Here is a 115,343-nt window from a genome sequence, read left to right on the forward strand (position 1 = left end):
AGCAATCCTGCCTTTCGTGTGATTTGTAAACAATTTGGAGCAGGTTTGATTTATACCGAGATGGTCAGTGATAAGGCTTTATATTATGACAATGAAAAAACGATCGGAATGACGGCAGTAGAGGAGAATGAACACCCATTGGCCTTACAGTTGTTCGGACATGATATCGAAACGATGGTATATGCGGCAAAGCTTATGGACGAGAAAACGAATTGTGATATTATTGATATCAATATGGGGTGTCCGGTAACGAAAATCGTAAAATCGAATGCCGGTAGTGCCTTAATGAAGGATCCCGAGCATGCGATTGCCATGGTAAAGGCGGTTGTGGAAAATGTGAAAAAGCCGGTTACGGTGAAAATGCGAATCGGTTGGGATTTGGAGCATATTAACTGTGTGGAGCTTGCGAAGGGATTAGAGGCTGTCGGTGTTGCAGCGATTGCCGTACATGGACGTACAAAAAAGCAGATGTATGAAGGTCATGCGGATTGGTCATATATTAAAATGGTCAAAGATGCTGTTTCGATACCGGTTATCGGTAATGGAGATATTCATTGCGGAGAAGATGCTAAACGCATGCTGGAGGAAACCGGGTGCGATGCGGTAATGGTCGGTCGAGGTGTATTGGGTGATCCATGGCTAATCAAGGATATTGTTGCTTATTTGGAATGCGGTGAGCATTTGGAAGCGGTAAGCTTGCAAGAAAAATTCGCAATGGCAAGACTTCATGCGAAGCGTTTGATGGATTTGAAGGGTGAGCATATCGGTATTCGGGAGATGAGAGGGCATGCTGCTTGGTATGTAAAGGGACTTCCTAAGAGCCATCGTTTGAAAGATGCATTGACGAAAATAGCAAGCTATCAGGATTTGGAGGATATTTTATCGGCATACGAAAAGGAGTATGCTGCATATCCGCAAAAGAGCGATTTTTAAACGATGAAAAAATCGATGAAAAAATACACAAAAATGATAAAAAGCATTGATTTTTTGTGTTTATAGCATATAATAATATTGATTGTAGTCCTCGCACCTCTCTAAGATGTGGCCCAGAGGGCTCTTTTATTTAGGAGATTGTTATGCAAAATAATTTAAAAAAGCCTTTAACCTATGAACAGCAGTTAGAACATTTAATTGTTGATAAAAAACTAAATGTTGAAAATAGAGATAATGCATTATTGATTTTAAAACATAATAACTATTACCGACTAAGCGGATATATGATTGATTTTTTAGATAAAGATGATATATTTTTCAAAAATATAACTTTTGAAAAGATATTTAATATTTATACGATAGATAAGGAAATGAGATCTATTCTATTTGCCCTAATCAATGATATAGAAGTTTATTTTAAAACACAAATTGTAAATTATTTCACATTAAAGTATGGGCCGTTAGGACATAGAGATCCTAATAATTTTATGAAATACGAAGAAACCATAAATTTGCTAAAGGTTTGTAATGATATTAAAGAACGAAATCGATCAAGCCTAATAGTTAAGCATCATTTTAAAAAATATGATGGTTGTGTTCCTTTATGGGCGATGGTTGAATTGATGTCATTAGGTAATATTTCTAAATTTTATTCTATTATGAAAACTACAGATAAAAAAGCTGTATGCAAATTAGGCTTTAAAAACCTTACGTATAAGCAGTTAGAAAGCTTTTATCATTCCATAGTGTATTTTAGAAATGAATGTTGTCATTACAAAAGACTATATGATATAGATCATACCATTATTCCTAAAGAATATAGGAGCAATGAAATCAATTTAGAGGGTATTGATTATAAAAGAACATATAGTTTTATAGTTATACTTCTATTGCTAAATCCTAACAAAAAACTAGGTGAAAAAACAATTTATAGTTTAAAAAAATTAGTAAATAAGAATAGGAATATTGATTTTTGTGATAAATATGGATTTCAAAAAGAATGGTTTTCAAATTTATTTGCAATAAACGGATATTGCATAAGTAATGAGAATCCAAGTTAGGTAGGTTTGCAATAAATATCCTGAGGTAAATGAAAAGGTATAAATATATTTAATGATATGTCTTTGAACGGGAACATAGAAAAGAAACTAATTCGTAGATTTTTTTCATGAACTAGCGTGTTATATTGAAAATCAAAATAAAAAATAGCGTTTTTTAAACGATGAAATAGATAGATTAAAATTCAAAATAAGTATTGCAAACGTTTACATAATCTGTTATACTAAACATGTAAAAAGGTTAGTGAATTAAGGGATTAATCAATTTGCTTAATGCTAGACCACGTCATTTATTTGATGTGGTCTTTTTTATTGGATGGAGGTATGGGACAAATGCGACTTCATATATTTAAAAATAAGAAAGCTGATGATACTGAAATTATTTCTCCATGTGAGGGGAGACTTAATCAATTAGAAGCATCAAATGATGAAGTATTTGCAACAAAAACTTTAGGCGAAGGATTCTTTGTAAGAGCTAGTGAGAATCAGATTTTTGCTCCAGTATCAGGAATTATAACTTCAGTATTTCCTACTAAGCACGCTATAGGAATTCGTAGTGAAAATGGCATGGAGATTATGCTTCATATAGGTGTAGATACGGTGAGGGTAAAAAAAGATATTATAGAATGTTCGTTGAATGTGCATGATGTTGTTAAAAAGATGCAGCCGATTTGTGAAATCGATCTTATTGCATTTAAAGAATTGGGGATACTACCTGATGTGTATGTATTTGTTACAAACAGTAGCGAATATTACATTGAAAATGTAATGAAAGCTCAAGATGTATATGAAGGAGATGTTGTATTAAAGTGTGTTAGGAGGTTATGATAATGGACTACTTCTATCTAAAAACGATAAATAATAATGCAATCTGCGCGACTAATGAATATCATCATGAAGTTATTATATTGGGAAAAGCAATCGGTATAAAATGTAATCGATCATTTCATTCCCTTGTTGATAAGAAGTTAATAGAACGTGTATTTATTGCAGATAACGAGAATAGAAAATATATAGAAACAATTATTGGACAAATTCCTTATACATTATTCAAAGTTGTTGATGATGTAATAAAACAGGCAGAAGATGATTTGCAAACAAAGTTTAAAGATGTTTTATATTTATCATTGTTAGACCATATCTATTTTGCATATAAAACATGGGAGGATAAACAAAAAATTGAAAATCCACTATTGAATGAACTAAAAATGTTTAATTCTAAGGAATTTAACGCAGCTAAGCATTCGATACAAATTATTAATAATACGTTGAAAACAGATTTTGATGAACATGAGGCTGCATTTATAGCATTTCATTATATAAATGCTTTATCAAATTTAAGTAGTTTTCAAAATAAAACAATAATGAAAGATTTAGAACAAACTGTAAATTATATTGATAAGTTAACAAATTATTCATTGGATAAAAGTTCATATTTGTATGGAAGATTACTAATACATTTAAAATGTTTATTTAATCGTTTGGTAACGGACGAAAGGATAGAGTATGATGCAGCTTTTATAAATGATTTTTCTAATTCATTAAAAGTGGCACATGAAGAAGAGTGGGAATATGCTGTAAAAATTTCTAGTTTCATGAAGTACGAATTGCATTTAAACGTTAATGATGGTGAAACAGCGTATTTAACGATGCATATCGTACCAATATTAAAACAGAAAGGAGGAAAACAAACGTAATTTTTGCTATTAAAAAGTAAGCGAAGAAAGAGAAGAGGTGTAAACATATGGCAAACTTTAAAAAAATGGCAAAAGAAATTATTGATTATGTAGGGGGATTAGACAACATTAAAGAGATGTCGCATTGCATGACAAGACTTCGATTAGGCTTAAAAGATGAATTAAAAGTAAAAAAACACGAACTAGAAACAATTGATGGTGTTATGCGTGTTGTCGTTATCGGTGGGCAATATCAGATTGTATTAGGTGGAATCGTAGATGAAGTTTTTGAAGAAGCAAGTAAAATTGTTGGCGATAATGTGAATGTAAATAAAGAAATGATTCAGGAAAACTTAGATAGCGACACTCAAAGAAAAAAAGGTAAGTTTATTGAAAATTTAATCTCATTATTATCGGGTATTGTAAGTCCTATTATTCCGGCGATGTTAGCCGCAGGGTTTATTAGTGCACTTGCAAAGCTGACAGTACTTGCTGGTGTGTCTGAAACTAATACTACGATTCAAATTTTAACAGTAGCTGGAGATGTTTTATATGGCTTTTTCCCTATATTCATCGGTTGGTCGGCAGCGAAATATTTTAAAGCCAATATAGCAATTACGATTATGGTAGTAGGTCTATTAGTATATCCAAATTTTACTGCCTTGTTTACAAACTTTGAAAGTTTAAAGTTTTTAGGGGTTCCAGTAACAAATGTATATTATGGAAGTTCAGTACTACCAGCAATTTTCGCAGCATATTTGATTGCAAAGTGTGAGTTAATTTTACGTAAAATACTACCTAACGCTTTACGTAGTATATTTGTACCTTTTCTAAGTGCGTTAATTGTAATACCGTTGCTTATCGTAGTGATTGGTCCAATTGGTGTTTGGGGTGGTGAAGTATTTGCAAATCTATTTAGATCTACATATGAATTAAGTCCAATTTTGGCTGGTGCAATTATTGGAGGTGTTTGGCAAATTTTAATTATCTTCGGTATGCATATTGCGATTCTTGGTTTAGTATCAGCACCTAATATTGCAATGTATGGAAGAGATATGATTATTATGACACATGCTCCTTCTCTAATTTGTCAAATAACAGCGGGATTAGCAGTGGCGTTAAAAGCAAAAGATAAAAAAATTAAAAAGAACGCTTTAACATTAAGCTTAACATCATTCTTTTCTGGAAATGTTGTAGAACCGGTTATGTACGGAATAAATTTAAAGTATAAAAAACCATTTATCGCAGTTTGTATTGGTGGTGCTGTGGGCGGTGCTATCACTGGAGCTGCAGGTGCAGGAACTAGTGCGGCAGTAGCATTTAGTATTTATACTTTTCCAGTATATTTAGGAGCGGGCTTTGGCGGACTAATGCTTGGATGTATTGTAGGTGGATTGGTGACATTTATTTTAACTTATATTATGGGGATTAATGAAAAGGAGAGTGTATAGAAATGAGTAATAGGGTAAAGGATATAGAATTTCAATCAGCTAATCATGTTATTGAAGAAATACGCAACATGAATGTAAAAGGGGGGAGTCCTTTTGGAAGATCAGCAGCTTGGGCATTTAAACTTGCTTTACAACAAGAGGAATTAAAGACATTTTATGAAATAAAAGAACGTTTTGAAAATCTACGTGATCAGATGTATGAATTGAAGCCAACTATGGCAACAATTCATAATAGTTGTGAAGCAGTAATAGACGCATTGGATGAAACCATAGAATTATCTAAGTTAAAAGAAGATATAATTCGTTTATGTGATAGTATTATTGAACAATCTTTTGTTGCTGTGGAAAAAGTCGGTAGGATAGGGGCAAATCTTATTCATGATAACGATGTCATTATGATGCATAGCTACAGCAGTACGCTCATGGGGATTTTTCGTTCTGCTGCTAATGCAAATAAAAGGTTTAAGGTGATTTGCAGTGAATCAAGACCACTTTGCGAATCAAGAAATGCAGTTAATGTTTTAACTAAACTAGGTATTGATACAGTATTTATTTCTGATGCTTCGGTATATGCTTTTATGAAAGAAGCGGATATGATTTTTATGGGAGCTGATACATTATGTGCAAATGGCGATGTAGCTAATAAAATGGGAACAGCACAAATTGCACGTCTGGCTCAAAGTTGTAAAGTACCGGTTTATATCGCTAGTGAGCTTTATAAATTAGATATTAGAACATTAGATGGTGAGCAGGTCGTTCTGGAAAAAAGGGATAAACATGAGCTTGTGAATGAAAATGATTTCATAGATTTTGATAAAGTAGAAGTTATTAATCAATTTTTTGATATAACACCGGCAAAGGATATTACAGGTATTATTACTGAATTTGGAGTACTTCACCCATCGCAAATGTTGCAATACTGGGATAAGCTTTGGGAAAATATAAAGGAGGGCAAGTGCTAATGAATAAGTATTTAGATATTTGTGAAGAAGTGAAAGACGCAATTAATAGAAAGAAAGCAGTAGTGGCTTTGGAATCTACTATAATTTCACATGGTATGCCATATCCTCAAAATGTAGAAATGGCAAAACATTGTGAAGCGATAGTACGTGAATATGGTGCAGTACCTGCAACCATTGCAATTATGGATGGGAAAATTAAAATTGGTTTAAGTGATGAAGATCTAAAGATTTTAGCAACTGCTGAAAACGTAACGAAAGTTTCAAGAAGAGATTTAGCACAAGTATTGTCTGAAAAGAAACTGGGGGCTACAACGGTAGCGACAACTATGATATGTGCTGAACTTGCAGGTATTAAATTTTTTGTAACCGGTGGGATAGGAGGTATTCACCGAGGATATGAGCAAACACTTGATGTATCAGCAGATTTAGAAGAATTGGCACAAACTGATGTTAATGTAATTTGTGCGGGGGCTAAATCAATTTTAGATTTACCAAGAACACTGGAATACTTAGAAACAAAAGGTGTTTGTGTGATAGGGTATAAAACAGATTATCTACCACAGTTCTTTACTGCAGAAAGCGAATATAGATTAAATACTCGCATGGATTGCGTAGAAGATATTTGTTCTTTAATACATACGAAAGAAAATTTAGGTTTAAAAGGAGGTGTGTTGATTACAAATCCGATTCCTAAAGAGAATTCGATGGATAAAAGTTATATTGATACACTCATTGAGAAAGCGGTAAAAGAGGCAAATGAAAAAGACATAAAAGGAAAAGAAGTTACGCCTTTCTTATTAGCTAAAATAGTAGAAGAAAGCCATGGTGCAAGTTTAAAGGCTAATATAGCATTAGTTTATAATAATGCAAAGCTAGGTGCTAAACTTGCAGTGGCGTATTGTAATGAATAGAATACGCAATTCTTCTCTCATTAATAAATTTGTATTTTTTGAGATGCCTTTTAAACGATGAAATAGTTTGACAAACAAAGGTATTGTATATATAATCAATATGCAAATAGGCGTTGAAAAGAGAGTACGTTATCAGATAGTTATAGAGAGCATCGACAAGGCTGGAAGCGATGTATGAAGGGGTAACGGAAATAAAGACTTGGAGCTATCCGTAAGGACGTAGAATTCACGTTACGAATTGACTTATTAAGTCACTAAGGCTGTTTCGGGTAACCGAACAGTGAATTAGGGTGGTACCACGATTAGCTCTCGTCCCTAGCGGATAAGAGCTTTTTTTATAGGAAAAATTAGGAGGTTACTATGGAAAAACTGACAGAACAAGAAAAAATCCGTCGTCAAAAAATGGAAGATTTGCGTGCTATGGGAGTAGATCCTTTCGGTCAAGCATATAAGAGAACTCATAAATCCGGACAGATTCGTGCCGAATATGAAAACTGCAGCAAGGAAGAGCTTGCGGATAAGGCAGTAAATGTAAAAATTGCCGGCCGTATTATGACAAAGCGTCGTCAAGGGAAAGCCGGATTTATGCACATTCAAGATCTTGACGGTAAAATTCAGATTTATGTGCGTAAAGATGAAATCGGTGAAGAACAATACGAAATCTTTAAGAAATCCGATATCGGGGATATTGTCGGAATCGAAGGACAGGTTATGAAAACCGATCATGGAGAATTGTCTGTGCGTGCAAAGGTATATACGCATTTATCAAAATCCCTTCGTCCGCTTCCGGAAAAATTCCATGGCTTACAAGATGTAGAGGAACGCTATCGCAGACGCTATGTTGATTTGATTATGAATCCGGAGGCAAAAAGAATCGCTTTGATGCGCCCGAGAATCATTCGTGCTATTCAACGCTATTTAGATGGTAAAGGCTTGGTAGAGGTAGAAACACCGGTATTACAGCCGATTTTAGGCGGTGCCAATGCCAGACCGTTTGTTACTCACCACAATACATTGGATATGGATTTCTATATGCGTATTGCGACAGAGCTTCCTTTGAAGCGTTTGATTGTCGGTGGTCTTGAAGGCGTTTATGAAATCGGTCGTTTATTTAGAAATGAAGGAATGGATAAAAATCATAATCCGGAATTTACAACGGTAGAAGCCTATGTCGCTTATTCGGATATGGAAGGTATGATGGAGCTAACCGAGGGCTTAATGGAAAATGTGGCATTCGATGTACTTGGTACGACAGATGTTACTTGGCGTGAAAAGGAAATTTCTTTAAAGGCTCCGTTTAAACGTCTGCACATGGTTGATGGAATTAAGGAAGCATGTGGTGTTGATTTCTGGCAGGAAATGTCTTATGAAGATGCATTGGCACTTGCGAAGGAGCATGATATTGAGGTTGAGAAGCATCATACCTCCGTGGGACATATTATCAATTTATTCTTTGAGAAGTATGTAGAAGATACGATTGTACAGCCAACCTTTGTTTATGGACACCCGGTAGAAATTTCTCCGTTATCTAAGCGTTGTCCTGATGATCCACGCTTTACAGAGCGTTTTGAGCTGTTGATTGATGGTGCGGAATTCTGTAATGCATTCTCAGAGTTGAATGATCCAATTGATCAAAAGCAGCGTTTTGAGGCACAATTGGCTGAGAAAGAAAACGGAAATGAGGAAGCTTGTGAAATGGATACAGACTTTGTTGAGGCATTGGAGTATGGCTTGCCTCCTACGGGTGGTGTCGGTATCGGAATCGATCGCTTCGTAATGCTTCTAACGGGACAGGATACGATTCGTGAGGTATTGTTGTTCCCTCACATGAAAAACCGCGATAACTAGAGAGTAAAAAAATACGATAAATAAAAGGTATTTGATGTATAAATAGGTTTGAATTGTTTGTTTTTACGCCTGATTTACGCCCAAATATTAAAAAGTAGAAAATTGACTTGTAAAATGGTATGCAAAATTGTATGCCATTTTTACTTTTTTGAAGAGTAACTAGTGAATATTTAGAATGTTTGCAATTAACGTTAGTAAATGGTTGTCTACTTAATTTTATTGTGGTATCTTTAATAAGAAGGAGATGAAATTATGTATCAATATCGTTATTGTATTACTACTGCAAAAAAAATAAAAAATATGAATGAGTATTCTAATGAAATTGAAGAATGTGTAATTAAATTTAACGAAGCATCACATAGAGCAAGAAATTATAAAAATATAGTTCTTCCTATAATATATGATAAGGAGAATATGGAATTTACTTTTGAATCAGAAAATGACTTAGGCGATTATCCTTCACTTAGACCACTTTGGCTATTTTCTAAATTATTATTGGAAGTAGATGGTCTAAATAACTATTGTGTAAATAAGAGATTTTTAAAACCTGTGTTCATTAAAAGAATAGGTATTGATAGCTCAGAAGTAGAATTAAGTGATAAAGAAATACTAAAAGTACTAATAGATATTTATATGAAGGAAGGAGTATCTAGTACTTATATGAATCGGCTAAATACAGAAATAAAACTAGAAATAAATAATGTTATAAAAAAATATATAGAAAAGAGAGAATAAAAAGTGCATTAGCACTTTTTTATTTATATACAACAAACGCATAAAATAGTAACATACGTACATTAATACTTGACAAAAGGATTAGTTGTTATTATAATATGTATGAAAACAGGAGGTAGTCTTATGGAAGATTTAAAAAAATATGTATTAGTTGATAGTTCAAAACTAAAAAAAAGTTTAGAGGAAGGAAAACTAAAATATTTATCATTTATTTCAGATAATATAGAGTACTGGGAAGATTTATTTATCTACGATGAAGAAAAAAGTGAATTAGAAAAGTTTTTATTGTACAGAACGGCTGGAGCTTTTGATATTCATGGATATATTGATGACGGAGATATAGCACCTCCAGTTTTTGATTATTTAACAAATAAGCTTAAAACAATAAAAAACGTTAAACAAATAGAATGTAAATCTAATTTAGAAAAAAAAGAATATTATAGTTCAAAACGTGTTGTAATAGTATTTTTGGATGATGGTACAAAATTATATTTAGAAACAGATACAGCAAATTCATTAATGTATGATTTAGGAGATTTTTTTAGAGAAGTGTTGGTAAAAAGATTTGGAAGAACATGGTATCAAAATTATATTAAATCATTTCAGTTGCCGGAAGACAAAGAGGATAGATGGTATAAACCTTTCAAATTTTATTATTTCTATACATTGGTATCTGATTCATTTAACGGTTTAGAACTAAGTGATGAAGAAATTGAATGCTTAAAAGCTTTAGAAGAAAGAGCAAAATACACTCACACATTAAAAAATATGATATTAGTTCCATTTCGCTATAATATGTTTAGGGGAAAATTAAATAGTAAGACTTGTTCAGGAAAAAATATAAAGGATAGATTAGATTTAACTATTGTTGATTTAAAAGACATGCTAGATAAAGTGAATAATGATTCTATATTTCAAAAAAGAATAAGGGATAAAAGAGGACTTAGTAGTTTGAAATCAGTTGAATTTTTATTAGATAATCAGAAAATATTATTTCCTGATATTCCTGAATATACGAAAGAAATGGAAGAAAATAGTATTAAAGCAATAACATTGAGAAGTAAATTAATTATAAAAACATTGAAATAAAAATAGTGCATTAAGCACTATTTTTTAATCGTTTGAAACTAACGTAAATTAATGCTTGACAAATATACAACAAACGTATATAATTTGTTACGAAAAGAGGTGAGTGGTTGTTCTTTGAAAATTTAATATATAAGATAATTAAAGTAAAAGAAAGTATATAAGGAGGATATCATGGATAAAAGAGATTATTTTGCTGTAGCAGTTAAAGATAAGTTTATAGATTATGACTTTAACTATATTAAGGAAAAAATAAATAGTGAATATAAAAATATAAATGAAGAAGATTTTAAAAAAATAATACCTATCACAAGCGATAGAAGAAAATTAGATGAATTTTATCAACAAACTGGAATTACTGTGTTCTATAACTATGTTACAGAAGAAAAATCATTATTCTTTAATCGCTGTGGTGCTTACCCTGAATATGATGAAGTATTTGAAATAGAAGAAGAAACCATGTGTGGAGTAGATTTATCATTAGAAAAATTTAATCGTTTCTATATCCAAATTAACTAAGAAAAGTGGTGAAATTATGAAAAAAATATTTGTTGATGATAAGAGAACATTCAGTGCTGCAAAAAAATATGGGTATAATTGTGTACGCACATATCAGCAATGTATAACGTTATTATCCGTGTTTAAAGATATTGATACAATTAATTTGGATTATGACTTAGGGGGTGAAGAAACAGGCTTAGATATTTTAATTTATATGAAGCAAAATAATATAAAGGTTCGAGAAATATATATACATAGTACTCATCTTGAAGGAGTTAAAGAAATGGAAAAATTTATAAAATATAATTTTAAAGATGTTTATTATTTATATTGTCCTTATAGTGAATAATGGTTGGTAAAAAGGATGTGATTAACAATGATTTATGTAATGAGCGATATTCATGGTATGTATGATAAATATATTGAAATGATGGACTTAATTGACTTAAAAGAAAATGATTCTTTATATATATTAGGCGATATAGTTGATCGTGCTAATGGTTCTATGAAAATACTAAAAGATATGATGAAAAGACCTAATGTATTTGGTATTTTTGGTAATCATGAATTAATGATGGCAGATTGCTTTAATATTATTACACAAGAAATTACAAATGAGTTATTAGATAATTTTGATGAAGAAGCACTTATGAAATTATCTGATTGGATGAATAATGGAGCATTCCAAACCATTCAAGAATTTAAAAAATTAAGTAAAGAAGAACAAAAAGACATCATTGAATATTTAATGGAGTTTACTGCATATGAAGAAGTAACAGTAAATGGTAAAGATTATCTTTTGGTACATGCTGGATTAGGCGATTTTAGTGAGGAAAAATCACTAGATGAATATGATGTAAATGATTTTGTTTGGAAACGTCCTGATTGGGATATGCCATACTTTACAGACCCTAATAAATATGTAGTTGTAGGTCACACTCCAACATTAGGTATTAATGGAAAACCTGAAATATTTTATAAAAATAATTTCATAGCAATTGATTGTGGTGCTTGTTTTGAAAATGGTATGTTAGCATGTTTGTGCTTAGATACTATGGAAGAATTTTATGTTTAAGTTAACTTTTTAATAAATTGAAAGGATGAAATGAATATGTTAAGAATTACAGATTTGAAAATAGATAATAAAAGTTTAGGAGATAAGTTTTTACTTGTTGATATTTCTCCGGCATATGAGTATAAAGACGGAGAACGTCAGGACACTGTATCAGGATATAAGTATAATTCCTCATATGAAAAATAAATAATAAAATTTGAATTCATTAAAGATTGAAAAAGCTCGTTATCAGTGATGTAAACATATAATAATGAGCTTTTTATTTAGTGAATAATAAATATAGAATGCATAGAATGATAATATTTAAATAACTTTTTTATAGACTTGCATATACTATATTGACGTACAGGATATTGTACGCTATAATCCGATTAGAGGAAAGGAAGGATATTATGATTGCAATTAATTACAGTACCTTACGACAAAATATGAAAAAATATTTTGACAGTGTTTCTGATGATTACGAAACAATGGTCATCACTAGAAAAGAAAACAAAAATGTAGTAGTTATTTCAGAAGAAACTTATAATAATTTAATTGAAAATGCTTATCTGACATCTAACCAATCGAACTACAATTGGCTCATGGAATCAAAAAGACAGTTAGAAGAAGGTAAGACAGTCATCAAGGATTAAGTTATGAAAAAAGTTTTTACGGAAAACGGATGGCAGGATTATTTATTTTGGCAAAATGAAGATAAAAAAACATTAAAAAAAATAAATAAGTTGATACAGGATATAGAAAGAAATGGAAATTCAGGGTTAGGAAAGCCTGAGCAGTTAAGAGGAGATTTGTCAGGTTTATGGAGTAGAAGAATAAATGACAAAGATAGACTTGTTTATAAAATAGATGAAACCTCTGTTTATATCCTGGCATGCAGATTTCATTATGCAGATAAATAATCTGCATAGTTTTGTATCATTTTTATAAAATGATACATTTACACTAGTACGACAAAATTTTGTCGTATTTTTTTTCATCAAAAATAGGATATAGTAATATCAATGAAACAGCTTAAATAGTAAAAAATACGAATATCAAAAAAACATAGGGGAGGTAGGTTAAATAGGTGGATTTTTATTAGAATTTAACGGAATCATCGAATTTGAAAAAACAAAGGATATATCTCGGATATGAAAGATATTATGGATAGTTCTCAAAAGAGTGCATATCAAGCACTAAAAGTTGCTTTGGTATATGGTAACTAGCTGATTGGTTATCGTATTGTGAAAGAAGCTTTTAATGGAGAAGATCGTGTTAAGCTATATCACTTTTTAAAGTTTTAACAAACGTTTCCGCAAATTGTCGACAAAGTGTGTAGACAATCCGATGTTTTACGAAATTGATCACATTATAGAGTTTTATTGCAAGCAAATGATAGAAGTGCTAGAGATTGCTATGAAAAAGAAACGCTTGAACAAACTTGGAGTGTACGAGCTTTACAAAGAAATATATCTTCTCTATAGTATTATCGTTTAATATTAAGGCGATGAAACTATCCTTCCTAGTCAAAGAAATCATAAGTGAGAAAAAATAAATCAAAAAATATTAGCAATCCTCTTGTTAAAGTGCTAAAAATGAGTATAATAGTAGATGTTAGCAGTTAGGTAACATGAGTGCTAAATATAAAGGAGGAGTTTCTATATGTTAAAACCATTACATGACAACGTTATTCTAAAAAAGGAAAAAGTAGAGAAGGAAACAACGACAGCAAGCGGAATTATTTTAACGGATAATTCAAAAAATGTTCCAAGCTATGCAACAGTAGTAGCCATCGGACCGGATAGTAAAACCGATATCCACGTAAATGATAAGGTCGTATATAAAGAATACTCTGGCACAAAGGTAAACCTAGAGGAAGAAGAATATATTATTATTGAAGATGAAGATATCTTAGCAGTATTGGATTAAAAAAATAGGAGGTAAAGAAAATGGCAAAAGAAGTACGTTTTTCAAAAGATGCAAGAACAGCTATGCTGAATGGTGTGAATGTATTGGCAGATGCCGTACGCGTTACACTTGGTCCAAAGGGACGCAATGTTGTTTTGGAAAAAGAATACGGATCACCGCTGATTACCAATGACGGAGTCAGCATCGCAAAAGAAATCGAATTGGAAGATAAATTTGAAAATATGGGTGCAAAATTGGTGTATGAGGTTGCTAATAAAACCAACGATACCGCAGGTGATGGAACAACAACCGCAACGATTTTAGCACAAAGCATGATCAGCAACGGGCTTCGTCAGGTAGAAAAAGGAGCAAATCCGGTTTTGATGAGAGAAGGAATCGAATATGCAAGCAAGGAAGTCGCAAAGCATATTTTAGAGAAATCCCGTAAAGTAGAAACAAGCAACGATATTGCAAGTGTTGCGGCAATTTCCAGTGGAAATAAAGAAATCGGTACGATTATTGCGGAAGCAATGGAAAAGGTAGGACGAAACGGTGTCATTTCTGTTGATGAATCCAATGGTTTTGATACCGAGCTTGAAATCAGTGAAGGTATGCAGTATGATAAAGGTTATGTTTCTCCATATATGGTAAGCGATCATGAAAAAATGCAGGCCGAATTGGAAAATGCGTATGTATTAGTTACCGATCAAAAAATTAACAATGTACAGGAAATTCTACCTGTATTGGAACAGGTCGTACAGACCAACAAACCATTATTGTTGATTGCTGATGATATTGAAAATGAAGTAACCTCTACTTTGGTTGTAAATAAACTGCGTGGAACTTTCAACGTAGTTGCAACAAAGGCACCAGGCTTTGGCGATAATCAGAAGGATATTTTGAAGGATATCGCAATTCTGACAGGTGCTAACTTCTACTCTAAGGATTTGAACATGAATCTAAAAGAAATGAAGTTGGAAGATTTGGGAACTGTAAAAAAGGTTGTTGTTACAAAGGACAATACAACCATGATCGGTGGTAATGGTGCAAAGGATATCATTGATGCACGTGTAAAAGAAATCCAAGCGCAGATGGAAAACTGCAAGAGCGACTATGATAAGAAGCGTTATGCAGAGCGTCTTGGTAAATTAAGCAATGGTGTTGCGATCATCAAGGTTGGCGCAACAACCGAAAGTGAATTAAAAGAAAAGAAACTGCGTATTGAAGATGCTTTAAATGCTACGCGCGCTGCTGTCGCCGAAGGTATCGTTATCGGCGGTGGTGCTGCACTTGTAGAGGCTTATATGGCATTGAAAGATGAATTGAAATCTGAAGTAGTTGATGTTCAAAAGGGTATTAAGGTGGTTATGGACGCCTTATTAGCTCCGATTGCACAAATTGCAGAAAATGCCGGATATAATGCAGAAGAAATCGTAGAACAGCAAAAGGCTGCCGAAGAAAATATCGGATTCGATGCGAAAAACGGTAATTGGGTAGATATGTTTAAGGAAGGCATTATTGATCCAACCAAAGTAACAAGAAGTGCTTTATTAAATTCCGCAAGCATTTCCGCCTTGTTCTTAACGACTGAAGCAGGTGTTGCTTCTATTAAAGAAAAGGAAGCTCCACTACCTCCAATGCCTGCCGGTGGAATGTATTAAGATAAAGTAGAGAAATAGAAAATTGCTGATGGGTAATATGCCTATCGGCTTTTTTTGTAAGAAAAATGCTATATGTGCAATATGATAGGAGTTTTCTGATTTGCAAAGTAAGATCTATCCGACTTGGATAGAAACATACGATCGGATACAAAAAGCATAAATCATAGCGAATAGTATGGTAGAATAGAAAAGAAGGTATAGAAATAGAGAGGTATGGTTTGATGTATATTTTAATATCCCCGGCAAAGACAATGAAGGAGGAGCGCAGGCATACACCACAAGGCTTGCCCGTCTTATTGGAAAAATCGAAGCTATTGCATAAGCATCTGATGCAGATGGATGTTTTACAAATGAAATCGCTAATGAAAATCAACGATAAACTGGCTATTCAAAATGTAGAACGCTTTGCGAATATGCGATTTGATAAAGCAGGAATTTGTGCTTTAGATGCTTATGATGGCATTCAATTTAAAGCCATGCAAATAGAGCAGTTAGGTGAAGAAGAATGGCAGTATTTGAATCATCATTTGCGTATCTTATCCGGTTTTTATGGGATTGTTCGTCCAAGTGATTCCATTTATCCATATCGCTTGGAAATGCAGAGCAGGTTCGTTACAGAGGATAGTAAAAATTTATATGACTTTTGGAAGGATACGATAGCAAAGGAGCTACCACAAGAGGAATTTATTATCAATCTTGCCAGCAAGGAATATGATAAAAGCGTTCGCTCATATATATCGAAAGAAAGGTTTATAGATATTATTTTCTATATCAAAGAAAATGATAAGCTCATCACACGCTCCACACAGATAAAACAGGCAAGAGGACGTATGGTTAATTTTATGGCAAAGCATAAGGTAGAAAATTTAGAGGAGCTTACACAGTTTGCGTATGATGGTTATCAATATCATGCGGAATTATCAAATGATACGACCTTTGTGTTTGTAAAGGAGGAACTATGAAAATTTTGGTTACCGGTTTTGAACCCTTTGGTAAGGATCACATCAATCCAAGTGAGGAAATCTTAAAACGACTTCCGCAAACTATTGCAGGGCATGAAATTGTTAAAATCACCATTCCGGTTGTTGCTTATAAAAGCTTAGAATGTATCCGACAAGCTGTAAATCAATATTTACCGGATTCGATTGTTTGTTTGGGACAGGCAAGTGGCAGAGAAGGAATTACGGTTGAACGAGTCGCAATCAATGTGAATGATTTCAGCATTCCGGATAATGCGGGTATTCAGCTATGCAATACACCGATTGTTGAAGGAGCACCGGCTGCATATTTTTCTACTTTACCAATCTATCGTATGGTGGAGGCAATTCGCCAAAAAGGAATTCGAGCAGCGATTTCCAATACGGCAGGAACGTATGTATGCAATCATGTAATGTATGGAGTTTTACATGCTTACAGTGCTTTGGGGATTCGTGCAGGATTTGTGCATGTACCGGCAATGGATACACAGGTTGATGATCCGCTAAAAGATGCGTGCATGACATTGGAGGAAATGGTAAATGGAATCGAAGCGATGTTAGTAGTTGTGCATGAAAAGGATATTGTTGGAAAGGAGGAAGGACGCATTGCCTGATAAGATGATGTATGCGGTTAGTGCCTGTTTAATAGGTGAAAATTGTAAGTATAGCGGAGGAAATAATTTGCATAAGGAGCTATGCTCATTTTTAAAGGATAAGCAATGGATTGCTGTTTGTCCGGAGGTATTGGGTGGTCTTTCGATTCCTCGTGAATGCTGTGAGATCGTTGAACAAAAAGTGATAAGTCAAAGCGGCAGGGATTGCACAAGGGAATATGTGGAAGGTGCGCATAAGGCGTTACAGCAAATCCAAGAGGCAAATGCTCAAGTAGTAATTACACAACCACGTAGTCCGAGCTGTGGCTGTGGCAAGATTTATGATGGCAGCTTTCAAGGACGCTTGATTAACGACAATGGTGTTTTTGTGCAATTATGCCATCAAGCAGGGATTAAGGTTGTCAATGTCGATGATTTTCTTCGTAAGGAAGTAAAGCGGTTATAAACGCTATTTTTACAAAACCTCCTTTTTTGTATGCTTTAAGGCAAATTTTCTTTAAAAAATATGAAAATGAGATTGTAAGTGTTATTAAAATGGGGTAAAATAAGTATTGTAAAAAGTAAATTTCAGGAGGAATAGAAAATGAAACAAATTACTGTATCTGTAATCGATCCAGTTGGATTACACGCACGTCCTGCTACTGTTGCAGTAAACGCAGCTAGCAAATTCAAATGTGAAGTTAACATTTCTTTTAAGGGACGCGAAGTTAACATGAAGTCTATCATGGGTGTTATGTCATTAGGTATCCCTACACAGTCAGAAATTACAATCACTTGTAATGGAGATGATGAAGACTCAGCTATCGCTTCTATCGAAGAAGTACTACGCGCTCAGAAAATCATCGGTTAATTTTTAAAAATGAGGGATAAGGGAGTCATTAGACTCCTTTTTCTTTTACAAATCGAAGAAATGATAAAAATGTGAGGGAAAAATCAGATAAAATAGAAATCGCTTACATTTTTCTTGGAAGAAAGAGTATTTTTGCTTTGGGTGTGCTATAATAAAGATACTATATATGGGAAAAGGAGTATGATTGAATATGGTAAATGAAGTGTATGAGAAATGGCTGCATCACCCGAATTTAGATCCTTCTTATAAAGAGGTTCTTGCCAATATGAGTGAGAAGGAGAAAAACGATGCGTTTTATACAACGATTGAATTTGGTACGGCAGGTATGCGAGGACTTTTAGGTCCGGGAACCAATCGTATCAATCTGCATACCATTCGAAAGGCAAATGCCGGCTTTGCACAATATATTTGTGCACATGGTGAGGAAGCAAAAAAGCGCGGTATTGCAATTGGTTATGATAATCGACACATGTCCTATGAATTTGCCATGGACAGTGCGAAGATGTTAGCAACCTTCGATATTACCTCTTATGTATTTGAAAGTCTGCGTCCGACGCCGGAACTAAGTTTTGCGGTTCGTTATTTTCATTGCTTCGGGGGAATTATGGTAACGGCATCGCATAATCCAAAGGAGTATAACGGATACAAGCTATATGATGAAAAGGGCTGTCAGTTGGTTCCTCATTTGGCTGAACAGGTTATTGAACGTGTCAATGCGGTGGAAGATGAACTTGCGTTATGTGCCAATCCGACTGCTGAACAAGAACAGCTGATCCATGTGATTGGTAAGGAAGTAGATGAAGCCTATTATGAAAAGGTATTGGGTATTCAGTTAAATCCGCAAATCGCAAAAGACGATGTAAAGATTATTTTTACACCGGAGCATGGAACTGCGAACATTCCGGTAAAAGAGGTGTATACACGTGCCGGCTATCACTTTGTGGCAGTAGAGGAGCAATGCACTCCGGATCCGGATTTTTCAAATACACCAACGCCGAATCCGGAGGAAGCAGGAGCGTATGAATTGGCATTAGAATATGCAAAGCGTGAAGCTGCGGATATTATCTTAGTATGTGATCCCGATGCCGATCGTATGGGTGTCGGAGTGAAACATCATGGAGAGTATAAGCTATTGACCGGTAATCAAAGCGGTGCGGTTTTGATTGAATATATTTTCTCTCAATTAAAGGCAAAGAATCAAATGCCTCCAAATCCGGTAATGTTTAATACCGTTGTAACAAGTGATCTTGGTGAAAAGATTGCGGATAAATACGGAGTGGCAACGGAAAAAACGCTGACCGGCTTTAAATTTATCGGGGAAAAAGTTGCGAAATATGAAGCAACCAATGAAAAACAGTATGTCTTTGGCTATGAGGAAAGTTATGGTTCTTTGATTCAGCCGTTTGTACGTGATAAAGATGCTCCGCAGGCATGCTTGATGTTGGCAGAGGCAGCTTGTTACTACAAGGCACAAGGTAAGACCTTGGTTGATGTGCTGTATGATTTATATGCCGAATTGGGATATTATGAAGAAAGTCAAAAATCCTTGACGCTTGCCGGGCAGGAAGGTGCACAGCGTATTCAAGAGATTTTAGCAACCCTACGTAAAACACAGCTGCAAGATTTAGGTGGCAGTGCGGTTGTACGCTTTGAGGATTATAAGGAATGTCGTGTGGTGGAAAACGGAAAGGAATTTGAATTAACCGGCTTTACGAAATCCGATGTCTTGAAGTATTACTTGGCAGATGGCAGCTGGATTGCGATTCGACCAAGCGGTACCGAACCGAAGTGTAAATTCTACTATTGTATCAAGGGAAGCTCTTTAGAAGATGCTCATGAAAAGACACTTTCTTATCAACAGGCAATTGATGATTTAATTAAGTAATTCGATGAGGTGGAACGTAAAGGTTTCACCTTTTTTCGCTTGTAAGCTGCTAATATGAGGTAAATGATGTAACCCTTTACAAAAATTTATATAAGCGAGGAAAAACACTATTTTTTATCGTGCAAATGAGGTAAAATAAAAGATAGAGATAGGACGGGAGGTCGTCAGATGAAACAGTTGAAATTAACAGAATATTATCAAGGAAATGATATCCATGCGTATGAAATCTTTGGTGCTCATTTATGTGTGGAAAGAAATAAAAAGGGCGTACGTTTTACAACCTATGCACCACATGCGCAAAGTGTACAGGTAATCGGTTCTTTTAATGATTGGAGCTGTGAAGGACATGAAATGAAGCGTAAGGACGAGCGAGGAGTTTGGTCGATCTTTATTGCCGGTGTATGTGAGGGCGATATGTATAAATATCGTGTTACACAGGCAACCGGACGTGTAGTGGATAAAATGGATCCGTATGCCTTTTATTCGGAGCTTCGTCCCAATACCGCAAGTATTGTCGCCGATTTAGATGCGATGAAATGGAGCGATCAAAAATGGCTTGATAAGCGTAGTATCAATATGGATAAGCCTTTGAATATTTATGAAATGCACCTTGGCTCTTGGAAGAAAAACAGTGATCAGGAATGGGTGAATTATGCGGAAATTGCCGATGAATTGATAGCCTATTTAAAAGCTCACTACTTTACTCATGTCGAGCTGATGCCGCTAAACGAATATCCATTTGATGGTTCATGGGGATATCAGTGCAGTGGATATTTCAGTGCAACCAGTCGCTATGGCAGCGTACGTGATTTACAAACGCTGATCAATAAGCTGCATAAGGCGAACATTGGAGTGATTATGGATTTTGTACCGGTACATTTTGTACGTGATGACTTTTCTTTATCTTATTTCGATGGAACACCCTTATATGAATATGAAAAGGCGGTAGATGCCGATTCACAATGGGGCACTGCAAACTTTAATTTATGGCGTGAGGAAGTTCGCTCCTTCTTAATGTCTGCCGCAAGTTTTTGGATTGATAAATACCATGTCGATGGTTTGCGCATGGACGCCATCAGCAATGTTATTCATTGGCATGGCAATAAGGATTTAGGCGAGAATGAGGGTGCTTTACATTTCATCAAGCGTATGAATTACAATTTGCATCATAGCTATCCGGGTGTAATGCTGATTGCGGAGGATTCCAGCGATTTTCCAAAGGTAACAGCTCCGACAATCGATGGAGGATTGGGCTTTGATTATAAATGGGATCTAGGCTGGATGAACGATACCTTGAAATATTTAGAAAAGGATCCGGTTTATCGTAAATGGCATCATAATGATATAACCTTCTCCATGGCGTATTTCTATTCCGAAAAATTTATCATGGAATTTTCACATGATGAGGTTGTTCATGGCAAAAAGACGATCGTGGATAAAATTTGGGGAACGTATGAGGAAAAGTTTAAACAGCTGAGAACCTTGTATTTATATATGTTTACACACCCGGGAAAGAAGTTAAATTTCATGGGGAATGAATTGGCACATTTTCGTGAATGGGACGAAACGAAGGAATGCGATTGGACACTTTTGAATTATCCGATCCATGATGCCTTTAATCGCTATTTTGCCAGATTAGGAAAGCTTTATACAAGTATCCCGGCATTGTATGAAAATGATTACGATTGGCAGTCCTTTGAGTGGATCGATGCGGATAATGCCGATCAAAATTTGTTTAGCTATATGCGTAAGAGCGAGCAAGGTATTTATATCGTTATCTTGAATTTCTCACCAAATCGCTACGATGCGCATGCCTTCGGTGTTCCGATGAAGGGCGTTTATCATGAAATACTGAATACCGAATCGGAAATGTATGGTGGTAATGTTCATGAATTGAAAAAGTATAAGAGTGTAAAAGAGGAATGCAATGCCAAGGAACAAAGCATTCGTGTTGATGTCCCTGCCTTTGGCGGTGTTCTGTTGGAGCATAAGCTGCGAGCGAAAAAGGGCAAGGAATAAGATTTGCACAATAGCGCTAAGATGTGTATAATGTTGTCAATGCAAGAAAGGCAGTGATAATATGAAGGTCGTAGTAATTGGCAGTGGTTCATGGGGAACCGGATTGGCACAGGTTTTATGTGATAATCAAGTCGATGTTACCATCTATGGAAACTGTGCGGAAGAAATCAGGGATATCAATGAGAATCATCGCAATTCAAAATATTTCGATGACGTGGAAATTCATTCAAGCTTACGTGCAACAACAGATATCGAGGTTGTTCGAGGAGCGGATATCGTGTTGTTAAGCGTACCTACGATTGCGATAGAAAGTGTATGTAAACAAATCGATCCTTTGTTGAATAAGAAAACGATTGTAGTGAATGCTTCCAAGGGATTTCACCCGGAAACCTTTGAACGTATGTCCTGTGTCATTCGTAAAAATATCAGTGAAGAGCATTTAAGTAGCGTAGTTTCACTGATTGGACCAAGTCATGCAGAGGAAGTAGTTATTCGCATGCTGACAACGATTTGTGCGGTATCTTTAAATGAAGAAGATGCGAAAATCGTACAGGAAACCTTCTCCAATGAGTATTTGCGTGTATATACCGGCAATGATGAAATCGGCAGTGAGGTCGGTGTAGCGATTAAAAATGCGATTGCGGTTGCCAGTGGAGTGTTATCCGGCTTAGGTTATGGAGATAATACAAGAGCAGCGCTTATCACACGTGGACTTATGGAAATGACACGTTATGGAATGGCGATGGGCGGACGCAAAGAAACATTTATGGGATTGACCGGAATCGGCGATTTGATTGTTACCTGCACAAGCAAGCATTCAAGAAACTTCCAAGCAGGTTATGAAATCGGAAAGCATAACAGTGCCAAATACTTCTGGGATAACAATACCAAGACGGTAGAGGGAGTACGAACAGCCAAGGCAGTGCATGAAACAGCGGAGAAGATGGGAATTGATATGCCGATCGTAAGTGAAATATATCGTGTATTATTTGAAGGTGCAGAACCAAGTGAATCGGCGAAAAGGCTGATGCTTCGTGATTTAAAAACCGAAATTGATTTATAAAACAAGAAATCGTATGATACAACATCATGCGATTTTTTAATATTATCGCAAAAGCTATTTCTTAAGAAATCGTAATTTGCTATTTCTACGGATATATCGTAAGGTGTAAGAGAGGTGGTTCTTTCGTTTATTTGAAAAGGGGGGACAAATTGATGAAAATCATAATTTACGATGATTGTATTGAAGATGTTAATCATCTAAAACGACTATTAGCGGATTTTTTTAATAAAATGTCTGTTGATTACAGTGTTGAAATATGTAAATCAACAGAGTATCTCTTTACGCATATTGATGAATTTGATTTCTTATTTTTAGATATTGAAATCAATGATGAAAACGGAATAGAAATCGGAAAAAGATTACTTAAGATACGTCATAACTGTCGTGTGATCATTACTTCACGTTATAAAAAATATTTGATTGACGGTTATAGGATACGTGCAGATCAATACTTTTTAAAACCCATTCAAGAGGTGGTGTTTAATACCGAAATGGAAGATGAGCTCTATTTGTTTCAAATAAAGTATAGTGGGTTTTATGATGAAAATTTATCGAAAACAAAAATATTATATACCGATATTTTGTATGTTGATGTATATGACCGTAAAACCAGAATTCATTTTAAGAACGGGAAAATATTAGCTACACGCTATACTTTAAAAGAATGGGAAGAAAAGCTGGATCTTACGATTTTTGAGAAAGTACACAAAGCATACATCGTTAATTTGTTTTATATCAGCGCCTATTCCAATCAGGATATATTACTGATGAATGGAGAAAATATTCCATTATCGAGAAATATGAAAAAGCATTTTGAAGAAAAATATATAGCATTATTACCGAGGATCGTATCATGAGTATATCGTTGATATTTTCGTTAATAGCTGAATTGTTAATTGTAGCATTTGTAGGCTTTTATCTATACACCCCAAGATTTCATAATAAGCTTATGAATGGCTTTATACTTACAGGTATATTAGTATTTGCATTTTTAGCAAGCTTTTACAGACAGCCTCAGTATTTCGTAATTGCTACCTTGATGTGTTTTCTAGCACTGCTTCTTTTGTTATATAAAATGCCGCTGTTTTCGGGTATTTTGACTGCTTGTGTCCTGTTGCTTTTTACGGTAATCGGGGATTTTATATCTATGCTTATCATGAGCATATCGTTACAATCCCAATATTTTTATGTATATGTTCCGCTTCAAAATTTCATATCATTATTGATATCCGATACCGTCTTTTTTCTTCTATCTGTTCTCTATGTGAAATTTCAAAAAAAGATTTCCTTTCTTCAACCCATTAAATATTCATGGCTGATTTTGGTAGTGCTTGTGCCTACTGTGTTTTTATTGTTTTCGATTCCGAATTACTTTTTTATGGTAGAAAATGACAAAGTGGTCATGTTTACTGTACTGTCGCTTATGCTATCGAATATAATTACTATTTTCATATTTTTTAAATTTCAAATAAGTCAAAATATGAAATTGAAGCTTAAGGAAGAGGAATAAAAGAAAGAGGAGCTGAAAAAACAGATTTTACTTTATAAACAGTATTATCAAAATCATTTCAATTTATTACATTCATTGCTTCATCGTTATTCCGATATGAAGAAGAACATTATGAATCAACAATATGATGTATTGGAAGAAGCATTAGAGGATCTGTCTACAAGTGTCTTTCATGAGTTTAATTCGATGTATTCGCAATCCTATACCTTGAATATGTTGATTACCGATAATCTTCAAACCTTAAAGGATTCCAATATACAGATAAGCACCAAATTAAAATGTATAGAGCTTCCGTTTGAAGAAGCAACCGATGAATATAATCTGTTTAAAGAGCTTCTGAATATAGGCATCAACGCTTGTCAATCATTTTCTGAAAGTGTGATTTATATTTTGTCAGAAGATCATTACTCGCAAATCGTATTTCAATTCATATATCCTGCGATAGCTGATGAAACGGAAAAAATTGTCGGTAATAAGGTGTTGGAAAAGATTATCCATAACAATAATATTCATTCTGTGTATCGTTATAATGACAAAAATCAAGAGATGAGAATTGCTCTTATTTTCCAAGCTAAAACAAACGAGCGAATCGAATAATGTGATTTTGAATAGCTTTTGTGTTTAAAATGTCGGATTTTTGTTTAAGGTGAAATTTATCCATTGTGCTTACGTGATATACTGTGTATGTAGGATAAGTCCTAATGTTTATGAATAGCATACTCGTTTTGAGAGAATGCCATTCAAGTAAGGGAGGAGATACACATGGTTGTTTGAATGGGAAAGACTTAGATCTATTTGAATAACTTATCACACTCAGCCTACTTTACATACTATGTAAAATTCGATATGGAGAAAGGACGGTAATATTATGAAAAAAGTATTTAGTGCAGTATTGATGTTCGCTCTTTTAGCTTTACCGATGACGATGCTTTCGGCAAAAGAAACGAGTGAAAACGAATTGTATTCAAAGGTGGGAAACCAATTTCCGAGTGCTATTAACAATGTCAGATTAGAAGCTTACTTGGAAGCTGTTGAACAACAGGTGTTTCCGGGACTTGAAGATGATGAGTTGTTAGTGCATGAAAAAGAAGACGGAGGTTTCTTAAGTAGTAGCATTGATGATATCGAATCTGTAAAAAAATACCATGAGGAAGTGAATGGTGTTGAATGCGAAATCGTAACCGGAAAGGAAGCAAAGGAAATTTATAAACAATCGTTACGACAAGCTTTGATAGAGGAGTATAATGAATAATTAAAGGGGAAATGATCCTGTTATGAAAATGGAAAAAAAGTGGAGGTTATGAACGTAAAAGTTCTGTTTCCTTCACTTTTTAGGTAAGCGAATATAGTAAGATTATGAACTTTTAGATTTAAAAATTTTTATAGTTATGTGATATACTATTTATGAAGGTAGCGTTAAATAAGTTATGGAGAAATAAGAGTTTATGAAAAGGAAAAAGGATCTATGAAAAAGGTATTAGGTTCGGTATTTATCTTAGGTTTGGCAGCTTTAGCAATCACTACGATTTCCGCCAAGCCAGTCGATCAACAGAACTTACACCAACTGGTTGGTGAACGATTTGACGGAGTCATTCGTAAGCTTAAGTCGGTAAATTTGGAAAAATGTGAACAGGTTGGGAAGCTTGGAAAGCTTGAATTAGAGGAATATGAAAAAATACTGTTTCCCGGATTGAAAGATAATGAATTTGTGGTACGCATAAATGATGGTGGCTTCTTATATGATGGAAACCCTAATCCTCAAATTACGAAAGAAGGATTTGAGGCGTTAAATGGAGATGTTAAGGGTGAAATTATGACTGTAAAAGAGGCAAAGGAAATTTATAAACGAGAATTGGTGCAATGCTATAACGAGATGTTAAATGAGAAGAAAAAGCATCATGAGAATTGTTTTTAAATTATAATTGTTTTCATAACGGTATGCTGTGTAAGTGAAGGAGATAAAGGTTATGAAAAAGGAATTAAGTATGATATTCGTATTAGGTATCTCGGCTTTATTTATTACCGCAATGTTAACAGAGGCAGAGAGATTGCAAAAGCTTGAAGTGGAAAAGGAAATAAACACTACGTTAAAAGCATTGAATAAGAATCTGTTTCCCGGTTTGAAAGACGATGAGTTGGTAGTACGGGTCAATGAGGGAGGCTTCTTACATAGTGATATTAACGATGCCGAAACTACGAAAAAAGAGTTTGAGGAATTAAATGAAGGTGTGAAATGCAAAATTATGACCGTAGCACAAGCAAAGGAAATTTATAAAAAAGAGCTCTTGGCTTCTTATGGCATATCATTGGATAAATAAAGAAAAGAGTATGATTTTATTATTACATATAAGCTTTAAACTAAATGAAAACGATGATTATAAGGCTGAAATCAATGTTTTAACCCGTAAGTCATCGTTTTTAATATATGTAGATATTCTTTTGTGAATACATGGATATATCAAATAAAACTATTTCTTGAAAATATAAAACTTACTGAAGATATAATTCAATATTATCACTACCACATTGGAAAGTATCTTCATCAGCATATTGTTGAAATGCAGGCAATCAACAAAAATTATCATGAAGCATAGATCTAAGATACCGGTTGCCAGACGACAACCGTAAAACGATATAATTTCTTTTATGATTGAACCCTTTGATACGGCATTGCTGTGAAAGACCCAAAGTTTATTTGTAAGATATGCGAAAATAACAGAGAGCAGCCAAGAGAGAATGGTGCTGATGGAAGTACCTAAGGAAAGGAAATAAAAGCTGATATAATATACGATAATATTTACCGCTGTGGTACATATTCCGAAGAATATATACAAAATCATTTCTTTATACTTATGAAATATTTGCATCATCATGTTCACCAACAAGCTTTTCAATCGCATAGCGAGGACGTCTTTTCACTTCCACATAGATTTTCCCGATGTATTCTCCGATAAGACCGATGGAGAGCAGCTGTACGCCTCCTAAAAACCAAATGGAGAGCATGATGGAGGACCACCCGGGAATTGTCCAGCCGAAGAAATAGGAGGCTAGGATATATATGAAAGCGAAGCAAGAGCATACAACGATGAATAAGCCTAAAAACAATACGAAGGTAATCGGCTTAACACTAAAGGAGGTAATGCCGTCAAAGGCAAAGCTGATCATTTTCTTTAGCGGATATTTGCTTTCTCCTGCCATGCGCTCTTTTCTTGCATAATACACACAATCGCTTTTAAATCCGATCAGGGAGGTCAAGCCGCGTAAAAACAAATTGCGCTCGTCATATTTCGCAAGTTCCTGCAATGCTCTTTTTCCCATCAAGCGATAATCGGCATGGTTATATATCAGCTTTACACCCATGAAGCGAGTGAATTTATAAAAGCTCTGTGCGGTAAATCTTTTAAAGAAGGTATCGGTTTTTCTTTCACTGCGCACGCCATAGACGATTTCACAGCCTTCCTCATATTTACGAACCATCTCCTCTATGACATTGATATCGTCCTGTAAATCGGCATCGATACTGATGGCGGCATCACATTGATCTTTTACATGATGCAATCCTGCTAAGAGTGCATTTTGATGTCCGACATTTCTTGCCAGCTTGATACCTCTGCAAAGCGGATCGTTTGCACAGGCGGCTTCAATCAAATCCCAGGTTGTATCGCTGCTGCCGTCATTCACAAACAAAAGAAAGCTGTTTTGTGCAATGATTTTTCGGTCTATGAGGTCATGCATCAGTTCGCTTAACTGTGCAAGGGTATCCTTGAATACCGCTTCCTCGTTGTAACAAGGAATTACGATTCCTAATTGTGTCATACTTTATTCCTTCTTTCCTATCGAATATAAATCGAATACCGTCGATTGCCACAAAATAAATAAAAGGCAGGAAATTAACCAGATATTTGGACTTTGATTCCCAAATCAAAAGAAATACAAATAAGCCATATACGGATAGCCTTATAAAGCTTATGAAGTCCATTTCCCCATCATGCTTTATTTTGTAAATGCCTGCCAATCCGGAAATGCTCAATAAAAGAATTATGGCATATTGGATACCGTTTACGATGATTTGATAAACGGAAAAATAGGCTCCGTGCTCGGTGACGATTTCACGAACAACTCCTTGTGTCAATGGCTTTCGCTCCAACAGCTTCTGACTGAAAAACGCTCCGTCTCCCCAAGTATAATGAATCTTTTGACTCAAATGATCCAGCATTCCGCTAAATTCCATTTCCGCAATTCGACTTTTGATCTGTGCAATGTTTGCATCTGTTTTTGCTTGGCGGGTAGGGAAGGACTTGGTAAATTTATAATCATGCACATTGTAGCCGCCCGGATTTCTCAGCCCCATCATGACCCAATGCGTATAGGGATAGTTGTATGTATCGTAGAGTGAATCATCAAGCATCTTGGAGCTTTCAAAGGCATAGTCGTAAATTTTGATGCTGCCGAAAAAGGCAAGGCATGAAACAGCGATGACAGCAGTTTTTTTGATGCCGGAAACAAAGAATACATGAAGGATTGCGGCTATCAATACAATGACTACGGTTGCCTTTAGTTCAAAGCCGAGAAAAACAGAGAAACCGAGCAGAATGCCATAGCCCAGTAATTTCTTTCTGTCTGTTTCCTTTAAAATTACGATATACAGAAGCAGAATCGTATTCATCAAGGGCAAGGGGAAAGTATCGGTATAAAAGATCGGTAAATACGTTATATAGGCAGGGCATAGAAAGGATAGCAGCAAAGCGAATACAGCGGTTTTTTTGCCCCAAAGCTTTTTTACGGCAAGACAGAGAATAACTAAGGAAATGTCGGTCAGTACAATGTTTGTCAGAATGCCGGCAGCGATATAATTGCCGATGTGAAAGATTGACAGCAGTTTATATAAGAAGGTTAAGGTTAATAAGTAAAACTGATTGTTGGGATATCTTAAAAAATAACGGATATTTGAAATTTCCCAGCTATTGTTTTTTGTTAAAGCTACGGCTTCATCAAAGACATGACCGAAATCCCAGCTCGGTTTGACCATCAGCAGCATTCCCAATCCAAGCTGAATGCAGAAAAATACAGCAAACAGGATACCGATTGTTTTTTTATTTATGGGGAAGCAGCAGCGGGATTTTACGATAAACCAATACAGGAAAAGTATGAGCAGCATAAAAAAGCCTGTGGAAAGTAACATCAAAATTCTATCTGTACTGCTTTCCTGATGCTTGATCACAATGAAGAATACACCTGTAAAGGTAATACTGAATAAAATATGAAATAGGATATACAGTATTTTTTTTATTTTATCAATTCCCATTTTATCCGTAATTCCTTTCTGTTTTGCAATCGTAAGATAATGAAAAGGATCGCAAATGACGTATGTTGCCTTTTCATTTTATCATTCCCTAAAACAAGAGGCATTACTTAATTTCTGACAATTTTGTAAAGAATTTATATATCGACACCGTTTGATAAAAGGAAATCGGGCAGTATGGCTTTTTGTTTACGATCGGCTTTTACGCTCCTGATTTTGTTGTTTTGCTGCCTACACATAGGCTGTTTCTTTGTTCTGCTGTATTGTTTAAGATAATTTTAAGAGATGAAGCGCATAAATAAGTGGGCAAGGAGTATTTCATGATGTATAATAAAATAGGTTTATCCTGTTTTTTTATATATGTATGCTTATATGCAAAGGAGTTGAGCGGTATGTTGAAAAGTATCCGTTATGTATTAAAGGAAAATATAACGAACCTATATCGAATTTTTTGTATTGCGAAATATGAACTGCTTGGTGAAATGCGAGATTCCAAATTTGGAATATTTTGGAATTTTGCATCTCCTGCCATTCAAATCATTACCTTCTATTTGGTATTTGGTTTAGCCATGGGACGTGGAGATATGGAAGGAATCCCTTATCTGCCTTGGGTTGTTGTCGGCTTTTGTGCTTGGTGGTATATTCAGCCTTGTATCGTGCATGGGTGCAGTGCTATCTTTTCTAAGGTAAATGTAATTACTAAAATGAAATTTCCGATCAGTGTTTTGCCGATGACGGTGGTACTTAAGGAATTGTTTAATCATTTCTGTATGCTTGCGATTGCACTTGTTGTTTTGTTTTTATATGGTTATTTTCCCAAGCTTCATTGGTTGGGTATTCTTTATTATATGATTGCGGCGATTGCTTTGGTGGAAGCGATTGCGTTGATTACCTCTGTATTGACGATGCTTTGGCGTGATGTCAAAAAGCTGATTACCTCCTTGATGCGCATGCTGCTGTATTTATCCGGCGTGCTGTTTCCGGTATCCTATTGGGCAAAGGTTCCCTTAGTGGAATTTGTGATGAAGCTCAATCCGGTGTTTTACATCGTGCAGGGATATCGAGATTCTGTTTTCTTTGGCAAAGGCCCGCTTGCCCACCCACTATTAGGACTGTATTTTTGGATTGTGGTAATTGCGATGCTTGTTATTGGAAGCATGCTGATGTATAAGTTTAAAAAGAAACTGATTGATTTGATCTAAGGAGGGTTTTTGATGTTGAAGAATAAGAATGCGTATGATGAATATGCGGTAGTTATGAAAGATGTATCGAAAATCTATCGTTTGAAACAGAAGGGAAAGAAGCAGGGCAATCAACAGTTTTATGCCTTAAAGGGAATTGACTTTAAAATTAAAAAAGGAGATTGTGTCGGTATCTTGGGAACAAATGGATCCGGTAAATCAACGCTTTCGATGATTTTGGCGGGTATCAGCGATCATGATGGCGGTGAAATGATCGTAAATGGTGAACAGGCGTTAATTGCGATCAATACCGGTTTGAATGCCCAATTAACCGGTGAGGAAAATATCGAATTAAAGGGAGCTCTTTTGGGTTTAAAGAAAAAAGAGGTAGAAAAAATCAAGCAAGGTGTTATTGAGTTTGCGGAGTTAGGGGATTTTTTGTATCAGCCGGTTAAGAAATATTCCAGTGGAATGAAATCAAGACTTGGATTTTCCATTTCGTTGGCGTTAAATCCGGACATCTTTATTGTCGATGAGGCATTGTCTGTCGGCGATAAGGGCTTTGCGCAAAAATGTATGAAGCGTATGCAAAAGCTGCGTGATGAAGAAGGAAAAACGATCTTCTTTATTTCGCATGCGCTTTCTCAGGTCAAAAGCTTCTGCCATACAGGCATGTGGATCGAAGGCGGAGAGCTGAAGGAGCTAGGCGATATTAATACCGTATGTGAGCATTACTCGGCTTATGTTGATGCTTATAATGCGTTGAGTGAGAAGGAAAAGAAGCAACAGCGAGATACGAAATTTGAAAAACGTATCATAAAGACAAAAAAATAGGAGATGGAATGATGGAAAAGAAAAAAACAGTAATTACGTATGGAACCTTCGATTTGTTTCATATCGGACATTTGAATTTATTAAAGCGTGCCAAGGCATTAGGAGATGAGCTGATCGTAGCGGTATCCAGTGATGAATTTAATCTTGGTAAGGGGAAGGTATGCCAGATCAAAGATGTTGATCGCATGGCAATCGTAGAGGCAATTCGCTATGTGGATAAGGTGATCCCGGAAACGTGTTGGGAACAAAAGGTGGAGGACGTACAGAAGTACAATGTCGATGTTTTTGTTATGGGCGATGATTGGAAAGGAAAATTTGATTTCTTAAAGGAGTATTGCGAGGTCGTATATTTGCCACGTACCGAGGGAATCAGCACCACACAGCTAAAGGACGAATTGAAGAAATAGCGAGGTTTTAACATGGGAATTAAGAAGGTATTGAAAAAGCTGAAGGCCAATGCTTATCAAAAATACTGTAAGCTTCCTCTTGATGAGAAGTGTATTTTGTTAGAGGCCGGACAGGGGAAAAATCTTAATGGCAATATGCTTGCGATGGCTCGCGAGCTTTTTGAAAATAAAGCGTATGCGGGATATAAGATTGTCTATGTTGTAACAAAGGAAAACCTAGAGGAAGCCAAGAAGCGTTTTGCTTTTTATCAATATCCGCTGATTTTAACGATTCGAAACAGCGATGAATACAAGAAATATTTAGCCTGTGCAAAATATTTGATGACGGATAATTCCTTCCCACCTTACTTTTTGAAGCGTGAACAGCAGGTTTATATGAATACGTGGCATGGAACACCGTTAAAGACCTTAGGTATTTCCGATCTGAAAAATGCTGCCAGTTTGGCGAATATTCAGAAAAACTATTTGATGTGCGACTATGCGCTTTTCCCCAATACATTTACCAAAGATGTATTCATGAAGGATTATATGTTGGAAAATCTTTATAAGGGAGAAATCGTATTAGCCGATTATCCACGCAATATGGCATTGTTAGATCAGGAAAAAAGCGATGCCTTGCGAAGCAAACTAGGTTTATCGGATAAGAAGCTGATTGCTTACATGCCGACTTGGCGAGGGCTTGGAAGAAGTGCCAATGGCGCAAGTCAAAAGGAAATTTTAGAGGGAATATTCAAAAAACTTGATGCACAGCTAAGCGATGAGGAAATTTTCTACGTGAATTTACACTTTTTGATTGGCAATACGATGGATTTTTCTAACTATCAGCATATCAAGCCGTTTCCAAGTGAATATGAAACTTATGATTTTCTTGCGTTATGCGATATGCTTGTTACCGACTACTCCAGTGTATTCTTTGATTTTGCAATCACAAAGAAAAAGATTGTTTTATTCACTTACGATTTAGAAGAATATATGCGCGATCGTGGTACGTATTTTCCAATCGAAAATCTGCCGTTTCCAATGGTTTGCAGTGTCGATGAGTTGATGAAGGAAATTCATACATCTGGTAAGACATGTGATTATCATGAATTTTTATCACAATACCATGCCTTTGCCGATAAGCAAACACCGGCTATGTTATTGGACTTGCTGATTCATGGAAAACGTGATGGATTACATATTGAACAGGCTCCTTACAATGGAAAAGAAACTGTCCTAGTTTATGGTGGAAAGCTGCGTAATAAGCAGCTAAATGAGTTGTTGCTTGCATATTTGAAGCAGTTGAAAGAGGAAATGCCGGATAAAAATATCGTCGTTTCCTTTCATGGGAAAATGCATAAACAAAAGCGAGAACTGTTGGAACAGCTTGATCGCAGCGTTGGCTACTATGCAGTTGTTAATAAATTCGAATTTTCATTGCCTGTAAAAATTATTGCTGCTATAAAAATGCGTTTTGGTTATTTTGATAAAAAGCTAAAGGGCAAGCTTCGTGCAAGCTTTGAACGCGAAAGAAAACGTATGTTTTATAGCTTAGAGCCACAAAAGGTGATTTATTTTGCCGGCAATCCACACTACATGTATCGAGTGCTGTCTACCTTTCATTGTGAAAAGGAAGCGCATATTCAGCATAATAATGTTATGGGAATCGTTGCGCGCAGAGGAATCTATCATGTCATGTATCATTACTTTAAAGAAAACTATGATACGATCATCGACCATCGCTTTGATGATGTGCATGCATTATGGAAAGAGGAAGATAAGCACATCTATTACAACAAATGCTTAAAAATGGGCATCTTATGGAAGCATTTTGCAAATAAAAAGCAAGGACTTCAGCTATCGGCAATATGCTTTGCCTATACGATTTTGCCGTTTTCGATTAAAAACTTAAAAGTTAAGATTGGTGAGCATGTATATGATGCGCATTTGACAAAGGGACTTCGTCTTGGCAAGGCAATTCGTATCACAACGATGAAGCTGTGTGTGCCACATGAGGATATGAAGTCCATGGAAATTCAAAATCGAGTAAATTTGTATTATGAGGACGCACAGGGTTATGGTTATTTACGTGGCATGAGCTATAAGCTGAGCAATTTGCGTAAGGGAAAAAATAAGCGTGGACCCATTCAAATTTATGAAGCAAGCGAAACCAGTGCGTATTTCCGCCAAAGTATCAACAATCGTTTGTTTTTAACGGTGCGTAAGCGCAATGTAAGCGACAGTGCCAATCAACAGCTGAAAATGACATTTGCCTATTTCTTGGCAAAGCTTGTACCACTTCCTAAGCTGCTTGTACTCTATGAAAAGGAAAGCAGTCGTTATGAAGAAAGTGCATCGGTGCTGTATGAAAAGCTGATTGATCAAGGCTATAAGCATGCTTACTTTATATTGGATAAGGACTATCCACATCGTAGTGTAATTGCGGAAAAATATCAAAAAAATATTGTGGATAAGGCAAGCTTTAAGCATTATTTCTTGTTTTTTAAAGCCAAGACTTTCTTAGGCTCCGAGGCCTTGGTACATGCGATTGATTTGCGTGTGGCAAACCGTTATGCCTTGAAAAAGCTGGCAAGTCGCAAGATCAATTATGTCTTTTTACAGCATGGAGTTATGTATATGGTTTCCTTGGATTCCGAATCCAGAAGATTTTTTAAGCCATTAAAAACCGATGGAAAGTATCGGGTAGTCGTTTCCAGTCAAAAGGAAGCACAGCATTTTATCGAGTTGGGACATTATGATCCGGACACGCTTTATGTATGCGGACTTCCGAAGTTTGATCGCAATACATGGAAGGAAGATGCCGATAAAATCGTTATTATGCCGACATGGCGTCCGTGGGAATACAATGAAGCACGCTATGATTTTCAAAGTACAAAATATTATCAAATGCTTTGTCGTATCTTCGATGCCATTCCTGAAGCATTACAGGATAAGGTGGTTATCCTACCGCACCCACTTTTCTATGATGCTTTAAAGGATACGGATTTTCCACTACGCAAATATTTAAATGCAGAGGATAAATACGATGATATCCTCAAACAAACCAAGGTTTTGATTACCGATTATTCCTCTATTGCCTATGATGCGTATTATCGTGGCAGCAATGTTATCTTCTATTGGGAAGAAAAAGCGGAATGTATGGAAGCCTATGGACCTTCAACCAAGCTGATGCTGAATGAAGAAAACGCTTATGGCGATATTTGTTATTCACCAAAGCAGCTTGAAGCAGTTATTAAGCAAAATTATGAACAGCCGCAAAATCCGCTGTATCAAAAGCGTTATGAGCAGCTTGTTAGCTTCCATGACGGAAACAATACCGAGCGCTTGGTAAAGATGCTGAAGCAAGACAATATTATTTCGTGAGGTGGCTATGACGATCGTACTTTTTGCGTTTTTCCTGTTATGCCTAACAGGGATTCGACTGAGGTTTTGCAATGAAGCATATATTTCTAGAGATACGACCATACAAATCAACGGAATTTTCGTATTCTTGGTTTTGTTAAGTCATTTTATTAGTACACTTAATTCCTCTTTTCCATATAGTGATTTTTATATGGAATTTCGTGAGTTTATGAAACAGTTGGTCGTAACGACATTTCTGTTTTATTCGGGATACGGAGTCATGATCTCGATACGTAAAAAAGGATTGAATTATGTAAATAAGCTGCCGACAAAGATGATTGAACTGATTATCAATTTCTCTGTTGCGATTGTATTGTTTGCGATTCTTGGGTGGGTGCTTGACAAGGATTATTCGTTCGGACGTATCATAGCTTCCTGCATTGGTTGGAAAAGCATCGGAAACAGCAACTGGTATTTGTTTGATATTTTGCTGTTGTATGGCTTAAGCTTCGTTGCTTATATCGTTACCAAAGGCAAGCAGCGTCGCTTTCTTGGTATGATGCTAGGATTATCCCTTATGGCGATGCTGTTTCTGGCAGAGTATCAAAATGGTACGCGTTGGTATAATACCTTCCTATGCTATTGGGTAGGTTTAACCTATGGTGCTTATAAGGAACGCTTTGATCAATGGCTGTTACATAAGCCATGGCAGGCACCAATCGGCTTATTGATCTTTGGAATGTGTTTTTTAATTTTTCACTATTTCCGAGGAAATATACTGTTTTATATCTTACATGCCATTTGTTTTGTATTATGCGTAAATGTCGCCTCGATGTTTCTACATTTCCATAGTCCTATGCTTTTATGGCTAGGTAAGCATATTTTCAGTATTTATATTTTACAGCGTATTCCGATGATTGTCGGAAAAGCAATCGGACTGCATGAGGAATATACGATCATATATTTTTTCGGAACATTGGTTGTATGCTTTCTTATGGCTGAGGTGTTTGATCGTTGTACGAAGATAATTGTTAAAAGATTGGTTTATTAACGAAAGGAAGAATGGATATGAGGCTTTTGCAAATCGTTAAAAAGTGGGTTGGTCGAGTAATCCGAATACTTTACAGGTGGACCTATAAGATGGTAAAGGTGGATCCTAAGCTTGTTATTTTTATTGCGTTCCATGGGCGTGGCTATTCGGACAATCCACGAGCCATTTATGAAGCAATGCGTCAAGATCCACGCTTTGAAGGATATCGTTTTATTTGGTTTATCAAAAAGCATAAGCAAAAGCAAATCACGATTCCGGGTGCCGAGGTCAAGGAATACTTTAGCTTTTCTTATTTCTATTACATGTCAAAGGCAAAGTATTGGATTATTAACTGTAAGATGCCCACTTACATTGCGAAAAAAGAAGAGCAGATATATTTACAAACCTGGCATGGAACTCCTTTAAAGCGCTTGGCACATGATATAGAAGCGGCTGAGGATATGACTTTTTATCGTTCGGCAGTCAGCTTTGCGCAAATGACACAGTCCTATGATATTGATGTGGCGCGCTATAACTACATGATATCACCAAATCGTTTTTGTACGGAGGTATTTCAAAGTGCCTTTCGTATCCAACGTGAACGTCTGATTGAAACCGGTTATCCACGCAATGATTTTATATGTAATACAACAAAGGAAGAAATGGAAAGGCTGAAAGAAAAATATCAGCTTCCTAAGGATAAAAAGATTGTTTTATATGCACCGACATGGCGTGATAATTCTTATGTGGCAAGTGGCTATACGTTTGAGCTGAAAGCAGATTTTCACAAGTGGAAGGAAATCTTAGGAGAAGAGTATATCGTTGTCTTTAAGCCGCATTATTTAATCATCAACACCTATGAAAAAGATAGCTCCTTACAGGGATTCTTATATTCGATACCGGCAGAAGCGGATATTCGGGAGCTGTATGTCATAAGCGATATGCTGATTACCGATTATTCCAGTGTTTTCTTTGATTATGCAATTTTAAAAAGACCAATTTATTTCTATATGTATGACATTGAGGAATATGCCAATGATTTGCGAGGCTTCTATTTGGATATTCATAAGGATTTACCGGGTGATATTTATACAAACGAAGATGAGCTGTTAGCCGCAGTGAAGCAAGATGCGTACGATGAAACAGCTTATCAAGCCTTTTATGAACGCTTTTGCAGCTGTGAAGATGGTAAGGCCGCAAAACGTGTTATTGATATCGTATTTCATAAGGAGTGAGGACTATGGGACTTGCGAAGATGGTATTAACAGCAATGCTTTCGATATGCAATCTATTTCGCTTTCTTACACCGATCAAAGGAAATAAGATTACCTTTATTTCCATGACCGCCGATCATTTGGAACATGATTTTCTAGCTCTTGATCGCTGTTTGAAAAAACGGGGTGGCTATGATCTGCATTATAATCTGATCGTTTTTAAGAAAAGTCTGCTTGATGATTTCCGCTATATGCTGAATTGCTTTCGACAGCTATATGAAATCAATACCTCTAAGCTTATCATCTTGAACGATAATAATTTCGTAGTAACAAAATTTAAACGTAAAGGAACGTATGTATTGCAGACATGGCATGCGTGCGGAGCAATCAAAAAATTTGGAAATCAGCTTACGACACGTCAGTATCCGGTAAAAAACTATGACGTTGTTTTAGCAAACAGCAGCTATTGGACACAGGCGTATAGTGAGGCCTTCGGTGTAAAGCAGGAACAAATCGCAATTACCGGAATGCCACGTGTTGATGTATTGATGGATCAAGCGTATGTTCATCGCCAACAGGCTCTTTTTGATCAAAAGTATCCGCAATTAAAAAATCAATATAAAATTCTTTATGCCCCAACCTTTCGGGGAAATGTTATTGATGGCTTACGCTATGATACGATTGATTTTGAAAAGCTACTGGCACAATTACCTAAGGATACGGTTATTTTATATAAGATGCACCCCTTATTAAAAAATATCAGCTTAGGAGAACAGGAGCGTTTCCTTAATGTCAGTGATGAGGAGTTATATATGCTGTTATGTAGCTGCGATTGCTTGGTAAGTGATTACTCTAGTATTTTGTTTGATTATAGCTTGTTGCATAAAAAGGCGGTATGTTATGCTTCGGATTATCAAGAGTATGCGCATACGATTGGTTTTAATGTCAAATATAAGGAAGAAATGCCTATGGATATTTGCGAAAGTGAAAAGGAACTGCTTGCATGTTTACAAACACGTGATTTTGATGAAGAACGTTTGCGTAAGTTTCAACAGCGTTTTATGGAGCATACCGATGGAAAAAATACAGAGCGTGTGAGTGATCTTATAGAAAGGATAATGAAAGACGACCGATAGAAATATCGGTTTTTCTTTATATTGCTTGAGCCTATTGACAAGTTTACTTATCATAAATATAATAAAAGTGTAAAGAAAACTTAACATATTGAAGGATATTGTATAGGAGCTTTATTCATGAAAAAGGAACTTATATTAAAAAATAATATTCGAAGTGTGCGAAAAGCGAAAGGCTTATCGCAGGCGGAGTTAGCTGCGATGAGTGGGGTATCAAGAATTACGATCAGCTCGATTGAAACAGGACAGTTTAATCCAACGGCGAAGCTGGCACTGCTGCTTTGCATTGCCTTGGAACAGAAGTTTGAAGATTTATTCTATTTTGATTAAGGCGAAAGGAGGAAAGGGTATGAGTGGAAGAAAGCCTTGGGAGGAATTGAATAAAAAGGAAAAGCTGATACGAGCAGTTTTGATGATTTGTGCGGTTCTTTTGGGAATCGTATTAGCGAAGCTTTCTGCTGATTTCTTACGTTAAGCTGAAATTTGATGAAGAAGGGAGGGGAAACGATGAATCGTAAAGAAATTTTAGAAAAGGCCCAAACGCAATATGATGATGAATTTGTTGAGGGTTTGCGTTCAAAGGCATTGCGAAATGCGCTGATTGTCGCTGCGCTTGTTGTGTTGGTGCTTTATGGGTATTTTAGTTATCCGGGGGATACTGCCATGGTAGAGGTGTTAGGTGAGAAGGTAAAGGTTTCGCATATTCTGATTCAACCTTTGCTTATCGGTTTTTCGGCATATCTGATTAGTAAGGGAAAGTATTTTCAGAGAATGTCGTATTTGTTTGTAGGGATCACGCTGTTAGCTCTTTCTGTTTTAAAGGTTTTGTTTTTTGTAATCATGCAGCTTGTGTGAGTGTAAAAGTAATTGTAGGAATGTGGCAATTATACGAGCAAATAATTGATCTGATTTTGGTATTATGAAGCTATGATGAATAGCTTTCGTGCGGAAATTGGAGGTTTGGACCATTTTTCTATTGCGGAAATTGGATATCATATATTTATTGGATTATTTGTTCCTTTCTAAAAATGATAATTTATTACTAAGTTAATGAAAAAATTTGTGGTTTGGGAAACGTAGACAAATAGGTTGTTGAAGGCTTCTTGAACCATTTTTTAGTACAATATAAAACTATACGATACAAGCTTTAAAAAATTATAAAATGACCAAATCCTAATAATCATAAGTGTTTATAGCGTATTGACGGAAAATATGTGAGAGGAGTATAATGAAATCAAATAGTACAGATACCACGCATATATATAAAATTAAGATATTTGAATAAAATCATTGATTATATAAATACAATGCAGTAAAGCCATAAAAACATATCAATGCGATAATATTCTTTAAAAGTCGTATTGAAATGTACAGCAGTTATATCGACAAGCTTAAAAGAATAAAAGGAGGGGAGAGTTAAATTCTTTTAGGATTCTTAAGAAGTTAGGGATACGTGAAAAAAGGAGGAATGAAAGAGAGATAAAGATTGATTTTTATTATTACATGAGTTTTTAAAATAGATGTCAAGAAAGGAAATATTATTAAAAATGAAAAAGGTTAATAGAAGAAAAATTGTAGCAACAGCAAGTGCGTTCTTTTTAGCTGTATCTAGTATTTTCGGAAATGGAATGACACATGCTAATGCATCAACAAATGCTGCAAAAGCAAAAGAAATTGTAAGCAAGATGACATTAGAAGAAAAAATCGGACAAAAACTGATGTTGTCCTTTAGAAGTGGTTGGACAATGGAAGATGGGACTCATTATAAATCAGTACAAAATATCAATGATGAAATCTATCAAATTATAGGGAACTATGATATCGGAAGTGTCATATTATTTGCAGCTAATTTTGATCCCGATGCTACTGTCAATGTAGAGTTGATAGATGGTTTGCAAAGAGCTGCAATGGATAAAAGCTTAGGGAAAAATGCGATTCCGTTGTTAATCGGTACGGATCAAGAAGGAGGAATTGTTTACCGATTGACAGGAGGTACGGCACTGCCCGGAAATATGGCTTTAGGTGCTAGCGGGAATGTAGAAAATGCTTTTAAAGCGGGAGAAATAATCGGTAGTGAATTGAGTGCTATTGGTGTGAATATGAACTTCGGACCGGTTACCGATGTAAATAATAATCCTAATAATCCGGTAATCGGTTTGCGTTCATTTAGTAGTGATCCTCAGATTGTTTCTAAGTTTGCTAATGCTTATATTGAAGGAGTGCAAAGCAAAAATGTAGCTACCAGTGCTAAACATTTCCCAGGACATGGAAATGTCGCAACAGATTCACATACAGGACTTCCTTCCATTGATTCAACAAAGGAAGAATTATATGCAACAGAATTGGTGCCATTTAAGTCTGCAATTGAACAAGGAACGGATATGGTTATGACTGCTCATATTCAATTTCCGAATGTTGTAACTGAGAAAATTTATTCTGATAAGAAACAGGAATATTTAAGTCCGCCGGCAACCTTATCACGCGAGATTTTAACTGATTTATTGCGTGGTGAAATGGGATTTGATGGTGTTATCGTAACGGATTCTATGACTATGGACGGTGTTGCAAATTATTTTGATGTTAATGAGAGAAATCTATTAGCTGTTAAGGCAGGGGTAGATATCTTGGATATCCCATTTAATGATATGGCATCTATGGCAGATGTAGAATCCAAGCTAGTGCCTTTGATTGATGCGTTTGTGGAAGCTTATACTTCTGAAAACGGTTATAACGGAATTAAATTATCACAAGAAGAATTAAATGCCTCTGTGGAGAGAATTATAACTTTGAAGTTGAATCGAGGTGTCATGGATTTAGCAAATGATACACAAAGCTTAGAAGAAAAGAAGGCTGTTGCTAAAGAAGTTGTAGGCTCAGTGAAAAATCGCGAAACGGAACGTTTGATATCCGCAAATGCAGTAACCGTTGTAAAAAACGAAAATAATACACTACCACTAAAGCTAACGAAGAATTCTAAAATCTTATTTGCTTCTACATACTCAAGAAACAACAATCGTTTTGTTTTAGCTTGGGAAAGAGCGAAAAAAGCCGGTATTATACCGGAGGGTGCAGACTATAAAATCTTACAGCACTATAACCTGACCGGTTTGGACGATAAGGTAAACAGTGCCATCAATTCCGATGGCAGCGCGTTTAACGGTACGAATCGAGATTTGCTTGATTGGTGTGATACGTTAGTACATGCTTCGGAAATTTCCAGTGCCGCTGATATTAGCGGATATAAAGTTGCCTGTCCACAATTATTTATTGATTATTGTGAAGGACTTGGTAAACAAACGGTTGCTATTTCTTTAAACCACCCGTATGATGTTCAAGCATTTACAAAGGCAGATGCTGTTGTAGCGGTATTTGGGACGAATGGATTAGGTCTTGATATTACAGAATCCTTTGGTGGCGGTACTGTTGGCGCAACAGCGGCATTTAGTCCGAATTTAACAGGAGGGGTCGAAGTTATTTTAGGAACTTTTGGAGCTTCTGGAAAGCTACCTGTTGATATTCCGAAATATGATCCTAGCAGTAAGTCATACACAGATGAAATTGTGTATCAGTTAGGATATGGACTAACCTATGATTCTATCGTGAAAGATGTGGATAAAACAGAATTACAAGCGATAATTGAAAAAGTGAATACATTGGATTTTACTAAATTTACTGCTGATTCACTAAATAAGGCACAAGTCTTGATTGATAAAATGACAGAGAAATTGAGGATAGCGGAAAATGTAAATATTACTCATAAACTATCTCAAAAGAATGTTGATGAAACAGCTCAAGAGCTGCAAAAAGCTTATGATGAGGTTTTAAAGAATCTGATTTATGCAACCGATAAATCCCAGCTTCAAGCATTGGTGGACGCATTGCTTGAGGAAAATCTTCAGAAAGATAAATTTACTTCAAGTACATGGAAAGCTTATGAAGCTGCTTTACTGCTTGCACAAGAGGTATTAGCTTCTAATGTAGACCAGAATACCATCAATGATGCTTTGTCTCAATTAAAGCGTGCAAGAGAAGGATTAGTCACAATTACAGAAGAGGATAAAAAAGCGGATAAGCAAGAATTACAAGCATTATTGGAGAAATACAATACATATAAAGCGAAAGATTATACCACTGAAAGTTGGAATGTATTTAAAGGTGTATTAGATCGAGCTAATCAAATCTATCAAGATGATCAAGTCAATCAGGAAACGGTAGATGCGGTAGTAGAGGAATTGAAATCAGCAGCATCTAAGCTTATAAAAGTAGATGAAAAGCAAGACAATACCTCTGATATTCCTGGAACCGGACAACAAGACTATATGCTAGCATTCACCTTTATGCTGTTATTAAGTGGTGCGGTAATTGCTTATATTCGAAGAAAGGGATACACTAAACATTAGTTAAATAAATAGTAAAACTAATATATCTGAGTATAAATATGAAACAGATGACAGATTCTTTGTGATATAAAGGGTTATGTCATCTGTTTTTGATAATTATAAAAGAGTAGGAATTTTATGCTCTTGCAGTAAAAAATGACATAACACAGATTGATTTACTCCTTTATCCTAATTGCAATTTTCGTAATATAATCATCAGGCTGTGCAATAAGAAATTCATTAAGACCTATTTCATAAGCATAACCGCTTAATTGCAAATGCTGCTTTTTGGCATATTCTAACAATTTGATATACATACTAGGAAGCCGATCCCAGCTTCCTTTTATATATCCACATAAATAATGTCCACTGGGTTTATATGTACTATGAGATTGTTTAGAAAAAGCAGGAGAAAAAATACCATCATAGATAGAAAAATCGTTTGCATAAAGTTTATCTAAAGAGATGTAGCTGCCAATTCCCATTCGTATCTGTTCCATGCTCCAATGCTCCTTGATGTAAACAAACAGCTGCGAAATATCTTCTTGAGCAAAGTCATACGGAAGGCATAAAATATCCTCTTGTGAACAATGTTCGATACGTATTTCCTGATCTCGTAAATTTTGACAGAATATTGCTTGTTCACGTTTTGCCTGTAAAACCTTCTTTGTACGCTTTAAGGACTCTATTGTATGCTCCAATTCCTCAATCTTGCAATCGGCAAGCTGTAAAAAAGACTTAGTATTCGGTTGTTTACGATAGGCAATGATTTCCTCAATGCTCATTGAAAGCTCCTTCAGCATGCGGATATATTCGAAATCAAGCCTTTGGGATAAATCATAATAGCGATACCCTGCTTCACTTTTGGTTTTAGGTGAAAAAAGCTTAATTTCATCGTAATAATGAAGTGTGCGTTTGTTTACCTCATGCAGCTTGGCAAATTGCGCAGTAGTTAGTGTCTTGATTTTCTTTGTTTTCATTGAAATACCTCTTGATCTTACAGTTACTGTATAGTTTATCATAGCTTACGATAATAGAAAAGATAAGGAGTGAAACGATGAAAATGCAATTTCGAGAATATAGGAAACAGGATTATCGAGATTTGGTGGAAATTATCAGAAAGACATGGCATTACGATGAATTTTGCAGTCCGAAAACCGCCAATAAGCTTGCGAATGTATTTTTAAGCAGCTGTTTAACCAACTATACCTATTCAAGAGTAGTGCTTGCAGATGGCAAGGCTGCGGGTATTATTTTGGTGAATAATATCGCAAAGCATACTTGTTCAGCTATGGCTAGATTACGACAGCTGAAGGCATTAGCCACTTTGTATTGTTGTAAGGAAGGACGACAAGCAGCAAGAATCTTTGGTAGCGTCCATGGAATCGATCAGCATTTATTGGAAAAGAATCATAAACACTATCCGGCTGAGTTAGCACTTTTTGCGCTAAGTGATGCTTATCGGGGAAAAGGAATCGGTAAGCAATTGTTTCAAGCTGCCCTTGATTATATGAAGCAGGAAGGCTTAGATAGCTTTTATTTGTTTACAGATACCAGTTGTAACTATGGTTTTTATGAACATCAGGGAATGAAACGCTGCTGTGAGCATGAGCATAGCTTTCATATGCAAGGGAAAGAGGCTGCTATGCGGTTTTTTATCTATGAATATCAATTAGAAAAGCAAACATTCACTTGATAATACATGCGATATTGGAATATTTTTTTTGCTGCGAGTTGTATAGGATTTTTAAAATCAGCACAATATAAAGAAAGAATACTCACCACAAAATGATGAAAAAATTTACAACCTATTTCACTGAGTGAATCATTTTTGTAAATATCAAGTCATTTTGATTAAAACAATAGGATATGAGCTATCTGAAAATAAAAGGTGTTTACTCAAACATACAGATATTGTAAAATGATAATTGCAGTGAAAGGGGTTTTTGATCATGGCAAACGAATTCAAAAACAAAGATGAATTTATAAAAGAATTTAAAAAAAGAATCATTCGCCACTTTGGGTGTTCCATTGAACGTGCTCATATTACAGAAAAATATATGATTTTAGGAGAAATGGTACGCGACCATGCAAGTGAAAACTGGAATTTGACAAAAGATGTCATTAGTGAAAAGCAGGAAAAACAAATGTATTACTTCTCAATGGAATTTTTGATGGGAAGATTGCTTACTAACAATTTAATGAATTTAGGTATTTACGATATCGTTAAAGAGGGCTTAGATGAACTTGGAATTGATATCAATGAGTTGGAGGAAATGGAAAGTGATGCCGGTTTAGGAAACGGCGGTTTAGGTAGACTTGCGGCATGCTTCTTAGATTCTCTTGCGTCCTTAAATCTTGCCGGACATGGGAATTGTATTCGTTATGAATACGGTTTGTTTAAACAGAAGATTGAACATAATGAACAGGTCGAAGTACCAGATAAATGGCTATCTCTAGGAAATGTTTGGGAAGTGCGTAAGCCAAAGCATTCCGTTGATGTGAAATTCGGCGGGCGTGTTGAAATGTGGATGGGAGAAGATGGAAAAGCAGTTGTTAATCATATTCCTAGCCTTGTTGTACGTGCAGTACCGTACGATATGCCGATCATCGGACAAAATACCGCAACTACCAACACCCTTCGTTTATGGAGTGCCGAGGTTGCCGATGATGCTTGTGATGCATCTAGCTTAAATGAATATGTGAATGAGGTTCGTGAAATCTGTCGCAATGTATATCCAGATGATTCTACGGAACATGGAAAGCTGTTGCGTTTAAAACAGCAGTATTTCTTTGTCAGTGCCGGTATTTATAACATTATCGAATCTCATCTTCGTACGTATGGAAGCTTAGATAACTTTGCGGATAAGGTTGCGATTCAATTAAATGATACACACCCGGTATTATGTATTCCGGAGTTAATGCGTATTTTACTTGATGAATATCGTTTTGAGTGGGACGATGCATGGGAAATGACAAAGAAAACGATGGCATACACCAATCATACGGTATTAAGTGAGGCTCTTGAAAAATGGCCGGTGCAGTACGTAAGAGAATTGTTGCCACGTATTTATATGATTATCGAAGAAATCGACAACCGTTTTAAATATCATTTATCACATGATTTCGGACGTCCGGATTTGATCGACAGCTGTGCGATTATCAAAGAAGGACAGGTACACATGGCGCATTTGGCAATTGTCGGTTCACATAGTGTGAATGGTGTTGCTGCTTTGCATACACGAATTTTAAAGGAAGATGTTATGAAAAGCTTTTATGAGCTATATCCGGAAAAATTCAATAATAAAACCAATGGTATTACCCATCGTCGTTGGCTGTTGCATTCCAATCCACAGCTAACGGATTTATTGGAAAAAACCATCGGTCCGCAGTTTAAAACCAATCCTGATAAATTAACGGATTTAATGCAGTATGTCGATGATGAAAAGCTGCAAACGCAATTTATGGAAGTAAAATTGGAGCGTAAAAAGATTTTAGCGGATTATATTAAAAAGACATTGAATATCGAAGTTGATATTCATTCGATTTTCGATGTGCAAGCGAAGCGTTTGCATGCCTATAAACGTCAGCTATTGAATATCTTGAATATTATGGATTTATATTTCCGTATGAAAAATGATTCGAATTATCGCATTTATCCACGTACCTTTATTTTCGCAGCCAAAGCAGCTCCTTCTTATACCTTTGCGAAAGAGGTCATTAAGCTGATTCATTGTGTTGCGGATAAAGTAAATAACGATCCGGAAATTTCTAAATATATGAAAGTTGTATTTATTCCGAACTACGGAGTCAGCATTGCGGAAATTTTAATGAATGCCGCAGATGTTTCCGAACAGATTTCAACAGCCGGTAAAGAAGCAAGCGGTACCGGGAATATGAAGTTTATGATGAACGGAGCGATTACGTTAGGAACTATGGACGGTGCAAATGTGGAAATTGTCGAACGTGTCGGCTTTGAAAATGCAGAAATCTTTGGCTTACGTGCTGATGATGTCGCGTTGATTCGCAGAGAAAACTCTTATGATGTATGGCGTAAATATCATGAGAATGCCAATATTCATCGCATCATTGATGCTTTGACAGACGGTACTTTCTCATCAAATCCAAATGATTTTAAGCTGATTTATAATGAATTGATGTTTAAAAATGATGAATATTTGTTGTTAGCTGATTATGATGCGTATGCACATGCACGTACAAATATCGAACGGCGATATCAGGATAAGCGTGGTTGGGCTAAGATGTGTTTGATTAACATTGCCCAATCAGCATTCTTCTCAAGCGATCGCACAATTCGTCAATATGCAGAAGAAATCTGGAATTTGAAAGCAGTAGAACTAGATTAAATTAAAAATAAGCTTGTTTTATTATGATGTAGTTAAAGCCTCCTTACTGAGTGAATCGGTAAGGAGTTTTTTTAGCTTATGGAATAACAAGGGAAGAATTTTGTTAAAAGGGAAAGTAAAATGTACTGAATAGAGGAAGCTATGGATTTTCTGTACAGTGATATGGAATTTAAGAAAAAACATTTTTTTCAAATATTTTCCTTATTTTTACGTATTAGATATAGTGAAGGGAACTTCAAAGCAAAAGAAAGACCTAGAAAGGAGGAAAAAATATATGATATATCGAATTGAGAATGCTAGAAGGGTATGCTAAGCTTTACATAAAGTAAGATATTAAAAACACATAAAAAACGAGGAGGTGTGTGATGAAAAGTAAAGAAGTTTTAGCATCAGTGATTCATCATCAGGATAAACAAAAAGCATACGATCGTTATTGTAAAAGAATATTCAGCAATAAACAAATCCTAGCAAGATTATTGAAGGAATATATTGCAGAGTATAAGACACTTTCGTTAAAAGAAATCATGAAATGCTTAGGGAATGAAAAAGAAGAGTATATCAGTAATCTCAACTTGGAGGACGAAAGCGTATTAGGCTCTTTGGTACGCTATGATATATTGTTTGTAGCGGATATTCCCAAGAGTGATAAGCAACAGATGATCAATATCGAAATACAGATGAATGATCGACCCCGGATACCCGTTGCTAAAGCGAGCGGAATACTATTGCAGTCGATTGATCGTACGCCAGAAAGAATATAAGAAGATACAAAGGGTACATTCGATATGGCTGATGCAGGAATATGCAAATAGGAAAGAAGGAGTAGCGAATCATTACAGCATGAAAGAAGAATGCTTGGGAAATAGAAGGAAGGAGAAAGCAGAGAATTATGGTATGATGCATATCTTCATGTTGTATCCGAAAGGAAAATATGATGCAAAGGATACAAGCTTTCAAAATTTGATGAATGTATTGTTTAAGAATGAGCATAGTGTAGAGGAGAAGTTGGAGATATTGAGGAAGCAGTTTGGAATAAAGGTAACAGAAACGATGGAAGAGGAGGTAGAAGAAATGAGTCATATATGTATGTATTATGAGCAGGTAGGAGAAAAGCGAGGTATGCAGATCGGAAAAATTTTGACACAAACAGCAAATGTAGAAAGATTGATGAAAAAGCAATTAAGCATGCAGGAAGCTTTTGAATTGCTTGGAATAGAGAAAGATATGCAAGAAAAGATCATAAAAAGAATTACGAATGATGAGAAAGCAACAAATGAAATAAAGCATTAGCTATTTTCGTAAGTGTAAATTGAATTGTGAGATGAAAGTGTATTGGATAATGAGAAGATATTGCCAATACACTTTTTAAGTATTTTAAAGCTATAACAATCCTATACATTATCTATTCTTTTCCTATGGTAATCCACCCTCAATATGTTAGAATAAAAAAGAGAAATAGAAATTGAGGACAGTATAATGAGGGAAAAAGTTAAACAATTAAAACATAATTACACACTGCGGTGTCTGTATTCATTTGTGATGGTAATACTCAGTGCCATGTTGCAGGCCTATGTTATTCAAGTTTTTATCACATCGAGTGGATTGTTATCCAGCGGATTTACAGGTTTAGCAATTCTAATCAATCGAATTACAGGACTATTTGGCTTTGAGCTTGATGTTTCCATGTTGATTATTCTATTAAATGTACCAGTGGCTTTGATGTGCTGTCGCAGCATATCCGTTAAATTCACTGTTTTTTCCAGTATTCAATTTATCAGTGCCTCTATCTTTTTAAAGCTATTTCAATTTCCCCCGCTCTTTGAAGACATCTTGTTAAACTGTATTATCGGTGGTGTATTATACGGATTTTCGATTTTAATTGCTCTTGTCGGTAATGCAAGTACTGGCGGTACGGATTTTGTAGCACTTTATGTTTCTAATAAAATCAATAAATCTATATGGAGCTGGGTATTTGCCTTTAATTGTATCATGTTGATTATCTTCGGTGCAATGTTTAGCTGGGAAATGGCTGCTTATTCCATTGTATTTCAATATATATCCACAAAAACAATTGATAGCTTCCATCACCGCTATGATCGTGTAACCCTGCAAATTACGACCGAAAAAGCAGAAGAGGTAGTTGATGCATATGTCGAAAATTATCGTCATGGAATAACCGTTACCCCAAGCTATGGCGGATTTTCACGTAAAAAATATTATCTTTTACATACGGTGGTATCCTCTTATGAGGTGCGAGATATTATTCAGCTATTGCGTGAAGCTGATCCGCAGGTCATAGTGAATATGACTAAGACCGAGAACTTCGTAGGTGGATTTTACAGTAAGAAAATCGAGTAAAGAAAAAGATAGGCATATTAAACACCTATCTTTTTAAATGATTGCAATTTAAGGAAGCGTTTTAAAATATTGAATTGCCTGGCAGCCTCTGCCGGTATGTACTCCGACAACACTGACCAATTTAATGATCTGATGTGTAGCATTTGGAAATGCTGCTTTTACCTTGTCCATATAATAATTCGCTTCCTCAAGGTCATCGGCATGAGCAACGGTAATCATATAATGATCGTCTTTTATTTCATTTTTCATATTGTTAATGACAACGTCCATAGCTTTATGCATCGTACGCACCTTATCCATGACATCAATACGCCCGTTTGTTTCCTTGTTGATTTTTAAGATCGGTTTGATTTTCAACAAGCCGCCCAAGGTTGCGGCTAATGGGGTTAAACGACCACCGCGTTTCAAGTGCTGTAAATCGTTAGGTAAAAGAACCGTATTTGTGGAAGCGGCAATATCGTTTAATATTACCTTGATTTCGTCAATGCTCTTTCTTTCCTCAAACAAGCGTTTAGCTTGTTTGATCATATATTCTTGCACGACTGCCGTTACGTAGCAATCTACATAATCAAATGCAATACCGATCGTTTCGGCACTTAGCTGCATTGCATTGATCGTACCGCTTAAGCCACTGCAAATCGGAACAGCAAAAATCATATCATAGCCCTGTTCCTTTAAAGCGGTAAACAATTCTTCGATCTTGCCTAAGGAAGGCAAAGAGGTAGAAAGCATCTTTCCTTCTTCCATAAGCTTATATACATCATCAATACTTAAATCGACTAAATCCTGAAAGTTTTTATTATCATAGCTGACTTGCAAAGGGACAGAATAAATCCCGTCTTGTTGCAATTCCTCGATTGTCTTTCCACAACCACTATCTGTTACAAAAGCAATTTTCATAGTTTGTTCCTCCATTAGATATTATAGCGTATTTCTTATAAAAAGTAATCTGCTTTATCATCTTTCTTCCTTGCTGTCATCGATGCAATATGATGGTACTGTATGGTTTGATGGTTAGCTTTTGAATGAGAATGTCCTCACTTTGTTCATTGTAAAATAAAAGTTGATAAGGAATATGGAAATCATATTCTAATGTATTGCCGGTTGGATTGAAAACAACGACCATATCATCAACCGTATCATATATATGATACAACAGTACCTGTCCTTCCAGGTTTACAAAAGAAACATACTTTTCGATTTCCTGCTTCGATGCATAGCGGAAGCATTTGTATTTACGTCGCAGTCGAATCAAAGCCTTGGTGCTTTCCACTAGCTGTCGATAGCGATCCTTACGCTCATAATCAATATGATTGATTTCATCACTGGCATTATACGTATTCGCATGTCCGTGTTTTGTTCTAGCAAACTCTTGTCCACTGTGTAGGAAAGGCACACCTTGGGCGAGAAGCACTGCGGCATTTAGCATGATCTGGCGTTGAATCCGTATTTCACGCACATCTTCTTTGCAGCATTCATGCATCTTATCCCATGCGGTCATATTATCATGGCACTCAACATAATTGATGGTATTGCTTGGATTGGAAAACAAAGGTTCGATTCCCTGTCCTAAGCAGCTTGCGGATAAGCAATCACGCATGATATCGATTAAATACGTATCACCGGTACAATAGCCCTTGATATTTGCCTCATGTGTAGAGGTACGCCCCTTTACAACATCACGAAAGCGATCGGAAAATTGTGCTATATGTGGCATTTGGTATTGATTGTTTAAGCTTGCCCGGCGCTCCATATCTAAGAAGCTAGGCATATTCCAACCCTCACCATAGACCATAAAATTGGAATTGATTGCACGACATTTTTCATATACCGCATTGATCGTAGCATAATCTAAGATTCCCATTAAATCGAAACGCAACCCGTCAATATGATAAGTTTTGGTAAGGTAGACACACGTATCAATAATGAATTTCGAGCACATTTTACGCGTGGAGTCGATATCATTTCCACAGAACGTGCCGTTTGAAAATTCGCCGTTGTCATTCATTTGAAAGTAATAATCGGGAACGACACAATCAAGGGAAGATGTATTTTTATCATATACATGGTTGAAAACCACATCTAAATTGATTCGAATGCCCTCTTTATGACAGCGTTCGATCAAAGATGTAAATTCCAACAGACGCTCGTAAGGGTTGTAAGGATCAGCGCAAAGACTGCCTTCGGGGGTACGATATTGTACGGGATCATATCCCCAATTATAATGGCGTTGAGGATACATCTCATCAACACTGCCAAAGTCCATGACCGGTAACAGTTGAACGTGGGTAATACCTAGGCTTTTTAAATATGAAAAACCGGTTTGCTTTGCCTTTGTTGTTTCATTTTCTTCTACAAATCCTAAAAAACGGCCGGCATTGGTTACTCCGCAGCCACGCTGTATGGTAAAATCACGGACACTGGCTTCATAGATGATGGCATCACAATAGGAATGCATTGTAGGAAGCGGATAGTCTTTTACCTTGATCTTTGCCAAATTTACGATTGCACTGTAACGTGAATTTTCACATGATGCATAGCCATAAGGATCAATCGTTTCTGTCCATCTGCCATTTACCCTTACAAAAAACTTATACAGTGCATTTTCCAGATCCTCATGAACGCAATAGCGAAATACACCACGTTCCCTGCGCTGCATGTCATACGTATGGGTTATTTCATTCTTCGTTATTTCAAGTTTTACACGATAAGCTGTCGGCGCCCATAAAGCAAAGCTAGTTTCTTCGATGTTGTACGTATAGCCGAGATCATTTCCATCATAGTAAAATTCGTCATCAAAACGCATGGTTTTTACAATACCGCTGTATTGTAAAACCGTTGCGCGTGCATGTTCGTGAACAACCTCGTATTCATTTCCCATGATAATCTCGTCTTGTAGCTTTAGGGTATATTTATTATAGTTGTTCGGTAGTGTTTCGATGGTTTGAATAGGAAGATCAATGATGGTTCCTTTCGCATCTCGCATATAGAAATATTTGCTGTTGCCCTCATAGCTTAAACGATTCATATAGACTACAACTCGATGGTAGTCCTCTAAATATGCTTCATAATAGTCCTTTAATCGCATGTTCTATCACCATTCTTATTATATCAAATTTTTGCCGTTGAGCGTGGGTATTTTTATTTTGCATGACTTGAAGATCAAATATGAGAAGTGGCTTTGCGGAAGCAGTGATGATGATGAATGGGAAAATGCTTGTCAAAGCAATCAAGTCTTAAAGAAAAAGTCTTGAATGACCTATTCATGAGGAAATGCAAGACTTATGTTAAACTTAGGATTGTTTTTTGGATACAGCGTTTCGCACATTCCATAGGATTATAAGCAGACTAATACCGAGAATAATATGTCCGATACCGGAAATTCCGGATATAGAAGCATTGAATGCACTTGATAATTCACTGCCTAAAACCTGTGGAATGCCACGAAGCAGAAATCCGACAACGGTAATATTTAATCCGACTTGATAAGCAATGATGGCTTTGGTTGTTTTGGTGTTTGAAAAAGCATATAGCCTTTGTAAGATCATTAACACAAGGAAAAATACCATACCCAGCATAAAGTAATGTGTGTGAATAAAGGAAAGGGTAGTTTCTCCGCTATAAAGGTTGAACTTTGTAAATTCACGATAAAAAACACCGAACAGCATTGCTAAAACAGCATACGTAATGGCTAAACTCATATATCGTTTTTCTTTCATAATATATCCTCCTCATAGGTAATATAAACAATGCAGTATATTATAAATAGCTTTTTATGTAATCGCAAGTCAAATGCTTATCGCTTTTGTAAGAAATATATAGTGTGGGTGTAAGGCGATGGGAGATGAAAATAGGTTGTCAAAGACAGGATACATAAGCAAGGGAATCGGTGGTACACTATGTAGGTAGGAAGTCTTTGATGGCTTTTGTGATTTTTGCAGTTGAAATATTCGTCTTTTTTTTCATGATAAGGTATAATATATAGATAGTTTGGAGGGATTTTATGAGTCATGATTTTATTGATATAAAAGGTGCCAGAGAAAATAACTTAAAAAATATAGATATTAAAATTCCAAGAGATAAGTTTGTCATTATGACCGGTGTTTCCGGCTCCGGGAAAACCTCTCTTGCCTTCGATACGATTTATGCGGAGGGGCAAAGACGTTATGTGGAATCTTTAAGTGCGTATGCACGCCAATTTTTAGGAAATAGCGAGAAGCCCGATGTGGATTCAATCGAAGGACTTTCGCCGTCAATTTCGATCGATCAGAAAACTACCAGCAACAACCCGCGCTCTACGGTAGGAACCGTTACGGAAATTTATGATTATTTGCGCTTGCTGTTCGCACGTATCGGTGTACCTTATTGTCCGACGCATCAAGAACCGATTACTTCACAGACGATCAAGCAAATGGTCGATAAGGTGATGGAACTCGAGGATAAGACACGTTTGATGATTTTATCACCGGTTGTGCATGGCGCAAAGGGAACACATAAAGAATTGTTGGAGAAGTTACAAAAGGACGGATTTATTCGTGCTCGTATTGACGGTGAGCTAATGCTTTTGGAAAGTGTGCAGCCATTAGAAAAAAATAAGAAGCATAGCATTGATGTCGTGGTGGATCGCATCGTAAAAGGCAATGATCGCTCACGTCTGCATGATTCCTTGGAAACAGCATTAAAAATGAGTGATGGTTTGGCAGTAGTTGCTTATGGTGAAGAGGAGATTTTATTTTCCAGTAATTATTCCTGCAAATATTGTGGCTTTTCGATTCCAAAGCTAGAACCACGCCTATTTTCCTTTAATGCCCCTTTTGGTTCTTGCGATACATGTAAGGGTTTGGGGATTACGCAAAAGGTTGATGTGGATTATTTGATTCCCGATCGTAGTAAAAGCATTGCGCAAGGCGGTATCGTTTATTATAAAAATATCGTTGGCAGTGAGAACTTGGAGTGGCAGCGATTTAAAGCATTGTTAGATTATTATGAAATACCGATTGATGTGCCGATCGAACAGCTTAGTAAGCAACAAATGGATATTGTTTTATATGGCTCTAAGGATGTCATCAGCTATCAGCTTTACTCACGCAGTGGCAACATTATGAAGAAAAGCGAGATGATTGAAGGTGTTTGCACATTGATCGAACGTCGTTATATGGAAACCAGCTCACAAATGTCAAGAGAGTGGTATGCGACCTTTTTGGCAGAAGCACCATGTCCTTCCTGTGGTGGAAAACGTTTGAATCCACAGGCTCTTTCCGTACGTGTCGGAGGCTTGAACATTTATGAGTGGACAACCATGTCGGTGAAGCAGGCACTTGCCTTTATGGAAGATTTAAAGCTAACCAAGCAGGAGGCGGATATTGCTCGTTTGGTTGTTAAGGAAATCAAGGATCGTTTAGGCTTTTTACATAATGTCGGTTTGGGCTATTTAACCTTGGATCGTTTGGCAGGAACTTTGTCCGGTGGAGAAGCACAACGAATCCGTTTGGCGACTCAAATTGGTTCCCATTTATCCGGTGTGCTGTATGTTTTGGATGAGCCAAGCATCGGTTTGCATCAGCGTGATAATGATCGTTTGATTGATACATTGAAAAATATGCGTGATTTAGGTAATTCTTTGATTGTCGTAGAACATGATGAGGATACGATGCGAGCAAGTGATTACATCATCGACATCGGACCGGGAGCCGGTGTTCATGGCGGTAATGTTGTGGCAATGGGCACACCAAAGGAGGTTATGCGCCACCCCGATTCCATTACCGGTAAATACTTAAGCGGACGCTTGAAGATCGAAGTGCCTGAAAAGCGGCGCAAAGGAAATAAGAAAAAGCTTGAAATCGTAGGTGCAAAAGAGAATAATTTAAAAAATGTCAGTGTAAAAATTCCATTAGGTACACTATGTGTGGTAACCGGAGTAAGCGGCAGTGGGAAATCCAGCTTGGTCAATGAGGTCTTAAGCAAGGGTATCATGCATGCGCTTGGACGTACGAGAATCAAACCGGGAGCACATAAAACGATCAAGGGCTTGGAGCATATTGATAAAATCATTGATATATCTCAAGATCCGATCGGACGTACTCCACGCAGTAATCCGGCAACTTATACCGGGGTATTTGATGATATTCGTGATTTGTATGCACAAACTCCGGACGCCAAAATGCGTGGCTATGAAAAGGGTAGATTTTCCTTCAATGTTAAAGGCGGTCGCTGCGAGGCATGTCAGGGAGATGGGATTTTGCGTATCTCCATGCATTTTTTGCCTGATGTGTATGTGCCTTGTGAAGAATGTGGTGGAAAACGCTATAATGAAGAAACTTTACAAGTTACCTATAAAGGAAAAAATATTTATGATGTCTTGGAAATGACCGTTGAGGAAGCCATTGACTTTTTCGCAAATGTCTCTAAAATAAAGCATAAGCTGCAAACTCTAAAAGATGTCGGCTTAGGTTATATCAAGCTGGGACAAAGCGCAACCAGCTTGTCCGGTGGAGAGGCACAGCGTGTGAAGCTAGCCAGTGAGCTGCAACGCAAGGCAACCGGAAAAACGTTGTTTGTGTTAGATGAGCCGACTACGGGATTACATACCCATGATGTGAAAAAACTGTTGGAAGTTTTACAGCGCATTGTGGATAATGGCGATAGTGTGGTTGTTATTGAGCATAATTTAGATGTTATTAAATGTGCGGATTATATTATTGATTTAGGACCGGAAGGCGGCGATGAGGGCGGAGAACTGATTGCCTGTGGAACTCCGGAGGATATCGTAAAGGCTGAGCGAAGCTATACAGGAAAATATCTCAAAAAGGTATTGGAGGGGTGATGAGCATGGGAGAAACAGTTTATACCAGTGTACGACGTGTATCGGATAATTTTTCCTTTGAACAATATACGGGAAATGATGAATCCTTAAATCGTCTGATTTATATTGCGGATACGAATCGTCCGGGATTGGAATTAACCGGTTATTTTGATAAGACGCAGCTAAAGCGTATTGTTATTCTCGGAGAAAAGGAAACGGCGTATATTCGTACCATGAGTGTCGAAGCACAGCGACGTTCCTTTGAATTTTTGACGAGCGAGGAAACACCGGCAATCATTATCACAAAAGGAAATGATTGTCCGAAGGTGTTAAAGGAAATTGCTCAGCGTAAGAATTTTCCGGTATTTTTATCAAAGGTTCCGACCACCCGTATGATTGTCAATCTATCGGCTTTTTTAGATGAAGAATTGGCAGAAAGCAAATCCTTGCATGGCTGTTTATTGTCGATTTACGGCAAGGGTGTGCTATTAACCGGTGAAAGCGGTATGGGGAAAAGTGAAATTGCCTTGGAATTGATTAAGCGCGGACATTTATTGGTAGCGGACGATCGGGTGGATTGTTATCGTGTGCATAATAAGATTTTCGGGAAATCACCGGATCTGTTAAAGGAAATGTTGGAAATACGTGGAATCGGAATTATCAATGTATCCCGTATGTTTGGTGTAAGCTCTGTCTTGCCGAAAACAGAGGTTGATTTTGAGATTCGCTTGGAAACTTGGCATAGTGATGAAAACTATGATCGAGTTGGCATTGAAGAAAAGATCCATGAAAATATCTTAGGTATTGATATTCCGAAGATTGTTGTTCCGGTACGTGAGGGGCGTTCGATGGCTGTTATTATCGAATCAGCTGTTACCAACTTCCTACTTGGGGAAAGAGGACTTGACAGTGCCAAGGAATTTGAACGCCGCGTATTGGATTATATTGAATCCAATCGTATTACAATGGAAGGACAGAAAGGGTAGGTGAAGGTTATGGAATTTTTCCCAGATGCAAAAACGCTATTATCCATCGGTTCCCTGCATGTAACATGGTATGCGGTATTATTCTTAGGTGGAGCCTTTCTTGCGTATGGCTTGTCTTTGCGACAGCTGAAAAAATGGGGCTATAAGGAAGAATTGATTGAAAACTTCTTTTTGATGATGTTTCCGATTGCGATTATCGGAGCACGCTTGTATTATGTTATTTTTGAGTGGAACAATATTTATATTTATGATCCGATTCGTATTTTCTATATATGGGAGGGTGGCTTAGCCATTCATGGTGGTATCATTGCCGGTGTTTTATTCGGTATCTACTATTTTCGAAAACATCGCTGTGATGGTCTGCGTATTGCCGATGCCATCTTTCCTAACGTATTGCTTGCACAGGTGATCGGACGTTGGGGAAACTTTATGAATCAGGAGGCTTATGGTGGTATTGTAGATGCTTCTTATTTTGAGCATTGGCCGGAGTTTATTCGTGATAAGATGTATATTCACGGAGAATATCATCAGCCTACCTTTTTATATGAAAGTGTCGGAAATCTCGTCGGTTTTTTCCTCATTACTTTTGTCTATAAAAAATACGGGCGCAAGAAACGAGGAGATCTGGCATGGGCTTATCTTACATGGTATGGTATGGTTCGCTTCTTTGTCGAAGGCTTACGTACCGATTCACTGATGCTTGGTCCACTTCGTGTAGCGCAGTTAGTTTCCCTTGTCTTTGTGGCAATCGGAATTTTGGGGATTTTCGGACTGTGGGATTCTTTGTTTAAAAAGCTTTGGCCGTTTCGCAAGGAAAAGCCGGTCGTATTGTTTGATTTAGATGGTACGTTGGTAGATACCAATGAGCTGATTCGTGCTTCTTTTATTCATACCTTTAAAAAGTATAAGCCGGGCTATAAATTGCGTGAAGAGGAGTTGCAAAGCTTCTTAGGTCCAACGCTGAAGGAAAGCTTTTTACGCTATTTTCCGGCAGAACAGGTCGATGAGATATGTGATTACTACCGCAGCTTCAATCATACGCATCACGATGAATATGTAAGAGAAATTCCACATGTAAGAGAGAGTGTTATGACCTTGAAAAACGAAGGCTACACTTTGGGTGTTGTCAGCAATAAAATTGAAAATACCGTACGTATGGGGCTTTCCTATGTCGGTATCGAAAATGCCTTTGATGTCGTGCTTGGTGCTGAGGATCTGGAAAAGCCAAAGCCTGATCCAAGCGGACTTTTGCGGGCATGTGAATTGTTAAATCGCGGACATGATGATATCGTGTATGTCGGAGATAGTGTTGGTGATATCAAGGCTTGTAAGAATATGGGAGCTTATAGTGTTGCCTTTATTTTGGATAAGCAGCGAGCAAGTGAAATGATTGCGCAAAAGCCTTGTGCTTATATCACCGATATGAAAGAACTGATTACACTCTTGAAGGAGGATAAGGAATGGAGCGACGTTACGATTTAGTTATTATTGGTGCAGGACCGGCGGGTATGAGTGCCGCCATTTACGGAAGCCGTGCCGGATTACGTGTGGTTATGCTGGAGGCAGGAGCACCGGGAGGAAAGCTGATCAAGACAGCGGAAATCAGTAATTGGCCGGGGATTGTCGGCACTAATGGAGCACAGTTAGCAAGCAATATGTTTGAGCATTCTACATCGTTTGGAGCGGAATATGCCTATGGAAATGTTGTGAAGGTAGAAGATGGAGAATACAAAAGAGTCATTTGCGAGGACGGAAGTGTCTTTGAAGGGAAAGCGGTCATTGTAGCTACCGGTACAAAGGAGCGCATGATGCATATTCCCGGTGAAGAGGAAAATGTCGGACGCGGAGTGTCCTATTGTGCGATTTGTGATGGAGCCTTTTTTAAGGATCAGGAAATTTGCGTGATTGGCGGTGGAAATTCGGCTCTTGAGGAAGCAAACTATTTAACGCAGTTTGCCAGCAAGGTCAATATCATCATTCGTCGTGATGTATTCCGTGCCGATCGCATTGTACAAGAGGCAATTAAGGATAATCCTAAGATTCATGTAATTACCAAAAGCATTCCGGTACGTGTAAAGGACGATGGGAATCGCGTAAGCGGCTTGGTAATTCGTAATGTGGAAAGTCAAGAGGAAAGCGAGATTGCGACACATGGAATTTTCCCATATATCGGCTTGGATCCGGCAACTCATTTCTTAGAGGGACTTGATATCATGGACGAGCATGGCTATATGCTGGTAGATGAAAACTGTGAAACCAAGATCAAAGGAATTTACGGTGCCGGTGATGTTATTCGCAAACCGCTTCGTCAGGTCGTTACGGCAACCAATGACGGTGCAATCGCAGCACAGCATGCCTTTCATGAAATTAAAAATATCTAATATATTGATTATGTATATAGAAAAAGCCTTACATCAGTTTGTTATGATGCAAGGCTTTTTTAGAAGAAATTATGAAATCTTTTTTTGTTGAAGAATGCCTTTGTAATCCCCTTCTTTGCATGTACCGACAGCTTGAAAACCAAGCTTTTCATAATAAGAAGCAAGTTTGGAATTATGTATTGCACAGTCAAGACGTAAAAATTGCTTCTGCTTTTGTTTGGCAAGAAGCTCTGCGTACTTTAAAAAGTTTGCACCGGCATTGCTGCTGAGCTTGCTGACGAAATTATGAAGATAAAGCGATGGGGAAGAATCGCTCCAACGCTCATCTTGTTCAAGTAAGACACCGGCAGAAACGATTTCCTGATGACATGTATCCCAAAGAACAAATAACTCACCTGCTTCTCTTTTGGCTTCATAGTAAGATAGCGGATAGATTTGATCGTAATGTGCGCTGTTCCATTGGGTAATAGCTTTTTTATCCATCCATTGCATACGCTCGAGAATGAGCTGAAATACATTTTTTACATCAATCTTTTCTGCTTCGCGAAATAGGTAGCGATTTTCCATACTATAAGCCTCACTTTCTCATGTAAGCAATATGATACCATAGCTTTTCCATGCTGTCATGGGTAAAAAGGGAACAAGGTATAGATTTTGCGCTTAAACTGGCACTTGCTTTCTTCCTGTGGTAAACTATTGGAGTGAGGTGATAATCATGAATCAACAAAATGTTGTTTTGATTACCGGAATGTCCGGTGCGGGAAAAACAACGGCTATGGGTATCCTAGAAGATATGGGCTACCATTGTATTGATAATTTTCCTGTGCAGCTGATCGAATCCTTGGGAAAGATCATCAATTCGACACCGGACGAACGATATAAAAATATAGCTTTAGCAACAACAGCCATTGACTATCCTAAGTTTTTACAGTATTTTGCGAATATTGATGTCAATGTGCGTGTGGTGTTTTTAGATGCCAGCAACGAAAAGCTTTTGTTGCGTTATAAGTTTACCAGAAGACATCACCCGATGATGATTTTTGCGAATGCCAATACCTTGGAGGAAGCTATTGAAATCGAACGGGATATGTTCAATGCTTTGCAAGAGCGAGCAGTTTTGCATATTGACACAACAAAGCTGGATCAGCAGGGCTTAAAGAGTACCCTGATGGAAAAATTAGCTTTAAACAGTCGTTCGGTCTTTTCGATTTCCTTTGTATCCTTTGGCTTTAAGCATGGCGTTCCGATGGACGTAGACTTGGTATTCGATGCACGTTTTTTGCCAAATCCTTATTACATTGAAGAATTAAAGGACAAAACGGGTGATGACAGTGAGGTTTACGATTATGTGATGAGCTTTGATCAAACAAAAGAATTTATTCGTCATTTAAAGAGTTTTTTAGACTTTGTTTTCATACAATATAAGAATGAGAAGAAGAATCATATTACGGTGGGGATCGGCTGTACCGGTGGGCATCATCGCAGTGTGTCCATTACGAATTGGCTGTATTCCCATTACAAAGATCAATATCACTGTTATAAATCACATCGAGATAAGAAAGTGGGATAGCTATGAAAAATGTTGTAGTTATTGGAGGCGGAACCGGTTTATCCGTTATGCTTCGCGGTTTGAAGCGAATCGAAAATATCAATCTAACGGCGATTGTTACAGTTGCCGATGATGGTGGAAGCACCGGACGTATTCGTCGCCAATTTCACATTCCTGCCATGGGTGATGTACGCAATGTCATGTGTGCTATGGCTGAGGAGGAAACCATCTTTACATCGCTGATGAATTTTCGCTTTGATGGAGAAGAAAAGGATATCGGCGGGCATAACTTAGGCAATTTGATTTTAACGGCTTTGACGCAAACAACCGGAAGCTTTATGGAAGCCATTTCCACCTTCTCCAAGTTTTTAAATGTACGTGGAAATATTGTTCCCTGTTCCAGTGAGGTGGTAACCTTATATGCTATGATGGAGGACGGTACGATCGTACGTGGAGAAAGCAATATTCCCTCCTTCAACAACCGCATTGATAAGGTGTTTTATCAAGAAAAGGTAACACCGACTGCGGAAGCGTTGCAGGCAATTCATGAAGCTGATGTCATTGTATATGGTATCGGAAGCTTATATACCAGTATTTTATCAAATGTTATCGTTGATGGAATTGCGGAGCGTTTGAAGTCCAATCCGGCAAAGAAGATTTATTTCTGCAATGCCATGACACAGCCCGGAGAAACCGATGATTTTTCCCTTGAAGATCATGTGCGTGCCATTGAGCAGCATGTCGGTGCGCATGCGGTGGATATTGTCATTACGCATAACAATGTGGTAAGTGAGGAATTGTTATGCAAATATCGTGATATGGGAAGTGAGCCGGTAAGAATCGTAGAGGACAGCCATACGTATCAAATTCTAAAGCGAGATGTTTTAAGCTTTGAGGATCATTTGATTCGTCATGATTCCAATAAGATCAAGGCTGTATTGGAAGAACTAATCAATAGTGAGGAAGGATAGAGAATGTCATTTACAACCGATGTGAAGGCGCAGATTGCGGCGAATGAGCTAAGACCTTGCTGTATGAAAGCAGAGCTGACGGCAATTATTCAAATGTGCTCAACCTTAAATTTTACTTCGCAGGGAATCAGCCTGACGATGAAAACGGAAAATGCCACAACAGCGAAGCGGGTTTATAAATATGTGAAGGAGCTGTATCATGTAGAAGCACAGCTTTCGGTTATTCGAAAAATGAAGCTGAAGAAAAACAATGTGTATGTACTGCGTATCACTGGCAAGGCGATGGAAATCTTAAAGGATTTAGAAATTTTTACCGAGCAAGGGCTGCAATCGCACCCAAGCAGTAAAATGGTACGCAAGGAATGCTGTGCAAGAGCCTATTTAGCGGGGGCTTTTTTATCCGGAGGTTCGGTCAATTCTCCCAACAAGACCAACTATCATTTGGAAATCAGTACTACCAATTTGGATTTAGCTTTGTTTATTGAAAAGCTGATGCATCGTTTTGATTTACCGGCGAAGCATATCAAACGCCGTAATCAAGAGGTTGTTTATATTAAAGCAAGTGATAAGATCAGTGATTTTTTGCGCTGTGTAGGTGCCAGTGAAGCGGTGTTTACCTTTGAGGACAGCCGTATTCAAAGAGATTTTATGAATTCCTTAACCCGTCTTGATAACTGTGAACTGGCAAATGAAATGAAAAGTATCAGTGCCGGAAAGCGACAGTTGGAGGATATCGAATGGATTGAGAACTATCGCAGCTTGGAAACCTTGCCGATCAAGCTTCAGCATGCGGCAATGGCACGAAAACAGCTGCCGGAGGCAAGCTTTGTGGAGCTTTGTGAATATTGTGAGGAGGAATTTCAAGAGGAAATATCCAAAAGCGGTATGAAGCATCGCTTTGCAAAACTAAAGGAATTAGCGGATCAATATCGCGGAGTATAAAAGAAGAAAGAATGCACAAACTGTTAAGGGTGATAACATGATTAAGCTCTTATGGCTGTTTGTGCTTTTTTCTTTTCAGCATGGCATTTCCTATGATGTTCATTACGTGCATTGTGATATTGATGAAATCGCAGTTCGTTATGAAGAAGAAGTCGTGGACGTAGAGCTGTTTAATATTGAAATCAAGGAGAAGGCAGGTTGGAAAAAGACCTGTCATCGCTTGCAGGAGGCAAAGAAGCTGCGCATCGAGGTCGACCCCTCCAGTAAGCTTGATGATCCCTTGCCGGTGTATCTGTTTTATGATGATGAGCTTTTACAGGAAAGCTTGTTGCGGGAGGATTTAGCCTATATCAAAATCAAGAATCCGGAATATACGTATGCAAAGCAAATGGAAAAGGCAGCTCAAAAGCATACAAGTGTTATGGCGCAGGAAAAAAAGAAGGAAAATGAAGAAACTGCAATCGTAGCTCCCTTATATTTGTTAGCTGCTTTTGGGTTGTGGTGCTTGTTGCTGTTGTATGTATTGCGTTGCAAATACAAACAAAAAAGCATCGGGAAATCGTAAAGTATGATACAATACAGATATTGATAAGGAGGGTGCATACATGGCAAGTAAGCTTGTACATGATGCCCAGTCTATGCGAAGGGAGATGGATAATCAGGAACAGACAAATAACTTATCAGATATGCGTATTGAAACCCGTTTTGGGCGGAATGTTCAAATGTATCGGAAACAGCGTCATTATACGCAATTTCAATTGGCAGAATTGTGCGGATTGAATCAAAATTATATTTCGGAGATTGAAAACGGAAAACGAAATGTGACGTTACGGGTTTTGAATGATCTTGCAGAGGCACTGGGTGTTGAAGTAAAAGAATTAGTTGATTAGGAGAGGGCAAGAACCTCTCTTTTATTTTCATAAAATTTTCAGAAAATATATGCTATAATTTATAAAACATTTTCATTGTGATTTATAAGTCGAAAGGGAGGGAATATTGATGAATGTAGTAGAAGTGAAGGGATTGTGTAAAAGCTTAGGAAAAAAGGAAATTTTAAAGAATGTCAGCTTTACGATCGGGGAGCATGAAATCGTTGGCTTCATCGGACCAAATGGATCGGGAAAATCGACCACGATGAAATGCCTGACCTCTTTGTTGCGTCCGGATAAGGGAAGTATTGTAATTTGCGGACATGATTTGTTGAAGGAGAGAGAAGAAGCCTTGCGCTATACCTCGGCATTGATTGAAAATCCCGGCTTGTTTCCGACCTTAAGTGGTTTTGAGAATCTAATGTATTTTGCCAAGCTAAGAGGAGTAGATAATACACGTGTTGAAGAAATCATTGCCTTTACCAAGCTAGGCAAGCATATTCATAAGCGCTCTGCACATTATTCCTTAGGTATGAAGCAGCGCTTAGGTCTTGGGATTGCCTTATTAGCAAAGCCTAAGTTTTTGATTCTCGATGAACCGACCAATGGGTTAGATCCAAGTGGGATCATGGAGTTAAGAGAGGAACTTCGAGAACTGGTCAATAAAGAGGGTATGTCTATTTTAGTATCCTCACATCAATTAGGTGAGATGGATAAGATTGCCGATCGTTTGATCTGTATAAATAACGGGGTTATTATTGAACCGCCTCAGCATATACAGGAGCAGCATGCTTATACCTTCTTGTTTCATGGCGAAGATCAAATGCGAGCAAAACAATGTGCAAAGGGATTGCGAGTTGAAGAAAAAAAGAAAGGGCTTTGTGTGTATTTTCATAATGAGGAGGAAATGCAGGTATATTTAGGTAAACTTTTGAAGGAACAAATAATAATACGTGATATTGTGAAGGAAGTTATTGATATCGAACAGCTGTATCGTGAGATGTATCAAGAGGAAGGGTAGAATGTATAAAAATTGAGGGAGGAAACGCTATGGTAAAATTGATACAAGCCGAGCTGCGAAAGAGTTGGAAAATGCATCGCTTTCTTATGGCTGTCTTATGCTTTTTATGCTTTATGGGCTGTGCGTATGCTTTTGATATTCATAAAGGATTGGCATATCATTATCAGGAAACACCGAATGTTCGTTTGAATTACGATGTCGCAAGAAACAGATTTGTAGAGTTGAATACGATTGTCAAATTTTCGCCTGCGGATCAGATAACCCCGGAAATACGGGAAAAACGTGATCTATGGGAGGATACTTATAATAAAATCTATCGCTATTTGTTGCTGCGACAGGAATATGAGGGCTATACGGATCGCATTACACAGGTAGCGTATGATTCTGCGGCAAGCATTTATGATATGCGTACACATGCGTATTATGAAGGGGAATTTGAAGAAACAGGTATTACGCTAAAGCAGGCAAAGCTGGAAAAAGAGTATTATCAATATATGTTAGAGCATGATATCGTAATGTATGAAAACGGAAATGAACCAACGGTATGCAATTTTTTGATTTATATGTTTCAAAACGAAACGATGATTTTATTTGTGATTATTGCGGCATTCTTTTTGGTAGATGCAATATGCTCGGATTTTGATGGAAATTGTTACACTTTGGTTTATACGCAGCCACATTCCCGCATACGTATGATGTGTGCGAAGGTAATAAGTATTTTGATAATGCTGACACTATCCTTTGTGGCAGCCTTTGTGTTGTTCTCACCTTGGTTATTATTTCAACATGGATTTGGATATTTGGATTATCCTTATATTGTTGGAAATGAGATTTTAAGCTATGGACAATTCTTGGGACGCATCGCCTTGCTGGTTATTATGACGTTGTTGTTTTTTGCCGCTGTTTGCGTAATTGCGGCAAATGTATTTAAAAATACGACAAATACACTGCTGCTAATAGCGGCTTTACTGATCGTACAATATTTAGTAAATATGTTTTTCAAAGTACATTTGTGGTATGGGTGGCTGCCAATCTTCTATTTAGAGCCATTTGAAATTGTGATGGGCAATTATCCTTTATCATCATTTGCTTGTATGGGGATTTGTCTGGCATTTATCATTGTATTATGGCTGCTGTTTGTTAAGGTGATTAAGTGGCTGGATCTGAAAGGGAGTGAAGCTTTATGATTTCACTTGATACCAAACGCTTTTTGCGTAAAAAGAAGTTTTGGATTGCGATTGTATCCGTTATTGTTGTGGCACTAGTAAACTTCGGTTATAGCGGGCGTGGCGGTGGTAATCACTTTGATAATCTTTATCAGCAAGCACAAGCAAATAATGAGAAGCTGTTTATGCGCTATGACAGCAGCTATTGCATAGATGAAGACACCTATGTGCAGGTTCAAAGGACGCTGAATGGCTTTGTGCAAGATATGGAAGAGGCATATAAAGCAAAGGATTGGAAACAGTTGAATACGGTATTGAAGAAACAAAATCTGATGTTAGCCAATGCAGTGTATCAAGTAAATAAAGATAGTGATCAATCTAAGCTCTATCATGCTTACTTTAAGCAAAGTGATGCAATCATGGAAATGGTGAAACAAAACGATTTGGATTTTCCGTTGAATCTCGATGTTGTCGGTAATTATCAATTTTTATATTCCGACTTATTTGCACCGGAGGATTTTGTGGATTATCAATTCAGTGCTCGCTTTTATGATCAATTAGAAAAACAGGATATCGGGCGTATGGATTATACGACATTGGATTCGACAACAGTCTTTATTCATTTCTTACGCAATATGTTTCCCTTGTTGCCGATTATCTTAGTCGGCATCTTATGCTACGATGCTTTGCAGGAGGATCGTGATAGCGGTGTAGCACGGATATTGTTAAGTTTGCCAATCAAGCGTGTTACGTATATTCGCAAGAAGTTGGCAACCAATATGAAATCGGTATTCATGGTCTTTTTGATGCCGATGCTGATCATCTCATTAGGACTTGGCTTATTTGATCACTTCCATACCCTGAAAGCTCCGATTCTAGCAAATGTAGAAGGCATTACCTCTTTCCAAACCTTGGAAAACTCTTTGGACGGTTTAGCGAAGCGCAACTTTGAAAAAGAAGAATTTTTAGGTCTGACAAAATATTATCCGATGCCGGAATATGCAAAGTCGCCCAATCCGGAATTTGATTTCATGGAGTTGTGGCAGTTTGTTGTCTTGGTTCTGTTTATGGCAGTCTTAGTACTTATGTTTATGGTTTTATTTCATACATTATGTACGGTTATATTTCGTAATAAAATGCTGGCACTTGTTGTATCGCTGTTGGTTTTATTGATCGCAAGCTTTCTTGCACAGCCTTCCAATGTCGGCTTACTGTATGCGTTAGTGCCATTTACCTTTTTCAATCCGGTCGATATATTGTCCGGCTATACGAGTTATAGTTATCTGAATGGTATTTTGATCTTAAGCATGTATAATATCATCTTATATCTTTTGATTGTATGGCTCTATAATAAGAAGGATATTGTCAGCTGAAAAAGCAAATTTCAGATATTTCAAGAGAGGAGTGCCTCTCTTTTCTTTCCATTCTGATGAATTTGTATTATAATGAAAAAAAGAAAGTGGGTTATATTTATGGAAACCATCATATCAATACTTATATTGTTGTGTATTATCGGAATAATCGCCTTTTTGTTGCCGATCATTTTGCCGCTTGTGCTGATTATCGTTGCAGCAGTGGGTATTTATATTTGGTATTTACGTAGAAAGATGATGAAGCATTTAGAGGAAGATGAGGAAATCATTTATACCTTTGAACAGGATAATACCAATCCAAGTGAGGATATTATTGATGTAGAATATAGCGAGCGAGAGGAAGAGGAGTAAGTAGCTATGATCAAGGACGCAGAAAGGCAGGAAAAGGACGAAATTTTGCATTTGTGGAAGCTGTGCTATCCGACACAGGACGAGGCATATTTGCGGTTTTACTTTGATCATATTTACGATGATGGAATTACCGTTGTGAAAAAGCAAGATGATTTGATCATCAGCTCCCTGCACATGAATTATCATGTAATGAACTTTCATGGGAAATTGTTGAAATGCAGCTATTTATTAGGAGCTTCGACCTTACCGGATTATCGCCGCCGAGGACATTTTAATGCTTTGATGGAGTCGATGCTAGATGAGGCAGAGCATAATTGTCTGATTAGCTTTATGAAGGCATTTAATCCTAAGGCGTATGCACGTTATGGCTTTGAGGTTGTGTATGAACGCAAAGCCTATACGATTGGCAAAGCGTATTTGCATGGGATTAAGCCGTTACGTGTATTTGATCATGCGACAGCCGAGGAGTTGTTGTATATTTATAAGCAGTTTACCAAGCGTTTTGATGGTTATCATGTACGCGATATAAAGTATTATGAGCTGTTGTTGGAGGAACTGCGTCTTGGAGGAAAGCAGTTGAGTGTTTATCGTAATGAGCATCGTGAGGTCAAAGGCTATGTGATTTCAACACTTCGCAAAAACGAGGTGATCGTACACGAAGCGGTGTATATGGACTCGGCAATCCTAAAACGACTTTTGAAAAAAGCTTTGGGAGTACACGAGGAAATCACATTGGTTGTTTCCAAGCATGAGCATATTGAAAAGGTTTTTCCTTTGGCAATTCCGAAAAAGCAGCCGTATCTTATGGCTCGTATCAATAATTATCAGCTGTTTAACAAGCTGTATAATGGAAAAGCAAGAAATGTAAAAGAGGCATTTGCAATCGTGAGAAAGCCCTTGTGGAATCACGAGTATTATTAGGCAAAATGCCTTTTTTATTAAAAAAGATCGCTTAGTAGCGATCCTCAATGTTGTGTTTCTTTTTATAGCTTAAGGCATATCCCTGATAGCAAGCCATACCTAAAGCGATGATACCGATTGCCACGCAAATAACAACTCGTGTTGTATCGGTATTCGATTTATCCGCAAACGGAAGAGCGATGATCAAGCCGGCAAACACGATGTATAGGACAATTTTCAAAACGATTTTCTTGCCCTCTGAGCTTGCGGCAGTAAGAATTCTCGGCGGACGTTCCTTTGGCTGAAAATTCATAATCAATGTTTGGTGTCTTAGGAAGGAACGGAATTTATATTCCATAACTGCCCAAACAAGCAGGGCGGCACCAAGAGCGAATGGCAGTGTCCATTTTCCGAAATCAAAGGTATATACCAAAATACCGACAACTGCTGCTAGTATGAAACGGTTTGCATAGTTTCGATAAGATGGAACATTGGAAATTACATATCCGTTTTTTGTGAAAATGTCATAATATACATAGCGATTATGATTATCCTTATATATATGCATTCCGGAAAGTTCTTCCGCCAGTTTTTTACGATTTTGTTTCAGCTGTTCTTTTTTGCTTAGTTCTTTTTTAGCCATGATTTTCACCTCTAGGTTACATTATATATGGTATTGTTTTTTTCGTAAAGTAAAACAGGATATTAAATTAGCGAACATTTTGCACAAATTAACAATATTGATTTTAACTCGTTGTTTTTTTACAAACCATATTATATAATGAGAGCGTAAATGAAAGAGATTTCGTAGGTAAATCTAGAAAAGGAGTGAAAACATGATTTTCGGAAAATCAACAAATGAATGGGAAGCTCTAAAGGCCATCTTTACAGCTACCGAAATCAATCAGCAGCCAGCTACTTGGAGAAAAACAATTAAGCAGGTAGAAGATGCAAAGGAAGAAATTGCGGCATTTATTGCAAATGTTACAAAGCATGATGATTATGATATCATCTTGACAGGTGCGGGAACAAGTGAATTTGTCGGAAATGCGATCTATTCTTTCTTGGCAGCAAAGACAAATTTCAAAATTAAATCTTATGGTACAACAGATATCGTAGCGACTCCGGAAAACTACTTATCTCAAAACAAGCCAACATTATTGGTATCTTACGGACGCAGCGGAAACTCTCCGGAATCCGTTGGTGCAGTAGAGGTTGCAGATGAAGTTTGTGGAGACAACATCTATCACTTATTCATTACTTGTAATCATGAGGGTGCATTATCAAAAGCAGCTGCTTCAAGAAATAATGCTTATGCAATCAACTTAACTCCGGAAACACATGATCAAAGCTTTGCGATGACTTCAAGCTATTCTAACATGATGCTTGCGACATTGTTATGCTTCAATTTAGATGAGCTTGATGCTGTGAAGGCAGAATTGGAAGATGTAATCACAGCTACTGAAAAGCTATTGGCAAACAAATGGGACGAAATGAAGAATGTTGTGGATACATACAACTTCGATCGTATCGTTTATCTAGGCGCTAACTGCTTGAAGGGTGTAGCTCAGGAAAGCCAGTTAAAGATGCTGGAGCTTACTGCCGGTAAAGTAGCTACTATGTTTGATACACCTATGGGCTTCCGTCATGGACCTAAGTCTATCGTTAATGACAACACATTGACAGTTGTTTATGTAAGTGATGATGCTTACACTCGTCAGTATGAATTAGATCTTATCAAGGAAATGAGCGGACAGCGTAAAGGCAACAAGCTGATGGCTGTTATGAATAAGATGGACGATGAAATTGCAGGCTTGGTTGATTATGCGGTTTCTTGTGATCTTGAAAAAGAACACAACAATGCATATCTAGGATTCTGCTATATCACAGTTGCGCAAATTTTAGCATTGTTTAAATCTCTATCTTATGACATCACAAGTGATAATCCATGTCCAAGTGGAGAAGTCAATCGTGTAGTTAAAGGTGTAATTCTTCACCCATACACAAAGAAATAAGAAAATTACAGGAGGAAATAAAAGAATGATCGGTTTAATCGTAACAGGACACGGAAATTTTGCTTCCGGTCTAACTAGCTCTTTAAAGCTAATCGCCGGAGATCCGGAAAACTATGTAGCAGTAGATTTCTTGCCGGAATATTCCGTAGAAGATTTGGAAAGAGAATTAACAAAGGCATTTGATGAATTGAAGGACTGCGAAGGTATCCTTGTACTTTCTGACTTAGGTGGAGGTTCTCCATTCAAAACTGCAGTAACCATCGGTTATCCAAAAGGAAACGTTGAAGTTCTTGCGGGAACAAACCTTCCAATGATGATCGAAGTTAATATGGCACGTAAATTCATTGAAGATTTAGGTGCACTTACAGATATGGCAATGAACACAGGTAAGGATCAGGTTGTTCGCTATGAATTTGTACCTGTTAAACAGGAAATTCCTGAAGACGGTATTTAAGCATAAGAAAAGCGAGGAAATCTCGCTTTTTATTTGTTTGTAAAAAGGAGAGCAAAGAAAAAGCATTCATAAGGCGAATGCTTTTTCTAATTATAAAGTGTTTTGGCATAATCGCTGGGAGTGATGCCGAAGTGCTGTTTAAATTTTCTGGAAAAATAATGAATCGAGGTAAAGCCCAGCATACTGGAAATCTCACTAATCGTATAAACACTTTCTTTGATTAAAAGCTTGCTTTTTTTCAGTTTGATATCGCTGATATAATGTTTCGGTGCTACTCCTAGATTATTTTTAAATAGAGTTTGCAAGCTAGAGCGGGAAATGGAGAACTTCATACATATTTCTTCAATCGTTAGCTGTTCGTATATATTATCATTAATATAAATAATAATTTCATTTAATAATTCATTCTCAAAGCGTTGCTGCGTAGGGGTAGAAGCAATCGGAGAGCTTTCTAAAAAATCGTATTGCAGAATGCGAATGATCAGTTCCTTGAGGTAACAAAGCATAAGTTCACCATCATACAGCATTTCGTTGTTGCTGATTTTGATAAGATTGTTCATTGCCGAATGAATATCACGATGAGAATGGTAAACACGATTCGTTAGTAAATAGGGATCAGGCGTATCCATTTCAAATAGTAAAGTCAAATAGGAACAGGATTTGCTGTTTCCGGTTCTTTGGGTATGGTACTGTCCCGGAGCATAGAGAATAAAATCCATTTCGTCTAGTTCATAGGTTTCACCATCAACGGTTGTTTCCAATTCTCCGTTATCAATGAATGTCAATTCCCAATAATCATGCTTTTCACCTTCAAAGGTATAGTTAGCATTACGCACCTGATAGTAATAGGCTAAAATTTCTTTAATATTGATGTGGGATACAATCGGTTCGTAAACGATCGGAGTTTCCTCATAGGTAGGAATGCTGTGGCGTTTGGCATGTGCTTCGGTTTCGATTTCTACCTTGGCATTGGAAGAAATACATAAAAAGTTAAACTCTACACCTTTCTTTATTTTTATATAGCGATGGATAACAAAACGCTCATATTCCTTGGCAGTTTCATCGTTGCTGACAACCAGCATCACGATACCGGAGGTTACTTTCACGAATACATCACAATCGTAAAAATAAAATTTGTCAAAGCTTTTATCTTTTAATCGCAGTGTGGAGACACTTAATTTTTGTGCCTGCCGGCGATTGATTTCGCTAACGATTTCCCCGTATTTATTAAAAATGAAGCTGGTTGTTTTATTAAACATTGTGATACACCTCTGACTTTTTCTGTATTTAGTATATCAAAATTTATGATTATTGGACAAAAGAAATGCCGTTTATTTTGCAAAAATATTGATGAAATCAGTTACATGGTTTGAAAGCTTTTTCAAGTTTGGGATTTTAGCTTTGTGTCATAAATTTCGACAAGGATTGACATGAAATCACATAATATGTGTTTTTTTGATATACGTATGGATAAAAACGTAAATTGCGATGAAAATAATAAAAAAATCAATGCAAGTTGTTAAAAAGTGCAAAATCACAAATAAAAAGTGTAAAGAAATATCTGCAGATTTGTGCAAAAATCTAATCGACTTGAAAGGGTTTTCTATTCTAAACCCCACCTCATCAGGGGTCAAGAAAATCAATTAAAGTTTATGTTGGTAGAAAGGAGAGAGCAAAATGCCAAACATTGTATTAACGCGAATTGACAATCGTCTAATTCACGGACAGGTTGCAACACAATGGTGTGGTGTTGTTGGCGCTAACTTATTGTTGGTCGCAAACGACAAGGTTGCCGGTGATGAATTCCGTCAGGGACTTATGAACATGGCTGCACCTGCGTATGCACAAACAAGATTTTTCACGATCGAAAAAACTTGTGCAATTATCGGGAAGGCTAGTCCTGCTCAGAAAATTGCGATTATTTGTGAGAATCCACAGGACGTACTTCGTCTAGTAGAGGGTGGAGTTCCTATCACAAAGCTTAACATCGGAAACATGCACATGGCAGAAGGTAAACGTCAGGTAGCTACTTCCGTAGCAGTTGATGATGATGATGTTGCATGCTTCAAAAAATTGCAGGAGCTAGGTGTAGAACTTGAAATCAAGCGTGTACCTGATACTCCGGCAGAAAGTATTGAAAAATTATTTAAATAAGAATTTCAAAATTCGTTTCTAAAATTGAATTGAAAGGAGAAACACAATGGAAATAAGCATTATTCAGGCTCTTCTAATCTTCGTTGTAGCCTTTATTGCAGGTATTGACCAGTTCAGTTTCCTAGAGTCTCTTTACCAACCAATCGTCTTAGGACCAGCTATTGGTGCTATTCTTGGTAACTTCGAACTTGGTATTGTAGTTGGTGGTGCTTACCAGCTAGTTCAGATTGTTTCAATGCCAATCGGTGGAGCTCAGCCTCCTAACGCAATCATGGGTACAATCATGACTGCAGTATTCGCAGTATCTATGAATCTTGAACCAACTGCTGATGGCGTTGGTCTTGCCGTAGGTCTTGCAATTCCTTTCGCAGTATTCGGACAGTATGCTGTAACATTGACATTTACAATCATGTCAGGTCTTATGGCTAAAGCTGATAAGGCTGCTGAAGAAGCAGATCCAAAAGGTATCGCAATGGTTAACTACATTGAAATGTGCATCTTGGGTGTATTGTTCGGTGCTCTAGCTGTTGCAGGTGTTTACGGTGGTAAACTTCTAGGTGGTACACTTCGCGACTTCTCATTCCAGTTCTCTTGGGTAATGGCTGGTTTAGATGCTGCTGGTGGAGCTATGAAGTTCGTAGGTTTCGCTATCCTAATGAAAGTTATGATGTCAGGCGAAATGTGGGGCTTCTTGCTTGCAGGTTTCGTTATGGCTAACATTTGCCAGAACATTCCGGCAATCAGTGGTGCTACATTGTTGATGTGTGCATTCGTTGGTTTAGCAGTTGCACTTTACGACTACCAGACACAGTCTAAAATCAAAGCAAGTGCAGGTTCTTTTGTAGGAGGTGAGTCTGATGGCATATAATATTCCAGAAAAATATCAAGACTTAACACCAGCTCCACAGCTGGATAAGAAAACATTAAACAAAATGGTATGGATGTCATGCTTCTTGCAGGCTTCATTCAACTATGAAAGAATGCAGGCTGCAGGTTGGTTATGGGGTATCCTTCCAGGTCTTCAGAAAATTCATACAAACAAAGAAGACTTGAAGGCTTCTATGGCTCACAACCTTGACTTCTTAAATACTCACCCATTCCTAGTAACATTCGTTATGGGTATCGTATTATCACTAGAACAGAACAAAGCTGATACACAGACAATCCGTTCTGTACGTATCTCTGCTGCTGGTCCACTTGGTGGTATCGGTGATGCATTGTTCTGGTTGACATTAGTGCCAATCACTGCAGGTATTACTGCTAACATGGCATTGGAACAGAAGAGCATCGTTGGTGCTATCTTGTTCCTAGTTATCTTCAACGCATTCCAGTTCGTAATTCGTTGGTGGTTAATGCATTGGTCTTACAACCTTGGTACAAAGGCTGTAACTATGCTTACTAGCAATGCGAAAGAATTCACTCGTGCTGCTTCTATCCTTGGTATCTTCACTGTAGGTGCATTGATTGCTAACTATGGTGGAACTACTGTTCGTATCGCTATTGCTGATCCAGCAATCAACGTACAGGGCTTGATCGATGGTGTTCTTCCTAAATTGATCCCATTACTAATCACTTTAGGTCTATATGCATTGATCAAAAAAGGTTGGACTCCAATCAAATGTATCATCTTGATCCTAGTTGTAGGTATTTTAGGTTGTGCATTCGGTATTTGGACAGGTGATTCTAAAGCTATCGATGAAAACGGTGCTGGTATCAACGGTGGATACAACCCACTTGTTGAATGGTATGAATTACCTGCAGCTGAATAATTTATATTGTTCAACTGTAATTAACCTATTTCTTTGCTTAGCAGAGAAAATGGCAGAAATCAGAGCTCTCTCATTCTGCTTTAGATGTAAAAAGCATCAAAATAAAGACCACAGAAACTTTCTGTGGTCTTTTGCAAAATATATAAGAAACGAGGCAGTTGTATGAATTATATAACCATTGGAGTATTATGTACGATTTTAGCATGTATCTTCCTTTATTATATTTTAAAGAATCATTACGTAACTAAGCTTACCAAGGCTATGCACTCTGAGCGCTATCCGGAGGTTGTTGATATGAGCAATCGAGCGATATATCAGCGTTTCATTGGCTCTTATGTATGTGATTTGTATCGAGTGAAGGCATATACACGCTTGGGTGATGATCTGAAATTTAAGGAAGTGCTGATGGAGGTCGTGAAAAAGGACTATCCTCAGGAGAAACGCAAGGAATTTTTAGAATTATATTTGCATTATTTCCTTTTAAAAAAGGATCAGGAATATGCTGCACGCATGCTTGAGGAAATCAAGGCACTTGGTGAACCAAGAGCATACACATATAATGAACAGGCATTTGATGTTATGATTAACGGTGCAACGGATTTGATTGAAGTTATGGAAGATGAAATCAATTCTAAGCAATTCAACGGTTTTGGCTTAGGTGTTCTAGTATATATGATCGGTAAGCAGTATTATTTGTTAGATAACAAAGAAGAAGCTTTGACATATTTCTATAATTCTTTATCTTGCTTTCATAAAAGTGCTATCTATGTAGCAAGTGCAAAAGCTTATGTGGAAGAAATTTGCGAAGAATTAGGCAGACCACTGCCGAAATATTAAAAAAATCCATTTGAAGTGGATTTTTTTATTTGCACATATTATAAATAAGTTCATCATACAGTGGAAACTTAAAAACAGCCATAGCTATTCATCGAAGTAAAAAAGCTCCTCAAACTTCTTATCCAAAGCAATACATAAAATCAAGGCTAGTTTTGCAGTAGGATTGAATTGTCCGGTTTCAATTGAACTTATGGTATTACGTGAAACACCTACTATTTGTGATAATCGCTCCTGTGATAATCCTTTTTCACTTCTAACTTCTTTTAAATGATTTTTTAAAATCAATTTCTCGTCCATAGGCATATCCTTTTATGATCGAAACATGGTGATCAAACATGCGATTACGCCAACCAACCAAAATATAGTATAGATAAGATGTCTTTTCTGTCTTAGATAAAGATACTTACTACCGTATTCTATTGCACTCGTTAAAAACATTGTAAGCCATAAGACATCTTTTAATATAAATTGTTTTTCAAAGATGGCTACGGTTCCACTTGTGATGCCGAAATCACATGAAACAGCTAGTATGAATAAACAGGTTTCTGCAAAAAAATAGCCATTATTTTGTGCAGTTTCTTTTTTTTGAATTTCCAATTCATCGCCCTTGCTGTTTTCCTCTCTGCTGCGTTTTAAAATATCTTCCTTATTCATGATAATCCTCCTTTAAGCATCAACACAATGTCAGTTATTAAGAGGCATAACCAAAAAATCGCAAGGAAAAGATGGCGTTTATGTTTAAAATATGCATATTTAGTTCCATTTTCGGTTAAGAAAGAGAGAAACAATATAGCAAATAGAATATCTACTAGCCGAAACTGCATATTGAAGATTGCAATGTTTCCGGTAGTAATTCCCATATAACAGGATAATGCAAGTATCGAGATACAAGCGTTAGTTACAAGATAACTGTTATTCATTGAATTTTCTTTCTGCTGAATTACCAATTCATCGCCCTTGCTATTTTCTTCTCTGCTGCGTTTTAAAATATCTTCCTTATTCATGATGCCCCTCCTTTGCCAAGTTTTCTTGGTAACTATATTATATATTAGCCAAGTTTACTTGTCAATTAGTAGAGGAATGATAGAATATATTACACTTAGGAAACTATTGGATTTGTGATGATTTCATCAACCATTCCATAGTCTAGAGCTTGCTTTGCGTTCATATAAAAATCGCGATCACAATCACGAATGATAATATCTTTATCCTGTTTGGTGTGCTTGCAAAGAATTTGGTATAACTTTTCTTTAACCTGTTGGATATGCTGAGCAGCGATTTCCATATCAATAGCTTGTCCTTGCATACCACCAAGCGGCTGATGGATCATAATTTCACTATTCGCCAATGCAAAACGTTTTCCATTGCTTCCGGCACAAAGTAACACTGCCGCCATACTTGCACACATTCCCATACAAATCGTTGATACTTCACAGGGAATATAGTGCATGATATCATAAATGGCTAATCCGGCTGTAACGCTGCCGCCATTGGAATTGATGTATAGCTGAATAGGAGCTTTGGAACATGTGGATAAATATAAAAGCTGTGCACAGATAGAGGCAGACATGGCATCGTCGATTTCTCCGCAGAGGATAATAATGCGCTCCTTCAAAAGACAGGAATATAAATCGTAAGCATGCTCACCATTGATGTTTTTCTCTATAATTGTCGGTACGATTACCAAGTAGATCACTTCCTTTTCTCTTTCCATAAGTATGCATATCGCATGGTTTTTAATACCGCTTTATCGAAACCGCTCGAAAGGTAAAAAAAGCGTGATAAAATTTGCACAAGTGAAAGAAATCTCAATTGACATTCCAAATGATAATACGTATAATAAAGGAGGTTAAAAAGGAGGACTTTGAAGATGACAGTAAAAGTTGCTATTAATGGATTTGGACGTATCGGACGTCTAGCATTCAGACAAATGTTCGGAGCTGAAGGATATGAAGTAGTTGCAATCAACGATTTGACTTCTCCTAAAATGCTTGCACACTTATTAAAATACGATTCAACACAGGGTACTTATGCAAAAGCTGATACAGTTGTTGCAGGTGAAAACTCAATTACCGTTGACGGAAAAGAAATCACTATCTACGCTGAAGCAGATGCTAAAAACCTTCCTTGGGGAGAACTTGGTGTTGACGTAGTATTAGAATGTACTGGTTTCTATACATCAAAAGCAAAAGCAGAAGCACACATTCAGGCAGGTGCTCGTAAGGTTGTTATTTCTGCACCAGCAGGAAATGACCTTCCAACAATCGTTTACAACGTAAACCACGAAACATTAAAGCCAGAAGATACAGTTATTTCTGCTGCATCTTGTACAACAAACTGCTTGGCACCTATGGCTGATGCACTTAACAAGCTTGCTCCAATTCAGAGCGGTATCATGACAACTGTTCATGCTTACACAGGTGATCAGATGACTCTTGATGGACCTCAGAGAAAAGGTGATCTTCGCCGTTCACGTGCAGCTGCTTGCAACATCGTTCCTAACTCTACTGGTGCTGCAAAAGCTATCGGTTTGGTAATTCCTGAATTGAACGGAAAACTAATCGGTTCTGCACAGCGTGTTCCAACTGCTACAGGTTCTACAACTATCCTAGTTGCGGTAGTTAAGGGTAAAGTTACAGTTGATGAAATCAATGCTGCTATGAAGGCTGCAGCTACTGAATCTTACGGATATAACACTGACGAAATCGTTTCTAGCGATATCATCGGTATGCGTTATGGTTCTCTATTCGATGCTACTCAGACAATGGCTATCGAAATGGAAGATGGAAACACTCAGGTACAGGTTGTTTCTTGGTATGACAACGAAAACTCATACACTAGCCAGATGGTTAGAACAATCAAATACTTCTCTGAATTAGCATAATTCTAAGAAATTGATGATAAAGGATCGAGTAAATGCTCGGTCTTTTTTATTTGCTTTTTTCACCTTCTTGGCATACAATGAATACAAATGAGGTGAGGGCATGGCAGTAAAGACAAAGCTGAATACAAATGACGGCGATGAGGTAAAGGAAGGCTTAAAGGCAGCTGATGATTTAGATGCAGCATATATTCATGATTTAAAGGCTGCGGGTATGAGTGAGGATTTATTGGCTCAGTTTGTAAGCATCAGTGAGGAATTATCAAAAAATAAGAAATGATTGTTGAAGAAAGATATAATCATTGATATACTAAATACACAAGAAACCAAAGAGAAGGACAAGTATTTACAATACATAGCACAAAAGCGATTTCTGGACGGTGGAAGCAGAAAGTGTGATGTTGTAAAGAATGCACCTTTGAGGGATACTTCGATAAGTAGAAGATACGTAGCTACGGCGTTAACGTGATAAAGTGGAGCATTCAAGCAAGGTGGAACCGCGCGGCAGCGTCCTTGCATTAGGTGCTTTTTTTATTGTTAGGAGGAAATGGAAATGAAGCTATTTAATAGTATGACACAAAGTATAGAGGAATTTAAGCCGCTTCATGAAGGCGAGGTTCGTATGTATGTGTGCGGTCCGACTGTTTATAACTACCCGCATATTGGAAATGTCCGGCCTATCGTTGTATTCGATACGTTGAAGCGGACACTTCAGGCAATCGGATATAACGTAAAAATGGTATCAAATTATACCGATGTTGATGACAAGATCATCAAGGTCGCAAAAGAAGCAGGAGTAAGTGAAAAGGAAATAACGGAAAAATTTATTAAAGCATATAATGAGGATCGTTTATCTTTGCATGCCATGATGCCTGATGCAGCACCGAAGGTAACGGAAACAATGGACGCAATCATTGCATTTATCAATTTATTGGTTGAAAAAGGCAATGCGTATGTTGTCGATGGCGATGTGTATTTTCGTGTGAATAGCGTTGATGATTATGGAAAACTGTCCAATCAACAGATTGAGGATTTAATGGTAGGAGCACGTATTGACGAAAACAGCAAAAAGGAAAATCCTTTGGATTTTACCTTGTGGAAGCGTACGGAGGAAGGAATCCGCTGGCAGTCTCCTTGGTCTTTGGGTCGTCCGGGCTGGCATACCGAGTGTGTCGTGATGATCAATGATGTGTTTAAAGAGCCGATCATTGATATTCATGGCGGTGGAATGGATTTGAAATTTCCGCATCATGAAAATGAAATAGCGCAGTCCAAAGCAGCGTATGGAACGGCAATCGCGAAGTATTGGATACACAATGGAATGGTAAATATCGACGGAGAAAAAATGTCGAAATCCCTTGGTAATGTTATCTGGGCAAAGGATATGATTGCCTCTATCGGTGGAAATGTTTTGCGTTGGCTGATGCTTTCCACACATTATCGCAGCCCATTAAATATCAATGAGGACGGAATCGAAACAGCACGTAAGGAGCTTTCGAAAGTGATGCAGCCGTTAAAGCAAGCCTATGTTAAGTTGTCTTTGGCAGATCATGTAATCGGTGAGGATCATGATGAAGTATTGGTTGCGCCATTTCTTGCGGCGATGGAAGATGATTTAAATACACCAAATGCCTTTGCGGCTTTGTTTGAGGCAGTGAAGGTATTTAACCAAACCCTTCGCCAGCGTGAAATAGACTATGCAAAGCTGTCAAAACAATGTGTCAGTATCGAAAAGATGCTGGATATTTTGGGGATTGAAAGCCAACGCTTAGTGTTGAGTGATGAAGATAAGGCATTGCATGGAAAATGGCGTGCGGCGGTTAAGGAAAAAGATTTCGAGCAAGCAGATATGTACCGTGCAAAGCTAATAGAACGAGGCATTCTTTAATGGATATCAAGGAATATAACGGAACAGCACTTGCTTATATGGGTGATGCGGTAATGTCCATGTTGGTGCGTAAAAAGCTACTGGCTCAAGGCTATCAGCAATCAAGAGTATTGCAGAAGAAAAGTGAAGCATGGGTGAGTGCCAAGGCACAGGCAGCTTTTTTAAAGGAGTTAGAAGCAATGAGTTTCTTTCGTGAGGAAGAATGGGATATCGTGCTGCGTGGAAGGAATACCAATCCGAAAAGCAAGGCGAAAAATGCAGATATGATTACGTATCGCTATGCCACCGGCTTAGAGGCTGTTTTTGGTTACTTGTATTTAATGAAGCAAGAGGAACGCTTAATGGAGCTGTGGCATGCGATTGAAGCAATAGGAGAAAAACGATGACGCAATATGTATATGGAAAAAATGTTGTAAAAGCATTGTTAGCGGATAAAAAGAAAGTTTATGAGATTATTTTATCTGATGGCTTCCGTGATAAAGAGTTGGAGCAGGAAATCCGCAAAAGGAAAATTCCTTGTAAGGTAAATAGCCGCAAAAAAATGGATACGATGTTTTCCGGCAGCAATCATCAAGGAATTGCGGCTAAAATTGATGACTATAAGACATACACGATAGAAGAATTAGTCGCAGGTGTGCCAAAGGGAAAAACACCGCTCTTTGTTATGCTTGATGAATTGGAGGACCCACATAATTTAGGTGCTATTCTTCGTACCTGCGATTGTGTGGGAGTTGATGGAGTCATCATCGGCAAGCATCGTGGTGTAAAGCTGACACCAACGGTCGCAAAGGTATCAACCGGTGCGATTGATACGGTTAAGGTTGCGGTAGTTACCAATCTTGCGCAAACCTTAAAGGGCTTAAAAAAGGAAGGCTTTTGGGTAGCCGGTGCAGATTTTGATAATTCTCAGGATTACCGCCAAGCAAGCTATGATATGCCCCTTGTTCTTGTGGTTGGCAGTGAAGGCTTTGGGATTAGTCCGCTAGTGAAAAAGAACTGCGACTTTTTCGTTCGTTTGCCAATGGAAGGCAGCGTATCGAGTTTAAATGCTTCCGTAGCATGTGCTGTTTTATTGTATCAAATATATGCTCAAAGAAATCCGTTATAACACTTACTCCCTATCGTATGGGAGGAATTATGACAGAAATCAGTGATTATGAGTTAATTTATATGATTCGCCAAGGAGATGATGCTGCATTCTCACAGCTTTTACAGCGTTATGATGAATGCAGTCGTCATTTGATCTTTCATTTTATCAGACATGATATTGCATACAATAACAAAGACGATTTTCGTCAGCTTGCGGCAATGAAAATGCTGCAAGCAATTCAATGTTATCGTGAGGACAAGCTGGTTAGCTTTGCTTCCTTTTATCAAAATATCCTTCGTCGTGCACTGATTGATTATTTACGTGTGAATAAGCAAATTTTGATGACGCAGGGATATGGCAGTGTTTATGATAATCTTATATGTGATGGAGAAGGACAATATACAACAAATAGCAGTAAAAACGAAACCATTAGCAAGTCTGTTTTATTGCGTATCGAAGAAGCGATGGAGCATCTTAATGCTTTTGAAAAAAAGATAGTCGAACTGCGTAAAAACGGTTATACGTATGCGGAAATCGCAACGGATTTAAAAGTCAGTGAATATATTGTTGCACGTACGATACGTAAAATAAGAAATACACAAAAGAAATCAAGATGAATAAATCTTCTTCAATATTCGAAAAAGAATGCTGTTTATTTCTAGAATGATATAATTTATGCTAAAGAGAACAATAAATTTGAATTCGTGGAGGAGGTAGACATTGTGAATATAGGATTTTGGTCATGTGTAGTTTTAGTGATACCTTTTGGAACTATGGGAATTTTATTTGCACTCTTTAAAGATAAAGCTGCAAAATATGTTTCAGGATTTAATTCATTTTCTAAAGAAGAACAGGCACTGTATGATAAATACCAGATTTCTCGTGATATGAGAAACCAATGTTTTACATGGACAGCTATACTGTTCATAGGAGCACTTCTGTCTTATTTTTTAACGTCATATATGGCTATACCAACGTATATTGTTTGGTTAATTTTGTTCTTTAAAGAGGTGCATTTTGATAATTACAAAGCATTTGAAAAATATTTATTAAAGTAAATTTAAATTAGAAACTCATAATTTTATAGGTGTTTAGCACACTTCATAGGATTTTAATAAAATTCTCCGAAAGTCTTGAAAATAAAGGATTTATCGCAATTAGTACATCTTATCTATTTATATGGTTTCACATAGTGTTACCCTTGTCCTGCACAATCATAAGGACAAAATCAACTTCGTTACACTAAGACATTATCATTTTTGATTCATAAAAATGTACAAAAGAAATCAAGATGAATTGACGAAAGGATTAGTTTATGATAAAGTTAATAGGTCAGAAAGAGGTGTTTTTTTTATGGGCGATAAAGTGATTTTGACTTGCACCGAATGTCTTTCTAGAAACTATACAACAACAAAAAACAAGAAAACGCATAATGAACGCATTGAGCTTCGAAAGTTTTGTAAGAAATGCGGAAAGCATACAATTCATAAGGAAACAAAATAAGGAGGTTATGTTATGAAGTGGTTTAGCATCGGTGGAATTGTTAGTGAAATACGTAAAATTGAGTGGCCAACACCTAAGCAGCTTATGAAGGATAGCATGATTGTCTTTGGTTTTGTTTTATTCCTAGGCATTTTCTTCTTTCTTTGCCAGGTCGTTGTATCTGCTTTCTTGAGTGTTATCGGAGTGTAGGAGGGGTATTGTATGGAACAGGAAAATCAAAAACAGTGGTACGTTGTCAATACATATGCCGGACATGAAAATCGTGTAAGAGAAAATCTTGAACGTCGTATCGAAACAATGGGTCTTCAAGATAAGCTATTCCGTATTATCGTCGCGGAAGAAAAAGAAATTGAATATAAAAACGGTAAAGAGGTTGAAAAAACCAAAAATCTATTTAGCGGATATTTGTTTGTGGAAATGATCATGACAGATGAAGCTTGGTATATTGTGCGAAATACTCCGGGAGTTACCGGATTTATCGGTTCCAGTGGTGGAGGAGCAAAGCCGTTTCCGGTTGCCGAGGAAGAAATGGAAAATATCTTGCGTCGCTTGGGTATGAGTGAGCGTAAGGTACAGGTTGATTTCGAGGTTGGTGATCGTGTACGTATTCTCAGCGGTGCATTTGCGAATGTTGAAGGTACTGTAGAGGAACTTCATGATGATGAACAGACAGCGGTTGTATTAACGATTTTGTTTGGGCGCGAAACTCCAACGGAAATTCCGTATGGCGATTTAGAAAAAGTAGAGCTTTAGTAAATAAGCTAAGATGCGACAAAATTTGTCGTGTCTTTTTTTTATAATAAGGTCGGGAAGTGGAAAAATGAAATATAGGGCAGGTGTGATTTTCTTGATCAGCGGTCTTTTGTTGCTGTGGAAGCCGGATATGAGAATAGATTTAGCCATTGAACAATGTTTGCTTTTTTTCATGGATAATTGGCCCTTGCTGTTTATCTTATTAGGAATTTTTTTGTTACAGCCGAAAAAGAAAAAGTCCAAGCCGCGCAAATCTTGACAAATTTTGAACTTTCTATATGATAAATATGGAAAGTAGGGAAAACATGAAAACATATTTAATTGATTTAGACGGTACGATGTATCGTGGCTCACAAATTATTCCGGGAGCCAAGGAATTTATTGATGCACTGCTTGCACGTAAGCAGCCCTTTGTTTTTTTGACAAACAATGCCAAACGAACACTGGCACAAAATGTGGAACACATGGTAAATATGGGATTTACCGGTATTGAGGAGAAACATTTTTTTACCTCAGCCATGGCTGCCGCTCGTTATGCCGCAGCACATTATGAAGGAAACAAAGCGTATTACATAGGACAAGATGGTTTAAAGGAAGCTTTGTTAAGCTGTGGCTTTACCTTATGTGAGGAGCAAGCTGATTTTGTGTTTGTCGGATTAGATGTGGAAGGTACTTATGAAAAGTATTCCAAAGCCTTGGATCATCTATTGCATGGAGCGCAGCTGATCGGAACAAACAATGATCGCTTATTAGCAAAACCGGGTGGTTTTAATGTCGGTAACGGTTCGATCGTTGCGATGTTTGAATATGCGATAGGAAAGCCTTCACCTAAAATCGGTAAGCCGTATGCACCTATTTTAGAGGAAGCTTTAAAGTATTTCGGGTTAAAAAAGGAGGATTGTATCCTTTTGGGAGATAATCTGGAAACCGATATTTTATTAGGGGTTGATAACGGAGTAGAAAGCATCATGGTTACCAGTGGCGTGCATTCCAAAGAAGATGCAGAACGATTGCAGATTTATCCAAATCGAATCGTTGAGGATTTGCGTGAGCTTATTTAAAAAGCATCTGCCTTTGTATTTAAGTGGGAAAATGCTATACTGAGCATATAAAAAGGAGGCAAATAAAATGTCAATCATTACGAATGTCCACGCAAGAGAAATATTGGATTCTCGTGGAAATCCAACCATTGAAGTAGAAGTAGAAACAGCAAGCGGCTTTGTGGGTCGTGCGATGGTACCAAGCGGTGCCTCTACGGGTGAAAGAGAAGCCCTGGAACTTCGAGATAACGATGCTAAGCGTTATCTTGGAAAAGGTGTTTTACAGGCTGTAGAAAATGTGAATAATATTTTGATTGATGTAGTGTTGGGAATGGACGTTACCAATCAAGCAGCGATTGATCAAGCATTGATAGAGGCTGATGGAACAAAGGATAAATCAAAGTACGGAGCAAATGCGATATTAGGTATTTCATTGGCAGTTGCGCATGCGGCTGCGGCTTATTATGGCTTACCGCTTTATCGTTACTTAGGTGGTATTAACGCTAAAACACTGCCGGTGCCGATGATGAATGTGCTCAATGGCGGAAGTCATGCCGATTCTTCGGTTGATTTTCAAGAATTTATGATCATGCCGGTCGGTGCGAAAAGTATTCGGGAAGCTATTCAAATGGGTGTGGAAACCTTCCATGCCTTAAAGAAGGTATTAAAGGATAAAGGGCAAGTAACCGCTGTGGGCGATGAAGGAGGCTTTGCGCCGAATTTAGAGGACAATGAAGCGCCGTTGAAATGTATTATGGAGGCTATTACTGCGGCAGGCTATGAGCCTCGTAAGGATATTTGCATTGCCATGGACGTTGCGGCAAGTGAATTTTATAATCAGGAAACCAAAATGTACGATTTGAATAAATCCAACCAAGGCTCTAAAACAACCGATGAAATGATTGCTTGGTATGAGGAATTGGTGGAAAAATATCCAATCATTTCTATCGAAGATGGATTAGGAGAGCGTGATTGGGACGGTTGGAAGAAGCTAAGTGATCGCCTTGGAAAAAAGGTACAGCTTGTCGGTGATGATTTGTTTGTTACCAATCCTGCTATTTTGCAAGAAGGTATTGATAAGGATATCGCAAACTCTATTCTTATCAAGGTAAATCAGATCGGTACATTAACAGAAACCTTTGATGCTATGGAGCTAGCGAAACGTCATGGTTATACAGCAGTCGTATCACATCGCAGTGGAGAAACCGAGGATACTACGATTGCCGATATCGCGGTTGCGTTTAATGCCGGACAAATTAAAACCGGATCTATGTCAAGAACGGATCGAATTGCGAAATATAACCAGCTGCTTCGTATTGAGGAAGAACTCGGAGAAACAGCACAGTATCACGGACTATCCACCTTCTATAACATTTATAAACATTAGTAAAATGAAAGGTCAATGCTTTGTCATTGGCTTTTTATATGCTTTTCGCTAAGAAAATATAAGGAATCGGTTGTTTGATTGTTTTATACACTGAATAGGAAAAGGAAGTTATATGAGATAAGTTGAAAGAAATGACGTTAGTATATGCTTATGCTATAATAATGTATATTTATTTCTATATATAGTTGTTTAGGAGGAAATCATCATTTGAAAAAAAGTCAAAAGATCATATACTATCTTAGTATTATTGGACTCCTTGTTTCTTTAGCATTTTTATGCTTAGGGATAAAGGGGATAAGTGGAATTCATCAAGCCTCTGAATATACGGACGAAGGGGTTTATACATTTACGCCTTATCGTGTTTCTGCAATTACAGTGGAAATTACTTCCACCGGACGTGATAAACGGCTTCACCCTACAAAAACAATTTATGCGGTTTACTATCATACGCTTGAAAAGAGTGTATATCAATGGAAGGTGGAAACCGGTAATAGCAAGGCTGATGCGAATCGAATCCTACAAGCCAAAAAACAGGTGAAGAAAAGGGTATTTACAAGGAAGTCTAGTGAGGAATATATCGTTGTGGAGGAAGAATTAAGTGTTGATACGTATGTAAAAAGACAGGTGTATCGTTATGCTTGTATGATTGTACTGCCGATAGGCTATTTGATTTGCTTATGGATTTTTTGGAGATTAAAAAAGCGTAGGAGCAAACTAGTGGAAAACTAGTAGAAATAGATGTTGAAAAAGATAATTTTGATATAAAAAGCTTATCAATATAGTAAACAGAACGAAAACGAAAGAGATAGAAGGGGGATGTACGATGAATAAAAAGCAGATTATTTTATTCGGGAGTGCTCTTATTTCATTGGCATGTGCGTTTTTATGGTTTGTGAATTGGAATGCGGAAGGGTTGTTTCCAAAGGATCAATCGACTGTTACGATGCGTGATATTGAGGATCACCCGGAAAAGAATTTTACCGGATATCCTGCCGGTGAAGATATTGCAAGCTTAAAGAGTGCGGCAGATTTTACACAAATAAACGGAGAAAGAGATTATAGAACGGCAGAACCGATTGGGATCATTTCGACAGATGTTTATAGCTTGAAGCCATGGGTAAAGCATTACCGAACCAAAACCTATAAGGGAAGAACGACAACCGGCAGTCGCAAAGCAGAGGTCATTCGTTCCGCTTTTACTATGGGAATTGATTATAATCGCTATTATCTTTTAGAGCTTTCGGATCATAGCTATATTTTAGCGCAGCTATCGGAAATCGAAGCATCAGCTATAAGCAATGGAGATAGCATCAAACTGCCGATTGGTCAAAAGGTAGGACTCAGTGAGCAGGCAAGAAGCTACCTTGCTCCTATTTGTAAGCAATATGGTGTAGAAATGAACGGTGTGTTTTATACATTTGATAATCAGTGGCAAAAGGAACATCATCTTTCTGTTTTAGTAGTACGCTTAGCTGTTTCTGTGGTGGTTTGGCTTGTGCTATCCATAGGAATGGTACTTTTAGGCAATGCGTTTTTTTTGAAAAAGGAAGCACAGTAGGAAATTGAAAAAGTCAAGTATTTAAGATTAAAAAAGCTTTGTCTGCATTTTACAGACAAAACTTTTTAGATTGCTTATAAGGTATAGGTTTCTTTATCAAAAGTTTCTTCTTCACTAAGATCAAGACTTTGTTCACTGATGGCACGGTAAGTGATATAATCGGTTAGCCTTGTGTATGGAATAAGGAACAAGCTTCCGATACCACAAGTGAAGGTAGCGGCAAATGCCCAACCGATCCAAGATAAATCTAGGACAAAGAAATCAAGCTTATGACCTACTGTCAAGCGCATACTTTTTTGAATTGCCTCTTTTGGAGATAAGTTTGGATCGTCCATCAGACAGTAAAATGCAAGACGATAGCTGTAACTTTTGATAATTCCAGGAACAATCAATAAGAGCGACCATAGCATGATAAACAAGGTTATCCAAAGCTCTAAAGCAATGGTTTTTCCGAATAATGAAAAGCCTTCAAGCACACTGTTTACCGCAATATCTTCCTTTAAAAACAACTTCTTCACAATCATATTTAATGACATGCTTAAAGGAGCGGCGATAAAGATAGAAATAATGATACCGATAAGCGGAATCCAGCTAAAAAGCATAGAAACACTGCTCAGTAAAAGGACAATTAAGGTCAAACCTGCAAGATACGACCAGTGATGTGTAAGTCGCTCTTTTGCCAAAGCTTTGTATGGTATAGTATAGCATGAAAAGGCACAAAATTGAAAACGATATGGCATGTTTACAAGAAAGACGATCGGTAAGAGCCATATGCTTCTAAGCGGTTTATGATCAAAAGATAGTATAAAAGGAGAGTGTAGAGTGGAAATATTCTATGTTTTAACGGTTAACTCGGAAATATGCGAAATATAATTGAATTTTAAAAAAGGATTTGCTATAATGTTTAAAGTGATAACACGCAGGAAGGAGGATAATATGAGCTTTTTAGAGATTTTGTTGATGCTGACAGCGGTCATATTGATCATACTTTCCTTATTACAAAGCGGAAAATCCGATGGACTGGGCAGTGCATTCGGTGCTGGCGAAGGCTTGAATCTATTTGCCAATGTAAAAGAGCGAGGGGCAGAAAAAATGATGTCCAATATTACTCTTGTTACAGGTATTGCATTCTTCGCGCTTGTAATTATCGTTCGTATTTTAGATTAAAAGACCGCAAGGTCTTTTTCTTTTGAAAAGATGTTTATGCTTCTCTCATGAGGAGCAAAGATAGTGGTATAATAAGAATAGATGATAAGGAAGGAGGGCATAGATATGAAGATGCGCGAGGAACTGCTTGCACTTATCGAAAAAAGTGATTATAAAGGAATGAATGTTGAACAGCTAAGCCATACATTGCATAAAGAGGAGCATGCCTTGTTTGTGGAAATGATGAAGGAGCTGAATGCTTTGGAGGCAGAGCATATTTTAGCAAGGGATAAAAGAGAGCGTTATTTTTTCAGTAAACAATTGGGCTATGTGGTAGGAAAGCTGCGTGTAAATCCAAAGGGATTTGGTTTTGTGGAATATGATGAGGGAAGCTTTTATGTTGCCCCTGATAAGCTGCGTTTTGCTTTGGATCAAGACGAGGTTTATGCACGAAGTTGGACAAATAATGACGGATCTCGTGAAGGAGAAATCGTTGAGGTTATTAAGCATAATATCAATAATGTTGTCGGTGTCGTGAAAATGCGGGAAGGAAGAAAGTATTTTTTACCAGATGCGGATATATACAATCGCCCGTTTAAGATTACCAATTATGATGATTTTCATTTGGTTCATGATTCTAAGGTGCTTGTGCATATTGACAGCTATGGCAGTACATTAAAGTGTCATATTGAAAAAGAAATCGGTTATAAATACGACCCCGGTATTGATATTTTATCTATTTTGTTAGAAAAGGATATTACTCCGGAATTTCCACGTGAAGTTATGGAGGAGGTAATGCAGATTCCCGAAGCGTTACAGTCCAAGGAATATGCGAATCGCAAAGATCTGCGGAAGCTTTTAACCATTACGATTGATGGGGAAGATGCGCGTGATTTAGATGATGCCATTTCCATTGAGAAAACAGAACAGGGGTATCGTTTATATGTGCATATCGCCGATGTTTCTCATTATGTAACGGCAGGAAGTGCTTTGGATAAAGAAGCGTATGCTCGTGGAACGAGTGTGTATGTGGTGGATCGCGTAGTGCCGATGTTGCCCCATGCTTTAAGCAATGGTATTTGTTCGCTCAATCCTAAGGTCGATCGCTGCACTCTGACCTGTATGATGGAAATCAACCGCAAAGGAACAGTAATTGATTATCAAATTTATCCATCAGTCATCAATTCCGATGAACGCATGACCTATACGGCAGTTAATGCGATTCTTGAAGGAGATGAGCAAGTCCAGAAGCAATATCCGCATTTGTTAAAGATGTGCTTGGATATGAAGGTGCTTTCCGGTATTATTCGTAAGCGTAGAGAGAAGCTTGGAGCGATTGATTTTGATACGAATGAGGCTAAAATTCTTGTGAATGAGAAAGGAAAGCCGGTAGATATCGTTTTACGTGAACGAAAAGAGGCAGAGCGTATCATTGAGGACTTTATGATTGCAGCCAACGAAACGGTCGCAGCACATGTTCGCTGGTTGGAGATTCCTTCCATGTTTCGTATCCACGAGCAGCCGGAGCCTAAGCGGATACGTGAATTTGCGCGCATTGCGAAAACCCTCGGTTATACATTTACCGGAGGAATTCAAAATGTGTATCCTGCCCAACTGCAAGCCATGTTGAAGGAGGCTAAGGGAGAGAATAATTACAGTGTACTGTCCACCTTTATGCTTCGCAGTATGCAAAAGGCACGCTATGATCGTCGTTGTATCGGACATTTCGGTTTAGCGTTAAAAAACTATTTGCATTTTACATCACCGATTCGACGCTATCCGGATTTGGTCGTTCATCGAATGCTGAGAAAGTATTTCTTTGAAGGTTTACAGGATAGTGAAAAGATGGCAAGAGATGAGCAATGGATAGAAGATGCTGCATATCAGGCAAGTGAGCGTGAACGCAATGCGATTGATGCAGAGCGGGCAGTGGAAGATATGAAAAAGGCGGAATATATGGAAGGACGCATCGATAGGCAGTATGATGGGGTGATTAGCGGTATTACTCGATTTGGTCTGTTTGTGGAGCTTGCCAATACCGTAGAAGGACTTGTTCATATTTCAACCATTGATGATGACTATTATCATTATGATGACGAAACAAAGTGCTTGATCGGGGAACACAGTGCGAATGTGTATCGCATGGGACAGCGTGTACGTGTAGTATGTGTTGCGGCAAATCGCTTCAAGCGTGAAATTGATTTTGAATTGGTCGTTAAGAAAAAGAAAAAACATAGACGAGGGAAAGTATGAAAAAGCTATGGATCATAGTGTCAGTGCTGCTTTTATGTGCTTGCGGTGCAAAAAGCAAGCCTGAACAAAAGGAAGAAAAAAAGAAAGAAGAAAAGCCGGATATTGTTGCGGAGGTAAGTTTTAGTGCGGTAGGGGACAATCTTATTCACGGAGCTTTGTTTACATACAACAACGATTTTACCTATATGTATGAAGCAACCAATTATTTAACACAAGATGCTGATATATCTTACCTGAATCAAGAAACGATATGTGGAGGAAGAGAGCTTGGTTTAAGCCATTATCCCTCCTTTAACGGTCCTTATGAGGTTTTAGATGGGGCAGCAAGTGCAGGTTTTAATTGGTTGGCAACCAGCAGTAATCATTCCTTAGATGCCGGAGAACAGGGCATCTTAAATCAGCTGCAATATCTAAGAACGAATTACCCCGATATTGCTACAACGGGTACACATGCTTCTCTTGAAGAAGCGCAACAAAATACCGTCATCGAAAAGAACGGTGTTCGTGTAGGTATTCTAGGCTATACGTATGGCTTGAATGGTTATGTGTTACCGGAAGGTAAGGAATATCTTGTGGATCTGATTGATAAGGAAAAGATAGCTGCTGATGTTAAGCGTTTGGAAAAAGACAGCGACATCATTGCGGTAAGCATGCATTGGGGTGAGGAATATTCGTTTACTCCAAGTGAGGAACAGCAGGAATTAGCGCAATTCTTGAGCGATTTAGGTGTCGATGTGATTATCGGAGAGCACCCACATGTGATTCAGCCGATGGATTTTTTGACCGGTAGACAAGGAAATCAAACCTTGGTTATATATTCCTTAGGAAATTTTTTATCTGCCCAAGATCAAAGCGACCGCATGCTTGGCGGTATGGCACGTTTTAAGGTGGTATATAATAAAACCAAAGATGAGGTGTCCTTTAAAGATGTTGAGTTTTGGCCTACAATAACCTATATCACCAATGGCTATCAACGCTATGGAACGTATGCCTTGAAGGATTATACCAATGAGCTTGCCGCAACGCATACGCTTATGGCCGAAGGGCAAAATGTAACACGGGAATATTTTATAGAACGTGTAAACAGTATCATGAATGATAAGGTAAAAATCGTATATTAAGAAAGAGGAGGTAGCCATGTCTGCTAGAAAGGTTATAGCCTTCAATCGCAAGGCATCACATGAGTATTTTTTAGAGGATCGTTTTGAAGCCGGAATACAGCTTCAAGGAACGGAAATCAAGGCATTGCGTCAAGGTCATGTACAGCTAAAGGACGCATACATCAGCTTTCGCAATCATGAAGCCTTTGTGAAGGAAATGCACATTACGGCTTATGCATTTGGAAATCGCTTTAATCATGATGAAACAAGAATACGTAAGCTGCTGTTGCATAAAAATGAAATTCTAAAGCTTGAACAAAAGGTAAAACTGAAGGGCTATACAATTATTCCTATTTCTGTTTATTTGGAAAAAGGATTGGCAAAGATGGAGATTGCATTGGCAAAGGGGAAGGATCTGCATGATAAGCGCAATGCACAAAAGGAAAAAGATGCCAAGCGTGAAATCGAAAAAGCTATGAAAAATCGTTATTAGCATTTGTAGTTTACTGCAAGTTGTGGTAAACTACAAGTGTTGTCTAAATTGGGGGTGTACTGGTTTCGACAGGGATATGTTTGGTCTAGATTGCAGTCGAGTGGTTACGTAATAACCAATGAAATTAAACGGAAAAACTAAATTTGCTAACATCTTTGGTGCAAACCAGAGTGTAGCTTTCGCTGCCTAATTAACCGACATAGGTTCGCAGCCGGCTATGTCCCTTGCTTCTCTGATCGGACATACGCACGCTTAAGACACAGAGGATAAGGGAGTATATTGTCTAAGCTATACTTCACGAAAATCTTATTAGACACCTCATTTGGAGTTGTCCGTGATTACCAAATGAGTAGCTGACATGGACTAAACTGTAGACATCTATACGTGGGACTGTTTCTGGACAGGGGTTCAACTCCCCTCACCTCCACCAATAAGTCATCAAAGTGGTCGTAACAGTTAAGTGATTATAAAACCATCACTTAGGCTGTACGGCCTTTTTTTTCTTTTGTTTTATCTTAGATAGCTATACAAACAGTTATTTACTTGATTTATTTTGAATTTTTAGCATTATAAAAATATCTTCGACAAGAGATACCCTACTAAAGTAATTGCAGACCAAAAGTTCTTTGAAAACATGTGCGAAAGAAAGATTTTTAAGAAAATAGGGAGTTTTGCACTTTTTTTGAACATATATATTAAGAAAGAATAAAATACTACAACGCTTCACCATTCTTAGCTATTTTTATTGATATTACAAATTTACTCTTTGTTGCTGATTTAAATTGATGAAACTTGACAAAATAAAATAGTATAGTACTATTTAATAAATAGTACTATTTATATATTAGGGAGCTATTATGATTATGTAATTATTGCATTCATCTATTTTTTGATATTTTATTGAAATCATTGTTCTTTTCTAATGAAATGGATTTGGGAAAATAATAAAATGCAATTAGTGTTTGGACTTAATTATATATCTTCCTCTATTCTCTATTGAAGAAAAAGGAATTCCTAATTTTTATACACTATTATTAGAAAAATGGTTTATCTAATGATGGTTCAATGTCTATCAAGAAATGGGAGGAGTAATTTAATGAAAATAATTATAAAAGGGATTTTAATCTGTTTCATGTCTATTTTGAGTTTTACACCTGTCTTTGCTGAAGAAACTAATTTAAATACTATTCCAGATGATAAAACTGTTATTGATGGTGATGAAAATGTTATTAATTTATTTAAAGAAACTGTCGAACAAAGCAAAGAATTTAAAAAAGTTAGAAATGATGTAAAAGGAGTATATTTAGAAAGAGTAGCAGAAGATGGAGATCAAATGTATATTACTATTGCATATAAATTGAGTGAAACAGATGATAATAATATAGCAATATTTGTTGGAAATAAGAATAATGATATTCTTTATGCAGCTGTAGAAAGTCAAGATGGTACAGATATAATGATTGACACTTTTTCTAAAAGTAGAGTTCAATGTGGATTTTATATTTGTACAAGTACAAAAACTGAAAAAAATAAGGGGAATTTTTGTTCTGCTACATTGGGGAAAAAGTGTGGATCTTTCCCGGGATTTTCTAAAAGAAAACTTATTAAGTATGTATCCTGTAAAGGTGGTGTAATTTTAAGCTGTAAAATAATGGCTCCAACTTATACTGTATGTTCTCAACATATTTATAAGGCAAATGTCTGTGACATGTAGATTTAATGTTTGCGCAAGAAAATTCTTGCGCAAACATATATAATGGAGGATAAAAATTTATGAAGATACAAAAAATTATGTTATTTTTATTAATTACTTCAACATCTTTATTTGGTTGTCAAAAATCTACAGAAAAAGTTGATAGTACTCCAATGAATGTTGATAATGCCGATACAAATATTGATAGATATAAAATTGCCCAAAAGAATAATTTAAGCATAAAAAATTTTTCTTTGATAAATAAATTTTCAAGTTATACCAATGAAAATGGTATACAAATAAAAATGAATTATAATGTTGAAGGAGCTAATTCAGAAAAAGTTAAAACTGAAAATAGTTATAGTTTATTAAACGAATCAGGTCAATCAATTATGGATACTAATTATTGGTACAATGGAAATTATGAATTGGTAGATGATGGAGATATTAGACAAAAAAAAGAAACGAAGCCTGAAACGATAAATAAAGAAATACAAACAATGTTATCTTCGTCTTTTGTATCGTTAGATAATATTAATGAAAATATGATTCAAAAGAATTCTGATAGATATAATATTAAATTAACAATTGATAACAAGGGTATTATAGAAAAAATTTTGGAAAGTATTGAAGCTACTACTGACGATTCGAACAAAATGATAATAGAAAAAGTTAATAAGTTTAATATATCTTATGTTATAAAAGACAATTATATTATAGAGGAAAATATAGTTTTTGATGTAATTTCTGAAGGAAACAGAATAAAGGGGAATAATTTGGTAAAATTTAATCCTATTTGTCCCAAATTAAATTTTCCTAAAAATATTGATAAATTTGAGGAAGTTAGAGATTAATGTATAAAAAATTGTGTTTTATAGATGCCGAATTGATTAGATTGAATGATTTTGATCTACTAGCAAAAGAATTAATAAAAAACGATTTTGACATATTCACAGTGATAGGCTCTGACAATATTCTAATAGAATCTCAATATGTAAAAGTGTTTGTCGGTAAAAAAGATCAAAACTTCATAGAAAATATCTGCCTTAATTTAAATAAAACAATAGATAAATGTATTTTCATTTATCCAGAAAATCATAAATTTTTGATGAATATTCCACGCCATCACCTTTTTGAAATTAAAGAAAATGATAAAGATTGTTTTTTTCAATCTATTGGCAGTATCCGTAAATATTTTTATATATTACGAGTGTTGAGAAAAATATTGATAATTTCAATTTTAATACTAGATTTATTGTTTTTTTTAAATCAATATTATTCTATTAGCGTTATTTTATTAGTTTTAAATTTTTTTCTATTTTATTTATTAATTTCACCACTTTCAATTATTACACTGTCGTATTTTTTGCAAATATTATTTGAAGTTATACTACAAATGTTTTGATAGTTTTTACACTATCTCCTTTTTTCTTAATTATATTGTATTTCATTTACGAATATACTTTAGCTTAGATAATATTTGGATAATATAGTATACTTATTTTACACTCTTTATGAAAAAAGAAGCTATGAGTAGTAGCAAAATAGTAGAAATATAGGATAAATATGGATATATGTGATACTGGCGATAGATCATGAAGCAATATTTTGGAGGCTGTTATGAAAACTTATTATACGATTTCTGAAATAGGAAAGCTATTAGGCTTAACAACAGATGCGATTCGTTTCTATGAAAAGAAAGGATTGGTGCACCCGAAACTTCACCCGCATAATCACTATCGTATGTATCATTTGGATAATGTGTTAGAACTTTTGGATATTATTTATTATCGTCATTTGGATATACCGATGAAGGATATTTGCGAGATGGCTTCTTCGTTGAATCCGACGCATGTGTTAAGTTTGTTAGATAAAAAGGTAGAGGAAACAAGACGGAAAATATGGTATGAGCAACAGCTGTTGAAAAAGCTGATTTATATAAAGTCCTTTTATTCTTCAACCGAGCAGCAAAGCCATACCTGCGAATTAAAGCAATTTCCCAAATCGTTGGTGCTTTTTGAAGGAGAAAGCAAGGAATCTTTTTTTCAACATGAAATCAAGCAAATCAGTGCCGATGAATTTGTGCTTTGTTCGATTTTTCGTACCTATCACATAAAGGATATGCAGCCGCAAAAGACATACGTTACCTTGGAATCCGATGTATTAAAGGATCTTGCTTTGGAAAGTGCGGAGCGCAAACGCTTGGAAAACGGAAAATGTGTATATATGCGTATAAAGATGGTGCATGGAGAAATACCACCGGGTGTGTTGGACTATATGACTGTTTATGGAGAAAAACACCATCTTAAGCTATCGAATACGGTGTTTGTACGCGAGATACCATTTACCTTCTATCATGATAAAGAAAACTATTATGCAGAGCTTTATATTCCCTTAGCACAGTAGAAATACTGTGTTTTTTTAAAAACCTTCTTGACCTTGGTCTTAGACAAAGGTTTATACTATCCTTCGTTGGAGGTAGAAATATGGAACGTAAGGTAATATCAAAAAAGTTTTGGAGCTATGTAATTCCATCAATGCTGGCAATGCTTCTAAGTGGTTTTTATTCCATTATTGACGGCTTGTTTGTGGGAAATGCAGTAGGTAGTGAGGCTTTGGCGGCGATTAACATTGCGTATCCTATTCAAGTGGTTTTGAATGCAACGGCAATCGGTGTCGGAATCGGTGGAGCGATTCGTATGTCCTGTGCCAAGGGGGCAGAGGATAATGCCGATGCCAACAAATATTTCGGAAATACACTTTTTTTATTGGTTGTGGCAGGAATTGGCTTGCCTTGTTTCTTTTTGGCAGTGCATGAACCGCTGTTACATATCCTAGGCGCAAAAGGCAGCTTATTTGCAGGAGCGAGAGATTATATCATTGTGATCCTACTTGGCGGAATTTTACCGGTTATTGGAAATGGAACCAATCCATTGTTACGAAATGACGGTTATACAAGAGCAGCGACAATTTGCATGAGCATGGGATTGATTACCAATATTATCCTTGATTATTTCTTTGTATTTCGTTTTGATATGGGCTTGCTTGGGGCAGGCTTAGCAACGATCATCGCACAGGGAATCGTGGCTTTATCAAGTATGCTGGTACTATGGATAGCTCGCTTAAAAACGATGAAACTAAACTTTTTTCGGCCTTCCTTAAAACATATCAAAAAGATGGTAATATCCGGAATCTCTCCTTTCGGACAAACATTAGTACCTTGTGTTGTCATTATTATTACAAATTGGATTGCATTGAAATATGGAGGCAACGATGCCGTTACGATCTATTCCATCGTTACGTATGTGTTGGCAAGTGCACAATTATTATTGCAAGGGATCGGTGATGGAGTTCAGCCTTTATTCAGCTTTTATTTTGGGGCGAAAAAAGAAGCAGAGATTCATTATCTGTATCATAAATCCTTTTTCCTATCAATAGTATGCTCTTTATTGCTATGTGTAAGCGTCTTTCTTTTTGTAAAGCCACTCGCTTATTTGTTTGGTATTGATGCCGGCTTGTATGAAGAATGTCGTATGGCACTTTTGATTACAGCCTTGGCATTTCCGGCAATCGGTATCACACGTTTGACTTCCGCTATTTTTTATGCGACACAAAAATCGTATAATTCCAGTTTCTTAGTATATATTGAGCCATGTGTGATTCTTCCATTCTTCTTGATTACCTTTTCTTCCTTATTCGGAGTAACGGGTATTTGGGCAGCCTATCCGATTGCACAATTTACGATTAGCTCCATTGCATTGATTTTAAAAAGTCCGAACATTACCGTACCGCATTTAACAGAGGCAAAACATAGCTTATAACACGAACATCAGGCAGGAAAGAACATTCTGCCTTTTTCCATGCCAAAGAAAAAAGGATTGTGAAGCAGTGCCGATTTTGTTAAGATATTGCTGTATAAATGAGGGATAAAGGTGCAGTTAGATTTAACACAAGGAAAGATTAACAAACGCTTATTGATGTTTGCTTTTCCGCTGATGCTAGGAAATTTGCTTCAACAATTTTATAATATTGCCGATACGTTGATTGTTGGACGTTTTTTAGGTGCGAATGCATTGGCGGCAGTCGGTTCGTCTTATACACTAATGGTCTTTTTAACCTCTATTATTTTAGGCTTATGTATGGGAAGCAGTGCGTATTTTTCTATTTTATATGGAAGAAAAGCAATAGATGAATTAAAAAACAGTTTTTTCTTATCCTTTTTATTGATTGGTGCAGTATCACTTATTTTGAATCTGCTTGTCTATCTGTTTATTGATGAAATTATGATGCTTTTGCATATACCAAGTGAAATATACTCCATGATGCAGTCTTATTTATTATGGATATTTGCCGGTATGAGTGCTACCTTTTTATACAATTATTTTGCGAATTTATTACGTGCAGTTGGAAATTCCATGGCACCACTGCTTTTTTTAGCAATTTCAGCAATCTTAAATATTCTTTTGGATTTGCTTTTTGTACTCGTCTTTGCTTGGGGTGTGGAAGGAGCTGCCATTGCAACGGTTTTATCCCAATATGTATCCGGTATCGGTATCATGCTTTATTTTCTAATATATCGTAAAGAATTGCATATTCAAAAACAGCATCGGCGTTGGAATAAGCGAATCATGTACAAGCTAGGCAGCTTTTCTTTTTACACTTGCCTTCAGCAGTCAGTGATGAACTTAGGCATTTTAGCAGTACAAGGTCTTGTTAATAGCTTTGGAACGGTAATTATGGCAGCTTTTGCAGCAGGAGTGAAAATTGATTCCTTTGCCTATATGCCGGTGCAGGATTACGGCAATGCGTTTTCTACCTTTATTGCACAAAACTATGGAGCAGGCAAAAAAGAGCGCATTCAAAAAGGAATTCGCAGCTCGTTGGTAGCAGTGTTTTGTTTCACGACAATTATCAGTATTTTGGTGTGTACGTTTGCAAAGGAATTGATCTGTATTTTTGTAGCAGCAGAGGAAACAAAAATCGTTGCGGCAGGTGTGCATTATTTACGCATAGAGGCTAGCTTTTATTTCGGTATCGGTTTGTTGTTTCTGTTGTATGGCTATTATCGAGCGATTGAACTGCCGCAAATGTCTGTTATATTGACGGTATTATCCTTAGGAACACGTGTATTATTAGCTTATGTGTTGTCTGCTACGGCATTAAATGTTTCGGGTATTTGGTTGGCAGTTCCGATCGGTTGGGTACTTGCGGATATATATGGGGTTCTGTATTATTGGAGAAGGTGTAAACAACAATATAAAAGTATCTAGCATCATGAAAAGCTTATGTATAAATAAACTGATTTTGTCCTATACTAACTGTTAAGGAGGATTGTTATGAAATATATACACTATATTGCCTTAACACTTGTTATTGTAGGAGCACTGAATTGGGGCTTGGTAGGGTTGTTTGACTTCAATATTGTAACGACATTGTTTGGTATTCATACGATACTTTCAAGAACCATTTATGTTCTAATTGGTTTATGTGGTGTTTGGCTGATTTCCCTTTATCCAAGAATTGATGATTAAGATGGGCGGTGCAATGCCGCTTTTTTAATGGTTAGATAGTGAATATTTACACTTATAAAAACGTATGCTATACTTTCACTAGAAAATATTTTGAATCAGAAAGAAAAGAGGATATATAGATAAACAAATATCCATATATGCAGGGAGGAATTTAAAGTATGATAACAATTCTTTTGGTATCCGTCATCGGAACGGCTGTTTTGACATTGATTTACGCAAAGCTATATCAAATATATATTGAAAAAATGAAGGGTGAAAAGTTAGATAAAGAGATGTTTGCGAAAAGAAACAAAGTGTTTGCGATCGTTTGTTTCCTTTGTGCTTTTACGGTGATGTGTATTGGACATTATATGGGTGTTCCTTCTATTATGATGTAAGATAAATGCAGTTTAGAACTGTTTGCTAACGCATGTTTGACAGATTAGCAAATGGTTCTTTTTTTTACCCTCCGTATCCTTGATATGAAAAAAGTGCCGCAGCACTTTAAATGTAATATTCGATATAACCGTTTTCCTGTGGTTCACTTTGTTTTTCTTTTACAACCGTTTTAACTTCTTTCCGCTTTTTCATTTGGCGTTCATAAATAGGACGATATTCCTGCGGTGAGCATAGCTGCTTGCTGCGGGATTTTCGCTGATGTCGATAGGTAAATACAGAGTGATCGTAAGCCATGCTGTCAAATAAATCATCGCCCACTTTGTTGGCACTAAATAATTTGACCTGTGCTCCCTTTTCGAAAATCATTGCCTTCACGAAACGATAAGCTTGCTCAGGTGCAGAGTCAAGATATTCATCAACCTCTGCCATTAGATATTCCAAAAATTCAGCTAGCTGTTTTTGCTCGATATTGGATTTAAAAACGATACATTCCTCATGCTCCGCATATACACGGGTTGCCTGTGCGGTAACGAAGTTGCTTTCGATAATCTGATACATTTGCGCACGAATATATTCCCAATAGCTTTGCATAAAGGAATCATCACTTTGCGGTGGCAAATCAATATGCAAAACATACACCGTAGAACAATGTTTGTATAGGTTGGGTAAAGCATTTACTTTAAGAACTGGAAGCTTCATGATACACTCTCTCCTGTTTATATGTATATTAAGTATATCATATTTTTCATCGAAAGGAAGATTGGATTTCATGGTGTGGAATTGTGGCGATTGGATTGAAAGAATACAGGCATGGTGTTATACTAACACATGTTGAAAGCATGCGAAATAGAAAAGAAAGAAGGCAGATAGCATGACAAAAATTGATATTATTTCCGGCTTTTTAGGTGCCGGTAAAACAACATTGATTAAAAAGTTGATTGCAGAGGGTTTACAAGCTGAAAAGCTGGTTTTGATTGAAAATGAATTTGGGGAAATCGGTATTGACGGAGGCTTTTTACAGGACGCGGGTATTGAAATTCGTGAAATGAATTCCGGTTGTATTTGCTGCTCATTGGTAGGCGATTTTTCCGTGGCATTAAAAAAGGTATTGGCACAATATGCACCGGATCGTATCATTATCGAGCCTAGTGGGGTTGGTAAGCTATCCGATGTCATCAAAGCAGTTCAAGCTGTGCAAGCGGAAACAGCATTGGAAATGAATTCCTATACAACGGTTGTAGATGCACAAAAATGCAAGATGTATATGAAGAATTTTAAGGAATTTTTCAATAATCAGATTGCTTATGCCAATACGATCGTATTAAGCCGTACACAAATGATGGAGGAAAAGGCTTTAGAAGCTGTCGTACATGAATTAAAGCATGTGAACGAGCAAGCTCATGTGATTACAACTCCATGGGAAGAATTAAACGGTGAGGACATTTTAGCGGTTATGAATGGTTCTTGTCAGTTGGAAAAAGAATTGATGGAAAAGGAACATATTTGTTCGGTATGCGGACATCAGCATAAGGAACATGAGCATCACCACGACCATGCACATCATCATGAGAAAGGGTGCAGCTGTGGCTGTGATCACGAGCATCATGACCACGATCATCACCATCATCATGCCGATGAGGTATTTAGCAGTTGGGGAAAGGAAACACCTCGTACTTATGAACGTGATGAATTGGAAACAATTTTGAAACAGCTAAACGAGGAAGAATGCTATGGTAAGGTATTGCGTGCAAAAGGAATGGTAAAAAGCAATGATGACACTTGGTTGTATTTTGACTTTGTACCTGAGGAATATGAAATCCGTGTCGGAGCTGCTTCTTACACCGGACGCTTTTGTGTGATTGGCTCTCAGCTGCAAGAAGAAGCGTTAGCAAAATTGTTTAAGGTGGCTTAAGATGAGCATACCTGTATATATATTTACCGGCTTTTTAGAAAGCGGAAAGACAACACTTATCAAGGATACTTTATTAGATCCCGGCTTTGGACAAGAGGAAAAAACATTACTGCTTGTTTGTGAGGAAGGCATGGTGGAATATGACGATGCCTTTTTGGCAAAAACAAATACAACCTTAGTTGTTGTAGAAAAGGAAGAGGATTTAAGCTATGCGTTTTTAAAAAAATGCGATGCTATGATTGAACCGGATCGTGTCATGATCGAGTTTAACGGAACATGGTCTTTGGCGAACTTTATGGAAATCGAACAGCCGTTTGACTGGGTGTTGGTACAGATTCTTTCTACTGTTGATGCTTCCACCTTCCAGCTTTATATCAACAATATGCGCTCCATGATCTACGATCAGCTTTTGCATTCCGAGGTTATCATTTTCAATCGTTGCAGTGCCGATACGAAAAAGATGTATTTACGCAATAATATCAAGGCAATCAATAAGGGAGCACAGCTTATTTATGAAACCGTTGATGGGGAAATCGTAGAGCTTGGTGATGAAGATCTTCCATTTGATTTACAAGCCGATACGATCGTTATAAATGATGATGACTATGGCTTATGGTACATGGACGCTTTGGAACACCCACGCAAATATGAAGGAAAAACGGTTCAGTTAAAGGGGAAGGTAGTATCACCTTATGTTGAGGGGATTCGTAATGCCTTTGTTTTCGGACGCTATGCAATGGTTTGTTGCGCAGATGATACGTCTTTGATCGGCTTGTTGTGCCACTATAAGCAGGCAAGTGAGTTGTTGCCGAATAGCTGGGTTTGTATCGAGGCGCAAATCGAAGTAGAATATGACGAGAACTTCCATGGAGAAGTACCGATCCTTTATGTTAAGGCACTTCATGAAGTAGAGCCGCTTGCCGATGAACTTGTGTATTTTAATTAGAGGAATTGCTTATGAAGGATATACTACATAAAGAACAACTGATGAGCTATGCGGAGCAGCTTCTTGCACCGGCACAGGTGGAGGAAATCGAGCTTAGTGAGGTTATTAGCGATGCACATGGCGATACGCATATTTGGGGAATTACGTGTGATACCATGGAGGAATATTGGCTGATAGAGCAGGATAGTCCTTGTGCTTTGTTTCGTAAAAGCGGTATTTATGCTTTGGCTCGACATGCTTATGAAGCATATCTTGAGCAGCTGGAGCATAAGGATGTTCGCAGTGAATTAAACGATCGACAGCAATATATGACTTCGTGAACAAAAAGTAAGGAAATAGCTGCCCTCTTTATCGAGAATATCGATAAGGAGGGTCTTTTTATGAAAGCAGAAACAATCGAAGCGTACGAATAAGTATCCGTATCAATTTGTACAAGCATGCTTTGTGTTGATGCGTATAGTAGGTTTCTTTATCAAACGCTAGAAACTGTATCATAACAATCGCTTTATTTTTATCGGCTAATGTGTGAAGCTTGTGTGAAATCTGTTTTTTACGTGTTGAATGTAGGTTTTTTTAGTATAATATAGCTATCAAAACAATGGAAGGGGAATATCCATGAGTGCATATATTGAATTTAAAAATGTAAAAAAAGTTTATCAGATGGGTGAGGTTGAAATCGAGGCTTTGCGAGGTGTTGATTTTACTATTGATAAAGGTGAGTTTGTGATCATTGCCGGTGCTAGTGGTGCGGGTAAGAGTACCATTTTAAATATTTTAGGTGGTATGGATAGCTGTACAAGCGGAGATATTTTTGTTGATGGGCGAGAGATCAGCAAGTTTTCCAATAAGGAGCTGACAACTTATCGCCGCTATGATATAGGCTTTGTGTTTCAGTTTTATAACCTAGTACAAAATTTAACTGCCAAAGAAAATGTGGAATTGGCAACACAAATTTCGAAAAATCCTTTGGATATTGATGAAACCATTGCGGCAGTAGGCTTGCGTGAGCGTGCGCAAAACTTCCCGGCACAGCTTTCCGGAGGGGAACAGCAGCGTGTGGCGATTGCACGTGCATTGGCAAAGAATCCAAAGCTTTTGTTATGCGATGAGCCTACGGGAGCATTGGATTATAATACCGGTAAGCAGATTTTAAAGCTGTTGCAGGATATGTGTAAATCGCATCATATCAGCGTTGTTGTCATCACGCATAACCTAGCTCTTACGGCGATGGGGGATAAGGTCATCAAGGTGCGCAACGGAGCAATCGAAAGTATTGAAATCAATGAAAATCCATTGCCAGTGGAAAGGATTGAATATTGATGAAAGCATATATAAAGGATATTCTTCGTGAGGTTCGTCATAGTATGGGAAGATTCTTTTCCATTATGGCAATCGTGGCGATTGGTACAGCGTTTTTTGCCGGTGTGAAGGCCAGTGTGCCGGATATGCTGCATACGGCAGATGACTATTTTCGCGAATATAACCTTATGGATATTCGTTTGATGTCAAGTATGGGCTTTACGAAGGAAGATGTAGAAGCAATTCGCAAGGCTGATGGCTTAGAAGGGGTTATGCCTACGCATACGATGGATTTTATAACTCATAAGGGAACAACGCAGCATGTTGTAAAGGCCATATCTTTGCCAAAAACAGATAAAGATGATCCTGATTATATTAACCACGTACGTTTGATTTCCGGACGTATGCCGCAAAATCCAAAGGAGTGTCTTGTGGAGGAACAAGAGCTAAAAGATATGGGGTATAGGATCGGTGATACCATTACCTTGGAAAGCGGAACGAAATCTGCGGTTAGTGAGTATTTGAAGCAGGATACCTATACGATTGTTGGTACAGCCTATACACCGGATTACTTGAATTACTCGAAAGGGACAAGTACGATTGGAAATGGAACAGTTGATTTGTTTATTATGATTGATGATGAGAATTTTGTATCGGACTACTATACAGAAGTATTGGTAACGGTTAAAGGGGCAGATGCTTACGATAGTTATGGCGATGCCTATTTTGAGGTTGTGGATAAGGTAAGCAATGAGCTGACAAGTATCGGTATGGATTGCAGCGATATCCGTTATGCAGAGCTGCAAAAGCTTGCGCAACAGGAATTTGATAAGGGAAAGGCAGAGTATGAAGCAGGAGTCAGCAGATTTGAAGATGAAATAGCGAAAGGAGAAGCTAAGCTTGAAAGCGCTAAAGATCAATTGTTGCTTGGAACAGCGCAGCTAACCAGCAGTAAAGCCAATTTTGAAACGATGCAGACAACGATGCAGCTGCAAATAACGCAGGGAGAAGCGAGTATAGCGCAATATGAAGCACAGCTCAATGAGGTTGTGGCCTTAAAACAACAGATGCAAGAAGAAATACAACCACTTTTAGATGGGTTTGAAAATCAAATAGCACAAGCAGAAAAACGTCTTGATGAGATTGAAAGGCAGTTGGCAGATCCCAATGTAAGTGAAAGTGAAAGAGCATTGCTTGAAGCGGAAAAGAAGGTGCTTGAGCAAAGCATAGCGGCAGCACAAAAATCCATCGAAAGCACTAAGGCAGCACTTGTTAAGATGGAAGAAAAGGTACAATATTTCCAACAACAGATTGCAAGCGGAAAAGCACAGCTAGTTGCAGCGAAGCAACAATTAGCTAACGGACAAAAAACGGCACAGCAGGAATTTACTGCTGCACAGGCAAAGCTAGATACCGGTCAAAAGGCGTATGTAGAAGGAAAGTTGGAGCTTGAAAAAAATCGCAAGTTAGGTGAAAAGGAGCTGGAATTGGCAAAAGAGGAGCTCTCCGTTGCTGAACAGCAGCTACAAAAGCTTCCCCAGCCAAACTGGTATGTGTTGGATCGTAATTCCCATTATGCTTATCGTGATTATGAAAGTGTTACACAGCGCATGGACGGAATTGCAAAGGTATTTCCACTGTTTTTCTTGATCGTTTGTGCATTGGTATGCTTAACTACGATGACACGCATGGTCGATGAACAGCGTGGTATGATCGGAACCTATAAGGCACTTGGATATTCCAATGGCAAGATTGCTATGAAGTACTTGGCGTATGCCTTGGTAGCCGGAGTAGTAGGAAGCATTATCGGCTGTGTTGTAGGAATGCTTCTATTCCCTTCTGTCATCTTTAATGCTTGGAATTTGATGTACAATCTACCGGAATTAAAGTTTGTATTACAGCTTCCACTTGCTATTGCCTCTAGTGTAAGTGTAATTGCTGTTACCTTGTTAGCAACCTTTGTGGCATGTTACAAAGAATTAACGGAAGTTCCCGCTTTGCTTATGCGTCCGAAACCACCAAAGAGCGGCAAGACCATTTTGTTGGAGCGTATTTCTTTCTTGTGGAAACGCTTCTCCTTTAGTCAAAAGGTAACCGCACGCAATATTATTCGTTATAAAAAACGCTTCTTTATGACTGTAATCGGTATTAGTGGGTGTACGGCATTGCTGGTGGCAGGCTTTGGTATTCAAGACAGCATCAGTGAGGTTGTGGATAAGCAATATGAAGAAATCATGCGCTATGATGCAATGCTGAGCTTTGATGCCGACAGTACGTATAAGCAGCGAGATGCGATCATAGAGGAATTGAAATCCGATTCACTTGTTAAAGATCAAACAGCTTTGATGCAAATAAATGCAACGGTAAAGGATAACGGAGAAGATACTGCGGTAAGCGTTATTGTGCCGGAGGATAGCGCAGCCTTTGAACAATTTGTTAAAATTGCGAATCGTAAGAGCGGAAAAGAGTTAAGTTTTGCAAATGATGGGGCAATCATTACCGAAAAGTTGGCGATGAATATGAAGCTTTCTGTTGGAGATACCTTATCCATTGCTCTTGCTGATGGAGTAAGCAAAGATGTGAAAATCAGCGGAATCATGGAAAACTATGTTGGACATTATGTGTATATGACACCGGCTTACTATAAACAGCTCTCTCAGCAGCGAAACGTATCCAATGCTCTTTATATTAAGATGAATAAGGTGAACGATAAGAACGAAAGCACACTGGGAAATCGTTATATGGAAAAAGACGGAGTCAGCTCCATGGCCTTTTATCATGGTGTAGCGGAAAGCTTTGATGATACGATTGCATCGTTGAATTTTGTTATTTATGTGTTGATCGGAGCTGCCGGCTTACTGGCGTTTGTGGTGCTATATAACCTTACAAATGTAAATGTCAGTGAGCGCATTCGAGAAATCGCAACCATTAAGGTACTAGGCTTCTATCCGCTAGAGGTAGCTAGTTATGTTTATCGTGAAAATCTTGTTTTAACCTTGATTGGAGGCTTATGCGGTCTTTGCTTAGGAATCGGACTTCATGCTTTGATCATGAATTTAGCAGAAATGCCGGAGATCATGTTCGGTCGTAATATTGATGCATCATCATTTGTTTTTGCGCTGATTCTCACCCTTGTATTCTCTATGGCTGTTAATCTTGTGATGTATCGTAAGCTGCAAAAAATCCCGATGGTAGAATCTTTGAAATCAGTGGAGTAATTGATGCAAGATTATCAGGAATATTATCAGACACCGCTTGGTTTAGTACAGATTTGTGCAAAGGACAGCGGTATTACAAAAATTGCATTTGCGGACGCTGCCAATAAACAGCGTCCGAATGTGTGGACAACACAGTGTATTCGACAGCTGCAAGAATATTTCGATGGCTTGCGCAAGGAATTTACACTTCCTCTTGTATTAGAGGGAACAGCATTTCAAAAGAAAGTATGGACGGCTTTATGTAAAATACCTTATGGAGAAACGAGGTCTTATCAGGATATTGCAAGAATGATCGATCAACCAAAAGCGTGTCGAGCGGTGGGAATGGCAAATAATCGCAATCCTATCGTAATCGTGATACCTTGTCATCGGGTAATCGGGAAAAATAAGACCCTTGTTGGCTATGGTGGTGGCTTAAAGCGAAAAGAATATTTGTTGAAGCTTGAGAAAAATGTGAAATGATATTGGTGCTATCCCTTGAGTATGTTATAATATACGCGTGCGTAATGTGCCCGTAGCTCAATTGGATAGAGTATCAGATTCCGATTCTGACGGTTGCAGGTTCGACCCCTGTCGGGTGCGCCAGAATATTATAGAAGCCTTGAAAGATAGGCTTTTTTATTTTGTAAGAAAAAACATGCACCCTTTTGTGAAAAGGTACATGTTGAATAACGTATTATTTTCGATTCGGATAATAGTTTTTCAAAAATTCGGCTTTAAATTCAGGGAAGGTTCCATTTAAAATAGCGGCTCTTGCATCTTCTGTCAAACGAATGATAAAGCGTAGGTTATGGATAGAAGCAAGATTGTAATACTGCTGACGTACGCTGTTATCCTCGGATTTCCAAAGCTTGCGCAGCTCACCACGTGTCCAACCACTGCGACAGGTAGGACAATCACAGCCTTCATCAAGTGGCAATGGGCTGTCTTGGCATTTTTGTAAATTGTAGTATCCATGCCTTGCGTAAATACGTCCATGTCTTGCTTCACGAGTCGGCGCAACACAATCGAAGGTATCGGCTCCCATTTCGGTTCCAATTAGAATATCGTCGGGGTGCGAAAGACCTAATAAATGGCGTGGCTTGTTTTCGGGAAGCTCCTCACAGCACCAACGCAAGATTTCACCTAAGCTTTCCTTTAGGAATGCACCACCTAAACCATAGCCGTCAAACTCCATTTGTGCCAGCTTTTTAGCGGTCGAGCGACGCAGATCCTCCCAGCGTCCTCCTTGTAATACTCCATAAAGAGATTGGCGATAGCCCAAATCATCACGATGCTTTTTATGCTCGTCAATGCTGCGCTGTGCCCAACGCTCCGTTCTGGCTAAGGCTTCCACATTGTACTCGTAGCTATCCGCAAGAGAGGTTAGCTCATCATAAGCCATGTGAATGTCTGCACCGATACGACATTGAATTTGCATGGATTCTTCCGGTCCGATGAAATCCTCTTGATTGGTAAAGGGATCGAAAAAGCGAACCCCATCTTCCATGACATGCGCAAGGCGATCCTTTGGATCGGCATTGATAACCTCATCTTCACGATCCATACTAACGACCTTACCGATACCGGAACCTAAGGACATGACTTGAAAGCCACCGGAGTCGGTTAGTGTAGGACCATTCCAACCGGACCATTTCGCAAGTCCTCCTGCTTGGGCGATTTCCACTGAAGTATTGCGTAAGTGATAGCCGTTGCTAAGCATTGCCTGTGCCTGAACAGATTCTAAATCTTCCATAGATAAAAAGCGCACTTCGCCTCTTGTACCTACGCACATAAAGGCCGGTGTTTTAATATCGCCATGCGGGGTATGAATGATACCTGCACGTCCCAATTTGCCGGGAATACGCTTTGTGATTTCAAAGCTAAAGGTGTTATTGTTTTTATAGTTTGTCATAATCTACCAACTTTCTTTCTAAATTGTTTATGATACTGGTTTTGATGCAAATAATAAAATCGCAAAGCCGCTTTTCAAACGATAAACGAAGGTAAATGGCTTCAAGGATAACTGCTGATCCCCTTGAAAAATAAGTAATTTAAGTGTAAAACTTAACATGGGGTATTATACCATAAAACTATTTTCTTGCGAATAGAGCTCTTAACAGATTTTTAAAGAAAGCTTTTTGCTTTGTGGCAGAAGTGTTATAATAAGAGGCAATCAAAGGAGTGAAATTATGATTATAGGAATACCGAAGGAAATAAAGAATAATGAAAATCGTGTTGCATTAACACCTGCTGGTGCCTTTGCATTAACGAAGGCAGGACATTGTGTTTTGGTGGAAAAGGGTGCCGGAAGCGGCAGTGGCTTTGAAGATGAAGAATATGCACAGGCAGGAGCAAGTATCTGCGAGGTGGAGGAAGTCTTTGCGAAAGCGGAATTGATCGTTAAGGTAAAGGAATATATGGAAAGCGAGTATGCTTATCTGCGTGAGGATCAAATGGTGTTTACGTATTTGCATATTGCGAATAACGAACCTTTTGCGAAGGCTTTGATTGAATCAAAAACAACTGCGATAGCTTATGAAACGATTGTTTCAAAAAGCGGGACACTGCCGTTATTAACGCCGATGAGTGAGGTGGCAGGTCGTATGTCGGTACAGATTGGTGCCAGCATGCTGCAAAAGGCAAATGGAGGCAGTGGTATTCTTTTAGGTGGTGTACCGGGTGTTATGCCGGCGAATGTGGTTGTTATCGGCGGTGGTACGGTTGGTTTTAATGCGGCACGTATTGCCAGTGGGTTAGGTGCACAGGTGCAGGTGTTTGATATCAATGCCGAGCGTATGGCTTATATTGATGATGTATCCAATGGTACGATCCATACGATTTATAATAATGAATACAATTTGAGAGCAGCATTGAAAGAAGCGGATCTGGTAATCGGCGCAGTCTTGATACCGGGGGCAAAGGCACCGAAGTTGGTAAGTGAAGATATGGTAAAAACGATGAAGCAGGGCAGTGCTATCGTTGACGTTGCGATTGATCAAGGCGGTTGTATCGAAACCTGCGATCATACAACTACACATGATGATCCAACCTTTGTGAAACATGGTGTATTGCATTATTCAGTGGCAAATATGCCGGGTGCGGTACCACGTACTTCTACAATTGCGTTATCCAATGCGACATTGCCTTATATCTTGAAATTGGCAGATAAAGGATTAGCGGCCTTGAAGGAAGACGCTGGCTTTCGTAAGGGCTTGAATACTTATCGAGGTGTTTATACATGCCAAGCGGTTGCCAGTGCTTTACATGCGGAATATCATGATCCGCAGGAAATGCTTTAATAAAAAATGTAATTTTGGAAGCGTAAGGCTTCCTTTTTTACGGCAGATGAAAAAGCGGTTAAAGGTACTTGAAAATAACACGTGAAAAGCTGTCATAAATATTTCATTTTTGCTATGTAAGTGTTACAATCATGTTGTAAAGGGAGTTAGGGACATGTATGATACATTATTTTCAAAGTGAAAATGCAAACAGTGTTTTCAAAATACAGGGAGAGGGAGCGTATGTTTATTCCAAGCTTACGCATACCTATGAAAGATGCAATCTGTATGCGGAAATTTTAACGCAAAAACAGAAATATCACGAAATTGATGAGCGGGAGGCTAAGCGTTTGATTCATCAGCTGGAGGGAGAAGAGGTTTCTTTGGCTCGTCATCAAAATATGAAGCTGCATAAGGCAATCGCCTTTGCCAGTGTTGCGCATGCCGGACAATATCGTAAAGGGACGAATATTCCTTATATCGTACACCCATTTGAAGTTGCGCAGATTTTAAGTGAAGCAGGTGCGGAGGAGGATATTATTTGTGCCGGTCTTTTGCATGATATTATTGAAGATACCTCTTATACAGCTACGGATTTGGAAAAAGAATTCGGAAAGCGTGTCAGTGAGCTTGTATTGGCGTGTACGCAGGAATGTGAAGGGTGTTGGGAACAGCGTAAGCAGCACTATTTAGATTATTTGACGAGGGAGGCTACGTTGGATACGATGATGATTTCTTGTGCAGATAAGCTTGCCAATATTCGCAGTTCAAAGGAAAACTATGAAAAGGAAGGCGAACGCTTTTGGGGACGCTTCAATAGCGGGAAGGAAGGGCATAGCTGGTATTTTTCGAAGCTGATTGATGCCTTTGCACCATTGCAAAATTATAATATGTTTTGGGAACTGAATGCGATTTATAAAGAACTTTTTGTTGTCTGTTATCAAGGTGAAAATGTTTTATATCAAACAAATGGTTGGGAAACCTATGTATATCGAAAAGAAAGTGAAAAATGGGTGTTGGAAAACTTATCGCAGGCGGAATTGGAGAAGCAGCCGCTTCAAAAAATTGATGAGAATGAAATGCGGCGCATCGTGATGAAATGGGAGATGGAGGATTAGGTCTGTTTGAAAGGAATACGGTCTGTCATGTGCATGATCGGAAAGAGTCGAGGGATACTCGACTTTTTTGCTGTCGAATACGGTCTTATTTCATATATTGATTTCATATAATGAAAAAGGTGATGGTGTGAGGCAGAAGAAGCGAATAGTTTTAGGAATCGGAATGATTTGTACCTTAATGATTGCGACGGTATATATGTCGCGATTTACACATATTATTGCGGAAAAGGAATGGAAAGTCTTAAATGGGATTGTGGTAGTTTTGGACCCCGGGCACGGTGGAAAAGACGGAGGAGCACAAAGCGGAGAAATTATGGAGGACGAAATCAATCTTACGATTGCTTTTCAAACCAAGGAGTTGTTGGAACAAGCAGGTGCACAGGTCATTCTTACAAGAGATGGAGATTATGATTTGGCAGACAAAGGAGCGGCGAATCGCAAGCGGCAAGATATACGAAAGCGTATGGATATGATGAATGCGGAAGATGTCGATGTGTTTATCAGCATTCATTTGAATGCATACCCCAATCCAAAGGTACAAGGGGCACAAACCTTTTATAATGAGAAAGATGAGGCATCAAAGGAATTTGCGAATCTTATACAAAATAAACTAAAGGTATTAACGAAAAGTAAGATGACAAGTAAGCCTGGAGATTTTTATTTGTTGGAAAATGCAAAAACAATGGGAGTATTGGTGGAATGTGGCTTTTTATCAAATCCAAATGATCGTGCTTTGTTAGTGAAGGAAGAATATCAAAAGGCATTAGCGAATGTACTTTATAAGAGCATAAAAGAGTATTTTGATTTTTTAATGTAATTTTTTTAAAAAAGTTTAAAAAAGTTGTTGACAACTATATAGTATCATGGTATTATGTATAGGCATTCGATGAGACGGGCCTGTAGCTCAGGTGGTTAGAGCGCACCCCTGATAAGGGTGAGGTCGTTGGTTCAAGTCCATTCAGGCCCACCATCGAATTTAATATACATGGGGTGTTAGCTCAGCTGGGAGAGCACCTGCCTTGCACGCAGGGGGTCATCGGTTCGATCCCGATACGCTCCACCATGTTAAGAAATAGGATCTCGAAAGAGATCTTTTTTTGTGTTTGATGCTATCTTATATGTATTAAAGTTTGAAGTCTTATTTTAGTACCATGCTATAATGTAAATATTACATTATATAAATGATATATACATCAAGAAACTTTATTGCTTTTGCAGCATATACAAGAGTGCAACGAAGAGTTGCGAATGTGCATTGTAAAAGATATAGAATATAACATTATGAATTGATAAAATTTATTCATCAAATATACGAGGAGGTATTAGATTGTGAGTTTAGGAGAAAAGATTTTTAAATTGAGGAAAGAAAAAGGACTATCACAAGAGGCTTTAGCTGAACAGGTAGGTACTACAAGGCAAGCGATTAGCAAATGGGAAAATGATCAAGGGTTTCCGGAGACAGAAAAACTTTTGCGATTATCGAATATTTTTGAAGTATCTACGGATTATCTTTTGAAAGACGAAAAAACTGTAAAAGATAGTGAAGAACACGGATATTATGTAAGCAAGGAGATGTCGGTGAGCTTTATCGCCAATCAGAAAAAACTAGGACGTTATCTAGCCATAGTGACTATGCTTTGTATTTTTGCCGGAATACCCTATACCTTGTTTTCACATGACATGGCTTGGCGTTATTTAGGCATGGCTTTTTGTCTTGTGGCAGGAATTGTATGTTTTGTCATAGCTGTTTTTTGTGAAAAACAAGAGTATAGTATCTTAAAGCAAGAACCTTTATTATTCGATTATGAATATCTAAAAGAATTAAGAAATGAGTATCGTATGAAAAAGAAGAAATATGTAATAGTTGTTATCCCATGTACTGTTCTATTTATAGTAGGATTGATTTTCTTCGCATTTACCATGAAAGGTTATCTTTTGTGGACAGAATATCACTCCTTGGCATTCTTCGCTCTGGCAGTAGGAATGCTAGGCTTTGTATATACAATCAATGTTATGGAAGCCTATGAGCTGCTCATAAGAAATGAACAATACTCAACAAGCTTCTTTTTCAAACTGAAAAGAAAGATTAAAAAGAGCTTGGAAT

120 protein-coding genes, 3 tRNA genes, 1 other RNA gene and 1 other annotated feature (2 of these 125 cut by a window edge) are annotated in these 115,343 nt (G+C 37.4%); of the genes, 107 read left to right on the forward strand and 17 right to left on the reverse strand.

All coding sequences use genetic code 11. The features are described from left to right. From dusB to EUBDOL_RS10130, 30 genes are all read left to right on the forward strand, one after another. Nucleotides 1–933 carry the 3' portion of a tRNA dihydrouridine synthase DusB gene (dusB, locus tag EUBDOL_RS09985; RefSeq protein ID WP_004800831.1) on the forward strand. The gene continues 75 nt to the left of window position 1, outside the view, so 933 of the gene's 1,008 nt are visible here — the last part of the coding sequence; its start codon lies beyond the left edge, outside the window; it ends in the stop codon at nucleotides 931–933. Between the two features lie 143 nt (nucleotides 934–1,076). After that, complete coding sequence (locus EUBDOL_RS09990) at nucleotides 1,077–1,994, forward strand: Abi family protein (RefSeq protein WP_004800832.1); 918 nt, start codon at nucleotides 1,077–1,079, stop codon at nucleotides 1,992–1,994. A gap of 321 nt (nucleotides 1,995–2,315) precedes the next feature. Next, nucleotides 2,316–2,819 (forward strand): PTS sugar transporter subunit IIA, encoded by a 504-nt coding sequence (locus EUBDOL_RS09995; protein WP_226811778.1) that lies wholly within the window; start codon nucleotides 2,316–2,318, stop codon nucleotides 2,817–2,819. A 2-nt stretch (nucleotides 2,820–2,821) separates the two neighbouring features. Then, nucleotides 2,822–3,688 (forward strand): PRD domain-containing protein, encoded by an 867-nt coding sequence (locus EUBDOL_RS10000; protein WP_022421053.1) that lies wholly within the window; start codon nucleotides 2,822–2,824, stop codon nucleotides 3,686–3,688. Nucleotides 3,689–3,735: 47 nt separating this feature from the next. Further along, nucleotides 3,736–5,118: a PTS transporter subunit EIIC gene (locus EUBDOL_RS10005; RefSeq protein ID WP_004800835.1), complete on the forward strand. Its 1,383-nt coding sequence runs from the start codon at nucleotides 3,736–3,738 to the stop codon at nucleotides 5,116–5,118. Between the two features lie 2 nt (nucleotides 5,119–5,120). Continuing rightward, on the forward strand, nucleotides 5,121–6,080 hold the full coding sequence (locus EUBDOL_RS10010) for a translation initiation factor eIF-2B (protein WP_004800836.1): 960 nt from the start codon (nucleotides 5,121–5,123) through the stop codon (nucleotides 6,078–6,080). After that, on the forward strand, nucleotides 6,080–6,991 hold the full coding sequence (locus EUBDOL_RS10015) for a pseudouridine-5'-phosphate glycosidase (RefSeq protein ID WP_004800837.1): 912 nt from the start codon (nucleotides 6,080–6,082) through the stop codon (nucleotides 6,989–6,991). Before EUBDOL_RS10010 ends, EUBDOL_RS10015 begins: the two co-directional genes overlap by 1 nt. Before the next feature lie 360 nt (nucleotides 6,992–7,351). Continuing rightward, nucleotides 7,352–8,839 (forward strand): lysine--tRNA ligase, encoded by a 1,488-nt coding sequence (lysS, locus tag EUBDOL_RS10020; RefSeq protein ID WP_004800838.1) that lies wholly within the window; start codon nucleotides 7,352–7,354, stop codon nucleotides 8,837–8,839. Between the two features lie 252 nt (nucleotides 8,840–9,091). After that, nucleotides 9,092–9,574 (forward strand): hypothetical protein, encoded by a 483-nt coding sequence (locus tag EUBDOL_RS10025; RefSeq protein WP_004800839.1) that lies wholly within the window; start codon nucleotides 9,092–9,094, stop codon nucleotides 9,572–9,574. Between the two features lie 123 nt (nucleotides 9,575–9,697). Beyond that, nucleotides 9,698–10,663 (forward strand): hypothetical protein, encoded by a 966-nt coding sequence (locus tag EUBDOL_RS10030; protein ID WP_040463807.1) that lies wholly within the window; start codon nucleotides 9,698–9,700, stop codon nucleotides 10,661–10,663. A 171-nt stretch (nucleotides 10,664–10,834) separates the two neighbouring features. Further along, nucleotides 10,835–11,179 (forward strand): hypothetical protein, encoded by a 345-nt coding sequence (locus EUBDOL_RS10035; protein WP_004800841.1) that lies wholly within the window; start codon nucleotides 10,835–10,837, stop codon nucleotides 11,177–11,179. A gap of 16 nt (nucleotides 11,180–11,195) precedes the next feature. After that, nucleotides 11,196–11,510, forward strand: coding sequence for a cyclic-phosphate processing receiver domain-containing protein (locus tag EUBDOL_RS10040; protein WP_004800842.1), 315 nt, complete (start codon nucleotides 11,196–11,198; stop codon nucleotides 11,508–11,510). Between the two features lie 27 nt (nucleotides 11,511–11,537). Further along, a complete protein-coding gene (locus tag EUBDOL_RS10045; RefSeq protein WP_004800843.1) occupies nucleotides 11,538–12,236 on the forward strand; it encodes a metallophosphoesterase in 699 nt (232 codons plus the stop codon). Nucleotides 12,237–12,272: 36 nt separating this feature from the next. Next, nucleotides 12,273–12,422, forward strand: a complete 150-nt coding sequence (locus tag EUBDOL_RS11505; protein WP_154645862.1) for a hypothetical protein — start codon at nucleotides 12,273–12,275, stop codon at nucleotides 12,420–12,422. A gap of 206 nt (nucleotides 12,423–12,628) precedes the next feature. Further along, nucleotides 12,629–12,871 (forward strand): type II toxin-antitoxin system Phd/YefM family antitoxin, encoded by a 243-nt coding sequence (locus EUBDOL_RS10050; RefSeq protein ID WP_004800845.1) that lies wholly within the window; start codon nucleotides 12,629–12,631, stop codon nucleotides 12,869–12,871. Between the two features lie 3 nt (nucleotides 12,872–12,874). Beyond that, nucleotides 12,875–13,138, forward strand: coding sequence for a Txe/YoeB family addiction module toxin (locus EUBDOL_RS10055; RefSeq protein ID WP_004800846.1), 264 nt, complete (start codon nucleotides 12,875–12,877; stop codon nucleotides 13,136–13,138). A 742-nt stretch (nucleotides 13,139–13,880) separates the two neighbouring features. Continuing rightward, nucleotides 13,881–14,147, forward strand: coding sequence for a molecular chaperone GroES (locus tag EUBDOL_RS10060; RefSeq protein WP_004800848.1), 267 nt, complete (start codon nucleotides 13,881–13,883; stop codon nucleotides 14,145–14,147). Between the two features lie 20 nt (nucleotides 14,148–14,167). After that, nucleotides 14,168–15,787, forward strand: coding sequence for a chaperonin GroEL (gene groL, locus EUBDOL_RS10065; protein WP_004800849.1), 1,620 nt, complete (start codon nucleotides 14,168–14,170; stop codon nucleotides 15,785–15,787). A 221-nt stretch (nucleotides 15,788–16,008) separates the two neighbouring features. After that, nucleotides 16,009–16,749, forward strand: a complete 741-nt coding sequence (gene yaaA / locus EUBDOL_RS10070; RefSeq protein WP_004800850.1) for a peroxide stress protein YaaA — start codon at nucleotides 16,009–16,011, stop codon at nucleotides 16,747–16,749. Continuing rightward, on the forward strand, nucleotides 16,746–17,378 hold the full coding sequence (pcp, locus tag EUBDOL_RS10075) for a pyroglutamyl-peptidase I (protein WP_004800851.1): 633 nt from the start codon (nucleotides 16,746–16,748) through the stop codon (nucleotides 17,376–17,378). The genes yaaA and pcp overlap by 4 nt, the downstream gene beginning before the upstream one ends. Next, nucleotides 17,371–17,823, forward strand: a complete 453-nt coding sequence (locus EUBDOL_RS10080) for a DUF523 domain-containing protein (protein WP_226811780.1) — start codon at nucleotides 17,371–17,373, stop codon at nucleotides 17,821–17,823. The genes pcp and EUBDOL_RS10080 overlap by 8 nt, the downstream gene beginning before the upstream one ends. Before the next feature lie 138 nt (nucleotides 17,824–17,961). After that, nucleotides 17,962–18,228, forward strand: coding sequence for a phosphocarrier protein HPr (locus EUBDOL_RS10085; protein ID WP_004800853.1), 267 nt, complete (start codon nucleotides 17,962–17,964; stop codon nucleotides 18,226–18,228). 190 nt (nucleotides 18,229–18,418) lie between these two features. Further along, nucleotides 18,419–20,113 (forward strand): phospho-sugar mutase, encoded by a 1,695-nt coding sequence (locus EUBDOL_RS10090; protein ID WP_004800854.1) that lies wholly within the window; start codon nucleotides 18,419–18,421, stop codon nucleotides 20,111–20,113. Between the two features lie 168 nt (nucleotides 20,114–20,281). Next, nucleotides 20,282–22,132, forward strand: a complete 1,851-nt coding sequence (gene glgB / locus EUBDOL_RS10095; protein ID WP_004800855.1) for a 1,4-alpha-glucan branching protein GlgB — start codon at nucleotides 20,282–20,284, stop codon at nucleotides 22,130–22,132. Nucleotides 22,133–22,193: 61 nt separating this feature from the next. Then, entirely contained in the window at nucleotides 22,194–23,195 is a 1,002-nt protein-coding gene (locus EUBDOL_RS10100) for an NAD(P)H-dependent glycerol-3-phosphate dehydrogenase (RefSeq protein WP_004800856.1), read from the forward strand. A 152-nt stretch (nucleotides 23,196–23,347) separates the two neighbouring features. Continuing rightward, nucleotides 23,348–24,052: a LytR/AlgR family response regulator transcription factor gene (locus tag EUBDOL_RS10105; protein WP_004800857.1), complete on the forward strand. Its 705-nt coding sequence runs from the start codon at nucleotides 23,348–23,350 to the stop codon at nucleotides 24,050–24,052. A gap of 764 nt (nucleotides 24,053–24,816) precedes the next feature. Beyond that, complete coding sequence (locus EUBDOL_RS10115; protein ID WP_040463808.1) at nucleotides 24,817–25,302, forward strand: hypothetical protein; 486 nt, start codon at nucleotides 24,817–24,819, stop codon at nucleotides 25,300–25,302. A 271-nt stretch (nucleotides 25,303–25,573) separates the two neighbouring features. After that, complete coding sequence (locus tag EUBDOL_RS10120; RefSeq protein WP_004800860.1) at nucleotides 25,574–25,957, forward strand: hypothetical protein; 384 nt, start codon at nucleotides 25,574–25,576, stop codon at nucleotides 25,955–25,957. Between the two features lie 213 nt (nucleotides 25,958–26,170). Further along, complete coding sequence (locus tag EUBDOL_RS10125; RefSeq protein ID WP_004800861.1) at nucleotides 26,171–26,620, forward strand: hypothetical protein; 450 nt, start codon at nucleotides 26,171–26,173, stop codon at nucleotides 26,618–26,620. A gap of 52 nt (nucleotides 26,621–26,672) precedes the next feature. After that, nucleotides 26,673–27,023 carry a hypothetical protein gene (locus tag EUBDOL_RS10130; RefSeq protein WP_040463809.1) on the forward strand — a complete coding sequence of 117 codons (351 nt, stop codon included), beginning with the start codon at nucleotides 26,673–26,675 and terminating at the stop codon, nucleotides 27,021–27,023. A 150-nt stretch (nucleotides 27,024–27,173) separates the two neighbouring features. Here EUBDOL_RS10130 and EUBDOL_RS11960 read toward each other — a convergent pair whose 3' ends face one another. From EUBDOL_RS11960 to EUBDOL_RS10145, 3 genes are read right to left on the reverse strand one after another with little or no spacing between them, the layout of a single operon-like run. Beyond that, on the reverse strand, nucleotides 27,174–27,605 hold the full coding sequence (locus tag EUBDOL_RS11960; protein ID WP_407636354.1) for a GtrA family protein: 432 nt from the start codon (nucleotides 27,603–27,605) through the stop codon (nucleotides 27,174–27,176). Continuing rightward, nucleotides 27,556–28,521, reverse strand: a complete 966-nt coding sequence (locus EUBDOL_RS10140; RefSeq protein ID WP_040463812.1) for a glycosyltransferase family 2 protein — start codon at nucleotides 28,519–28,521, stop codon at nucleotides 27,556–27,558. The genes EUBDOL_RS11960 and EUBDOL_RS10140 overlap by 50 nt, the downstream gene beginning before the upstream one ends. Next, the gene (locus tag EUBDOL_RS10145; protein ID WP_004800866.1) at nucleotides 28,433–30,010 is read right to left on the reverse strand and encodes a glycosyltransferase family 39 protein; all 1,578 of its coding nucleotides are present in this window, start codon (nucleotides 30,008–30,010) and stop codon (nucleotides 28,433–28,435) included. The genes EUBDOL_RS10140 and EUBDOL_RS10145 overlap by 89 nt, the downstream gene beginning before the upstream one ends. A 389-nt stretch (nucleotides 30,011–30,399) precedes the next feature. Here EUBDOL_RS10145 and EUBDOL_RS10150 point away from each other — a divergent pair, with 389 nt between their 5' ends. The 11 genes from EUBDOL_RS10150 (at nucleotide 30,400) to EUBDOL_RS10195 (ending at nucleotide 43,548) form a co-directional block, all read left to right on the forward strand. Beyond that, complete coding sequence (locus EUBDOL_RS10150) at nucleotides 30,400–31,209, forward strand: ABC transporter permease (protein WP_040463856.1); 810 nt, start codon at nucleotides 30,400–30,402, stop codon at nucleotides 31,207–31,209. 12 nt (nucleotides 31,210–31,221) lie between these two features. Beyond that, the gene (locus EUBDOL_RS10155; RefSeq protein ID WP_004800870.1) at nucleotides 31,222–32,022 is read left to right on the forward strand and encodes an ABC transporter ATP-binding protein; all 801 of its coding nucleotides are present in this window, start codon (nucleotides 31,222–31,224) and stop codon (nucleotides 32,020–32,022) included. Between the two features lie 11 nt (nucleotides 32,023–32,033). Next, entirely contained in the window at nucleotides 32,034–32,429 is a 396-nt protein-coding gene (gene tagD, locus EUBDOL_RS10160) for a glycerol-3-phosphate cytidylyltransferase (RefSeq protein WP_004800871.1), read from the forward strand. Between the two features lie 12 nt (nucleotides 32,430–32,441). After that, nucleotides 32,442–35,792, forward strand: coding sequence for a CDP-glycerol glycerophosphotransferase family protein (locus EUBDOL_RS11055; protein ID WP_004800872.1), 3,351 nt, complete (start codon nucleotides 32,442–32,444; stop codon nucleotides 35,790–35,792). 7 nt (nucleotides 35,793–35,799) lie between these two features. Beyond that, a complete protein-coding gene (locus tag EUBDOL_RS10170; protein ID WP_040463813.1) occupies nucleotides 35,800–36,822 on the forward strand; it encodes an acyltransferase family protein in 1,023 nt (340 codons plus the stop codon). Between the two features lie 17 nt (nucleotides 36,823–36,839). Beyond that, complete coding sequence (locus EUBDOL_RS10175) at nucleotides 36,840–38,036, forward strand: CDP-glycerol glycerophosphotransferase family protein (RefSeq protein ID WP_268869323.1); 1,197 nt, start codon at nucleotides 36,840–36,842, stop codon at nucleotides 38,034–38,036. Nucleotides 38,037–38,041: 5 nt separating this feature from the next. Beyond that, nucleotides 38,042–39,151 (forward strand): CDP-glycerol glycerophosphotransferase family protein, encoded by a 1,110-nt coding sequence (locus tag EUBDOL_RS10180; protein WP_004800875.1) that lies wholly within the window; start codon nucleotides 38,042–38,044, stop codon nucleotides 39,149–39,151. 117 nt (nucleotides 39,152–39,268) lie between these two features. Further along, complete coding sequence (locus EUBDOL_RS10185; RefSeq protein WP_004800876.1) at nucleotides 39,269–39,478, forward strand: helix-turn-helix transcriptional regulator; 210 nt, start codon at nucleotides 39,269–39,271, stop codon at nucleotides 39,476–39,478. 19 nt (nucleotides 39,479–39,497) lie between these two features. Next, nucleotides 39,498–39,623 carry a hypothetical protein gene (locus tag EUBDOL_RS11835; RefSeq protein WP_022421073.1) on the forward strand — a complete coding sequence of 42 codons (126 nt, stop codon included), beginning with the start codon at nucleotides 39,498–39,500 and terminating at the stop codon, nucleotides 39,621–39,623. Between the two features lie 32 nt (nucleotides 39,624–39,655). Then, nucleotides 39,656–40,003, forward strand: coding sequence for a DUF6442 family protein (locus EUBDOL_RS10190; protein WP_040463814.1), 348 nt, complete (start codon nucleotides 39,656–39,658; stop codon nucleotides 40,001–40,003). Between the two features lie 773 nt (nucleotides 40,004–40,776). Next, complete coding sequence (locus EUBDOL_RS10195; RefSeq protein ID WP_407636355.1) at nucleotides 40,777–43,548, forward strand: glycoside hydrolase family 3 protein; 2,772 nt, start codon at nucleotides 40,777–40,779, stop codon at nucleotides 43,546–43,548. Between the two features lie 155 nt (nucleotides 43,549–43,703). On the opposite strand, the gene EUBDOL_RS10200 is transcribed toward EUBDOL_RS10195, so the two are convergent. Further along, entirely contained in the window at nucleotides 43,704–44,507 is an 804-nt protein-coding gene (locus EUBDOL_RS10200) for a MerR family transcriptional regulator (RefSeq protein ID WP_004800881.1), read from the reverse strand. A gap of 77 nt (nucleotides 44,508–44,584) precedes the next feature. Between EUBDOL_RS10200 and EUBDOL_RS10205 the strand changes: the two genes are divergently transcribed. The 5 genes from EUBDOL_RS10205 to EUBDOL_RS10225 all read left to right on the forward strand — a co-directional run bounded on the left by EUBDOL_RS10205 (nucleotide 44,585) and on the right by EUBDOL_RS10225 (nucleotide 50,252). Next, nucleotides 44,585–45,223: a GNAT family N-acetyltransferase gene (locus tag EUBDOL_RS10205; RefSeq protein WP_004800882.1), complete on the forward strand. Its 639-nt coding sequence runs from the start codon at nucleotides 44,585–44,587 to the stop codon at nucleotides 45,221–45,223. Between the two features lie 256 nt (nucleotides 45,224–45,479). Then, complete coding sequence (locus EUBDOL_RS10210; protein ID WP_004800883.1) at nucleotides 45,480–47,894, forward strand: glycogen/starch/alpha-glucan phosphorylase; 2,415 nt, start codon at nucleotides 45,480–45,482, stop codon at nucleotides 47,892–47,894. 365 nt (nucleotides 47,895–48,259) lie between these two features. After that, complete coding sequence (locus EUBDOL_RS10215) at nucleotides 48,260–48,655, forward strand: hypothetical protein (protein WP_004798991.1); 396 nt, start codon at nucleotides 48,260–48,262, stop codon at nucleotides 48,653–48,655. Then, complete coding sequence (locus EUBDOL_RS10220) at nucleotides 48,597–49,184, forward strand: hypothetical protein (RefSeq protein WP_235713718.1); 588 nt, start codon at nucleotides 48,597–48,599, stop codon at nucleotides 49,182–49,184. The genes EUBDOL_RS10215 and EUBDOL_RS10220 overlap by 59 nt, the downstream gene beginning before the upstream one ends. Before the next feature lie 186 nt (nucleotides 49,185–49,370). Continuing rightward, nucleotides 49,371–50,252, forward strand: a complete 882-nt coding sequence (locus EUBDOL_RS10225; RefSeq protein WP_004800886.1) for a YitT family protein — start codon at nucleotides 49,371–49,373, stop codon at nucleotides 50,250–50,252. A gap of 48 nt (nucleotides 50,253–50,300) precedes the next feature. Here the strand turns inward: EUBDOL_RS10225 and EUBDOL_RS10230 are convergent, their stop codons facing one another. The 3 genes from EUBDOL_RS10230 to EUBDOL_RS10240 all read right to left on the reverse strand — a co-directional run bounded on the left by EUBDOL_RS10230 (nucleotide 50,301) and on the right by EUBDOL_RS10240 (nucleotide 53,971). Beyond that, nucleotides 50,301–51,152 carry a DegV family protein gene (locus EUBDOL_RS10230; RefSeq protein WP_040463816.1) on the reverse strand — a complete coding sequence of 284 codons (852 nt, stop codon included), beginning with the start codon at nucleotides 51,150–51,152 and terminating at the stop codon, nucleotides 50,301–50,303. Nucleotides 51,153–51,228: 76 nt separating this feature from the next. Further along, complete coding sequence (gene pulA, locus EUBDOL_RS10235) at nucleotides 51,229–53,340, reverse strand: type I pullulanase (protein ID WP_004800888.1); 2,112 nt, start codon at nucleotides 53,338–53,340, stop codon at nucleotides 51,229–51,231. A 205-nt stretch (nucleotides 53,341–53,545) separates the two neighbouring features. Beyond that, nucleotides 53,546–53,971, reverse strand: a complete 426-nt coding sequence (locus EUBDOL_RS10240; protein WP_004800890.1) for a DUF2871 domain-containing protein — start codon at nucleotides 53,969–53,971, stop codon at nucleotides 53,546–53,548. Nucleotides 53,972–54,255: 284 nt separating this feature from the next. On the opposite strand from EUBDOL_RS10240, the gene uvrA reads away from it, so the two are divergent. From uvrA to trxB, 4 genes are read left to right on the forward strand one after another with little or no spacing between them, the layout of a single operon-like run. Further along, on the forward strand, nucleotides 54,256–57,075 hold the full coding sequence (gene uvrA / locus EUBDOL_RS10245) for an excinuclease ABC subunit UvrA (protein ID WP_004800891.1): 2,820 nt from the start codon (nucleotides 54,256–54,258) through the stop codon (nucleotides 57,073–57,075). A 5-nt stretch (nucleotides 57,076–57,080) separates the two neighbouring features. Continuing rightward, nucleotides 57,081–58,040 carry an HPr(Ser) kinase/phosphatase gene (gene hprK / locus EUBDOL_RS10250; protein ID WP_022419758.1) on the forward strand — a complete coding sequence of 320 codons (960 nt, stop codon included), beginning with the start codon at nucleotides 57,081–57,083 and terminating at the stop codon, nucleotides 58,038–58,040. A gap of 9 nt (nucleotides 58,041–58,049) precedes the next feature. Then, nucleotides 58,050–59,522, forward strand: a complete 1,473-nt coding sequence (gene lgt, locus EUBDOL_RS10255; RefSeq protein ID WP_022419757.1) for a prolipoprotein diacylglyceryl transferase — start codon at nucleotides 58,050–58,052, stop codon at nucleotides 59,520–59,522. After that, the gene (trxB, locus tag EUBDOL_RS10260; RefSeq protein WP_004800894.1) at nucleotides 59,501–60,421 is read left to right on the forward strand and encodes a thioredoxin-disulfide reductase; all 921 of its coding nucleotides are present in this window, start codon (nucleotides 59,501–59,503) and stop codon (nucleotides 60,419–60,421) included. Before lgt ends, trxB begins: the two co-directional genes overlap by 22 nt. A 69-nt stretch (nucleotides 60,422–60,490) precedes the next feature. Here trxB and EUBDOL_RS10265 read toward each other — a convergent pair whose 3' ends face one another. Beyond that, on the reverse strand, nucleotides 60,491–60,988 hold the full coding sequence (locus tag EUBDOL_RS10265) for a hypothetical protein (protein WP_004800896.1): 498 nt from the start codon (nucleotides 60,986–60,988) through the stop codon (nucleotides 60,491–60,493). A 148-nt stretch (nucleotides 60,989–61,136) separates the two neighbouring features. Here EUBDOL_RS10265 and rapZ point away from each other — a divergent pair, with 148 nt between their 5' ends. The 10 genes from rapZ to EUBDOL_RS10315 all read left to right on the forward strand — a co-directional run bounded on the left by rapZ (nucleotide 61,137) and on the right by EUBDOL_RS10315 (nucleotide 69,584). Then, on the forward strand, nucleotides 61,137–61,991 hold the full coding sequence (gene rapZ, locus EUBDOL_RS10270) for an RNase adapter RapZ (RefSeq protein WP_004800897.1): 855 nt from the start codon (nucleotides 61,137–61,139) through the stop codon (nucleotides 61,989–61,991). Nucleotides 61,992–61,993: 2 nt separating this feature from the next. Continuing rightward, nucleotides 61,994–62,941: a gluconeogenesis factor YvcK family protein gene (locus EUBDOL_RS10275; RefSeq protein ID WP_004800898.1), complete on the forward strand. Its 948-nt coding sequence runs from the start codon at nucleotides 61,994–61,996 to the stop codon at nucleotides 62,939–62,941. 3 nt (nucleotides 62,942–62,944) lie between these two features. Continuing rightward, complete coding sequence (gene whiA / locus EUBDOL_RS10280) at nucleotides 62,945–63,883, forward strand: DNA-binding protein WhiA (RefSeq protein ID WP_004800899.1); 939 nt, start codon at nucleotides 62,945–62,947, stop codon at nucleotides 63,881–63,883. A 37-nt stretch (nucleotides 63,884–63,920) separates the two neighbouring features. Beyond that, on the forward strand, nucleotides 63,921–64,448 hold the full coding sequence (locus EUBDOL_RS10285) for a hypothetical protein (protein ID WP_004800900.1): 528 nt from the start codon (nucleotides 63,921–63,923) through the stop codon (nucleotides 64,446–64,448). A gap of 40 nt (nucleotides 64,449–64,488) precedes the next feature. Continuing rightward, a complete protein-coding gene (locus EUBDOL_RS10290; RefSeq protein WP_004800901.1) occupies nucleotides 64,489–64,773 on the forward strand; it encodes a helix-turn-helix domain-containing protein in 285 nt (94 codons plus the stop codon). Nucleotides 64,774–64,882: 109 nt separating this feature from the next. Beyond that, a complete protein-coding gene (locus EUBDOL_RS10295; protein ID WP_004800902.1) occupies nucleotides 64,883–65,773 on the forward strand; it encodes an ABC transporter ATP-binding protein in 891 nt (296 codons plus the stop codon). Nucleotides 65,774–65,802: 29 nt separating this feature from the next. Then, nucleotides 65,803–66,960 (forward strand): ABC transporter permease subunit, encoded by a 1,158-nt coding sequence (locus tag EUBDOL_RS10300; RefSeq protein WP_004800903.1) that lies wholly within the window; start codon nucleotides 65,803–65,805, stop codon nucleotides 66,958–66,960. Next, nucleotides 66,957–68,312 carry an ABC transporter permease subunit gene (locus EUBDOL_RS10305; protein WP_004800904.1) on the forward strand — a complete coding sequence of 452 codons (1,356 nt, stop codon included), beginning with the start codon at nucleotides 66,957–66,959 and terminating at the stop codon, nucleotides 68,310–68,312. Before EUBDOL_RS10300 ends, EUBDOL_RS10305 begins: the two co-directional genes overlap by 4 nt. A gap of 99 nt (nucleotides 68,313–68,411) precedes the next feature. After that, nucleotides 68,412–68,663: a hypothetical protein gene (locus tag EUBDOL_RS10310; RefSeq protein ID WP_040463817.1), complete on the forward strand. Its 252-nt coding sequence runs from the start codon at nucleotides 68,412–68,414 to the stop codon at nucleotides 68,661–68,663. Nucleotides 68,664–68,669: 6 nt separating this feature from the next. Next, nucleotides 68,670–69,584 carry a GNAT family N-acetyltransferase gene (locus tag EUBDOL_RS10315; RefSeq protein ID WP_004800906.1) on the forward strand — a complete coding sequence of 305 codons (915 nt, stop codon included), beginning with the start codon at nucleotides 68,670–68,672 and terminating at the stop codon, nucleotides 69,582–69,584. Between the two features lie 31 nt (nucleotides 69,585–69,615). On the opposite strand, the gene EUBDOL_RS10320 is transcribed toward EUBDOL_RS10315, so the two are convergent. Further along, nucleotides 69,616–70,206, reverse strand: coding sequence for a hypothetical protein (locus EUBDOL_RS10320; RefSeq protein ID WP_004800907.1), 591 nt, complete (start codon nucleotides 70,204–70,206; stop codon nucleotides 69,616–69,618). Nucleotides 70,207–70,399: 193 nt separating this feature from the next. Between EUBDOL_RS10320 and EUBDOL_RS10325 the strand changes: the two genes are divergently transcribed. Next, a complete protein-coding gene (locus tag EUBDOL_RS10325) occupies nucleotides 70,400–71,578 on the forward strand; it encodes an SIS domain-containing protein (RefSeq protein ID WP_004800908.1) in 1,179 nt (392 codons plus the stop codon). 25 nt (nucleotides 71,579–71,603) lie between these two features. Next, nucleotides 71,604–72,032: a PTS galactosamine/N-acetylgalactosamine transporter subunit IIA gene (agaF, locus tag EUBDOL_RS10330; RefSeq protein ID WP_004800909.1), complete on the forward strand. Its 429-nt coding sequence runs from the start codon at nucleotides 71,604–71,606 to the stop codon at nucleotides 72,030–72,032. Between the two features lie 86 nt (nucleotides 72,033–72,118). On the opposite strand, the gene EUBDOL_RS10335 is transcribed toward agaF, so the two are convergent. Then, complete coding sequence (locus tag EUBDOL_RS10335) at nucleotides 72,119–73,291, reverse strand: helix-turn-helix transcriptional regulator (RefSeq protein WP_004800910.1); 1,173 nt, start codon at nucleotides 73,289–73,291, stop codon at nucleotides 72,119–72,121. A gap of 418 nt (nucleotides 73,292–73,709) precedes the next feature. Between EUBDOL_RS10335 and agaV the strand changes: the two genes are divergently transcribed. The 4 genes from agaV to EUBDOL_RS10355 all read left to right on the forward strand — a co-directional run bounded on the left by agaV (nucleotide 73,710) and on the right by EUBDOL_RS10355 (nucleotide 76,792). Further along, nucleotides 73,710–74,186, forward strand: coding sequence for a PTS N-acetylgalactosamine transporter subunit IIB (gene agaV / locus EUBDOL_RS10340; RefSeq protein WP_004800911.1), 477 nt, complete (start codon nucleotides 73,710–73,712; stop codon nucleotides 74,184–74,186). 46 nt (nucleotides 74,187–74,232) lie between these two features. Then, nucleotides 74,233–75,054 (forward strand): PTS sugar transporter subunit IIC, encoded by an 822-nt coding sequence (locus tag EUBDOL_RS10345; RefSeq protein ID WP_004800912.1) that lies wholly within the window; start codon nucleotides 74,233–74,235, stop codon nucleotides 75,052–75,054. Continuing rightward, complete coding sequence (locus tag EUBDOL_RS10350; protein WP_004800913.1) at nucleotides 75,044–75,955, forward strand: PTS system mannose/fructose/sorbose family transporter subunit IID; 912 nt, start codon at nucleotides 75,044–75,046, stop codon at nucleotides 75,953–75,955. Before EUBDOL_RS10345 ends, EUBDOL_RS10350 begins: the two co-directional genes overlap by 11 nt. Before the next feature lie 162 nt (nucleotides 75,956–76,117). Next, entirely contained in the window at nucleotides 76,118–76,792 is a 675-nt protein-coding gene (locus EUBDOL_RS10355) for a hypothetical protein (protein WP_004800914.1), read from the forward strand. A gap of 84 nt (nucleotides 76,793–76,876) precedes the next feature. Here the strand turns inward: EUBDOL_RS10355 and EUBDOL_RS10360 are convergent, their stop codons facing one another. From EUBDOL_RS10360 to EUBDOL_RS10375, 4 genes are all read right to left on the reverse strand, one after another. Beyond that, a complete protein-coding gene (locus EUBDOL_RS10360; RefSeq protein WP_022420059.1) occupies nucleotides 76,877–77,089 on the reverse strand; it encodes a helix-turn-helix transcriptional regulator in 213 nt (70 codons plus the stop codon). A gap of 12 nt (nucleotides 77,090–77,101) precedes the next feature. Further along, nucleotides 77,102–77,446, reverse strand: coding sequence for a DUF6442 family protein (locus EUBDOL_RS10365; protein WP_004800916.1), 345 nt, complete (start codon nucleotides 77,444–77,446; stop codon nucleotides 77,102–77,104). Beyond that, a complete protein-coding gene (locus EUBDOL_RS10370; protein WP_004800917.1) occupies nucleotides 77,443–77,796 on the reverse strand; it encodes a DUF6442 family protein in 354 nt (117 codons plus the stop codon). The genes EUBDOL_RS10365 and EUBDOL_RS10370 overlap by 4 nt, the downstream gene beginning before the upstream one ends. A gap of 95 nt (nucleotides 77,797–77,891) precedes the next feature. Then, nucleotides 77,892–78,506, reverse strand: coding sequence for an ATP-dependent Clp protease proteolytic subunit (locus tag EUBDOL_RS10375; protein WP_004800918.1), 615 nt, complete (start codon nucleotides 78,504–78,506; stop codon nucleotides 77,892–77,894). A gap of 156 nt (nucleotides 78,507–78,662) precedes the next feature. Here EUBDOL_RS10375 and gap point away from each other — a divergent pair, with 156 nt between their 5' ends. The 15 genes from gap to EUBDOL_RS10445 all read left to right on the forward strand — a co-directional run bounded on the left by gap (nucleotide 78,663) and on the right by EUBDOL_RS10445 (nucleotide 88,892). Then, the gene (gap, locus tag EUBDOL_RS10380) at nucleotides 78,663–79,676 is read left to right on the forward strand and encodes a type I glyceraldehyde-3-phosphate dehydrogenase (RefSeq protein ID WP_004800920.1); all 1,014 of its coding nucleotides are present in this window, start codon (nucleotides 78,663–78,665) and stop codon (nucleotides 79,674–79,676) included. A gap of 100 nt (nucleotides 79,677–79,776) precedes the next feature. Continuing rightward, nucleotides 79,777–79,953, forward strand: coding sequence for a hypothetical protein (locus EUBDOL_RS11595; protein ID WP_004800921.1), 177 nt, complete (start codon nucleotides 79,777–79,779; stop codon nucleotides 79,951–79,953). A gap of 40 nt (nucleotides 79,954–79,993) precedes the next feature. After that, nucleotides 79,994–80,191 (forward strand) — a binding site (T-box leader). Between the two features lie 35 nt (nucleotides 80,192–80,226). Then, a complete protein-coding gene (cysS, locus tag EUBDOL_RS10385; protein WP_040463820.1) occupies nucleotides 80,227–81,561 on the forward strand; it encodes a cysteine--tRNA ligase in 1,335 nt (444 codons plus the stop codon). Beyond that, nucleotides 81,561–81,947, forward strand: coding sequence for a Mini-ribonuclease 3 (locus EUBDOL_RS10390; RefSeq protein ID WP_004800923.1), 387 nt, complete (start codon nucleotides 81,561–81,563; stop codon nucleotides 81,945–81,947). The genes cysS and EUBDOL_RS10390 overlap by 1 nt, the downstream gene beginning before the upstream one ends. Further along, the gene (gene rlmB, locus EUBDOL_RS10395; RefSeq protein ID WP_004800924.1) at nucleotides 81,944–82,669 is read left to right on the forward strand and encodes a 23S rRNA (guanosine(2251)-2'-O)-methyltransferase RlmB; all 726 of its coding nucleotides are present in this window, start codon (nucleotides 81,944–81,946) and stop codon (nucleotides 82,667–82,669) included. The genes EUBDOL_RS10390 and rlmB overlap by 4 nt, the downstream gene beginning before the upstream one ends. A 29-nt stretch (nucleotides 82,670–82,698) precedes the next feature. After that, the gene (locus EUBDOL_RS10400) at nucleotides 82,699–83,268 is read left to right on the forward strand and encodes a sigma-70 family RNA polymerase sigma factor (protein ID WP_040463821.1); all 570 of its coding nucleotides are present in this window, start codon (nucleotides 82,699–82,701) and stop codon (nucleotides 83,266–83,268) included. A gap of 105 nt (nucleotides 83,269–83,373) precedes the next feature. Then, on the forward strand, nucleotides 83,374–83,709 hold the full coding sequence (locus EUBDOL_RS10405; RefSeq protein ID WP_040463823.1) for a DUF3784 domain-containing protein: 336 nt from the start codon (nucleotides 83,374–83,376) through the stop codon (nucleotides 83,707–83,709). 295 nt (nucleotides 83,710–84,004) lie between these two features. After that, nucleotides 84,005–84,154, forward strand: a complete 150-nt coding sequence (gene rpmG / locus EUBDOL_RS10410; protein ID WP_022420065.1) for a 50S ribosomal protein L33 — start codon at nucleotides 84,005–84,007, stop codon at nucleotides 84,152–84,154. Between the two features lie 12 nt (nucleotides 84,155–84,166). Next, complete coding sequence (gene secE / locus EUBDOL_RS10415; protein ID WP_004800928.1) at nucleotides 84,167–84,343, forward strand: preprotein translocase subunit SecE; 177 nt, start codon at nucleotides 84,167–84,169, stop codon at nucleotides 84,341–84,343. Between the two features lie 12 nt (nucleotides 84,344–84,355). After that, nucleotides 84,356–84,907, forward strand: coding sequence for a transcription termination/antitermination protein NusG (gene nusG / locus EUBDOL_RS10420; protein ID WP_004800929.1), 552 nt, complete (start codon nucleotides 84,356–84,358; stop codon nucleotides 84,905–84,907). Nucleotides 84,908–84,974: 67 nt separating this feature from the next. Next, nucleotides 84,975–85,166, forward strand: coding sequence for a hypothetical protein (locus EUBDOL_RS10425; protein ID WP_022420066.1), 192 nt, complete (start codon nucleotides 84,975–84,977; stop codon nucleotides 85,164–85,166). 46 nt (nucleotides 85,167–85,212) lie between these two features. Then, complete coding sequence (locus EUBDOL_RS10430; protein ID WP_040463826.1) at nucleotides 85,213–85,968, forward strand: HAD-IIA family hydrolase; 756 nt, start codon at nucleotides 85,213–85,215, stop codon at nucleotides 85,966–85,968. Between the two features lie 67 nt (nucleotides 85,969–86,035). After that, a complete protein-coding gene (gene eno, locus EUBDOL_RS10435) occupies nucleotides 86,036–87,334 on the forward strand; it encodes a phosphopyruvate hydratase (protein ID WP_004800932.1) in 1,299 nt (432 codons plus the stop codon). A gap of 207 nt (nucleotides 87,335–87,541) precedes the next feature. Continuing rightward, the gene (locus tag EUBDOL_RS10440) at nucleotides 87,542–88,063 is read left to right on the forward strand and encodes a hypothetical protein (RefSeq protein WP_004800933.1); all 522 of its coding nucleotides are present in this window, start codon (nucleotides 87,542–87,544) and stop codon (nucleotides 88,061–88,063) included. A 94-nt stretch (nucleotides 88,064–88,157) separates the two neighbouring features. Further along, a complete protein-coding gene (locus EUBDOL_RS10445; protein WP_004800934.1) occupies nucleotides 88,158–88,892 on the forward strand; it encodes a hypothetical protein in 735 nt (244 codons plus the stop codon). A gap of 74 nt (nucleotides 88,893–88,966) precedes the next feature. On the opposite strand, the gene EUBDOL_RS10450 is transcribed toward EUBDOL_RS10445, so the two are convergent. Further along, nucleotides 88,967–89,494, reverse strand: a complete 528-nt coding sequence (locus EUBDOL_RS10450; RefSeq protein ID WP_050750100.1) for a DUF975 family protein — start codon at nucleotides 89,492–89,494, stop codon at nucleotides 88,967–88,969. 334 nt (nucleotides 89,495–89,828) lie between these two features. On the opposite strand from EUBDOL_RS10450, the gene secG reads away from it, so the two are divergent. From secG to EUBDOL_RS10510, 13 genes are all read left to right on the forward strand, one after another. Beyond that, nucleotides 89,829–90,059 (forward strand): preprotein translocase subunit SecG, encoded by a 231-nt coding sequence (gene secG / locus EUBDOL_RS10455; RefSeq protein WP_022420072.1) that lies wholly within the window; start codon nucleotides 89,829–89,831, stop codon nucleotides 90,057–90,059. A gap of 105 nt (nucleotides 90,060–90,164) precedes the next feature. Further along, on the forward strand, nucleotides 90,165–92,291 hold the full coding sequence (gene rnr, locus EUBDOL_RS10460; protein ID WP_040463827.1) for a ribonuclease R: 2,127 nt from the start codon (nucleotides 90,165–90,167) through the stop codon (nucleotides 92,289–92,291). Continuing rightward, complete coding sequence (locus tag EUBDOL_RS10465; RefSeq protein ID WP_004800939.1) at nucleotides 92,288–93,412, forward strand: CapA family protein; 1,125 nt, start codon at nucleotides 92,288–92,290, stop codon at nucleotides 93,410–93,412. The genes rnr and EUBDOL_RS10465 overlap by 4 nt, the downstream gene beginning before the upstream one ends. A 16-nt stretch (nucleotides 93,413–93,428) precedes the next feature. Then, complete coding sequence (smpB, locus tag EUBDOL_RS10470; RefSeq protein ID WP_004800940.1) at nucleotides 93,429–93,884, forward strand: SsrA-binding protein SmpB; 456 nt, start codon at nucleotides 93,429–93,431, stop codon at nucleotides 93,882–93,884. 50 nt (nucleotides 93,885–93,934) lie between these two features. Next, nucleotides 93,935–94,314: a transfer-messenger RNA gene (ssrA, locus tag EUBDOL_RS11305) on the forward strand. A gap of 666 nt (nucleotides 94,315–94,980) precedes the next feature. Beyond that, on the forward strand, nucleotides 94,981–95,598 hold the full coding sequence (locus EUBDOL_RS10475) for a hypothetical protein (RefSeq protein WP_040463828.1): 618 nt from the start codon (nucleotides 94,981–94,983) through the stop codon (nucleotides 95,596–95,598). A gap of 59 nt (nucleotides 95,599–95,657) precedes the next feature. Continuing rightward, entirely contained in the window at nucleotides 95,658–96,431 is a 774-nt protein-coding gene (locus EUBDOL_RS10480) for a hypothetical protein (RefSeq protein ID WP_004800942.1), read from the forward strand. After that, nucleotides 96,431–96,982 carry a hypothetical protein gene (locus EUBDOL_RS10485; RefSeq protein ID WP_004800943.1) on the forward strand — a complete coding sequence of 184 codons (552 nt, stop codon included), beginning with the start codon at nucleotides 96,431–96,433 and terminating at the stop codon, nucleotides 96,980–96,982. Before EUBDOL_RS10480 ends, EUBDOL_RS10485 begins: the two co-directional genes overlap by 1 nt. A 215-nt stretch (nucleotides 96,983–97,197) precedes the next feature. Continuing rightward, entirely contained in the window at nucleotides 97,198–97,983 is a 786-nt protein-coding gene (locus EUBDOL_RS10490) for a MerR family transcriptional regulator (RefSeq protein WP_004800944.1), read from the forward strand. 80 nt (nucleotides 97,984–98,063) lie between these two features. Next, the gene (locus tag EUBDOL_RS10495) at nucleotides 98,064–99,398 is read left to right on the forward strand and encodes an MATE family efflux transporter (protein WP_004800945.1); all 1,335 of its coding nucleotides are present in this window, start codon (nucleotides 98,064–98,066) and stop codon (nucleotides 99,396–99,398) included. A 111-nt stretch (nucleotides 99,399–99,509) separates the two neighbouring features. After that, nucleotides 99,510–100,847, forward strand: coding sequence for an MATE family efflux transporter (locus tag EUBDOL_RS10500; RefSeq protein WP_004800946.1), 1,338 nt, complete (start codon nucleotides 99,510–99,512; stop codon nucleotides 100,845–100,847). Nucleotides 100,848–100,913: 66 nt separating this feature from the next. Next, nucleotides 100,914–101,108, forward strand: coding sequence for a DUF378 domain-containing protein (locus tag EUBDOL_RS10505; RefSeq protein ID WP_004800947.1), 195 nt, complete (start codon nucleotides 100,914–100,916; stop codon nucleotides 101,106–101,108). A 158-nt stretch (nucleotides 101,109–101,266) separates the two neighbouring features. Then, nucleotides 101,267–101,485: a hypothetical protein gene (locus EUBDOL_RS10510; protein ID WP_004800948.1), complete on the forward strand. Its 219-nt coding sequence runs from the start codon at nucleotides 101,267–101,269 to the stop codon at nucleotides 101,483–101,485. A gap of 106 nt (nucleotides 101,486–101,591) precedes the next feature. Here EUBDOL_RS10510 and EUBDOL_RS10515 read toward each other — a convergent pair whose 3' ends face one another. Further along, nucleotides 101,592–102,185, reverse strand: coding sequence for a hypothetical protein (locus EUBDOL_RS10515; RefSeq protein WP_022420080.1), 594 nt, complete (start codon nucleotides 102,183–102,185; stop codon nucleotides 101,592–101,594). Nucleotides 102,186–102,357: 172 nt separating this feature from the next. Here EUBDOL_RS10515 and EUBDOL_RS10520 point away from each other — a divergent pair, with 172 nt between their 5' ends. The 7 genes from EUBDOL_RS10520 to EUBDOL_RS10550 all read left to right on the forward strand — a co-directional run bounded on the left by EUBDOL_RS10520 (nucleotide 102,358) and on the right by EUBDOL_RS10550 (nucleotide 109,446). Next, nucleotides 102,358–103,398: a CobW family GTP-binding protein gene (locus EUBDOL_RS10520; protein ID WP_004800950.1), complete on the forward strand. Its 1,041-nt coding sequence runs from the start codon at nucleotides 102,358–102,360 to the stop codon at nucleotides 103,396–103,398. A gap of 1 nt (nucleotide 103,399) precedes the next feature. Further along, on the forward strand, nucleotides 103,400–104,344 hold the full coding sequence (locus EUBDOL_RS10525) for a TIGR03943 family putative permease subunit (protein WP_004800951.1): 945 nt from the start codon (nucleotides 103,400–103,402) through the stop codon (nucleotides 104,342–104,344). Nucleotides 104,345–104,355: 11 nt separating this feature from the next. Then, nucleotides 104,356–104,664 (forward strand): hypothetical protein, encoded by a 309-nt coding sequence (locus EUBDOL_RS10530; protein WP_004800952.1) that lies wholly within the window; start codon nucleotides 104,356–104,358, stop codon nucleotides 104,662–104,664. A gap of 295 nt (nucleotides 104,665–104,959) precedes the next feature. After that, a complete protein-coding gene (locus EUBDOL_RS10535; protein WP_004800953.1) occupies nucleotides 104,960–105,664 on the forward strand; it encodes an ABC transporter ATP-binding protein in 705 nt (234 codons plus the stop codon). After that, complete coding sequence (locus EUBDOL_RS10540; protein WP_004800954.1) at nucleotides 105,664–108,861, forward strand: FtsX-like permease family protein; 3,198 nt, start codon at nucleotides 105,664–105,666, stop codon at nucleotides 108,859–108,861. The genes EUBDOL_RS10535 and EUBDOL_RS10540 overlap by 1 nt, the downstream gene beginning before the upstream one ends. 3 nt (nucleotides 108,862–108,864) lie before the next feature. Then, nucleotides 108,865–109,323 carry a methylated-DNA--[protein]-cysteine S-methyltransferase gene (locus EUBDOL_RS10545; protein WP_004800955.1) on the forward strand — a complete coding sequence of 153 codons (459 nt, stop codon included), beginning with the start codon at nucleotides 108,865–108,867 and terminating at the stop codon, nucleotides 109,321–109,323. A gap of 46 nt (nucleotides 109,324–109,369) precedes the next feature. Continuing rightward, nucleotides 109,370–109,446, forward strand: a tRNA-Arg gene (locus tag EUBDOL_RS10550). 91 nt (nucleotides 109,447–109,537) lie between these two features. Here EUBDOL_RS10550 and tgt read toward each other — a convergent pair. Continuing rightward, nucleotides 109,538–110,755, reverse strand: a complete 1,218-nt coding sequence (tgt, locus tag EUBDOL_RS10555) for a tRNA guanosine(34) transglycosylase Tgt (protein WP_004800956.1) — start codon at nucleotides 110,753–110,755, stop codon at nucleotides 109,538–109,540. Between the two features lie 277 nt (nucleotides 110,756–111,032). Here tgt and ald point away from each other — a divergent pair, with 277 nt between their 5' ends. The 6 genes from ald to EUBDOL_RS10585 all read left to right on the forward strand — a co-directional run. After that, nucleotides 111,033–112,142 carry an alanine dehydrogenase gene (gene ald, locus EUBDOL_RS10560; protein ID WP_004800958.1) on the forward strand — a complete coding sequence of 370 codons (1,110 nt, stop codon included), beginning with the start codon at nucleotides 111,033–111,035 and terminating at the stop codon, nucleotides 112,140–112,142. Nucleotides 112,143–112,300: 158 nt separating this feature from the next. Beyond that, the gene (locus EUBDOL_RS11060; protein WP_004800959.1) at nucleotides 112,301–113,239 is read left to right on the forward strand and encodes an HD domain-containing protein; all 939 of its coding nucleotides are present in this window, start codon (nucleotides 112,301–112,303) and stop codon (nucleotides 113,237–113,239) included. A gap of 127 nt (nucleotides 113,240–113,366) precedes the next feature. Beyond that, the gene (locus EUBDOL_RS10570; RefSeq protein WP_040463829.1) at nucleotides 113,367–114,056 is read left to right on the forward strand and encodes an N-acetylmuramoyl-L-alanine amidase; all 690 of its coding nucleotides are present in this window, start codon (nucleotides 113,367–113,369) and stop codon (nucleotides 114,054–114,056) included. 76 nt (nucleotides 114,057–114,132) lie between these two features. Then, nucleotides 114,133–114,209, forward strand: a tRNA-Ile gene (locus EUBDOL_RS10575). 17 nt (nucleotides 114,210–114,226) lie between these two features. Next, nucleotides 114,227–114,302 (forward strand) — tRNA-Ala (locus tag EUBDOL_RS10580). 266 nt (nucleotides 114,303–114,568) lie between these two features. Continuing rightward, on the forward strand, nucleotides 114,569–115,343 hold the 5' portion of the coding sequence (locus EUBDOL_RS10585) for a helix-turn-helix domain-containing protein (protein WP_004800961.1). Its footprint extends 2 nt past the window's final position; only the first 775 of its 777 coding nucleotides appear in the window; it begins with the start codon at nucleotides 114,569–114,571; only part of the stop codon is in view: it crosses the right edge, with 1 base visible at nucleotide 115,343.

The sequence above is a fragment of the Amedibacillus dolichus DSM 3991 genome, assembly GCF_000154285.1.
Lineage (GTDB): Bacteria > Bacillota_I > Bacilli_A > Erysipelotrichales > Erysipelotrichaceae > Amedibacillus > Amedibacillus dolichus.

Coding starts and splice junctions, on each gene's coding strand:
- EUBDOL_RS09990 (WP_004800832.1), top strand. CDS start 1,077: ATGCAAAATAATTTAAAAAAGCCTTTAACCTATGAACAGCAGTTAGAA.
- EUBDOL_RS09995 (WP_226811778.1), top strand. CDS start 2,316: ATGGGACAAATGCGACTTCATATATTTAAAAATAAGAAAGCTGATGAT.
- EUBDOL_RS10000 (WP_022421053.1), top strand. CDS start 2,822: ATGGACTACTTCTATCTAAAAACGATAAATAATAATGCAATCTGCGCG.
- EUBDOL_RS10005 (WP_004800835.1), top strand. CDS start 3,736: ATGGCAAACTTTAAAAAAATGGCAAAAGAAATTATTGATTATGTAGGG.
- EUBDOL_RS10010 (WP_004800836.1), top strand. CDS start 5,121: ATGAGTAATAGGGTAAAGGATATAGAATTTCAATCAGCTAATCATGTT.
- EUBDOL_RS10015 (WP_004800837.1), top strand. CDS start 6,080: ATGAATAAGTATTTAGATATTTGTGAAGAAGTGAAAGACGCAATTAAT.
- lysS (WP_004800838.1), top strand. CDS start 7,352: ATGGAAAAACTGACAGAACAAGAAAAAATCCGTCGTCAAAAAATGGAA.
- EUBDOL_RS10025 (WP_004800839.1), top strand. CDS start 9,092: ATGTATCAATATCGTTATTGTATTACTACTGCAAAAAAAATAAAAAAT.
- EUBDOL_RS10030 (WP_040463807.1), top strand. CDS start 9,698: ATGGAAGATTTAAAAAAATATGTATTAGTTGATAGTTCAAAACTAAAA.
- EUBDOL_RS10035 (WP_004800841.1), top strand. CDS start 10,835: ATGGATAAAAGAGATTATTTTGCTGTAGCAGTTAAAGATAAGTTTATA.
- EUBDOL_RS10040 (WP_004800842.1), top strand. CDS start 11,196: ATGAAAAAAATATTTGTTGATGATAAGAGAACATTCAGTGCTGCAAAA.
- EUBDOL_RS10045 (WP_004800843.1), top strand. CDS start 11,538: ATGATTTATGTAATGAGCGATATTCATGGTATGTATGATAAATATATT.
- EUBDOL_RS11505 (WP_154645862.1), top strand. CDS start 12,273: ATGTTAAGAATTACAGATTTGAAAATAGATAATAAAAGTTTAGGAGAT.
- EUBDOL_RS10050 (WP_004800845.1), top strand. CDS start 12,629: ATGATTGCAATTAATTACAGTACCTTACGACAAAATATGAAAAAATAT.
- EUBDOL_RS10055 (WP_004800846.1), top strand. CDS start 12,875: ATGAAAAAAGTTTTTACGGAAAACGGATGGCAGGATTATTTATTTTGG.
- EUBDOL_RS10060 (WP_004800848.1), top strand. CDS start 13,881: ATGTTAAAACCATTACATGACAACGTTATTCTAAAAAAGGAAAAAGTA.
- groL (WP_004800849.1), top strand. CDS start 14,168: ATGGCAAAAGAAGTACGTTTTTCAAAAGATGCAAGAACAGCTATGCTG.
- yaaA (WP_004800850.1), top strand. CDS start 16,009: ATGTATATTTTAATATCCCCGGCAAAGACAATGAAGGAGGAGCGCAGG.
- pcp (WP_004800851.1), top strand. CDS start 16,746: ATGAAAATTTTGGTTACCGGTTTTGAACCCTTTGGTAAGGATCACATC.
- EUBDOL_RS10085 (WP_004800853.1), top strand. CDS start 17,962: ATGAAACAAATTACTGTATCTGTAATCGATCCAGTTGGATTACACGCA.
- EUBDOL_RS10090 (WP_004800854.1), top strand. CDS start 18,419: ATGGTAAATGAAGTGTATGAGAAATGGCTGCATCACCCGAATTTAGAT.
- glgB (WP_004800855.1), top strand. CDS start 20,282: ATGAAACAGTTGAAATTAACAGAATATTATCAAGGAAATGATATCCAT.
- EUBDOL_RS10100 (WP_004800856.1), top strand. CDS start 22,194: ATGAAGGTCGTAGTAATTGGCAGTGGTTCATGGGGAACCGGATTGGCA.
- EUBDOL_RS10105 (WP_004800857.1), top strand. CDS start 23,348: ATGAAAATCATAATTTACGATGATTGTATTGAAGATGTTAATCATCTA.
- EUBDOL_RS10115 (WP_040463808.1), top strand. CDS start 24,817: ATGAATCAACAATATGATGTATTGGAAGAAGCATTAGAGGATCTGTCT.
- EUBDOL_RS10120 (WP_004800860.1), top strand. CDS start 25,574: ATGAAAAAAGTATTTAGTGCAGTATTGATGTTCGCTCTTTTAGCTTTA.
- EUBDOL_RS10125 (WP_004800861.1), top strand. CDS start 26,171: ATGAAAAAGGTATTAGGTTCGGTATTTATCTTAGGTTTGGCAGCTTTA.
- EUBDOL_RS10130 (WP_040463809.1), top strand. CDS start 26,673: ATGAAAAAGGAATTAAGTATGATATTCGTATTAGGTATCTCGGCTTTA.
- EUBDOL_RS11960 (WP_407636354.1), bottom strand. CDS start 27,605: ATGCGATTGAAAAGCTTGTTGGTGAACATGATGATGCAAATATTTCAT.
- EUBDOL_RS10140 (WP_040463812.1), bottom strand. CDS start 28,521: ATGACACAATTAGGAATCGTAATTCCTTGTTACAACGAGGAAGCGGTA.
- EUBDOL_RS10145 (WP_004800866.1), bottom strand. CDS start 30,010: ATGGGAATTGATAAAATAAAAAAAATACTGTATATCCTATTTCATATT.
- EUBDOL_RS10150 (WP_040463856.1), top strand. CDS start 30,400: ATGTTGAAAAGTATCCGTTATGTATTAAAGGAAAATATAACGAACCTA.
- EUBDOL_RS10155 (WP_004800870.1), top strand. CDS start 31,222: ATGTTGAAGAATAAGAATGCGTATGATGAATATGCGGTAGTTATGAAA.
- tagD (WP_004800871.1), top strand. CDS start 32,034: ATGGAAAAGAAAAAAACAGTAATTACGTATGGAACCTTCGATTTGTTT.
- EUBDOL_RS11055 (WP_004800872.1), top strand. CDS start 32,442: ATGGGAATTAAGAAGGTATTGAAAAAGCTGAAGGCCAATGCTTATCAA.
- EUBDOL_RS10170 (WP_040463813.1), top strand. CDS start 35,800: ATGACGATCGTACTTTTTGCGTTTTTCCTGTTATGCCTAACAGGGATT.
- EUBDOL_RS10175 (WP_268869323.1), top strand. CDS start 36,840: ATGAGGCTTTTGCAAATCGTTAAAAAGTGGGTTGGTCGAGTAATCCGA.
- EUBDOL_RS10180 (WP_004800875.1), top strand. CDS start 38,042: ATGGGACTTGCGAAGATGGTATTAACAGCAATGCTTTCGATATGCAAT.
- EUBDOL_RS10185 (WP_004800876.1), top strand. CDS start 39,269: ATGAAAAAGGAACTTATATTAAAAAATAATATTCGAAGTGTGCGAAAA.
- EUBDOL_RS11835 (WP_022421073.1), top strand. CDS start 39,498: ATGAGTGGAAGAAAGCCTTGGGAGGAATTGAATAAAAAGGAAAAGCTG.
- EUBDOL_RS10190 (WP_040463814.1), top strand. CDS start 39,656: ATGAATCGTAAAGAAATTTTAGAAAAGGCCCAAACGCAATATGATGAT.
- EUBDOL_RS10195 (WP_407636355.1), top strand. CDS start 40,777: ATGACACATGCTAATGCATCAACAAATGCTGCAAAAGCAAAAGAAATT.
- EUBDOL_RS10200 (WP_004800881.1), bottom strand. CDS start 44,507: ATGAAAACAAAGAAAATCAAGACACTAACTACTGCGCAATTTGCCAAG.
- EUBDOL_RS10205 (WP_004800882.1), top strand. CDS start 44,585: ATGAAAATGCAATTTCGAGAATATAGGAAACAGGATTATCGAGATTTG.
- EUBDOL_RS10210 (WP_004800883.1), top strand. CDS start 45,480: ATGGCAAACGAATTCAAAAACAAAGATGAATTTATAAAAGAATTTAAA.
- EUBDOL_RS10215 (WP_004798991.1), top strand. CDS start 48,260: ATGAAAAGTAAAGAAGTTTTAGCATCAGTGATTCATCATCAGGATAAA.
- EUBDOL_RS10225 (WP_004800886.1), top strand. CDS start 49,371: ATGAGGGAAAAAGTTAAACAATTAAAACATAATTACACACTGCGGTGT.
- EUBDOL_RS10230 (WP_040463816.1), bottom strand. CDS start 51,152: ATGAAAATTGCTTTTGTAACAGATAGTGGTTGTGGAAAGACAATCGAG.
- pulA (WP_004800888.1), bottom strand. CDS start 53,340: ATGCGATTAAAGGACTATTATGAAGCATATTTAGAGGACTACCATCGA.
- EUBDOL_RS10240 (WP_004800890.1), bottom strand. CDS start 53,971: ATGAAAGAAAAACGATATATGAGTTTAGCCATTACGTATGCTGTTTTA.
- uvrA (WP_004800891.1), top strand. CDS start 54,256: ATGAGTCATGATTTTATTGATATAAAAGGTGCCAGAGAAAATAACTTA.
- hprK (WP_022419758.1), top strand. CDS start 57,081: ATGGGAGAAACAGTTTATACCAGTGTACGACGTGTATCGGATAATTTT.
- lgt (WP_022419757.1), top strand. CDS start 58,050: ATGGAATTTTTCCCAGATGCAAAAACGCTATTATCCATCGGTTCCCTG.
- trxB (WP_004800894.1), top strand. CDS start 59,501: ATGGAGCGACGTTACGATTTAGTTATTATTGGTGCAGGACCGGCGGGT.
- EUBDOL_RS10265 (WP_004800896.1), bottom strand. CDS start 60,988: ATGGAAAATCGCTACCTATTTCGCGAAGCAGAAAAGATTGATGTAAAA.
- rapZ (WP_004800897.1), top strand. CDS start 61,137: ATGAATCAACAAAATGTTGTTTTGATTACCGGAATGTCCGGTGCGGGA.
- EUBDOL_RS10275 (WP_004800898.1), top strand. CDS start 61,994: ATGAAAAATGTTGTAGTTATTGGAGGCGGAACCGGTTTATCCGTTATG.
- whiA (WP_004800899.1), top strand. CDS start 62,945: ATGTCATTTACAACCGATGTGAAGGCGCAGATTGCGGCGAATGAGCTA.
- EUBDOL_RS10285 (WP_004800900.1), top strand. CDS start 63,921: ATGATTAAGCTCTTATGGCTGTTTGTGCTTTTTTCTTTTCAGCATGGC.
- EUBDOL_RS10290 (WP_004800901.1), top strand. CDS start 64,489: ATGGCAAGTAAGCTTGTACATGATGCCCAGTCTATGCGAAGGGAGATG.
- EUBDOL_RS10295 (WP_004800902.1), top strand. CDS start 64,883: ATGAATGTAGTAGAAGTGAAGGGATTGTGTAAAAGCTTAGGAAAAAAG.
- EUBDOL_RS10300 (WP_004800903.1), top strand. CDS start 65,803: ATGGTAAAATTGATACAAGCCGAGCTGCGAAAGAGTTGGAAAATGCAT.
- EUBDOL_RS10305 (WP_004800904.1), top strand. CDS start 66,957: ATGATTTCACTTGATACCAAACGCTTTTTGCGTAAAAAGAAGTTTTGG.
- EUBDOL_RS10310 (WP_040463817.1), top strand. CDS start 68,412: ATGGAAACCATCATATCAATACTTATATTGTTGTGTATTATCGGAATA.
- EUBDOL_RS10315 (WP_004800906.1), top strand. CDS start 68,670: ATGATCAAGGACGCAGAAAGGCAGGAAAAGGACGAAATTTTGCATTTG.
- EUBDOL_RS10320 (WP_004800907.1), bottom strand. CDS start 70,206: ATGGCTAAAAAAGAACTAAGCAAAAAAGAACAGCTGAAACAAAATCGT.
- EUBDOL_RS10325 (WP_004800908.1), top strand. CDS start 70,400: ATGATTTTCGGAAAATCAACAAATGAATGGGAAGCTCTAAAGGCCATC.
- agaF (WP_004800909.1), top strand. CDS start 71,604: ATGATCGGTTTAATCGTAACAGGACACGGAAATTTTGCTTCCGGTCTA.
- EUBDOL_RS10335 (WP_004800910.1), bottom strand. CDS start 73,291: ATGTTTAATAAAACAACCAGCTTCATTTTTAATAAATACGGGGAAATC.
- agaV (WP_004800911.1), top strand. CDS start 73,710: ATGCCAAACATTGTATTAACGCGAATTGACAATCGTCTAATTCACGGA.
- EUBDOL_RS10345 (WP_004800912.1), top strand. CDS start 74,233: ATGGAAATAAGCATTATTCAGGCTCTTCTAATCTTCGTTGTAGCCTTT.
- EUBDOL_RS10350 (WP_004800913.1), top strand. CDS start 75,044: ATGGCATATAATATTCCAGAAAAATATCAAGACTTAACACCAGCTCCA.
- EUBDOL_RS10355 (WP_004800914.1), top strand. CDS start 76,118: ATGAATTATATAACCATTGGAGTATTATGTACGATTTTAGCATGTATC.
- EUBDOL_RS10360 (WP_022420059.1), bottom strand. CDS start 77,089: ATGGACGAGAAATTGATTTTAAAAAATCATTTAAAAGAAGTTAGAAGT.
- EUBDOL_RS10365 (WP_004800916.1), bottom strand. CDS start 77,446: ATGAATAAGGAAGATATTTTAAAACGCAGCAGAGAGGAAAACAGCAAG.
- EUBDOL_RS10370 (WP_004800917.1), bottom strand. CDS start 77,796: ATGAATAAGGAAGATATTTTAAAACGCAGCAGAGAAGAAAATAGCAAG.
- EUBDOL_RS10375 (WP_004800918.1), bottom strand. CDS start 78,506: ATGGAAAGAGAAAAGGAAGTGATCTACTTGGTAATCGTACCGACAATT.
- gap (WP_004800920.1), top strand. CDS start 78,663: ATGACAGTAAAAGTTGCTATTAATGGATTTGGACGTATCGGACGTCTA.
- EUBDOL_RS11595 (WP_004800921.1), top strand. CDS start 79,777: ATGGCAGTAAAGACAAAGCTGAATACAAATGACGGCGATGAGGTAAAG.
- cysS (WP_040463820.1), top strand. CDS start 80,227: ATGAAGCTATTTAATAGTATGACACAAAGTATAGAGGAATTTAAGCCG.
- EUBDOL_RS10390 (WP_004800923.1), top strand. CDS start 81,561: ATGGATATCAAGGAATATAACGGAACAGCACTTGCTTATATGGGTGAT.
- rlmB (WP_004800924.1), top strand. CDS start 81,944: ATGACGCAATATGTATATGGAAAAAATGTTGTAAAAGCATTGTTAGCG.
- EUBDOL_RS10400 (WP_040463821.1), top strand. CDS start 82,699: ATGACAGAAATCAGTGATTATGAGTTAATTTATATGATTCGCCAAGGA.
- rpmG (WP_022420065.1), top strand. CDS start 84,005: ATGGGCGATAAAGTGATTTTGACTTGCACCGAATGTCTTTCTAGAAAC.
- secE (WP_004800928.1), top strand. CDS start 84,167: ATGAAGTGGTTTAGCATCGGTGGAATTGTTAGTGAAATACGTAAAATT.
- nusG (WP_004800929.1), top strand. CDS start 84,356: ATGGAACAGGAAAATCAAAAACAGTGGTACGTTGTCAATACATATGCC.
- EUBDOL_RS10425 (WP_022420066.1), top strand. CDS start 84,975: ATGAAATATAGGGCAGGTGTGATTTTCTTGATCAGCGGTCTTTTGTTG.
- EUBDOL_RS10430 (WP_040463826.1), top strand. CDS start 85,213: ATGAAAACATATTTAATTGATTTAGACGGTACGATGTATCGTGGCTCA.
- eno (WP_004800932.1), top strand. CDS start 86,036: ATGTCAATCATTACGAATGTCCACGCAAGAGAAATATTGGATTCTCGT.
- EUBDOL_RS10445 (WP_004800934.1), top strand. CDS start 88,158: ATGAATAAAAAGCAGATTATTTTATTCGGGAGTGCTCTTATTTCATTG.
- EUBDOL_RS10450 (WP_050750100.1), bottom strand. CDS start 89,494: ATGCTTTTTAGCTGGATTCCGCTTATCGGTATCATTATTTCTATCTTT.
- secG (WP_022420072.1), top strand. CDS start 89,829: ATGAGCTTTTTAGAGATTTTGTTGATGCTGACAGCGGTCATATTGATC.
- rnr (WP_040463827.1), top strand. CDS start 90,165: ATGAAGATGCGCGAGGAACTGCTTGCACTTATCGAAAAAAGTGATTAT.
- EUBDOL_RS10465 (WP_004800939.1), top strand. CDS start 92,288: ATGAAAAAGCTATGGATCATAGTGTCAGTGCTGCTTTTATGTGCTTGC.
- smpB (WP_004800940.1), top strand. CDS start 93,429: ATGTCTGCTAGAAAGGTTATAGCCTTCAATCGCAAGGCATCACATGAG.
- EUBDOL_RS10475 (WP_040463828.1), top strand. CDS start 94,981: ATGAAAATAATTATAAAAGGGATTTTAATCTGTTTCATGTCTATTTTG.
- EUBDOL_RS10480 (WP_004800942.1), top strand. CDS start 95,658: ATGAAGATACAAAAAATTATGTTATTTTTATTAATTACTTCAACATCT.
- EUBDOL_RS10485 (WP_004800943.1), top strand. CDS start 96,431: ATGTATAAAAAATTGTGTTTTATAGATGCCGAATTGATTAGATTGAAT.
- EUBDOL_RS10490 (WP_004800944.1), top strand. CDS start 97,198: ATGAAAACTTATTATACGATTTCTGAAATAGGAAAGCTATTAGGCTTA.
- EUBDOL_RS10495 (WP_004800945.1), top strand. CDS start 98,064: ATGGAACGTAAGGTAATATCAAAAAAGTTTTGGAGCTATGTAATTCCA.
- EUBDOL_RS10505 (WP_004800947.1), top strand. CDS start 100,914: ATGAAATATATACACTATATTGCCTTAACACTTGTTATTGTAGGAGCA.
- EUBDOL_RS10510 (WP_004800948.1), top strand. CDS start 101,267: ATGATAACAATTCTTTTGGTATCCGTCATCGGAACGGCTGTTTTGACA.
- EUBDOL_RS10515 (WP_022420080.1), bottom strand. CDS start 102,185: ATGAAGCTTCCAGTTCTTAAAGTAAATGCTTTACCCAACCTATACAAA.
- EUBDOL_RS10520 (WP_004800950.1), top strand. CDS start 102,358: ATGACAAAAATTGATATTATTTCCGGCTTTTTAGGTGCCGGTAAAACA.
- EUBDOL_RS10525 (WP_004800951.1), top strand. CDS start 103,400: ATGAGCATACCTGTATATATATTTACCGGCTTTTTAGAAAGCGGAAAG.
- EUBDOL_RS10530 (WP_004800952.1), top strand. CDS start 104,356: ATGAAGGATATACTACATAAAGAACAACTGATGAGCTATGCGGAGCAG.
- EUBDOL_RS10535 (WP_004800953.1), top strand. CDS start 104,960: ATGAGTGCATATATTGAATTTAAAAATGTAAAAAAAGTTTATCAGATG.
- EUBDOL_RS10540 (WP_004800954.1), top strand. CDS start 105,664: ATGAAAGCATATATAAAGGATATTCTTCGTGAGGTTCGTCATAGTATG.
- EUBDOL_RS10545 (WP_004800955.1), top strand. CDS start 108,865: ATGCAAGATTATCAGGAATATTATCAGACACCGCTTGGTTTAGTACAG.
- tgt (WP_004800956.1), bottom strand. CDS start 110,755: ATGACAAACTATAAAAACAATAACACCTTTAGCTTTGAAATCACAAAG.
- ald (WP_004800958.1), top strand. CDS start 111,033: ATGATTATAGGAATACCGAAGGAAATAAAGAATAATGAAAATCGTGTT.
- EUBDOL_RS11060 (WP_004800959.1), top strand. CDS start 112,301: ATGATACATTATTTTCAAAGTGAAAATGCAAACAGTGTTTTCAAAATA.